At 70.5% G+C, this 111,560-nt stretch carries 109 protein-coding genes and 2 pseudogenes (2 of these 111 only partly in view); 41 read left to right on the forward strand and 70 right to left on the reverse strand.

Annotated features, from left to right (window positions below; all coding sequences use genetic code 11):
* The 4 genes from AC07EJ_RS19160 to AC07EJ_RS19175 form a co-directional block, all read right to left on the reverse strand.
* A protein-coding gene (locus AC07EJ_RS19160) for an aspartate aminotransferase family protein (RefSeq protein WP_389489293.1) crosses the window boundary here: on the reverse strand, positions 1-360 show its 5' end (the start). It extends 927 nt beyond the left edge of the window; 360 of the gene's 1,287 nt are visible here — the first part of the coding sequence; the start codon lies at positions 358-360; its stop codon lies beyond the left edge, outside the window.
* Between the two features lie 47 nt (positions 361-407).
* Positions 408-1,250 (reverse strand): nitrilase-related carbon-nitrogen hydrolase, encoded by an 843-nt coding sequence (locus tag AC07EJ_RS19165; protein ID WP_362898446.1) that lies wholly within the window; start codon positions 1,248-1,250, stop codon positions 408-410.
* Positions 1,251-1,429: 179 nt separating this feature from the next.
* Positions 1,430-2,797, reverse strand: a complete 1,368-nt coding sequence (locus AC07EJ_RS19170; RefSeq protein WP_478884658.1) for a hypothetical protein — start codon at positions 2,795-2,797, stop codon at positions 1,430-1,432.
* 133 nt (positions 2,798-2,930) lie between these two features.
* Positions 2,931-3,182, reverse strand: a complete 252-nt coding sequence (locus AC07EJ_RS19175; protein WP_362898448.1) for a helix-turn-helix domain-containing protein — start codon at positions 3,180-3,182, stop codon at positions 2,931-2,933.
* Positions 3,183-3,234: 52 nt separating this feature from the next.
* Here AC07EJ_RS19175 and map point away from each other — a divergent pair, with 52 nt between their 5' ends.
* Positions 3,235-4,002, forward strand: a complete 768-nt coding sequence (gene map, locus AC07EJ_RS19180) for a type I methionyl aminopeptidase (protein WP_389489215.1) — start codon at positions 3,235-3,237, stop codon at positions 4,000-4,002.
* A 119-nt stretch (positions 4,003-4,121) separates the two neighbouring features.
* Here the strand turns inward: map and AC07EJ_RS19185 are convergent, their stop codons facing one another.
* Together AC07EJ_RS19185 and ggt are read right to left on the reverse strand one after the other, a co-directional pair.
* Entirely contained in the window at positions 4,122-4,820 is a 699-nt protein-coding gene (locus AC07EJ_RS19185) for a glycoside hydrolase family 75 protein (RefSeq protein ID WP_389489217.1), read from the reverse strand.
* Between the two features lie 170 nt (positions 4,821-4,990).
* Positions 4,991-6,823 (reverse strand): gamma-glutamyltransferase, encoded by a 1,833-nt coding sequence (gene ggt, locus AC07EJ_RS19190; RefSeq protein WP_389489219.1) that lies wholly within the window; start codon positions 6,821-6,823, stop codon positions 4,991-4,993.
* A gap of 103 nt (positions 6,824-6,926) precedes the next feature.
* Between ggt and AC07EJ_RS19195 the strand changes: the two genes are divergently transcribed.
* Together AC07EJ_RS19195 and AC07EJ_RS19200 are read left to right on the forward strand one after the other, a co-directional pair.
* Entirely contained in the window at positions 6,927-7,685 is a 759-nt protein-coding gene (locus AC07EJ_RS19195) for a hypothetical protein (RefSeq protein WP_389489221.1), read from the forward strand.
* 143 nt (positions 7,686-7,828) lie between these two features.
* Positions 7,829-9,403 carry an alpha/beta fold hydrolase gene (locus tag AC07EJ_RS19200; RefSeq protein WP_389489224.1) on the forward strand — a complete coding sequence of 525 codons (1,575 nt, stop codon included), beginning with the start codon at positions 7,829-7,831 and terminating at the stop codon, positions 9,401-9,403.
* Between the two features lie 54 nt (positions 9,404-9,457).
* Here the strand turns inward: AC07EJ_RS19200 and AC07EJ_RS19205 are convergent, their stop codons facing one another.
* From AC07EJ_RS19205 to AC07EJ_RS19225, 5 genes are all read right to left on the reverse strand, one after another.
* Positions 9,458-10,327: an amino acid ABC transporter permease gene (locus tag AC07EJ_RS19205; protein ID WP_393586334.1), complete on the reverse strand. Its 870-nt coding sequence runs from the start codon at positions 10,325-10,327 to the stop codon at positions 9,458-9,460.
* Positions 10,324-10,968 (reverse strand): amino acid ABC transporter permease, encoded by a 645-nt coding sequence (locus AC07EJ_RS19210; protein WP_389489229.1) that lies wholly within the window; start codon positions 10,966-10,968, stop codon positions 10,324-10,326. The genes AC07EJ_RS19205 and AC07EJ_RS19210 overlap by 4 nt, the downstream gene beginning before the upstream one ends.
* Before the next feature lie 9 nt (positions 10,969-10,977).
* Positions 10,978-11,895 (reverse strand): glutamate ABC transporter substrate-binding protein, encoded by a 918-nt coding sequence (locus tag AC07EJ_RS19215; protein ID WP_393586336.1) that lies wholly within the window; start codon positions 11,893-11,895, stop codon positions 10,978-10,980.
* A gap of 17 nt (positions 11,896-11,912) precedes the next feature.
* A complete protein-coding gene (locus AC07EJ_RS19220) occupies positions 11,913-12,656 on the reverse strand; it encodes an amino acid ABC transporter ATP-binding protein (RefSeq protein ID WP_389489233.1) in 744 nt (247 codons plus the stop codon).
* A 107-nt stretch (positions 12,657-12,763) separates the two neighbouring features.
* A complete protein-coding gene (locus AC07EJ_RS19225) occupies positions 12,764-13,204 on the reverse strand; it encodes a DUF6278 family protein (protein WP_389489237.1) in 441 nt (146 codons plus the stop codon).
* A 167-nt stretch (positions 13,205-13,371) separates the two neighbouring features.
* Between AC07EJ_RS19225 and AC07EJ_RS19230 the strand changes: the two genes are divergently transcribed.
* Positions 13,372-15,144, forward strand: a complete 1,773-nt coding sequence (locus AC07EJ_RS19230) for an SGNH/GDSL hydrolase family protein (protein ID WP_478884582.1) — start codon at positions 13,372-13,374, stop codon at positions 15,142-15,144.
* A 34-nt stretch (positions 15,145-15,178) separates the two neighbouring features.
* Here the strand turns inward: AC07EJ_RS19230 and AC07EJ_RS19235 are convergent, their stop codons facing one another.
* Positions 15,179-15,958 carry an exodeoxyribonuclease III gene (locus tag AC07EJ_RS19235; RefSeq protein WP_478884583.1) on the reverse strand — a complete coding sequence of 260 codons (780 nt, stop codon included), beginning with the start codon at positions 15,956-15,958 and terminating at the stop codon, positions 15,179-15,181.
* A 131-nt stretch (positions 15,959-16,089) separates the two neighbouring features.
* Between AC07EJ_RS19235 and AC07EJ_RS19240 the strand changes: the two genes are divergently transcribed.
* Positions 16,090-16,662 carry an isochorismatase family protein gene (locus tag AC07EJ_RS19240; protein WP_393586341.1) on the forward strand — a complete coding sequence of 191 codons (573 nt, stop codon included), beginning with the start codon at positions 16,090-16,092 and terminating at the stop codon, positions 16,660-16,662.
* A gap of 37 nt (positions 16,663-16,699) precedes the next feature.
* Here AC07EJ_RS19240 and AC07EJ_RS19245 read toward each other — a convergent pair whose 3' ends face one another.
* The 3 genes from AC07EJ_RS19245 to AC07EJ_RS19255 all read right to left on the reverse strand — a co-directional run bounded on the left by AC07EJ_RS19245 (position 16,700) and on the right by AC07EJ_RS19255 (position 19,242).
* Positions 16,700-17,335, reverse strand: a complete 636-nt coding sequence (locus AC07EJ_RS19245; protein ID WP_478884584.1) for an MBL fold metallo-hydrolase — start codon at positions 17,333-17,335, stop codon at positions 16,700-16,702.
* Between the two features lie 53 nt (positions 17,336-17,388).
* Positions 17,389-18,681 (reverse strand): bifunctional 3-oxoadipate enol-lactonase/4-carboxymuconolactone decarboxylase PcaDC, encoded by a 1,293-nt coding sequence (gene pcaDC / locus AC07EJ_RS19250; RefSeq protein WP_389489248.1) that lies wholly within the window; start codon positions 18,679-18,681, stop codon positions 17,389-17,391.
* Between the two features lie 108 nt (positions 18,682-18,789).
* Positions 18,790-19,242 (reverse strand): Lrp/AsnC family transcriptional regulator, encoded by a 453-nt coding sequence (locus AC07EJ_RS19255; RefSeq protein WP_389489250.1) that lies wholly within the window; start codon positions 19,240-19,242, stop codon positions 18,790-18,792.
* Between the two features lie 112 nt (positions 19,243-19,354).
* Between AC07EJ_RS19255 and AC07EJ_RS19260 the strand changes: the two genes are divergently transcribed.
* The 3 genes from AC07EJ_RS19260 (at position 19,355) to AC07EJ_RS19270 (ending at position 22,213) form a co-directional block, all read left to right on the forward strand.
* Entirely contained in the window at positions 19,355-19,972 is a 618-nt protein-coding gene (locus tag AC07EJ_RS19260; RefSeq protein WP_478884585.1) for a LysE family translocator, read from the forward strand.
* A gap of 47 nt (positions 19,973-20,019) precedes the next feature.
* Positions 20,020-20,478 carry a PaaI family thioesterase gene (locus AC07EJ_RS19265; protein ID WP_478884659.1) on the forward strand — a complete coding sequence of 153 codons (459 nt, stop codon included), beginning with the start codon at positions 20,020-20,022 and terminating at the stop codon, positions 20,476-20,478.
* 589 nt (positions 20,479-21,067) lie between these two features.
* Complete coding sequence (locus tag AC07EJ_RS19270) at positions 21,068-22,213, forward strand: metallophosphoesterase (protein ID WP_478884660.1); 1,146 nt, start codon at positions 21,068-21,070, stop codon at positions 22,211-22,213.
* Positions 22,214-22,354: 141 nt separating this feature from the next.
* Here AC07EJ_RS19270 and AC07EJ_RS19275 read toward each other — a convergent pair whose 3' ends face one another.
* From AC07EJ_RS19275 to AC07EJ_RS19285, 3 genes are read right to left on the reverse strand one after another with little or no spacing between them, the layout of a single operon-like run.
* Positions 22,355-22,648 (reverse strand): DUF4190 domain-containing protein, encoded by a 294-nt coding sequence (locus tag AC07EJ_RS19275; RefSeq protein ID WP_389489257.1) that lies wholly within the window; start codon positions 22,646-22,648, stop codon positions 22,355-22,357.
* A complete protein-coding gene (locus AC07EJ_RS19280; protein WP_383892673.1) occupies positions 22,645-22,806 on the reverse strand; it encodes a hypothetical protein in 162 nt (53 codons plus the stop codon). The genes AC07EJ_RS19275 and AC07EJ_RS19280 overlap by 4 nt, the downstream gene beginning before the upstream one ends.
* Before the next feature lie 14 nt (positions 22,807-22,820).
* Entirely contained in the window at positions 22,821-25,169 is a 2,349-nt protein-coding gene (locus AC07EJ_RS19285) for an MMPL family transporter (protein WP_478884586.1), read from the reverse strand.
* Positions 25,170-25,288: 119 nt separating this feature from the next.
* On the opposite strand from AC07EJ_RS19285, the gene AC07EJ_RS19290 reads away from it, so the two are divergent.
* A complete protein-coding gene (locus AC07EJ_RS19290) occupies positions 25,289-25,906 on the forward strand; it encodes a TetR/AcrR family transcriptional regulator (RefSeq protein ID WP_383892678.1) in 618 nt (205 codons plus the stop codon).
* Positions 25,907-26,000: 94 nt separating this feature from the next.
* Here AC07EJ_RS19290 and AC07EJ_RS19295 read toward each other — a convergent pair whose 3' ends face one another.
* The 6 genes from AC07EJ_RS19295 to AC07EJ_RS19320 all read right to left on the reverse strand — a co-directional run bounded on the left by AC07EJ_RS19295 (position 26,001) and on the right by AC07EJ_RS19320 (position 30,883).
* The gene (locus tag AC07EJ_RS19295; RefSeq protein ID WP_389489262.1) at positions 26,001-26,342 is read right to left on the reverse strand and encodes a DUF4873 domain-containing protein; all 342 of its coding nucleotides are present in this window, start codon (positions 26,340-26,342) and stop codon (positions 26,001-26,003) included.
* Positions 26,339-27,250, reverse strand: a complete 912-nt coding sequence (locus AC07EJ_RS19300; RefSeq protein WP_362898800.1) for an AurF N-oxygenase family protein — start codon at positions 27,248-27,250, stop codon at positions 26,339-26,341. Before AC07EJ_RS19300 ends, AC07EJ_RS19295 begins: the two co-directional genes overlap by 4 nt.
* Before the next feature lie 11 nt (positions 27,251-27,261).
* Positions 27,262-28,161: a HesA/MoeB/ThiF family protein gene (locus AC07EJ_RS19305; RefSeq protein ID WP_389489264.1), complete on the reverse strand. Its 900-nt coding sequence runs from the start codon at positions 28,159-28,161 to the stop codon at positions 27,262-27,264.
* Complete coding sequence (locus AC07EJ_RS19310) at positions 28,161-29,177, reverse strand: hypothetical protein (RefSeq protein ID WP_389489266.1); 1,017 nt, start codon at positions 29,175-29,177, stop codon at positions 28,161-28,163. The genes AC07EJ_RS19305 and AC07EJ_RS19310 overlap by 1 nt, the downstream gene beginning before the upstream one ends.
* Before the next feature lie 46 nt (positions 29,178-29,223).
* Positions 29,224-30,432: an acyl-CoA dehydrogenase family protein gene (locus tag AC07EJ_RS19315; protein WP_478884587.1), complete on the reverse strand. Its 1,209-nt coding sequence runs from the start codon at positions 30,430-30,432 to the stop codon at positions 29,224-29,226.
* Between the two features lie 61 nt (positions 30,433-30,493).
* On the reverse strand, positions 30,494-30,883 hold the full coding sequence (locus AC07EJ_RS19320; RefSeq protein ID WP_389489270.1) for a hypothetical protein: 390 nt from the start codon (positions 30,881-30,883) through the stop codon (positions 30,494-30,496).
* Positions 30,884-31,865: 982 nt separating this feature from the next.
* On the opposite strand from AC07EJ_RS19320, the gene AC07EJ_RS19325 reads away from it, so the two are divergent.
* On the forward strand, positions 31,866-32,003 hold the full coding sequence (locus AC07EJ_RS19325) for a hypothetical protein (RefSeq protein WP_478884588.1): 138 nt from the start codon (positions 31,866-31,868) through the stop codon (positions 32,001-32,003).
* 37 nt (positions 32,004-32,040) lie between these two features.
* Here AC07EJ_RS19325 and AC07EJ_RS19330 read toward each other — a convergent pair whose 3' ends face one another.
* A complete protein-coding gene (locus AC07EJ_RS19330) occupies positions 32,041-32,847 on the reverse strand; it encodes a glycosyltransferase family 2 protein (RefSeq protein ID WP_389489272.1) in 807 nt (268 codons plus the stop codon).
* 101 nt (positions 32,848-32,948) lie between these two features.
* Between AC07EJ_RS19330 and AC07EJ_RS19335 the strand changes: the two genes are divergently transcribed.
* A complete protein-coding gene (locus AC07EJ_RS19335; protein WP_389489274.1) occupies positions 32,949-34,154 on the forward strand; it encodes a hypothetical protein in 1,206 nt (401 codons plus the stop codon).
* Positions 34,155-34,163: 9 nt separating this feature from the next.
* Here AC07EJ_RS19335 and AC07EJ_RS19340 read toward each other — a convergent pair whose 3' ends face one another.
* The 7 genes from AC07EJ_RS19340 to AC07EJ_RS19370 form a co-directional block, all read right to left on the reverse strand.
* Positions 34,164-34,742 carry a sugar kinase gene (locus AC07EJ_RS19340; RefSeq protein WP_389489276.1) on the reverse strand — a complete coding sequence of 193 codons (579 nt, stop codon included), beginning with the start codon at positions 34,740-34,742 and terminating at the stop codon, positions 34,164-34,166.
* Entirely contained in the window at positions 34,742-35,926 is a 1,185-nt protein-coding gene (locus tag AC07EJ_RS19345) for an ROK family glucokinase (RefSeq protein ID WP_389489279.1), read from the reverse strand. Before AC07EJ_RS19345 ends, AC07EJ_RS19340 begins: the two co-directional genes overlap by 1 nt.
* A 192-nt stretch (positions 35,927-36,118) precedes the next feature.
* The gene (locus tag AC07EJ_RS19350) at positions 36,119-36,919 is read right to left on the reverse strand and encodes an ATP-binding cassette domain-containing protein (protein WP_389489281.1); all 801 of its coding nucleotides are present in this window, start codon (positions 36,917-36,919) and stop codon (positions 36,119-36,121) included.
* Positions 36,916-37,965 (reverse strand): ABC transporter permease, encoded by a 1,050-nt coding sequence (locus AC07EJ_RS19355; protein ID WP_478884589.1) that lies wholly within the window; start codon positions 37,963-37,965, stop codon positions 36,916-36,918. Before AC07EJ_RS19355 ends, AC07EJ_RS19350 begins: the two co-directional genes overlap by 4 nt.
* On the reverse strand, positions 37,962-38,966 hold the full coding sequence (locus AC07EJ_RS19360; protein WP_389489285.1) for a sugar ABC transporter substrate-binding protein: 1,005 nt from the start codon (positions 38,964-38,966) through the stop codon (positions 37,962-37,964). The genes AC07EJ_RS19355 and AC07EJ_RS19360 overlap by 4 nt, the downstream gene beginning before the upstream one ends.
* Before the next feature lie 311 nt (positions 38,967-39,277).
* On the reverse strand, positions 39,278-40,267 hold the full coding sequence (locus tag AC07EJ_RS19365; RefSeq protein ID WP_478884590.1) for a sugar ABC transporter substrate-binding protein: 990 nt from the start codon (positions 40,265-40,267) through the stop codon (positions 39,278-39,280).
* Positions 40,268-40,373: 106 nt separating this feature from the next.
* The gene (locus AC07EJ_RS19370) at positions 40,374-41,111 is read right to left on the reverse strand and encodes a GntR family transcriptional regulator (protein WP_389489299.1); all 738 of its coding nucleotides are present in this window, start codon (positions 41,109-41,111) and stop codon (positions 40,374-40,376) included.
* 127 nt (positions 41,112-41,238) lie between these two features.
* Between AC07EJ_RS19370 and AC07EJ_RS19375 the strand changes: the two genes are divergently transcribed.
* On the forward strand, positions 41,239-42,243 hold the full coding sequence (locus AC07EJ_RS19375) for a Gfo/Idh/MocA family protein (protein WP_478884591.1): 1,005 nt from the start codon (positions 41,239-41,241) through the stop codon (positions 42,241-42,243).
* 25 nt (positions 42,244-42,268) lie between these two features.
* Here the strand turns inward: AC07EJ_RS19375 and AC07EJ_RS19380 are convergent.
* The 7 genes and pseudogenes from AC07EJ_RS19380 to AC07EJ_RS19410 form a co-directional block, all read right to left on the reverse strand.
* A pseudogene (locus tag AC07EJ_RS19380) lies at positions 42,269-42,527 on the reverse strand (alpha/beta hydrolase); the annotation flags it as partial.
* 2 nt (positions 42,528-42,529) lie between these two features.
* Positions 42,530-43,324 (reverse strand): annotated as a pseudogene (locus tag AC07EJ_RS19385) (OPT/YSL family transporter); the annotation flags it as partial.
* 165 nt (positions 43,325-43,489) lie between these two features.
* Positions 43,490-44,266 (reverse strand): IclR family transcriptional regulator, encoded by a 777-nt coding sequence (locus tag AC07EJ_RS19390; protein ID WP_478884592.1) that lies wholly within the window; start codon positions 44,264-44,266, stop codon positions 43,490-43,492.
* A 150-nt stretch (positions 44,267-44,416) separates the two neighbouring features.
* Positions 44,417-44,863: a PaaI family thioesterase gene (locus AC07EJ_RS19395; protein ID WP_389481938.1), complete on the reverse strand. Its 447-nt coding sequence runs from the start codon at positions 44,861-44,863 to the stop codon at positions 44,417-44,419.
* 84 nt (positions 44,864-44,947) lie between these two features.
* On the reverse strand, positions 44,948-46,195 hold the full coding sequence (locus tag AC07EJ_RS19400) for an ROK family transcriptional regulator (RefSeq protein ID WP_389481940.1): 1,248 nt from the start codon (positions 46,193-46,195) through the stop codon (positions 44,948-44,950).
* A gap of 84 nt (positions 46,196-46,279) precedes the next feature.
* Positions 46,280-46,945: a response regulator gene (locus tag AC07EJ_RS19405; RefSeq protein WP_478884593.1), complete on the reverse strand. Its 666-nt coding sequence runs from the start codon at positions 46,943-46,945 to the stop codon at positions 46,280-46,282.
* 125 nt (positions 46,946-47,070) lie between these two features.
* Positions 47,071-48,336, reverse strand: coding sequence for a sensor histidine kinase (locus tag AC07EJ_RS19410; RefSeq protein ID WP_389481944.1), 1,266 nt, complete (start codon positions 48,334-48,336; stop codon positions 47,071-47,073).
* Positions 48,337-48,516: 180 nt separating this feature from the next.
* Between AC07EJ_RS19410 and AC07EJ_RS19415 the strand changes: the two genes are divergently transcribed.
* Complete coding sequence (locus tag AC07EJ_RS19415; RefSeq protein ID WP_389481946.1) at positions 48,517-48,717, forward strand: hypothetical protein; 201 nt, start codon at positions 48,517-48,519, stop codon at positions 48,715-48,717.
* 23 nt (positions 48,718-48,740) lie between these two features.
* Here the strand turns inward: AC07EJ_RS19415 and AC07EJ_RS19420 are convergent, their stop codons facing one another.
* Both AC07EJ_RS19420 and AC07EJ_RS19425 read right to left on the reverse strand, forming a co-directional pair.
* Entirely contained in the window at positions 48,741-49,148 is a 408-nt protein-coding gene (locus tag AC07EJ_RS19420; protein WP_389481949.1) for a guanyl-specific ribonuclease, read from the reverse strand.
* Between the two features lie 154 nt (positions 49,149-49,302).
* On the reverse strand, positions 49,303-50,205 hold the full coding sequence (locus AC07EJ_RS19425; RefSeq protein ID WP_389481950.1) for a DMT family transporter: 903 nt from the start codon (positions 50,203-50,205) through the stop codon (positions 49,303-49,305).
* A 229-nt stretch (positions 50,206-50,434) separates the two neighbouring features.
* Between AC07EJ_RS19425 and AC07EJ_RS19430 the strand changes: the two genes are divergently transcribed.
* Positions 50,435-51,166, forward strand: a complete 732-nt coding sequence (locus tag AC07EJ_RS19430) for an SDR family oxidoreductase (protein ID WP_389481953.1) — start codon at positions 50,435-50,437, stop codon at positions 51,164-51,166.
* 280 nt (positions 51,167-51,446) lie between these two features.
* Here AC07EJ_RS19430 and alc read toward each other — a convergent pair whose 3' ends face one another.
* Positions 51,447-52,562 (reverse strand): allantoicase, encoded by a 1,116-nt coding sequence (gene alc, locus AC07EJ_RS19435; RefSeq protein ID WP_389481955.1) that lies wholly within the window; start codon positions 52,560-52,562, stop codon positions 51,447-51,449.
* 5 nt (positions 52,563-52,567) lie between these two features.
* Positions 52,568-53,908, reverse strand: coding sequence for an allantoinase AllB (gene allB, locus AC07EJ_RS19440; protein ID WP_389481958.1), 1,341 nt, complete (start codon positions 53,906-53,908; stop codon positions 52,568-52,570).
* 304 nt (positions 53,909-54,212) lie between these two features.
* On the opposite strand from allB, the gene AC07EJ_RS19445 reads away from it, so the two are divergent.
* The gene (locus AC07EJ_RS19445; protein WP_389481960.1) at positions 54,213-55,013 is read left to right on the forward strand and encodes an IclR family transcriptional regulator; all 801 of its coding nucleotides are present in this window, start codon (positions 54,213-54,215) and stop codon (positions 55,011-55,013) included.
* Here the strand turns inward: AC07EJ_RS19445 and AC07EJ_RS19450 are convergent.
* Both AC07EJ_RS19450 and AC07EJ_RS19455 read right to left on the reverse strand, forming a co-directional pair.
* Entirely contained in the window at positions 54,956-55,714 is a 759-nt protein-coding gene (locus tag AC07EJ_RS19450) for an ABC transporter ATP-binding protein (protein ID WP_389481963.1), read from the reverse strand. The two genes, AC07EJ_RS19445 and AC07EJ_RS19450, sit on opposite strands and share 58 nt — an antisense overlap.
* Positions 55,711-56,787, reverse strand: a complete 1,077-nt coding sequence (locus AC07EJ_RS19455; RefSeq protein WP_389481965.1) for an ABC transporter permease — start codon at positions 56,785-56,787, stop codon at positions 55,711-55,713. Before AC07EJ_RS19455 ends, AC07EJ_RS19450 begins: the two co-directional genes overlap by 4 nt.
* Before the next feature lie 135 nt (positions 56,788-56,922).
* Between AC07EJ_RS19455 and AC07EJ_RS19460 the strand changes: the two genes are divergently transcribed.
* Both AC07EJ_RS19460 and AC07EJ_RS19465 read left to right on the forward strand, forming a co-directional pair.
* The gene (locus AC07EJ_RS19460; protein WP_478884594.1) at positions 56,923-58,098 is read left to right on the forward strand and encodes a sensor histidine kinase; all 1,176 of its coding nucleotides are present in this window, start codon (positions 56,923-56,925) and stop codon (positions 58,096-58,098) included.
* Positions 58,095-58,721: a response regulator gene (locus tag AC07EJ_RS19465; protein WP_389481970.1), complete on the forward strand. Its 627-nt coding sequence runs from the start codon at positions 58,095-58,097 to the stop codon at positions 58,719-58,721. Before AC07EJ_RS19460 ends, AC07EJ_RS19465 begins: the two co-directional genes overlap by 4 nt.
* Before the next feature lie 8 nt (positions 58,722-58,729).
* On the opposite strand, the gene AC07EJ_RS19470 is transcribed toward AC07EJ_RS19465, so the two are convergent.
* Positions 58,730-59,266, reverse strand: coding sequence for a universal stress protein (locus tag AC07EJ_RS19470; protein ID WP_478884595.1), 537 nt, complete (start codon positions 59,264-59,266; stop codon positions 58,730-58,732).
* Positions 59,263-59,406 carry a hypothetical protein gene (locus tag AC07EJ_RS19475; RefSeq protein WP_389481974.1) on the reverse strand — a complete coding sequence of 48 codons (144 nt, stop codon included), beginning with the start codon at positions 59,404-59,406 and terminating at the stop codon, positions 59,263-59,265. The genes AC07EJ_RS19470 and AC07EJ_RS19475 overlap by 4 nt, the downstream gene beginning before the upstream one ends.
* 100 nt (positions 59,407-59,506) lie before the next feature.
* On the opposite strand from AC07EJ_RS19475, the gene yczR reads away from it, so the two are divergent.
* A complete protein-coding gene (yczR, locus tag AC07EJ_RS19480) occupies positions 59,507-61,003 on the forward strand; it encodes a MocR-like transcription factor YczR (protein ID WP_389481976.1) in 1,497 nt (498 codons plus the stop codon).
* Between the two features lie 98 nt (positions 61,004-61,101).
* Here the strand turns inward: yczR and AC07EJ_RS19485 are convergent, their stop codons facing one another.
* Positions 61,102-61,416: a DUF5955 family protein gene (locus AC07EJ_RS19485; RefSeq protein WP_389481978.1), complete on the reverse strand. Its 315-nt coding sequence runs from the start codon at positions 61,414-61,416 to the stop codon at positions 61,102-61,104.
* A 223-nt stretch (positions 61,417-61,639) separates the two neighbouring features.
* On the opposite strand from AC07EJ_RS19485, the gene AC07EJ_RS19490 reads away from it, so the two are divergent.
* Both AC07EJ_RS19490 and aceB read left to right on the forward strand, forming a co-directional pair.
* Positions 61,640-62,245, forward strand: coding sequence for a nucleotidyltransferase family protein (locus tag AC07EJ_RS19490; protein ID WP_478884596.1), 606 nt, complete (start codon positions 61,640-61,642; stop codon positions 62,243-62,245).
* A gap of 218 nt (positions 62,246-62,463) precedes the next feature.
* A complete protein-coding gene (aceB, locus tag AC07EJ_RS19495; RefSeq protein ID WP_389481983.1) occupies positions 62,464-64,101 on the forward strand; it encodes a malate synthase A in 1,638 nt (545 codons plus the stop codon).
* Positions 64,102-64,186: 85 nt separating this feature from the next.
* On the opposite strand, the gene AC07EJ_RS19500 is transcribed toward aceB, so the two are convergent.
* From AC07EJ_RS19500 to AC07EJ_RS19510, 3 genes are all read right to left on the reverse strand, one after another.
* Positions 64,187-65,098 carry a HipA family kinase gene (locus AC07EJ_RS19500; protein WP_389482266.1) on the reverse strand — a complete coding sequence of 304 codons (912 nt, stop codon included), beginning with the start codon at positions 65,096-65,098 and terminating at the stop codon, positions 64,187-64,189.
* A 274-nt stretch (positions 65,099-65,372) separates the two neighbouring features.
* Entirely contained in the window at positions 65,373-66,314 is a 942-nt protein-coding gene (locus tag AC07EJ_RS19505; RefSeq protein ID WP_478884597.1) for a TauD/TfdA dioxygenase family protein, read from the reverse strand.
* Positions 66,311-67,843 (reverse strand): MFS transporter, encoded by a 1,533-nt coding sequence (locus AC07EJ_RS19510; RefSeq protein ID WP_478884598.1) that lies wholly within the window; start codon positions 67,841-67,843, stop codon positions 66,311-66,313. Before AC07EJ_RS19510 ends, AC07EJ_RS19505 begins: the two co-directional genes overlap by 4 nt.
* A 248-nt stretch (positions 67,844-68,091) precedes the next feature.
* Here AC07EJ_RS19510 and AC07EJ_RS19515 point away from each other — a divergent pair, with 248 nt between their 5' ends.
* From AC07EJ_RS19515 to AC07EJ_RS19535, 5 genes are all read left to right on the forward strand, one after another.
* Entirely contained in the window at positions 68,092-68,760 is a 669-nt protein-coding gene (locus AC07EJ_RS19515; RefSeq protein ID WP_389481990.1) for a CerR family C-terminal domain-containing protein, read from the forward strand.
* 251 nt (positions 68,761-69,011) lie between these two features.
* A complete protein-coding gene (locus tag AC07EJ_RS19520; RefSeq protein ID WP_478884599.1) occupies positions 69,012-69,272 on the forward strand; it encodes a hypothetical protein in 261 nt (86 codons plus the stop codon).
* Between the two features lie 233 nt (positions 69,273-69,505).
* Positions 69,506-70,756 carry an FAD-dependent monooxygenase gene (locus AC07EJ_RS19525; RefSeq protein ID WP_478884600.1) on the forward strand — a complete coding sequence of 417 codons (1,251 nt, stop codon included), beginning with the start codon at positions 69,506-69,508 and terminating at the stop codon, positions 70,754-70,756.
* A 45-nt stretch (positions 70,757-70,801) separates the two neighbouring features.
* On the forward strand, positions 70,802-72,082 hold the full coding sequence (locus AC07EJ_RS19530; RefSeq protein WP_478884601.1) for a VWA domain-containing protein: 1,281 nt from the start codon (positions 70,802-70,804) through the stop codon (positions 72,080-72,082).
* Positions 72,082-72,933: a hypothetical protein gene (locus tag AC07EJ_RS19535; protein ID WP_389481999.1), complete on the forward strand. Its 852-nt coding sequence runs from the start codon at positions 72,082-72,084 to the stop codon at positions 72,931-72,933. Before AC07EJ_RS19530 ends, AC07EJ_RS19535 begins: the two co-directional genes overlap by 1 nt.
* A 66-nt stretch (positions 72,934-72,999) precedes the next feature.
* On the opposite strand, the gene AC07EJ_RS19540 is transcribed toward AC07EJ_RS19535, so the two are convergent.
* Positions 73,000-73,638: a winged helix-turn-helix transcriptional regulator gene (locus AC07EJ_RS19540; RefSeq protein WP_478884602.1), complete on the reverse strand. Its 639-nt coding sequence runs from the start codon at positions 73,636-73,638 to the stop codon at positions 73,000-73,002.
* A 94-nt stretch (positions 73,639-73,732) separates the two neighbouring features.
* Here AC07EJ_RS19540 and AC07EJ_RS19545 point away from each other — a divergent pair, with 94 nt between their 5' ends.
* A complete protein-coding gene (locus tag AC07EJ_RS19545; protein ID WP_478884603.1) occupies positions 73,733-74,941 on the forward strand; it encodes a pyridoxal phosphate-dependent aminotransferase in 1,209 nt (402 codons plus the stop codon).
* 81 nt (positions 74,942-75,022) lie between these two features.
* Here the strand turns inward: AC07EJ_RS19545 and AC07EJ_RS19550 are convergent, their stop codons facing one another.
* Positions 75,023-76,177 (reverse strand): RNA-guided endonuclease InsQ/TnpB family protein, encoded by a 1,155-nt coding sequence (locus tag AC07EJ_RS19550; RefSeq protein WP_389482005.1) that lies wholly within the window; start codon positions 76,175-76,177, stop codon positions 75,023-75,025.
* A gap of 29 nt (positions 76,178-76,206) precedes the next feature.
* Here AC07EJ_RS19550 and AC07EJ_RS19555 point away from each other — a divergent pair, with 29 nt between their 5' ends.
* Genes AC07EJ_RS19555 through AC07EJ_RS19565 form a run of 3 tightly spaced genes read left to right on the forward strand, consistent with a single transcriptional unit; the run spans position 76,207 to position 77,471 of the window.
* The gene (locus tag AC07EJ_RS19555) at positions 76,207-76,371 is read left to right on the forward strand and encodes an Arc family DNA-binding protein (RefSeq protein WP_478884604.1); all 165 of its coding nucleotides are present in this window, start codon (positions 76,207-76,209) and stop codon (positions 76,369-76,371) included.
* Between the two features lie 51 nt (positions 76,372-76,422).
* Entirely contained in the window at positions 76,423-76,881 is a 459-nt protein-coding gene (locus AC07EJ_RS19560; protein WP_389482010.1) for a hypothetical protein, read from the forward strand.
* 56 nt (positions 76,882-76,937) lie between these two features.
* Positions 76,938-77,471 carry a hypothetical protein gene (locus AC07EJ_RS19565; RefSeq protein ID WP_389482011.1) on the forward strand — a complete coding sequence of 178 codons (534 nt, stop codon included), beginning with the start codon at positions 76,938-76,940 and terminating at the stop codon, positions 77,469-77,471.
* 9 nt (positions 77,472-77,480) lie between these two features.
* Here the strand turns inward: AC07EJ_RS19565 and AC07EJ_RS19570 are convergent, their stop codons facing one another.
* Entirely contained in the window at positions 77,481-78,758 is a 1,278-nt protein-coding gene (locus tag AC07EJ_RS19570; protein WP_478884605.1) for an SWIM zinc finger family protein, read from the reverse strand.
* 13 nt (positions 78,759-78,771) lie between these two features.
* Positions 78,772-81,636, reverse strand: coding sequence for a DEAD/DEAH box helicase (locus AC07EJ_RS19575; RefSeq protein ID WP_389482016.1), 2,865 nt, complete (start codon positions 81,634-81,636; stop codon positions 78,772-78,774).
* Between the two features lie 238 nt (positions 81,637-81,874).
* On the opposite strand from AC07EJ_RS19575, the gene AC07EJ_RS19580 reads away from it, so the two are divergent.
* The 5 genes from AC07EJ_RS19580 to AC07EJ_RS19600 all read left to right on the forward strand — a co-directional run bounded on the left by AC07EJ_RS19580 (position 81,875) and on the right by AC07EJ_RS19600 (position 86,091).
* On the forward strand, positions 81,875-82,468 hold the full coding sequence (locus tag AC07EJ_RS19580) for a histidine phosphatase family protein (RefSeq protein ID WP_478884606.1): 594 nt from the start codon (positions 81,875-81,877) through the stop codon (positions 82,466-82,468).
* A gap of 182 nt (positions 82,469-82,650) precedes the next feature.
* On the forward strand, positions 82,651-83,289 hold the full coding sequence (locus tag AC07EJ_RS19585) for a hypothetical protein (RefSeq protein ID WP_389482019.1): 639 nt from the start codon (positions 82,651-82,653) through the stop codon (positions 83,287-83,289).
* A gap of 97 nt (positions 83,290-83,386) precedes the next feature.
* Positions 83,387-83,809, forward strand: a complete 423-nt coding sequence (locus AC07EJ_RS19590) for an acyl-CoA thioesterase (protein ID WP_389482021.1) — start codon at positions 83,387-83,389, stop codon at positions 83,807-83,809.
* 371 nt (positions 83,810-84,180) lie between these two features.
* Positions 84,181-85,005 carry a chitosanase gene (locus tag AC07EJ_RS19595; RefSeq protein WP_389482024.1) on the forward strand — a complete coding sequence of 275 codons (825 nt, stop codon included), beginning with the start codon at positions 84,181-84,183 and terminating at the stop codon, positions 85,003-85,005.
* A 165-nt stretch (positions 85,006-85,170) separates the two neighbouring features.
* Positions 85,171-86,091 carry a hypothetical protein gene (locus tag AC07EJ_RS19600; RefSeq protein WP_478884607.1) on the forward strand — a complete coding sequence of 307 codons (921 nt, stop codon included), beginning with the start codon at positions 85,171-85,173 and terminating at the stop codon, positions 86,089-86,091.
* An 89-nt stretch (positions 86,092-86,180) separates the two neighbouring features.
* Here the strand turns inward: AC07EJ_RS19600 and AC07EJ_RS19605 are convergent, their stop codons facing one another.
* Positions 86,181-86,924, reverse strand: coding sequence for an AraC family transcriptional regulator (locus tag AC07EJ_RS19605; protein WP_478884608.1), 744 nt, complete (start codon positions 86,922-86,924; stop codon positions 86,181-86,183).
* A gap of 140 nt (positions 86,925-87,064) precedes the next feature.
* Here AC07EJ_RS19605 and AC07EJ_RS19610 point away from each other — a divergent pair, with 140 nt between their 5' ends.
* Positions 87,065-88,228, forward strand: a complete 1,164-nt coding sequence (locus AC07EJ_RS19610) for an MFS transporter (protein ID WP_478884661.1) — start codon at positions 87,065-87,067, stop codon at positions 88,226-88,228.
* 19 nt (positions 88,229-88,247) lie between these two features.
* Here AC07EJ_RS19610 and AC07EJ_RS19615 read toward each other — a convergent pair whose 3' ends face one another.
* The 9 genes from AC07EJ_RS19615 to AC07EJ_RS19655 all read right to left on the reverse strand — a co-directional run bounded on the left by AC07EJ_RS19615 (position 88,248) and on the right by AC07EJ_RS19655 (position 97,103).
* Entirely contained in the window at positions 88,248-89,687 is a 1,440-nt protein-coding gene (locus AC07EJ_RS19615) for a nucleobase:cation symporter-2 family protein (protein ID WP_478884609.1), read from the reverse strand.
* 129 nt (positions 89,688-89,816) lie between these two features.
* Positions 89,817-91,310 carry a nucleobase:cation symporter-2 family protein gene (locus tag AC07EJ_RS19620; protein WP_389482033.1) on the reverse strand — a complete coding sequence of 498 codons (1,494 nt, stop codon included), beginning with the start codon at positions 91,308-91,310 and terminating at the stop codon, positions 89,817-89,819.
* 235 nt (positions 91,311-91,545) lie between these two features.
* Positions 91,546-92,934 (reverse strand): 8-oxoguanine deaminase, encoded by a 1,389-nt coding sequence (locus tag AC07EJ_RS19625; protein ID WP_389482035.1) that lies wholly within the window; start codon positions 92,932-92,934, stop codon positions 91,546-91,548.
* 48 nt (positions 92,935-92,982) lie between these two features.
* A complete protein-coding gene (locus AC07EJ_RS19630; RefSeq protein WP_389482037.1) occupies positions 92,983-94,383 on the reverse strand; it encodes a nucleobase:cation symporter-2 family protein in 1,401 nt (466 codons plus the stop codon).
* Positions 94,384-94,450: 67 nt separating this feature from the next.
* On the reverse strand, positions 94,451-95,383 hold the full coding sequence (gene pucL, locus AC07EJ_RS19635) for a factor-independent urate hydroxylase (RefSeq protein WP_389482039.1): 933 nt from the start codon (positions 95,381-95,383) through the stop codon (positions 94,451-94,453).
* 5 nt (positions 95,384-95,388) lie between these two features.
* Positions 95,389-95,778 carry a hydroxyisourate hydrolase gene (gene uraH, locus AC07EJ_RS19640; RefSeq protein WP_389482040.1) on the reverse strand — a complete coding sequence of 130 codons (390 nt, stop codon included), beginning with the start codon at positions 95,776-95,778 and terminating at the stop codon, positions 95,389-95,391.
* Complete coding sequence (uraD, locus tag AC07EJ_RS19645; RefSeq protein WP_389482042.1) at positions 95,778-96,320, reverse strand: 2-oxo-4-hydroxy-4-carboxy-5-ureidoimidazoline decarboxylase; 543 nt, start codon at positions 96,318-96,320, stop codon at positions 95,778-95,780. Before uraD ends, uraH begins: the two co-directional genes overlap by 1 nt.
* Before the next feature lie 157 nt (positions 96,321-96,477).
* A complete protein-coding gene (locus tag AC07EJ_RS19650) occupies positions 96,478-96,855 on the reverse strand; it encodes a helix-turn-helix domain-containing protein (RefSeq protein WP_389482044.1) in 378 nt (125 codons plus the stop codon).
* Positions 96,852-97,103, reverse strand: coding sequence for a YkoF family thiamine-binding protein (locus AC07EJ_RS19655; RefSeq protein ID WP_362898919.1), 252 nt, complete (start codon positions 97,101-97,103; stop codon positions 96,852-96,854). The genes AC07EJ_RS19650 and AC07EJ_RS19655 overlap by 4 nt, the downstream gene beginning before the upstream one ends.
* A 160-nt stretch (positions 97,104-97,263) precedes the next feature.
* Here AC07EJ_RS19655 and AC07EJ_RS19660 point away from each other — a divergent pair, with 160 nt between their 5' ends.
* The 3 genes from AC07EJ_RS19660 to AC07EJ_RS19670 all read left to right on the forward strand — a co-directional run bounded on the left by AC07EJ_RS19660 (position 97,264) and on the right by AC07EJ_RS19670 (position 100,717).
* Positions 97,264-98,103: a TIM barrel protein gene (locus AC07EJ_RS19660; RefSeq protein WP_393582861.1), complete on the forward strand. Its 840-nt coding sequence runs from the start codon at positions 97,264-97,266 to the stop codon at positions 98,101-98,103.
* Between the two features lie 56 nt (positions 98,104-98,159).
* A complete protein-coding gene (locus AC07EJ_RS19665; RefSeq protein ID WP_100591420.1) occupies positions 98,160-99,050 on the forward strand; it encodes a 2-hydroxy-3-oxopropionate reductase in 891 nt (296 codons plus the stop codon).
* A 209-nt stretch (positions 99,051-99,259) separates the two neighbouring features.
* Entirely contained in the window at positions 99,260-100,717 is a 1,458-nt protein-coding gene (locus tag AC07EJ_RS19670; RefSeq protein ID WP_389482049.1) for a catalase, read from the forward strand.
* A gap of 471 nt (positions 100,718-101,188) precedes the next feature.
* Here the strand turns inward: AC07EJ_RS19670 and AC07EJ_RS19675 are convergent, their stop codons facing one another.
* Both AC07EJ_RS19675 and gcl read right to left on the reverse strand, forming a co-directional pair.
* Positions 101,189-101,959, reverse strand: coding sequence for a hypothetical protein (locus AC07EJ_RS19675; RefSeq protein WP_478884610.1), 771 nt, complete (start codon positions 101,957-101,959; stop codon positions 101,189-101,191).
* Positions 101,960-102,151: 192 nt separating this feature from the next.
* Positions 102,152-103,939 (reverse strand): glyoxylate carboligase, encoded by a 1,788-nt coding sequence (gene gcl, locus AC07EJ_RS19680; RefSeq protein WP_389482054.1) that lies wholly within the window; start codon positions 103,937-103,939, stop codon positions 102,152-102,154.
* A 356-nt stretch (positions 103,940-104,295) separates the two neighbouring features.
* Between gcl and AC07EJ_RS19685 the strand changes: the two genes are divergently transcribed.
* On the forward strand, positions 104,296-105,093 hold the full coding sequence (locus tag AC07EJ_RS19685; protein ID WP_389482056.1) for a hypothetical protein: 798 nt from the start codon (positions 104,296-104,298) through the stop codon (positions 105,091-105,093).
* 87 nt (positions 105,094-105,180) lie between these two features.
* On the opposite strand, the gene AC07EJ_RS19690 is transcribed toward AC07EJ_RS19685, so the two are convergent.
* Positions 105,181-106,803 carry an AMP-binding protein gene (locus AC07EJ_RS19690; protein WP_478884662.1) on the reverse strand — a complete coding sequence of 541 codons (1,623 nt, stop codon included), beginning with the start codon at positions 106,801-106,803 and terminating at the stop codon, positions 105,181-105,183.
* Positions 106,804-106,823: 20 nt separating this feature from the next.
* Positions 106,824-108,527, reverse strand: a complete 1,704-nt coding sequence (locus AC07EJ_RS19695; protein WP_389482059.1) for an AMP-binding protein — start codon at positions 108,525-108,527, stop codon at positions 106,824-106,826.
* 109 nt (positions 108,528-108,636) lie between these two features.
* Between AC07EJ_RS19695 and AC07EJ_RS19700 the strand changes: the two genes are divergently transcribed.
* Together AC07EJ_RS19700 and AC07EJ_RS19705 are read left to right on the forward strand one after the other, a co-directional pair.
* Positions 108,637-109,572 (forward strand): helix-turn-helix transcriptional regulator, encoded by a 936-nt coding sequence (locus AC07EJ_RS19700; protein WP_389482060.1) that lies wholly within the window; start codon positions 108,637-108,639, stop codon positions 109,570-109,572.
* Between the two features lie 158 nt (positions 109,573-109,730).
* Positions 109,731-110,894 (forward strand): magnesium and cobalt transport protein CorA, encoded by a 1,164-nt coding sequence (locus AC07EJ_RS19705; RefSeq protein WP_389482063.1) that lies wholly within the window; start codon positions 109,731-109,733, stop codon positions 110,892-110,894.
* A gap of 65 nt (positions 110,895-110,959) precedes the next feature.
* Here the strand turns inward: AC07EJ_RS19705 and AC07EJ_RS19710 are convergent, their stop codons facing one another.
* On the reverse strand, positions 110,960-111,560 hold the 3' end of the coding sequence (locus tag AC07EJ_RS19710; RefSeq protein WP_389482065.1) for a short-chain fatty acyl-CoA regulator family protein. 818 nt of this gene lie beyond the right edge of the window; 601 of the gene's 1,419 nt are visible here — the last part of the coding sequence; its start codon lies off the right edge, out of view; it ends in the stop codon at positions 110,960-110,962.

Below are 111,560 nucleotides of genomic sequence, written 5' to 3' on the forward strand. Positions count from 1 at the left end.
GGCCAGCAGCAGGGCCGTGTCGTTGGCCTCGGTGCCGGAGGTGGTGAAGAAGACGCGGGCGTCCGGGATACCGGACAACTGGGCGACACGTTCGGCGAGTTCGACCATCTGCCGGTTGAGGTAGAGGGTCGAGGTGTGGATGATCCGCCCGGCCTGCTCGCTGACCGCCTTGGTCACCTCAGGCAGGGCGTGCGCGGTCATCGTCGTCAGGATGCCGCCGAAGAAGTCGAGGTACTTGTTCCCGGCGGCGTCCCAGACGTGGCGGCCCTCGCCGTGGGTGATCTCGAGGGGGCGGTCGTAGTACAGGGCGAGCCAGTCCGGCAGGACGGCACGGTGACGGGCGTGGAGGTCGGGGGTCATCACGGTCGCACGGGTCCCTTCGTCGGCGCCTTCACGAGTGACAGTGGTCATGGCTGCACCAGCCCCTCGTAGGCGTCGGGCCGGCGGTCCCGGTAGAACGCCCACTGCTGGCGTACCTCGTCGATGAGGCCGAAGTCGAGGTCCCGTACGAGGAGTTCCTCGTCCTTGTCGCTCGCGGCGTCGCCCACGGTCTGCCCGCGGGGATCCACGAAGTAGCTCGTGCCGTAGAAGTCGTTGTCGCCGTATTCCTCGACGCCGACGCGGTTGATCGCGGCGATGAAGTATTCGTTCGCGACGGCCGCCGCGGGCTGTTCCAGCTGCCAGAGGTACGCCGACAGGCCCCGGCTCGTGGCGGACGGGTTGTACACGAGCTGTGCGCCGTTGAGGCCGAGTTGGCGCCAGCCCTCGGGGAAGTGCCGGTCGTAGCAGATGTAGACGCCGACCCGGCCGACGGCGGTCTCGAAGACCGGCCAGCCCAGATTTCCCGGCTTGAAGTAGAACTTCTCCCAGAAGCCCTTCACCTGGGGGATGTGGTGCTTGCGGTACTTGCCGAGGTACGTGCCGTCGGCGTCGATCACGGCCGCGGTGTTGAAGTAGAACCCGGACTGCTCGACCTCGAAGACCGGTACGACGACGACCATTCCGGTCTCGCGGGCCAGGGCCCGCATCCGGGTCACGGTCGGCCCGTCCGGCACGGGTTCGGCCCAGCGGTAGTGCTCGGCCTCCTGCACCTGGCAGAAGTAGGGGGCGTTGAAGACCTCCTGGAAGCCGATGATCCGCGCGCCCTGCCGGGCGGCCTCCCGCGCATGTTCCTCATGCTTGGTGATCATGGATTCGGTGTCGCCCGTCCAGCTCGCCTGGACCAGCGCGGCGCGTACGACGTCGGCCATGTGCCGCTCCTTTGCCTGTTGCCCCGCCGGGGACGTCAGAGAGCCTCTACGCCCGTAGACACAGGCCGTAGAGGGACGAACGTAAGCCTCACCGGCGGCCTTGCCAAGACCATCGCCGTTAACCGGCGGAATCGATCATGTTTCGCACCCGTGCGGGTGAGGGGTGAGGGGTGAGCGGACTATGTAGGGAACCCGGCGACCCTGAGCGCGTGCACGACGTCCCAGTACCGCTCGTCGCTGACGCCGCGCGCAGCTTCGACGAGCAGCGGGACGAGGCGGTCCGGGTCGTCGTGGACGCTGCGGGCGGCTTCTTCGGGGGTGCGTACGCGGACGTACGCGTCGAGGAGCGCACGTGCCTCGCGGTGGCGGCCCTCGCCGGTGAGGCGGAGCACGGACGCGCCGATCTCGGTGGCGGGGCGGGCCACTCCCTGGCGCAGGATCTGCTGCGCGTCGGCGGTGCGTCCGGCGGCACCGAGGGCGTCGGCCGCGGCCACGAGGAGGTCGGCCGGGAGCGAGGCGGTCTCCCAGAGCAGGGTCGCCCAGTCTGCGCCGAGACCGGCGCGGTTCAACTCGGCGGCGAGCAGGGGGAATCGGGCGGCGGGCCAGTGGGCGGCCTCGACGAGCACGCCGTGCGCCTCCCCGCCGCGACCCTCGGCGCGCAGCCGGTGCAGGGTGGAGACGCAGGCGGCGATGGCGTCGCGCATGTCGCTGTCGAGGTGCTGAGCGGCGGGCGGCGGCGCCGGCTCCCCTTCGGCGGCGCCGGCGAACCGGGCGCCGCGCGGGCTCGCGGCGGAGTCACGTAACGGGCCCTGGACGGCGAGGGGCATGGGGTCGACGGTCGGCTCGGACGCGTCGGCGGCGGGCGCGGCTTCGTCGAGCATCCCGGCGAACCGGGCGCTGCCGCGGGGGCGGCGCTTGCGTTCCTTGGGCGGCTTGGCGTGCGGGGAGGGTTCGGCGCGTCCGGTGGGTCCGGGGCGCGCCGGGCCTCCGGCGTCGGGGACCGGGCGCTGCTGCGGTACGGGCAGGGGTGGCGGCGGTGGCTGGCGGTCCAGGTCGGCGATCCTCCGGTGGAGCTCCGCACAGCGGGCCGTCGCGCGTTCGTGGTCGTCGCGCGCCCAGGCCAGCTCGAGGCGCATCGTCTCCGCCTGCTCGCGCGTGGCGGCCGTGTGCAGGAGCTGGGCCAGGTCCACCTGGCGTTCGGCGGCGTACCGCTGCTCGCGGAGCATCACGTCGAGCCGGTCGCCGAGCAGATCACGGCCGCCGGGGCGTGCGTCGAAGGCGGTGAGCGAGGCACTGTGCAGGGCGCGTGCCCGTTCGGCCTGGCGGTCGGCCTCGTCGGGACCGCGGCCGGCGGCCAGATCCTGGAGGAGCGCCTCCACCACGTCCCAGGGAGGCACTTCGGCGCCGGCGAGACAGGCCCGCATCCCGTCCGGGTCGCGCTGCCAGAAGATGCCGCACCAGCCGGCGTCCGGGTCGAGCCGGGCCAGCAGGTCCCGCAGGTAAACCGCGAACTCCCGGACTTGGTCAGGGAGTTGTTCCACTTCCATCACACGCCGCCCGATCCCTCCGCAGAGTGGAGTCTTCCGGATCGGAAGAAAACACCCTCCGTGTTTCGAGGGCGCTACGGGCGCTTTTCCGGGGTGGCACCGTCCTCACTCGCCGCAGCTGGACGGTCACCAGCTAGACGGTCACCAGCGAGCAGCTCGCCACGATCTCGTCCATGGAGAGGCCGAGGGTCCGGGCCAGAGCCGCGACGGTGAAGAACGCGGGGGTCGGCGCCCGGCCGGTCTCGATCTTTCGGAGCGTCTCGGCGGACAGTCCCGCGCTCGCGGCGACCTCGACCATGCTCCGCCCGCGCCGGGCCTCGCGCAGCAGCATGCCGAGCCGCTCGCCGCGCTCGCGCTCTTCGGGGGTCAGGGGGGTTCGGACCATGCGCCCAGTCTACTGGCAGAACCCCCATTCAAATACCGGTATTGTAATTGGCATGGTGGAACTCAAGACAGACACATCGATCGACGAGATGCGGGAAGCGGGCCGGGTCGTGGCCCAGGCGCTCGCGGCGGTCCGCGAGAAGGCGGCCGTCGGGGTCTCGCTCCTGGAGCTGGACTCGGTGGCGCACGGCGTCCTGCGCGCGGCCGACGCGCGCTCCCCCTTCCTCGGCTACCGCCCCTCGTTCGCCCCGACCCCCTTCCCCGCGGTCCTCTGCGCGTCGGTGAACGACGCGATCGTGCACGGCATCCCCGACGGATACCGGCTGCGCGACGGCGACCTGCTGTCGGCGGACTTCGGCGCCGAACTGGGCGGCTGGGTCGGCGACTCGGCGATCAGCTTCACGGTCGGCACGGCGCGCCCCGAGGACGTACGCCTGATCGAGACGGCGGAGCGCGCGCTCGCGGCGGGCATCGCGGCGGCGGTCGTCGGCAACAAGATCGGGGACATCGCCCACGCTATCGGCAAGGTGTGCCGCGCGGAGGGGTACGGCATCCCGGACGGCTTCGGCGGGCACGGCGTGGGCCGCAAGATGCACGAGGACCCGGCCGTCCCGAACGAGGGACGGGCGGGCCGGGGCATGCGCCTGAAGCACGGCATGGTGATCGCGATCGAGCCGATGGTGATCGCCGGCGGCATGGACGACTACTACGCGGCCCCGGACGGCTGGACCCTGCGCACAGGAGACGGCACCCGCGCCGCCCACGCCGAACACACGGTGGCGATCACGGACGCGGGGCCGCGGATCCTGACGGCGCTCTGAGCAAGGCGCGCCCGCCCCGACCCAGCCGTCCTGACTCAGTTGCCCTGACTCAGTTGTCCCGACTCAGTTGCCCTGACCCAGCCGTCCTGACTCAGCTGCCCTGACTCAGCTGTCCCGACTCAGTTGTCCTGAAGGAACTTCTTCGCCAGGGAGTCGCCGAGGGTCACCGCCGCGCCGTGGCTCTCGATCGGGGACGCCTGGTTGTTCTTGAACACGATGTACGTGACACCGGAGTCCGTGCCGCCGGTCTCCGGGTCCGGATCGACACCGAGGGCCTTCGCGGTGGCGTAGGACGCCTCGCCGATGATCTTGTCGGGGCCTGTGTCGCCGACGACCGCGTACTCGACCTTGTTGTTGTAGATGACGGCCACGACGCCGCCGCCCTTGATGCCGGCACCGGCGTAGTTCCAGATGCTGCTGGAGCTGGGCACGACGACGTACGGGAGGTTCTCGGCGGTCAGCGGCTTGCCGTTGGACTGGTGGAAGGCCGTGTCGTCCTGGAACCAGGGGTCGGTGTCGGCGTTGCACTGCGTGGTGATCTGACCGTCGCAGTCGATGTCCATGTCGGCCTTCCAGAACACCGCGCCGTTCTTGCCGCAGACCGGCACGGTCGCCGAGGTCTCCTCGTCGGTGCGGTACTTGCCGTTCGATATCTGCGAGCAGGACGTGACCTTGGCGAGGAGGTCGGCCGCACTGACGGTGCCTTCCTGGGCGCGCTGGGGGCCGCTCTCGCGGGCTGTGGCGTTCGTGGGGAGCAGAGCCGTCGCGAGCAGCGCGGCTCCGGCGGAGGCGGTGAGGGCGAGCGTTCGGGTACGCACGTGGGGGGACCCTTCTGTTAGGAAAGTTTCCTTACCTTCGGAGGCCAAATCTCGTGCCACCGCAGGTACCTGTCAACCCCTCGAATACGCCAAGAGGCCCGCGGCTCCCGCCAGTTGACGTCGATCGCACGTCAACAGGCGGGCCCACGGGCCCCTCAGGCCACGTTCGGTCAGCCGCCGGAGGCAGGCCTCACCACCATCGCCGAACCGCCGCCGCGGCGCACCTTCTCGGCCGCCGCGAGCCACTTGCCGTTCTTCAGGCGCTGCACGCCCGTCGCCGCGCCGATCTCCGGGTTCTGCTTGAAGACGTGGCCGAGCGCCTCCAGGCGCGCTCTCGCCGGCGAGTCCCACAGGCCCGGTTCGAGCTCGGTCGCCGCCGCGTTGCGCTGGCTGGCGCGGGGCGCCGCGATCGCGTCCACCAGAGGCAGCCCGCGGTCGACGAAGCCGGTCAGCGTCTGCAGGACGGTCGTGATGATCGTCGCGCCGCCGGGCGAACCGAGCGCCACCACGGGCTGGTTGTGCCGGTCGAGCACGATCGTCGGGGAGATCGACGAGCGCGGACGCTTGCCGGGCCCCGGCAGGTTCGGGTCGTGGACCGCGGGGCTGGCCGGCGCGAACGAGAAGTCGGTGAGCTCGTTGTTGAGCAGGAAGCCACGGCCCGGGACCGTGATGCCGCTGCCGCCCGTCGACTCGATCGTCAGCGTGTACGCGACGACGTTGCCCCACTTGTCGGCGACCGTCAGATGGGTCGTGTTCTCGCCCTCGAAGGTCGTCGGGGCCGCCTTGTCGCCCGCCTCACCGCACTTGCCCGGGTGACGCGGGTCGCCCGGCGCCAGCGGGCTCGTCAGGACCGCGTCGTCCTTGATGAGGCACTCCCGCGAGTCGGCGAACCGCTGCGAGAGCAGCTCCTTCGCCGGTACGTCCTCGAAGCCGGGGTCGCCGACCCAGCGCCCGCGGTCCGCGAACGCTATCCGGCTCGCCTCGATGTAGCGGTGCAGATACTGCTCCTGCGTGGCCTTCGAAAGGTCGGTCCGCTCAAGGATGTTGAGCGCCTCGCCGACGGTCGTCCCGCCCGAGGACGACGGCGCCATCGAGTAGACGCCGAGCCCGCGGTACGACGTCCTCGTCGGGGCCTGAAGCTTCGCCCCGTACGCCTTGAGGTCCTTGACGGACAGCTTGCCGGGGCGCGCGACCCGGCCCGACGCCGGGTCCACGGGCGGCTTGTTCACGGTGCGCACGACGTCCGCGCCGATGTCGCCCCGGTAGATGGCGCCGACGCCGTCGTGCGCCAACTCCTCGTAGGTGCGGGCGAGATCGGGGTTCTTGAACGTGGAGCCGACGACGGGGAGCGCGCCGCCCGGCAGGAACAGCTTCGCCGTGGCGGGGAAGTCCTTGAACCTCGCCTGGTTCGCCTCGGTCTGCGAGCGGAACGTGTCGTCGACCTTGAACCCGTCCCGCGCCAGCTTCTGCGCGGGCCGCAGCACCGAGCCGAGCCGCTCGCTGCCCCAGGTGTCGAGCGCGGTCTGCCAGGTGGCGGGCGTGCCCGGCGTGCCGACGCTCAGGCCGCTCGTCACCGCGTCGTTGAAGTCGAGCGGCTTGCCGTTCTCCAGGAAGAGTCCGGAGTCCGCGGTGAGGGGGGCCGTCTCGCGGCCGTCGATCGTGTGCACCTTGCGGGTCTTCGCGTCGTAGTAGACGAAGTAGCCGCCCCCGCCGACGCCCGCGGAGTACGGCTCGGTGACACCGAGCGCCGCGGCCGTCGCGACAGCGGCGTCCACCGCGTTGCCGCCCTTGCGGAGAACCTCGATCCCGGCGGCGGACGCGTCCGCGTCGACGCTGGAGACCGCGCCGCCGTAGCCGACTGCCAGCGGCACCTTGGGCGCGGACGCGGTGCCGGCGGCGCCGGCGGCCCCCGACGAAGACGTAGGGGGCGCGGCCGCACCCACCGTGACCAGCACCGCAGCAACGGCCAAACCCGAAAGATTCCGCGCAACAGGACGTCTCATCCGTACCTCCAGTCAACAGCCGTCCGCGCAGCGTAACTTCAGTTCCGCGAACCGTCAGGACCCCCTCGAACAAGGATCCGTCCGCCCGCTAGCATGCGCCCCCATGACGGAAGACGTGCGCAACATCGTCCTCGGCGTGATCGCAGCCGGGATCTGCGCCGCCCTTGGCTGGCTCGCCCGCACCTACTCGTGGAAGCGCAAACTCCGGCGCAGGCAGGCCTTCTTCGGGCTACCCGACAACTCCGAGTCGCTCCTCGTGGTCAACCGCGACGCGGGCGGCCCCGAGCTGACGGTGAAGCGCCACGACGTGTTCGCCCTGCTCGAACTCTCGGCGATCATCAAGGACTGCGGGGCGCACGCGCAGGTCATCGCGCACGACACGGCCCAGCAGGGGTTCGGGGAGCGCACTGAGTTCTGCGTGGGCGGACCGGCGTCGAACCGCCGGATGGCCGCCCACATGCACAGCCTCCTGCCGGGCATCCGCGTCAACACGGACCCGGAGCCGGGCCCCGACCGCGGCGCGTTCCAGATAGGCAGTGAGCGCTACCGCCTGGAGCCGGGGATCACGGAGTACGTGCTGCTCGCCCGGCTGACGGCGGGCCAGGGACAGGGCTCGCGCCCGGTCTTCCTCTTCTGCGGCCAGCTGCCGGTCACGAACCAGGCGGCCACCCGCTATCTCGCCCGCCACCACGAGCGCCTGGCCCGCAAGCACGGCACCAACGCGTTCGTGCTCCTCCTGAAGGTCGTCAACTCCCAGGCGTACGGCCCCGATGTGGTCGAGCTGGTCGGCGACGTCACCCGCGCCGCCCAGGCTCCGGCCCCTGCGACGACACCCCGCGCCTCCTCGCACCGGGCGAAGTGATCCGCCCCTGACCTGGGGGAACGCGAGTGCGGTTGAACAACAAAACATCGTTACCCGTACGTAACTTACCGATGGGTTACCTACGGTAAGACGCCACGGTTACCGTCGGGTCACTTTGCACTGACACGAGTGAGGAGTGACCCGTGGGACACCCGCGACACCCGCGCAGAGCGCTGCGTACGACCACTGCTGGTGCCGTGTCCGCGACCCTGATCGCCGGGGCGGCGCTGGGCCTGGCCCCCGCCGCGCAGGCGGCGCCGGGTCCGGGCGTGCGCTTCGTCGACATCAGCGGCGCCGGCGGCACGGTCCTGAAGGCCAACGTCGTAGCCCCCTCCGACACCACGCGCAGATACCCGGTCGTCGTGCTCCCCACGAGCTGGGCCGTGCCGCAGATCGAATACCTCGCCCAGGCCAAGCAGCTCGCCGACTCCGGCTATGTCGTGGTGAGTTACAACTCCCGCGGCTTCTGGCAGTCGGGCGGCGAGATCGAGGTCGGCGGCCCCGAGGACATCGAGGACGCCTCGAAGGTCATCGACTGGGCCCTCGCGCACACCCAGGCCGACCCGGACAAGATCGGCATGGCTGGCGTCTCCTACGGCGCCGGCATCAGCCTGCTCGCCGCGGGGCACGACAAGCGCATCAAGGCCGTGGCCGCGCTCAGCGGCTGGGGCGACCTGATCGACTCGATCTACTCCGGCCGCACCCAGCACTTCCAGGCCGCCGCCCTGCTCTCCGGCGCCGGCTATCTCACGGGCCGCCCGAGCCCCGAACTCCAGCAGGTCATGAAGGACTTCCTCGGCTCGAACCTGGCCAAGGAGGACGACATGATCGCGTGGGGCAGGAAGCGCTCCCCCGAGACGTACCTCGACAGCATCAACAAGAACGGCGCCGCCATCCTCCTCGGCAACGCCTGGGGCGACACCATCTTCCCGCCCAACCAGTACGCGGACTTCTACGAGAAGCTCACCACCCCCAAGCGCCTGGAGTTCCGCCCCGGCGACCACGCCACGGCCGAGGCGACCGGACTGCTCGGGCTGCCCAACGACACGTGGCAGGACACTCACCGCTGGTTCGACCACTACCTCAAAGGTGACGACAACGGCGTCGACCGCGAACTCCCCGTCCGCATCAAGTCCCGCTCCACCGGCGCGTACGAGAGTTACCCCGACTGGAAGTCGGTCGGCGCGACGAAGAAGAAGATCGCCCTCGCGGGCACGACCACGATCCACACGAACGTCGACTCGGGCGCCAACGGAGGGATCCTGGAACTGTCGAACATCCTCGACCAGTTCCTGCGACTGCCCCCGACGGCCTCGGTGCCGCTGCTGCCGCGCCGCTGGGCGGGCGTGTGGCAGTCGGAGAAGTACGCGTCCGAGCAGCATGTGCGCGGGACGGCGAAGATGCACACCACGCTCACCCCGACCAAGGAGAGCGGAACCCTCGTCGCGTACCTCTACGACGTGGGCCCGCTCGGCCTCGGCAAGCTGGTCAGCAACGCGCCGTACACCTTCCACGGCAAGACACCCGGCGCTCCGTTCGGCGTGGACCTGGAGTTGTTCTCCACGGCCTACGACGTCCCGGCAGGGCACCGGCTCGCCCTGGTCGTCGACACGGTCGACCCGCTCTATATCGAGCACAACCCGACCGGCGCACAGCTGACCTTCTCCTCGCCGAAGGACGACCCGTCATACGTGTCGATCCCCCTGCGCGAGCAGTGATCTCCGGCTGCTGCCGGGCGGGCATGGCCCTGTGGTCTCTGCAAGGAGCCCCTGCTACTGCGCCCCCGGCAGCAGCGTCCCCGGCTCGGCCGGGGCGACTTCGGCCGCCTCGACCTTGGGGTTGCGCCGCTGGCGCTTGGACACCCACTGGGCGAACCACGAAAGCAGCATGCACATCCCGATGTAGATCGGAGAGATCACCATCACCACGGGGATGAAAGGCAAATCGTAGTCGAGGTTCGAGGCGATGGACTTCCCGGCGTGGAGGAACTCCTCGTAGGTGATGAGATAGCCGAGCGAGGTGTCCTTCAGGGCGACCACCAGCTGGCTGATGATGGCGGGCAGCATGGCGCGTACGGCCTGCGGCACGAGGACGTGTGTCATGACCTGGGTCTTGCGCATCCCGAGCGCGTAGGCGGCCTCGCCCTGCCCGCGTTCGACGGAGTTGCAGCCGGAGCGGAAGACCTCGGCGAGCACCGAGCCGTTGTAGAGGGTGAGCCCGGCGACGAGGGCGGGCAGCGGCTGGACCTTCAGCGCCACGAAGATGAAGAAGATCATCACCAGGACGGGCATCGCGCGGAAGAACTCCACGACGAGCGTGGCGAGCCAGCGCACCGGCCGGTGGTCGGACAGACGCCCCACCGCGAGGGCCGTCCCGAGCACGAGGGAGAACACGGCGGCCATGGCGAACGCCTTCAGCGTGTTGCCGAGCCCGCGCAGGAGCAGCTCCTGGATGCCCTTGTACTCGAAGGGCATCCACTTCGTGTACGTGAACTGGTCGGTGTCGAACAGGAGGTAGAAGATCCAGGCGAGCAGGCCGAGCACGATCATCGTGGAGAGCACGCCGTACAGCCGGTGCCGGCGCTCGGTCTTCGGTCCCGGTACGTCGTAGAGGGCGGTGGCGTCGTGGGCAAGAGCTTTCAACGGGGAACTCCCCAGCGCTTCTCGAGCACGTTGAAGATCGCGCTGATGGTGAGGGTGATGATCAGGTAGCCGACCGCGATCCAGAAGAACGTCCAGATGATGTTGTAGCCCAGCTCGCTGAGGGTCTTGTAGGTGCCGAGCAGCTCGTTGACGCTGAAGGCCCCGGCGATCGCCGAGTTCTTGGCGAGGGCGATGAGGGTCGAGCCGACGGGCGGGATGACCGACCGGAAAGCCTGCGGGAGAATGACCATCGACAGCGTCTGGCCGAACGACATCCCGAGGCTGCGGGCCGCCTCGCCCTGCCCCCTGGGGACGGTGTTGATGCCGGAGCGCAGGGCCTCGCAGATGAACGCCGAGGTGTAGCAGCCTAGGGCGAGGACCGCGAACACCTTGAAGGGCAGGACGATTCCGAAGCGCGGCAGGCCGAGGAGTACCGCGAAGAACAGCAGGGTCAGCGGGGTGTTGCGCAGGATGTTGACCCAGACCGTGCCGAAGACCCGGAAGGATCCGACGGGCGCGACCCGGAACGACGCCATCAGGAAGCCGAGGACGAGTGCGAGGACCGAGGCGTAGACGGTGAGTTCGACCGTCCCGAGGAACCCCTTGGCGAAGGTGGAGAAATTGCTGGTCAGTACGGACACGAGGCCTCCTCAGCTCGCCGGGTAGCGGTCGATGGGGGGCGGCTTCGGCGCGGGCACCCCGGACAGGCCGAGCGTCGCGTTGTACGCCTTCTTCCAGTCGCCGTCGTTCTCGCGGGCCTGGAGCGCGGTGTCGATCGCGAACCGCAGCGCGTTGTCGCTCCTGGGTACGCCGATGCCGTAGGGCTCCTTGGAGAACGGCTTGCCGACCAGCTTGAGTTCGTCGGGCACCTTGGCCGCGTAGCCGAGCAGGATCGCGTCGTCGGTGGTGACGGCGTCGACCTGATAGGTGAGCAGGTTGTCGACGCAGACCGAGTACGTGTCGTACGCGACGAGCACCGCCTTCGGGTAGTCCTTCTGGATGCGCTGGTAGGGGGTCGAGCCGGCCGCGGAGCAGACGCGTTTGCCGGCCAGGTCCTGCGGGCCGTTGATGTCGTGCTCGTCGGTGCGCACGAGGAGCGACTGGCCGGCCATGTAGTAGGGGCCGCCGAAGCCGACGAGCTTCTTGCGGTTGTCGTTGATGGTGTAGGTGCCCACGTAGTAGTCGATCTGGCCGTTCTGCAGGGCGGTCTCGCGGTTGGCCGAGGCGATCGTCCTGAAGGAGATCGACGAGGGGGCGAAGCCGAGGGAGGCGGAGATCATCTTGGCGATCTCGATGTCGAAGCCGGAGTAGACGCCGGTGGCCGGGTCCTTCTCGCCGAGGTAGGGCTGGTCCTCCTTGACCCCCACGACGAAGTGCCCGCGCTTCTTCGCCTTCCGCCAGGTCTTGGAGTCGGTGAGCTCAAACCCTTGCGCCACCTGGTACTTGGGCAGCTGGGCGGCCGACGGGCCCTTGGTCGGCGGGCTGCCCTCCTTGCCGCAGGCCGCGGCGGCCAGGGCGGTGAGCGCGAGGGCGGCGACGGCGCGGAACACACGTGTCTTGCGCAGCATGGATCGGTCCACCCCCGTCAGTGCTTGAGGATCTTGGAGAGGAAGTCCTTGGCCCGTTCGCTGCGAGGGTTGGTGAAGAACTCCTCGGGGGTACGGTCCTCGACGACGCGGCCGTCGGCCATGAAGACGACGCGGTTGGCGGCGGAGCGGGCGAAGCCCATCTCGTGGGTGACCACGACCATCGTCATGCCGTCGCGGGCGAGTTGCTGCATCACCTCGAGGACCTCGTTGATCATCTCCGGGTCGAGGGCCGAGGTCGGCTCGTCGAAGAGGAGGGCCTTGGGGTCCATGGCGAGGGCGCGGGCGATGGCCACGCGCTGCTGCTGCCCGCCGGAGAGCTGGGCGGGGTACTTGTCGGCCTGCGAGGCGAGCCCGACCCTGTCGAGGAGTTCACGGGAGCGCTTGTCGGCCTCGTCCCGCTTGCGGCCCCTGACCTTCATCTGGGCGAGGGAGACGTTCTGCAGGACCGTCTTGTGCGCGAAGAGGTTGAAGGACTGGAAGACCATCCCCACCTCGGCCCTCAGATGGGCGAGGGCCTTGCCCTCCTCCGGGAGGGGCTGTCCGTCGAGCTTGATGTTCCCCGACTGGATCGTCTCGAGCCTGTTGATCGTCCGGCAGAGCGTCGACTTCCCCGACCCCGAGGGGCCGATGACCACCACCACCTCCCCCTTGCCGACGGTGAGGTTGATGTCCTGGAGGACATGCAGCTCCCCGTAGTACTTGTTGACGTCACGCAGCTCGATCAACGGATCGACGGCCATGGCAAGACCTGCCCACTCTCAGCTGTGTCGGTCCGCGCAAACTATCCACGTCGATTTGGGACTTGACCGGCGACACGCACGTATGGCCATTAACCGTATTTGCGGTTCTACGTCTCCGATGCCTCGGCGTAGAACTGCGACAGCTCCGGCGCCCCGCTGGTCGCCCATTCGTGGCCCGCGGCGACCACGTCGACCTCACGGCCCGAGCGGAGCCGCACCACCGGCTGCCCGTTGGGCCAGATCACCCAGGCCGCGCCCGGCACCTGGCGGACGAGGACCGTACCCAGGTACAGGCCCGCGTCGTTGCCGAGCCACGGCAGCGCTTCCTCGTCCTCGCGCCAGCGCGGCACCAGTTGGTCGAGCGCCTCCAACGACCTGACGGAGTCGTCCAGTTCGATCCCGGCATCCTGCGCCTGCGAGCGCAGCAGCTCGCACTCGGAGAGCAGCTCGGCGACGCCCTCCGCCCCGCCGTCACCCTCGGTGAAGACGGCCACGCCGAAGGCGGAGCCGTGCTTCTTGCGCCAGTTGTCCAAGAAAGGGATGTTCATACCGATCACCCTGACATCCCCGCAGGCCGTCGCACCACAGGGCGCGCGGAGCCCTGTTACGGAGAGTTCGGGCCACGTTCGCACGCGGCTCATTGACGCGAACCTGTCTCCTCTTTAGCTTCATGGCGCACCTGTCACTTCTCACCCACAAGTGGAGGGAGTCGGTCGTGCGCCGACGCGTCTGGGGAACGGCAGCTGTACTGGCGCTCTTTACGGGCTTCGCACCGACCGCCCTCGCGCAGGCCGCCCCGCACAGACCCGAGCCGCTCCCCCTGGAGCGGCTCTTCGACAACAGGGCGGTCAGCGCCGACGACCGGGCCGAGGACGCCGATTTCGACGGCTCGGGCAGTTCCCTGTCCGCCGGTGACCTGACGGCGGCCGGCTGGACTCCCGGGCGTGCCTTGGGCGTTGAGGGTGCCCGCCTCACCTGGCCGCGCACGGCGGCGACCGGGCCCGACAACGTGCGCGCCGACGGGCAGCGCGTCCGCGTGCACGGCCGGGGCGACGCGCTCGCCTTCCTGGTGGCCGGAACGGGCGGCGACGCGGCCGGCAGCGGCACCGTGCGTTACCGGGACGGTTCGCACTCCACCTACCGCCTCGCCGCGCCCGACTGGCGCACGGGCCCGCTCGCCACCAAGTCCGTGGCGCTGCCCCACCGCAACACACCCGACGGTCAACTCGCCGAGAGGACAAGCCTGTACGTCGTCACCGTGCCCGTCACCAAGGGCCGCGAGATCGCCTCCGTGGACCTGCCCCGCGACCCCGGCGCCCCCGATCTGCATGTCTTCGCCCTGTCGGTGCGCTCGCCCGCGCCGGGGTGGACCGGCACCTGGTCGGCGTCCACCGCCGGATACGCGGCTGTCGGGCCCTGGGCGGACCGCACGGTGCGGCTCGTCGTGCACACCAGCGTGGGCGGGCCCCGCGTGCGGATCCGGCTCGACAACACGTTCGCGTCGGCGCCGGTGCGGGTCGGGAGCGCGACGGTCGCCGTGCAGGACACGGGCGCCGGCGCCAAGGGCAGGCCCGTGCGGCTGACGTTCCGGGGCGCGGCGGGCACGGAGATCCCCGCGGGAGCGCAGGCGTTCAGCGACCCGGTGGGCTTCGACGTGCCGGCCGGCGCGAACCTGCTGGTCAGCTTCCACCTCCCGGAGGCGGTCGCCGCCACGCCGGTGCACAGCCAGGCGATCCAGCGCTCGTACGTGAGCCTGCCGGGCGATCACGCGGCGGAGGCCTCACCGGCCTCGTACACCTCGACGATCACGTACTGGCCCTTGCTCACCGGTGTCGACGTGAGCGGCGGGCCCGGGTCGGTCGTCCTGCTCGGCGACTCCATCACGGACGGCGTGAAGTCGACCCCGGACGCGAACCACCGCTGGCCCGATGTGCTCGCCACGCGACTGCGCGAGCAGGACACGGTCCCGCACTACGGGGTCCTGAACCAGGGGATCTCGGCGAACCGCGTGACGGGCGACCGCTATCCGGGGGACGGCGTCTCCACGGACACGGGCGGCGTGAGCGCGCTGCACCGTCTCGACCGTGACGTGCTGTCCCAGACGTCGGCCCGCACGGTCGTCGTCTTCCAGGGCGTCAATGACGTCCGGGCCGGCTTCAGCGGGGCCCAAGTCGTCGCCGGGCTGCGGGAGATCGCCGCGCGCGCCCACGCGCGGGGGCTTCGCGTGGTCGGGGCGACGGTCACTCCGTGCGAGGGCGAGATCCTGTGCACGGCGGCGGCCGACCGGGAGCGCGAGGTGGTCAACGCGTACGTACGGGACAGCGGGGGCGACTTCGACGCGGTCGTCGACTTCGATGCCGTGGTGCGCGATCCGGCGCATCCCGCGCGGATGCGGCCCGAGTTCGACAGCGGGGATCATCTGCACCCCGGGGACGCGGGGCTCGACGCGATGGCTCGGGCGGTGGACCTGAGGGCTCTGCAGCGATAGGGCCGCCCCCGGTCGCCGGGGGCGGGACGGGCCGCTACACGTCCAGGTCCACGACCACCGGCGTGTGGTCCGAGGCGCCCTTGCCCTTGCGCTCCTCGCGGTCCACGTACGAGTCCTTCACGGCCCCCGCGAACGCCGCGTTCCCGTAGACGAGGTCGATGCGCATGCCGCGGTTCTTGGGGAACCCGAGCTGGCGGTAGTCCCAGTACGTGAAGGGGTGGTCGTACTTCAGGGGGCGCGGGACCACGTCGGACAGGCCCGTCCCGCGGAGCGCGGCGAGCGCGGCGCGCTCCGCGGGCGTGACGTGCGTGGCGCCGTCGAAGAGGGAGATGTCCCAGACGTCGTCGTCCGTCGGCGCGACGTTGTAGTCGCCCAGCACGGCGAACGGGCGGGAGCCCTCCGCGTCGCCCGCGACGGCCGCCTTGAGCGCCTCGAACCACTGGAGCTTGTACGCGTAGTGCGGGTGGTCCACCTCGCGGCCGTTCGGCACGTACACCGACCACACGCGCGCGGGGCCGCACGTGGCGGAGATCGCGCGGGGCTCGTGGACGCCTTCGTAACCGGGGTCGCCGGGCAGGCCGGTCACGACGTCCTCCAGGCCGACGCGGGAGATCAGCGCCACGCCGTTCCACCGCCCGGTCGCGTTCACCGCGGACTCGTAGCCCAGCTCGCGCAGCTCGTCGGCGGGGAACTGCTCGGCCGTGCACTTGGTCTCCTGGACGCACAGCACGTCCGTCCCGGTGTTCTCCAGCCAGGCGAGGAGCCTGGGCAGCCGGGCGGTGATCGAGTTCACATTCCAGGTAGCAATCCGCATGCCCACAACCTACCGGGCGGGTACGACAACGCCCGCCTGCCCGCGAGGTATAGGCAGGCTACCTTGCAAGTTTCCCTGTTTGAAAGTTAGCCTGTCGAAGCATCTCCCCCGGATCCGCAAGGAGCACCCCCATGCCCGCCACCACCCTCGACGAGCGCACCGCCCTCGTCCTCATCGACCTCCAGAACGGCATCCTCGGCCTGCCCACCGTCCACCCCGCCGACGCCGTCCTGAAGAACGGGGCCACCCTCGCGGACGCCTTCCGCGCCAAGGGCCTGCCCGTCGTGCGGGTCCGCGTCGCCTGGTCCCCCGACGGCGGTGACCTGCCCGTGAGCCGGTCGGCCACCCCGGGGCTCACCCAGGCGCCGCCCGCCGCGTTCTCCGAGTTCCCGGACGAGCTGGGCCCGCTCGGCGACGACATCGTGATCACCAAGCGGCACTGGGGCGCGTTCACCGGCACCGAGCTGGACCTCCAGCTGCGCCGCCGCGGAGTGACGCAGATCGTGCTCGCGGGGATCTCGTCCTCGATCGGCGTCGAGTCCACCGCCCGGTCCGCGTTCGAGCTGAGCTACCACCTGACGGTGGTCGAGGACGCGACGACCGACACGGATGCCGCGTCCCACGAGCACAGCTTCGGCAAGATCTTCCCGCGGATCGCGGAGCTCGCCACGACCGAAGAGGTCGTCGAACTCCTCGGCAAGTAAAGGGAGTTCGCAGCCGGGTTCGCAGACCCGGGGCCGCTCAGAGCGTCGCGTACTCCTCCGGCGTCAGCCGCAGGTTCTCCGTCCCGCCGAGCGCCCCGATCTGCCCGTCGTAGATGGGCCACGCCAGGTCGGTCAGCAGTGCGTCATGGATGTCGTACGCGCGCTGCGGACCGACCTCGCGGAGGTAGTCGATGACCTCGGCGATCTTGTTCCAGGGGGCCATCACCGGCACGAGCAGCGTCTCGACGGGCTGGTCGGGGACGGTGAACGCGTCGCCGGGGTGGAAGACGCGGCCGTGGTCGATCAGATAGCCGACGTTCGTGATGCGCGGGATGTCCGGGTGGATGACGGCGTGCAGTTCGCCGTGGACCTGGATGTCGAATCCGGCCGCCTCGAAGGTGTCGCCGTGCCCGACCGTGTGCACCCGGCCCGGGAACGCCGTCGAGATCTTGTCGGCCACGGATTTCAGGGTCCAGATCTCGGTGGCGGGGTCGGCGTCGAGGGCTGTCCGCAGCCGGGCCTCGTTGAAGTGGTCGGCATGCTCGTGCGTGACGAGGATCGCCTCGACGCCGACAGCCGCGTCCTCCTCACAGAAGCCGCCCGGGTCGATGACGAGCGTCCGCCCGTCCTTCTCCAGGCGGACGCAGGCATGGATCTTCTTCGTGAGCTTCATACGAACCATCCTGCGCTCCCGCCCCGCGTACGGCTCGTCCCGGCGCCCGTCGTCTACTCCTGCGGCGTGGTCTCCTCGCGGATCACGGCCTGGGCCACCTTGAACGCCGAGTTCGCCGCGGGCACACCGCAGTACACGGCGGCCTGGAGCAGCACTTCCTTGATCTCGTCGGCGGTGAGGCCGTTGCGCAGGGCGGCCCGGGTGTGGAAGGCCAGCTCGTCGAGGTGCCCGCCGGCCACGAGCGCGGTGAGCGTCACGCAGCTGCGCATGCGGCGGTCGAGGCCCGGCCGGCTCCAGATCTCGCCCCAGGCGTAGCGGGTCAGGAACTCCTGGAAGTCGCCGGAGAAGGCGTCCGCGGAGGCCAGGGCCCGGTCCACGTGCGCGTCGCCGAGCACCTCGCGGCGCACCTTGAGACCCACGTCGTGCCGGTCGGGCCGGACCTCCGCCTCGGGCTGGGCTTCGGTGGGGCCGATCTCCGCCACGGGGGCGACCGGCGGGGGCGGCGGCGCGAGGACGGGCTTGACCGGGGCGGCGGGGATCGCGTGCTGCCCGGTCTCGTACGCGGGCTGCCAGGCGGTGGAGAAGTGCCGTACGAGGAGGTCGGTGACCGCGGCCGGCTGCTCGACCGGGGCGAGGTGCGAGGCGGCGGGCACGACGGCGAGGCGGGCGTCCGGTATGCCGGCGACGAGCGTGCGTGCCTGGGCGGGGCCCGTCACCTGGTCGTCGGAGCCGACGAGGACGAGCGTGGGGGCCCCGATGGAGCCGAGCTCGGCGCGCACGTCGAAGGAGGCGAGCGCCTCGCAGGCCGCGATGTAGCAGCCGGGGTCGGTGGTGCGCACCATCTGCACGGCCCAGTCGGTGATGGCGGGCTGGGCGGCCGCGAAGCCGCTGGTGAACCAGTGCTCCGGGGAGGTGCGGGCGATGGGGTCGAGGCCGTTGCTGCGGACGATCACGCCGCGCTGACGGAACTCGTCGGCCGTGCCGAACCGGGGCGAGGCCGCGATCAGGGCGAGGGAGGCCACGCGCCGGGGGTGGCGCAGCGCCAGCTCCGCACCGATGGCGCCGCCCAGGGAACAGCCCGCGTAACCGAAGCGCTGCACGCCGAGCTCGTCGAGCGTGGCCAGCAGCCGTGTGGCGAGGTCGGCGACGGAACCGGACGGGTGGGCAGGGGCGCCGCCGTGCCCGGGCAGGTCGAAACGGAACACCCGCCACTGCCGGGCGAGCTCGGGAACCTGCCGGTCCCACATGTGCCAGGTCGTACCCAGTGAGGGACCCAAGATGAGGACAGGGGCGTCTTCCGGCCCGTCAAAGCGGTACTGCAGGGTGTTCTTCGGTGTCTCGCTCACCCGCCCGACCCTCTCATCTGTCACGACAGTCCTTATGAGCGGGGTCCTGGCTGTAACTGTTTGACCAGGTGGAAGGCCTCCCGGTCCGCGGAGCACGCGGATGGACCGCTACTCGGGCAGAGGGCGGTCGTGGACGACGTTCTTCATGACGAGGGTGGAGTTCAGGCGCTGGACCCCGGGCAGTCGTGCGAGCTGCTGGTCGTAGAGCTGCTGGAAGGCGACCAGGTCGGTGGTGGCGACACGGAGCAGGTAGTCGGGTTCTCCGAACAGGCGCTGCGCCTGGATGACGTGCGGGACAGCGCTCACGGCCTCTTCGAAGGCCGTGACGGTGTCGGGGGTCTCCCAGCGCAGGGTGGCGAAGACGAGAGCCTCGAAGTTCAGGCCGATGGCCGCCGGATCCACTACCGCCCGATAGCCGCGGATCGCGCCTTCGCGTTCGAGGTCGCGCAGGCGACGGTGACAGGGCGAGACGCTGAGCTGCACGCGCGCGGCCAGCTCAGTGATCGTCAGACGGCCATCCAGCTGCAGCTCGGTAAGAATCTTCCGGTCCAGGGCATCCATGGAGAAGATTCTCCCTCACATTGCCTGAAACTGAGGGAAAGACGCAAACACTTTCGGGCAAATCAGACCTACTCTTCCCTCCCAGAGCAACAAACGCGAGAGGGAACGACCGATGGATACGACGACGCTGGCGGCCTTCCTGGCAGTGGACCTGCTGCTGGTGTTCACCCCCGGCGCCGACTGGGCCTACGCGATCTCCGCCGGACTGCGGGAACGCTCGGTCGTCCCGGCGGTCACCGGGCTGATCGCCGGACACGCGGCCTACGCACTGGTCGCCGTCGCGGGCCTCGCGGTGATCGTGGCGAGCTCCCCCGCCGTACTCACCGCCCTGACCGTGGCGGGCGCCGGCTACCTGTTGTGGCTGGGCTGGAGCGTGCTGCGGCAGCCGGCCGTACCGGCGGCCGCCGGAGAGAGCGCGGACGCCTCCCGCCGGCAGGTCGTGCTCAAGGGGGCCGGGATCAGCGGCCTGAACCCGAAGGCCCTGCTGCTGTACTTCTCGCTGTTCCCGCAGTTCATCGACACCGCCGACGGCTGGCCGGTCGCCGCGCAGACCGGTCTGCTCAGCATGCTGCACCTGACCGCGTGCACCGTCGTCTACCTCGGCGTCGGCGTCCTCGCCCGCTCGGTCTTGAAGACCCGGCCCTCGGCCGCCCAGGTCGTCACCCGCATCAGCGGTGCCATGATGATCGCCATCGGCGCCTTCCTGCTGGTGGAACGGCTGGCCGGCTGAGGAACCAGGCCGCTCCACCCGACACGGGCCCGAAGGAGAGCATGCACGTGGAAGACCAGTCGCAGCAGGAACAGGCGAGTCTCGCGGTCCGCAAGCGCGTCCAGGACAGCTTCGACCTGCAAGGCCTCATGGCCCACCTCGGCGCGCGCCTCGCCCATGTCGGGCCCGGCCGCGTACACATCGTGCTCCCGGCGCGCCCTGAGGTGACACAGCAGCACGGCTACGTCCACGCGGGCGCCACCAGCGCCATAGCGGACAGCGCCGGCGGCTACGCGGCACTCACGCTGTTCTCCGAGGACTCAGAGGTCCTCACCGTCGAGTACAAGATCAACCTGCTCGCGCCCGCCGCCGGCGACCACCTCGAAGCGATCGGCACCGTCCTGAAACCCGGACGCACCCTGACCGTCTGCCAGTTGGAGGTGTACGGCGTCCAGCCCGACGGTGCCCGGAAGCTCGTCGCCAACGGCCAGCAGACGCTGATCCGCGTGAACAGGTCCACCGAGTGAGCCCCCAGTCCTCGACCGGCCCCGGGTACGACGGTCCGTACCCGGGCCGTAGACGTCGCGTCGTACCGGCGGCACGCCCCGGGCCGGATCATCGAGAGAACCGGGCGGTCAGCCCACCCGCCACCGCTCGACGGCCTCTTCGTCGAGCTCCACGCCCAGGCCGGGCGCGTCCGGCACCGCCACGCACCCGTCGGCGTCGACGCGCACCGGCTCGGCGAGCATGAAGTCGCGGCGCCCGGGCGTCCAGCCCGGTGGCGACGATGGTGCCGGCGGCGGCGATCCTGGTGCTCGGCGCCGTCGTCTCGCACGTGATGGCCCCGGAGACGCGGGGGAAGTCGCCGGCCGGCGCCAGCACAGCGGGCCGGTGAGCCACGGCTCCTGATCGATCGGGTCCGGGCCGGTCGCCCCGTCTCGCATGTTGCCGATGAAAGGGCATCAACGACCGGCAAGACGTCCCCTGGAACGACCGGATACAGTGCGCGCGTCGGCAGTCCGGTTACTTGAGGAGGGCAGCGTGAGCGCCACCAGCGAGGCCCGGTCCACGGACGGCGCAGCGCATGCGCCCCAGCAGAGCCCACTGCGCCGCCTGATGCGCTTCATCCCTCTGATCGCCCCCGTCCTGCTGTGGGCCGTGCCCTGCTGGGTGCTGCTGCACGCCGGCCAGCACTGGCCGCTCCCCGTGGCGCTGGGCGGCACCGCCCTGTTCGCCCTCGGTCTGATCGCCATGCCGCTCGCGATGATGCGCGGCCACGGCCGGCGGCAGCAGGACTGGGCGGCGATCATCGGGGACACCCTCCTCGGGGCCGGCTGGGTCCTGTTCACCTGGTCCGTCCTGCTCGGCGTCCTGCTGCGCCTCGCCCTGACCGTGGCCGGCGTGGGCGACGGTCAGTACCGGGCCCGGATCGTCACCTGGGCGGTCCTCGGCGTAGCCGCCGTGCTGCTCGCCTGGGGGTACGCCGAAGCCCGCCGGGTGCCACGGGTGCGCCGCCTCGACGTACAACTCCCGCGCCTGGGCGCCGGGTTGGACGGCACGCGCGTCGCCCTCATCACCGACACCCACTACGGCCCGCTCGACCGCGCCCGCTGGTCCGCGCGGGTCTGCGAGACGGTCAACACCCTTGAGGCCGACCTGGTCTGCCACACCGGCGACATCGCGGACGGCACGGCCGAACGCCGCCGCGCCCAGGCCGCTCCGCTCGGCACCGTGCAGGCCACCCGGGCCCGGGTCTACGTCACCGGGAACCACGAGTATTACAGCGAGGCCCAGGGCTGGGTCGACCTGATGGACGAGCTGGGCTGGGAGCCGCTGCGCAACCGTCATCTGCTGCTCGAACGCGGCGGCGACACCCTGGTGGTCGCCGGCGTGGATGATGTCACCGCCGAGTCCTCCGGCCTGGCCGGCCACCGCGCCCACCTGGCCGGAGCCCTGAACGGCGCCGACCCCGACCTGCCCGTCCTGCTCCTGGCCCACCAGCCGAAGTTCGTCGACCGGGCCGCAGCAGACGGCATCGACCTCCAACTCTCCGGCCACACCCACGGCGGCCAGATCTGGCCCTTCCACCACCTCGTCCGCCTCGATCAGCCCGCCCTCGCCGGCCTCAGCCGCCACGGCACCCGCACCCTCCTCTACACCAGCCGCGGCACCGGTTTCTGGGGCCCGCCGTTCCGCGTCTTCGCCCCCAGCGAGATCACCCTGCTCGTCCTCCGCTCCCCGCAGCGGCCCCCCACGCCGTAATACGGAGCGGGCCGGCAGTCCCGCACTTCGCGCCGCTGTCCCACGCGCACCGCCGTTGAAACCGCTGGTGCCGGGCGATGTACGTGTTGAGGTCGGCCCCGACGGACCGACCTCAACACCGATCGTCTCTTGCCGATGTCCTCACTGACTCCAGGAGACGGTTCCGTTGAGGGTGACCAGAGCCGCCAGGACAACCAGGTCGGCGAAACCGAGGACCATGCCGAACCACGCTCGTCCTTGTCGCGATGTTCCGCGCATCAGGGCAAGGGTGGCCAGGACGATGGCCGTGGGGCCGAGGAAGATGTTCCCGACAAGGAGCCCCGGCAGGCCGAGGACGAAGGCTGCGACGGCGAAGCTGTCGGCGTCCCGGGTGCGGTTCTTGGTGCTGGTCGTGTTGATCGATGGGCTTTTTGCGGGTGCTGTTACCTGCGTCATGCGTCTCCCTCGCAGCGTCCGGAGGTGCGCTCGCGTACCCAGAAGGTGATCAGCCAGGCGGCGATGCCGGTGCCGGCGATCGCACTGGCGGTGACGGGAATGTGTGCGACGGCTCCCACCATGATTCCTAGGAAAAGGAGCGCGAAGACGATCAGCATGTTGTCTTCTCCCTTCAACTGGTGATCGGTTCCGGTTCCTTGCTGGTGACGTCCTCGGACGTCTTCCCCGGAGCAGTGGTGCGGCTGCCGGGGAGCCACCAGTTCCAGCGGCCCATGAGGCGCATGGTCGCGGGGACGAGGAAGAGGCGGACGAGGGTGGCGTCGATGAGGATCGCAACGGCGAGTCCGAAGCCGAGCTGCTGGATGGGGACGATCCCGGTGAAGGAGAAGGCTCCGAAGACGGCGACCATCAGGATTGCGGCGCCGGAGATGAGGGGGGCGGTTCGGGTGAGGGCGCGAGCGACGGAGGCGGTGTTGTCCCCGGTCGCCTCGTACTCTTCGCGGACTCGGTCGAGGAGGAACACTTCGTAGTCGGTGCTGAGGCTGAACAGGAGCGCCAGCAGCAGGATGGGGACGAAGTTCTGGATGTCACTGGTCTGCTGGAATCCGAACAGGTCGGAGCCCAGGCCCTCCTGGAAGATGAGGGTGAGAACACCGTAGGTGGCGGCGATCGAGACCAGGTTCATGACGATGGCCTTGAGCGGCAGCAGCAGTGACCGGAAGGTCAGCAGGAGGACGAGGTAGCCGGCCGCCAGGATGATCGCGACGACGTAGGGAAGTCCGTCCTGGATGACGTCGTTGGCGGCGGTGTCCTCTGCGGTCTGCCCTCCGACCACGGGGTGCAGGGAGTCGGGGAGCTTCCTGGTCTCGTCCTGCACATCGGCGAGGAGGTCCCGGGTGGGGTCGCTGGACGAGTTCTGGGTGGGGACGACCTCGATGACAAGCTTCTGGTCGCCGGCAGCGATGTAGTGCCTGACCGTGTCCCGAGCGTCAGCCGGCATCCGGTCCATCACGGACGTGTCCAGAGCGGCGTAGGGGTCCTTGGGGGACAGCTGCTTCAGGACCGGGATGGCGGATGCGGTCTTGTCCACGTGCGACAGGGAGCCCAACCGGTTCTGAAAGTCGGTGAGTTCGTCCTTGTCGTGCTGAGGGAGCTCGTTCAGCGGCTTGTCGGTGGTGACGACGATCTGGATCGGGCTGGTGAAGCCCGTGCCGAACGCGTTCTGGACGTGGTCGTAACCGGTGCGAACGTCCGAAGTGGACGGGAGGATGCGTGCGTCCGGGGAGAAGGTGCGCATCTGCTGTGCCGGCCAGGCCGCGGCGATCAGTACGGCGGTGATCGCCGCGAGGAACAGCAGCGGGCGCTTCATCACCTTCATGGAGACCCGGTACCAGCGGCTGGATTCCTCACTCGTGCCGACGGTGCTCTTCCGCCACCTCGGGAGGCGGCCGGCGTTGATGCGGTGCCCGAGGAGGTGCAGCAGGACCGGGAGGAACAGCACGCTGGTCAGCACGGAGAACGCGACGACGAGGATGATGCCGAGCGCGAGCGAGAAGATCACGTTCAGGTCGATGGTGAACAGGGCGGACATCGCGATGACGATGGTGATGCCGGACGCGATCACCGTGTGTCCGGATGTGCGCAGGGTGGCGGCCACCGCATGGTCGACGGTCTGACCCTTGGCGAGTTGTTCCTTGAACCTGGTGATCATGAATAGGGAGTAGTCCACCCCGACACCGAGGCCGAGCATGGTGGCGGCGTTCTGCACGAAGATGGACAGCTCGTAGTTCTGTGCGACCGGGGCCAGCAGGCCGAGGGTGAACACGATCGCCGAGACGCCCACGGTGAGTGAGACCAGCACGGACACCACGCTGCGGAACAGCAGAAGCAGGATCAGGATGATCAGCGGGGCAGTGAGCATCTCTGCGCTTGCCAGGCCCTCCTGCCCGAGGACGTTGATGTCCCCCCAGAAGGATGCGGCGCTGACGAGAGAGACGTCGATGCCGTCCCTGTCGAATGTTTGGGCAAGGTCCTTCTGGATGGCGGGAAGTTCCCGGCGCGCGTCGCCGTCTTCGAGGCCGATGGCTACGGAGTTGATGACGGTTCGCCGGTCGTCGCCCGCGTAGGGGCCGCGATCGTCGGGCTGGGCGGTGGTCCAGCCGAGCATGTCCGTGACCTTCAGGTCCTTGTCGGCTTCCACCCGGGAGGCGACATCCTTGGCGCGCTGCTCGAACTTGGGGTCGCTGCTCTTGTAGCGGGCGTCATGGATGACGAGGGTGGCCGTGGTCTTCCCGCGTCCCTTGAAACCGTCTTCGAGCTTCTGCGCGGCGATGGACGAGTCGGTGCCGGGGACGTACCAGCCGCCTCCGCTGAGGTTCTTCGCGATCTGGGATGCGCCTGTCCCGGCGACGACTAACGCAGCAATCCACAGAGCGAGCAGGGGCCAGCGCAGCTTGCGGATGGTTCGGGACGCGCGCGCGGCGATGCTGCCGGGCGGTGGGTCCTCGGTGTGGGTTGACATGTGCCGCCTCCTGCGGTGGATAACCCGGTTGGAAGCCTGGATAATGACTGACACCGGGTCGTAGACCGACTTCAAGTCTGTGATTGACTGACGGTCGGTAAGTATTCTTGGGAGGGTGCATGGCAGTCAAGTCACGGCGCGAGGAGTACGCGGCCATCACACGCGCGGCTCTGCTGGACGCTGCAGCAGACCTGTTCGCGGAGAAGGGTTTTGACGTCACGTCGGTCGACGACGTCGCGAAGGCCGCGCGGGTGAGCAAGGGCGCCGTCTATCACCACTTCCCCGACAAGAGCGCCATCTTCGACGAGGTCTTCCGGATCAACCAGCAGGAAGTCGTGGCGCAGGTAGCAGCGGCGATCCCGGCCGACCTGCAGGGAGAACAGCACCTCTGGCAGGTAACCGTTGCCGCAGTGCAGGGGTTCATCGACGCGTACGTGACGGACACTCAGAAGCGGTCCCTGCTACGCCAGTCCGCCGGCGTCCTCGGCGTGCATCGTTGCCGGCAGATCGACGACGATCTCGCGCTGCCCCTCGTGGTGGGGATGCTGGACGGGCTACAAGCCGGCGGGCAACTCCGGGAGAACGTATCGATCAAGATGGCTGCCACCATCATCTTCGGGACACTGTGCGAGGCAGCGACATCGTTGGCCCTGGCCGATGACTGCGAGCAAGCCGGCCGCGAAGCATCACAGGTCGTGAGCTACATGCTCTCCGGGCTGGTCAAAGCCCCTGCCTAGCAGGAACCCGGCCGAAGAAAGCGGTCGGTCCCGTGACCTGGCGAAGGGACTCGCCTGAGGAATGAAGGTCACGGGACCGGCGCCTGAGGGAGGGTCAGACAGCGACCTCTTCGATCGTGCTGACCACGTGGAAGGGCGGTGTCCCCACCCCGCTGATGCGGTACCGGTTCCACAGGTCCGGATCCGACAGCGTGCCTTCAACCTCCGCGTGCGGTGTGGCGAAGGTGCACGGGGTCTTACCGCGACTGGCGACCGCTGCGGTCACCGGTGGGTTGTCGGCGATGCGCCCGTACCAGTGGTAGCGGCCGTCTATGGGCTGGAAGCATCCGGCGAGCTTCACCTCGACCGAGAACTCTTCGCCCTCGATGACGATCGTCGCGGGCCCTTCGTATCCGTCGTCGTCGTGTTCGTGGAACTGATCGTTCTCGTGGGTCATGCAGCGTCCTGGATGAAGCCGGCCTTGCGCCAGATCCGCTCGCTCGCCCCACCGATGATGCCGATGGACCTGTAGTAGTCGGTGATCCGCTTCGCCGCCCAGCCGAACGTTTCCCGCGAGTGCGGGTTCGCCATGGCTTCCTTACGGACGCTGTCCGGAAGGCCGGCCCGCCGGTACATGAGCGGGTTGAAGAACTCGCCGGCGAACGTCTGGATGGACAGGGCCAGCATCATCCGCAGCGAGGACAGCTGAACCTTGTTCAGCTTCGGCACGAACCGCTCCAGCTCGGTGCGGGCGAAGCTGATGTGCCGGGCCTCTTCCACCACGTGGATACGGGACATGGTGCGGACCAGCGGCTGAACAGTCTCGTCCGCGGCGACTTCTCGCTGAACCTTGTCGAAGATCTCCTCCGTCAGCAGGAGGAGCGCCCACAGGGCGGCGACGGGAGCCGCGGTCTTCAGCATCCGGCCGGACTCACGGATCTTCCACGGCGTGGGGTAGATCTCGGAACCCATGCGTTCGACGACGTTCGCGAACATGATCATGTGGCGGACTTCGTCGGCCATCTCGGTCAGAGCGAACTGGACCTGCGGGGAACCCACGGACTTGTCGTACACGTAACGCGAAACGAGCTGCAGCAGGACGTGTTCCGTCCACACGCCCAGAGCGATGGAAGAGGCCATCTCCTCACGGGTGAGGAGGAGTTTCTGCTCCTGCGTGAGGGTGTCCCACGTCTTCGTGCCGTAGAGGGTGCAGCGCTTCTCCGGCAGGAACCACTTGCCCTCTTCGAGCGGAGCATCCCAGTCGATGTCCAGGCCCGGGTCATAGGAATGCCGGCTGGACGAGACAAGAAGCTGCTGGGCCTTCTTCGTCTGCTTCGCGATCAGGTCAGCGGACTTCGTACTCAAGAGTGTGCCCCCTACTTCTTCGTGTGTGATTCGCGGTTTCGCATGATGGCCACCAGTTCTCGCAGGCCGCCTGCGAGCACGAGTGGTCGTTGCACGCCGGTGGCCCACCTGCGTGTGGTGCGGCGTGCTTCCCTGTGCGCGTCGACCACCACATGGCGACGTACGGGCTGCCCGGCAAGAATCTCGACGGTCATGCGGGTGGCGAGGGCGCCGAACAGCAGTGACGCGTACACGAGTTGGGGGACGCTGTACTCCTCTTCCCCCAGGTGCTCGCGGGCGTTGCGGATCATCTCCAGCGGCACGAACCGCAGAGGGATGGCCTTCAGCAACAGCGGCCACACCGCGGACTTCTCCACCATGCCGGCGGTGATCTTCCCGTCGAACGGACGTGAACCCGGCAGCCGGTAGTCGTAGAAGCGGACGTACTGAGTGCCGGCCATGTCGTAGCCGGAAAGCACCGGGCGCTTGGCGCGTACCGCAGCCTCGTGAAGGCTGTACTTCGCCCGCCAGCCGGCATGCTCGGTGACATCCACGCCGTCGATGACCAGCGTGCAGCTCTCCGCGAGATCCTGCGCGTTGGCGTGGGTGATCCCGCCGGTAATCACCTTGGTCCGGGCGTTGGGGTTGATCAGCATCACTCGTTCTTCGGCGACCTCGGCTTTGTGACGCCCGATGTCACCGAACGCGGCGTGCTGCCGGTTGAGGTTGTTCAGCTCGAACTCCCCCACATCCACCAGGACGAAGTCCTGTACGCCGATACGCGCGAGCGGTTCGACAGCTGCTCCTCCGGTGGACCCGCATCCGGCAATCAGCACGCGTGCGTTCCGTAGTGCCGATTGGGCCCGTTCGCCGATGAACCCGCGGTTCCGTTCGGTGAACTCCCGGTAGAAGTCGTCGAGCGTGGCTGTCATCAGGCGGCCGCCTCTTCGGGAAGCGAAAGGTGCTCCACGCTCCCGGACAGGTCTGCCATGAGACCTCGAAGAGCCCGGATCGGAGAGAGCGCGGCGGCAGCCTCTTCCAGCTGCTTCCCGACCTGTGCGACTTCCTCGACCGGCGGCATCCACGAGTAGAAGGGAAGAACCTTCTCCGCATTGAAGTACCGGGGATGCATGAGATCCTGCCGGCTGACCTTCGGTGTGGTTCCCGTCAGCAGGTACACATCGAGACCAAGGAGGACAAGGTGCTTCAGGGCAATGTGTTCTTCCACGTCGCCTATCAGCAGCCGGATGGAATCGCGCTCCGCGTAGACGGCCATGGTGATGCCGGCCAGGAGTTCCAGCGTGATCCGCAGCCGTAGATCCCGGGCGGTGACGGTGTGGTTGTGGGCGAGGCGTTTCACCTCACGGATATGGCGCGTTTCCAGGGCCTGCACATCGGGCAGCGCAGTCTGCAGGCGGATGGAGTGAACCTCTTCGCAGGGGAACAGCAGCCGCCCAGGGTCAGTCAGCGGCCTCGGTTCGGGGTCCTTGCTGTGGGCGAGTGCTACGTAGCCGAGGATTCTGCCGGATTCCTCGTCGATGGTGATGACGTGGGTGTCGTCTTGATGGAACTCGCGGATCGGCTCGCAGAACAGCGAACGGCCGAAGACGAGTTCTTCGCTGGCGAAGCCGGCCTGCAGATACTCGGCCAGACGGAATCCGGCCAGGCCGATCAGGTACCGCTCAGGGATCTGATCGGTGTGAGCCACGAGGGTTACGAGCCCTCTCCCGTGGTTGGCCTGATACAGCAGCGCATCGTTCTTCTGCAGCTGGCCTGCCATGCCGTGGAAGCTCAGCCTGCTGTGCATGCGAAGAATGTCCTGGATGTAGCGCCCCCGCGCGTCATTGACCAGCGACTCGCGAGCATCGTGCTCGTCGGGAAGCCCCGATGGGACATTCCACGGCTTGATCACCGACGTGACCCCGGATAATCCCGGCTGCTTCTCCATACCTGTTCCCCCTGTTTTGATTGGTGTACGTCCCGCCCGAGGAAGATCAGAAATCGTCTTCCTCGTAAAGTGCTTCGGTGATGGCCAGCGCGAGGACCTCGGGGGTTCCTTCGTAGATGCGGGCTCCGAAGGATTCGCGGACGTACTTCTCCATGCCGTACTCGCGCAGGTAGCCGCGGGCGCCCATCAGGGACATGGCCTCCTGGGAGACCTCGATGGAGACCTGGTCGGCGAAGAGCTTCGCGGTGGCCGGCTGCATCACAGGCGCGGGGATCGCAGTGTCCGCCGCCTGCGCGGCCTGCAGGTACATCAGCCGCGATGCTTCGATCTTCGTCTTCATCTCGGCGAGCTTCCGGGCGGTGAACTGGTGCTTGTACAGCGGCAGTCCGCCCTGGATGCGGTCGGCGCACCACTGCTTGGCGATATCGAACGCGCCTCGCGCCACGCCGGTGGACAGGGCCGCGACGGTGGCGCGGGCCATGTTCATCTGCTGAATATTGATGTGGACGCCGTTGCCCTCGCCGCCGACCATGTTCTCCGCGGGCACACGCACGTTCTCGAAGATGAGCTCGCTTCCGAGACAGGCGCGGTAGCCCATCTTGTCCGCCACCGGGCCGCGGGTCACGCCGGGCGAGTCCAGGAGGACGATGAACGCGGTCATGCCGGTGGCGCCCTCATGGCCCTCGATATTCGCGTAGATCGATCCGAACTCGGCGACCTTCGCGTTGGTGATGAACCTCTTCCGGCCGTTGAGGATGTAGCTGTCCCCATCGCGACGGGCAGTCATGACGTCCCGGGCGTGGACGGCGTTCTCGGGGATCAGCAGGTCGCAGCCGGCGTCCTCCTCCGTGATGCCGTTGCACGCGAGGACCGGATCGTCACCGGCGAACAGGGGCAGGAAACGAGACTGAAGCTGTTGGTCCGCCGACAGCAGAACGGGGGCCTGCCCCAGGAGAGTTGCGCCGAAGATCAGGGCGGTGCCGGCGCACGCGGCGGCGATCTCCTCAAGCGCGACGGCGACACCGAGGACGCCGAGACCGAGCCCCCCGTACTCCTTCGGCACGATCAGGCGCATCAGGCCGGCCTGATGGCCCTTCCGTATGAGTTCCCAGTCGAATTCGGCTGCGTCAGCACGGTCGTTCGCGGCAACCCGCGGCCGGACTTCCTTGTCGACGAAATCGCGTACCTGCTGGCGGAACTCCTGGATCTCCTCGGGCTCGGTCATGAAGTCGGCAGGCTCAATGACAGTGCTCATGGGCGTTCTCTTTCGCGTTGTAAGCGTTGTAGGCGTTGGCAGTTGGGGCCGGGCCCGCGGCTCAGGTGGGAAGCCCCTCGCTCTTGGCGATCTCCGGATAGCGGTCGAACGCCGGGCGCAGGAGGGGTACGAATTCCAGGACCTTCGCGACGTTGCCCTTGATGCGCACCTTGCCGGTGGCGATGGCGACGGGCATCAGCAGATTGCCGAGCCACAGGCTGTGAGCGCTGTCGCTGCTCATCTTGATGCGGATGGCCGCCGGCCGGGCGGGGGCACCGTTCTGAACGCCGTCCGGGGTGATGTAGAGCTCGACGTCCGGCTTCGTCTGGATCAGGTGCACGGTGATCCCGGCGTCACGCATGCGCCGAGTGAATGTTTCGTCTTCCAGGAGGATCTCGAACAGGTTCGTGAAGACCCCGTTCGCTTTCTCGGCGGACTCGAAGACAGCCATGAGCGCACTCCTTGAGAGTTGATCGTGCATCGGGCGGCGACGGCCACACGGCGATGCCGGGCGTAAATGCCTGTTGGAGAACACAGGGGCGCCTTGGAGGTGCCTCACCTGTGTACGACAATCACCCACGCAACAGAGCACCTAGTGATCTCTGCGTGCGTGACAGCAGCTTGGTGCCCATGGCCTCAAGCAGGCGCCCCCGCAAGGCGGCAAGATTCAGCGCATGCGGCTGGCGTGGTGTTCTTCATCCCCGTGCTCCCCGTTCACTTCACACCGACCGCTGGGGCTCTTTGACTATGCCCTGTCGCATACCCGAGTTTGTTCCCCGACTTCGGGTCGGTGCCATTCGATCCTGCATGTTGATCACAACCCGCGTCAAGCGACTCCGAAATCAAGCCAGTCCGTGTCGGTCCAGTCGTCTTGATACGAACGCCGGCTGCCGCCGACGGGCTTGCAGTCCTCGCCCTGCCGGGGCTTGCTCCTCGACGATGAGGGCTTCCTTGCGGGTACCGCAGCGACATCGGCCGGACCGCGCGCGCGGTGCAAAAGAGAGCTCCCTGGTCAGTAACCCGGCGTCAGGACCTTGCTCTACCCATCCCGCAGGGCACGTCAACCTCACTCAGGACAGCCGGCCACAACCAAGCGACGTACCAAGCCACGGCAGACCGACGCTCAAGGCCTTCGGTCAGGCAGGCTTGACCCACCCAAGTCCTCCGATGAATGTGGACAGACAGCTCGGTGAACGATCTGCTCGAGTGATCCTTACCTGTGGGTAGTTACTTAGGCTGTCGAGACATGAGATCCCTATCCAGATCAGCGGGCTGCTGACCGGGCGCGTGAGCGCGGCGATCCCGACGGGTGCCGCTCCGTCCTCCGCCCGCCGTGGGCGCACGCGGGCCACAACAGCGCCTCACTCGTCGACAGCGCGCGGACCAGCCTCTACCGCAACGGCGAACTGGTCTCCGGCCAGGAGAATCTGCCCATGGGCGCCGGTACCGGTGACAGCCTCAAGTCGCCGCGGGTGTACGCCTCGTACGACAGGGGTGCGGATTGGATCAGGACCGCAGTGCTCACGCACCGCGCCTGGGTGCTGAGCCCGGCGGCCGGCAAGAGCGACTAGGGCAGTTGCCTTCGTCTCCCCCACTTGCTCTACGCGTTCAGGGGGGTGGCGTGAAGGCGGTCCGCGGATCGTGCGGGTCGCGCCATGCGGGGAGGCCGGAGAGCAGGGCCACGCGCTGTCTTATCAGCGCTATCTGTGGCCCCCCCCCAGCGAATTCCGTGACTTGTGCGGAACCCTGGCCCGGGTGTTTGCGGTAGCGCAGGGTGTCGGCGTCGACGAGGACGCCGGGGGCGGCGGCGGACGCGGCCATCAACAGGCCCGTGTCCTCCATGCCGCGCAGCGCGGACCAGCCGCCGACCGCGAGGAGCAGGGAGCGGCGCCAGAGCACGCCCGCGGGGTGCACGGGGAGGCGGTAGGAGCCGGGGGCGGTCTGCCAGCGGGCGGCGAGGCTGCCGCGGGGCAGCGGTCCCGGGTCCAGCGGCAGGACGTGGTCGCGGAGTTCGCCGGAGGGCAGCAGGTCGCGGGCGCGGCCGACGGCGAATCCGACGTCGGGGTCGGCGGCGAGTACGGCGGTGAGGGCCGTGAGGGCGCCCGGTTCGAGTGCGTCGTCGGCGTCGACGTTCTGCACGAAGGGAGCGCGGGAGCGGCCGAGGGCGATGTTGCGGGTGACGGCGGGGCCTTCGGCGGTCCCGTTCACGGCGACGCGCACGCGGGGATCACCGGCGGCCCCGCACTTCTCCAGGGCGGCGGTCACCGCCGGGTGCGGACCGTCGACCTGGACGAGCCACTCCCAGTCGCCGTGGTCCTGCTCCCGCAGCGACGCCCAGGCGTCGGTGAGGAAGGGCGCGTGCGGCGCGTGCACCGCCGTCACCACACTCACACCCGCCCGCCCGTTCGCTCGCATGTCCGGATGATAGGGCCCGGTGGCGCCCATGATCGTGATAGGTACGTAGGAGGCGGCACAGCCGGGACGCCAACAGCCGTACATACGGGGGTACTTGCTTCATGGATGCCGCGTCGGTCTCCGCACTCCTCGCCGGGGCCTCCGCGGCCGACTCCCGCGCGCTCGACCGGATCTGCGAGGAGGTGGCCGAGGCCCTCGTCCAGGAGGGGGTCGTGCCGCCGTTCGACGTGACGTCGGCGGACTTCGCGGGGGACGCCCGGCTGATCTGTGCCGACCGCTACTGGCGGCTGCGGTTCCTGGAGCGGCCCGAGGTCCGTACGGCCGCCCTGTGCGCGCAGTGGATCGCCGGGCACGTGGCCCGCGACGTCCGCGGGGAAGTCGTCGAGAAGTGGGCCCTCGGCTACGCGTTCATCACCAGGGACACCGTCGAGTCGGTCGGTGAGCTCTCCGAGGCGACCGAGGAGATCGTCGGCCGCGACACCGCGTCCGGTGATCTCGCCCTCTTCGCGGTGCTCTACCACGCGGGCAAGCTCCGCTCGAACTTCTGCTTCGACGAGCTGCGCCAGTTCCTGGAGTCGTCGCTCCTCGCCCTCGCCTGCGGCGCGCACCGCGAGGAGCCGCTCCTCGTGGCGCTGCGCTCCTTCGCCGCGTTCGGCAGTCGCGAGGTCACGGCCGCGCATGCGACGGATCTGCTCGACAGCGCCTGGACGTCCCCGCGCCGCACCCGTCACGTCGTCGACATCTGCCTCAACGGGCTGCAGTTCGCCGCGCCCTTCGAAGGCCGCGGGGAGCTGCTGCGCGACCGGGCCGCCGAAGCGGTCCGCGACCATCCGCGGGACCACATGTTCCTCTACCGTCTCGCGAGCGGTCAGTACATGTGCGGGCAGTACGGCGCCGGGCTCGCCAGCGTGGACGAGGCGCTGCGCCACCTGCCCGCGACGGGCAGCCGCGGCAGCCACAAGCTGCTCCAGGAGCAGTACCTGGCGTTACGCAACGCGATCCAGGACGGCCTGCTGCGCGCGCACCGCGACGCCGATCAGCAGCAGCGCTGGGCGGACCAGGAGCTGGCGAACCGCTCCATCGAGGAGACGATGCGCTCCTCGACCGTGCGGGCGGTGGAGCTCGTCGCCGTCTTCACGGCGGCGATCGCCTTCGCGGTCGGCTCCCTCCAGGTCACCCTGACGGGGACGATGCCGCTGCGGGACCGGCTGTGGCTGGTGGCGGCGCAGGGCGCGGGGCTCGCCGTGTTCGCGCTGCTCGTGGTGGGCGGCACGTGGTGGATCACCCGGCCGCGGCGGCGCCGGTGAGCGCGGGCGCTACGGCGTCGTCGTCGACACCACGTACACGAAGGGCTTCGCAGGGTTCTCCCGGTTCACCATGATGTCCAGGGTCGGCTCGGGGTTCTTCTGCTTGTGGGTGAGGCCCAAGTACGGACCCGGGCCGTCGAAGACCCAGCCGACGACCTTCTGGTTGCGCGGGCTGATGCTGATCTCGTCCTTCGTCAGCTCGGACGAACTGGTCCCCGTGGTCTTCAGGAACTTGTCGAGGCCCGCGTCCGTGGTGCTGAAGCGGACATAGAGGCGGCTCGTCCTGAGGTTGTTCGTCTCGTAGTAGGCGACGCCCTTGGCGGAGGAGACCGGTATCGGCACCTGGTAGAGCCGGCGCTGGACCTTGGAGGGCCAGCCGATGGTGAGGCCCGTCGCGGAGTATTTGGCCTCCTTGTCCTTGCCGCTGTTACGGCTCTGGTCCGCGGAGATCACCAGATAGCCGGCGGGCACGCCGATGAGCAGCACGATCGTGAGCAGCGTCAGCGCGCGGCGGCGGATGACCCTCCGGCGGTTCTCAGGGGGGCGCTGCCCTTCGTCGGGGGACGAGGGCTGGCGTGGCACGGTCATTACTTGGGTCCCTGAGTCTCGCCGGCGGCGTTCGCCGGACTGTGCGGGTCGAGGCCGAAGCCCTTGCCCTGGGTGTAACGCTCATAGCGCTCGTAGCGTTCCACGCGACGGCGCTTGGCCCGGCGGAAGCGGCGGGCGACGAGGCGTGCGAGGTCCGCGGCGCCGACCATACCGGCCTCGGGGCCGAGCTGGGCGCGGGCGATGCGGGCCTCGGGGCGGTAGCCGCGGCCGGTGAGGTGACGCTTGAAGGCGTCGCGGGCCGGGCCGATCAGGAGGTCGTCGGCCGCGGAGACGCCACCGCCGATGACGAAGCAGGACGGGTCGAGCGCGGCAGCGAGGTTCGCGATGCCGACGCCGAGCCACTGGCCGATGTCCTGGAGCAGCTCGATGCACATGGCGTCGCCCTCGCGGGCCAGCTCGGTGATGAGCGGGCCCGTGATGTCGGGGACGTTGCCCTTGACGCGTTCGATGAGCCCGTACGCGACAGGGGAGTCCGCGGCGGCGAGCTCGCGGGCCTCGCGCACGAGGGCGTTGCCGGAGCTGTACTGCTCCCAGCAGCCGCGGTTGCCGCACGGGCAGCGGTGGCCGCCGGGGACGACCTGCATGTGGCCGAATTCACCGGCGACACCGAACTTGCCGCGCTTGACCTGGCCGTCCTCCAGGATCGCGCCGCCGATGCCGGTGCCCAGCGTGATCATGACGAGGTGGTCCTCGCCACGGCCCGCACCGAAGCGCCACTCGGCCCAGGCGGCGGCGTTGGCGTCGTTGTCGACCAGGACCGGGACGGCCAGGCGGCCGGAGATGCGGTCCCGGAGGGGCTCGTTGCGCCAGGACAGGTGCGGGGCGAACAGGACCCGGTTGCGGTCGGCGTCGACCCAGCCCGCCGCGCCGATGCCTACCGCGTGCACGTCGTGCCGGTCGGACAGGTCGAGGACCAGCTCGACGATGGTGTCCTCGACGACCTTGGGGCTCTTGGACTTGTCCGGCGTCTCGGTGCGCAGGGTCTCCAGGATGTTGCCGTCGGCGTCGACGACGCCCGCCATCACCTTCGTACCGCCGATGTCGATGCCGACGGTCGGGACGCGGGGCGCCGTCAGGTGGGAACGGCGCTCACGCGTGCCGACGGTCCGCAGGACGGTGGCTCGTGCGGAGCCGCGGTGTGCGAGGTCGCGGTAGGTGCTCATCGCGCCGATTGTGTCATTTCGCTGCCGCGGAGGCGCATCCGCGCGGTGACGGTCACCCGTGGTGGGCGTGGCGCTACCGCGTGTCCGTTTCCGGCCGCGGGTTGATCGTGGCTGGTCGCGCCCCGCGGCGGAGCCGCACAAAGGACACAGCCCCGCGCCCCTGAGGGGCGCACTGCCTACGGGGCGCACTGCCTACGGTTTGTCCCGGCTCTCCAGCTCATGACGCAGGTCGTCCAGCTCGCTGCCGCCCGCCATCTGGCGGGTCAGTTCGTCCAGTGTGATCTCGTCGCGGGCGTAGCTGCCGAACATCGTGCCCCTCTTCAGGAGGACGAAGCGGTTGCCGACGAGGTATGCGTGGTGCGGGTTGTGCGTGATCAGAACCACGCCGAGGCCCGCGTCCCGCGCGGCGGCGACGTACTTGAGGACGACGCCCGACTGCTTGACGCCGAGGGCCGCGGTCGGCTCGTCGAGTACGAGGACCTTGGCGCCGAAGTGGACGGCGCGGGCGATCGCCACGCACTGGCGCTCACCGCCGGAGAGGGTGCCGATGGGCTGGTCGACGTCGCGCAGGTCGATGCCCATGCGGAGCAGCTCCGCGTGGGTCGTCCTGCGCATCAGGTCGACGTCCAAGCGCTTGAAGGGGCCGGAGCCCTTCGTCGGCTCGGAGCCGAGGAAGAAGTTCCGCCAGACCGGCATCAGCGGGACGACGGCGAGATCCTGGTAGACCGTGGCGATACCGCGGTCGAGGGACTCGCGCGGGTTGGCGAGCCGCGTCTCCTCCCCCTCGATGCGGAAGGACCCGGAGTCGTGCTTGTGCAGACCCGCGATGATCTTGATGAGGGTCGACTTGCCCGCACCGTTGTCGCCGAGGACGCAGGAGATCTCGCCCGCGTGCACGACCAGGGAGACGTCCTCCAGGGCCCGGATGTTGCCGTAGTGCTTACTGACGCCGTCGAGCTCGACCAGCGCCGTACGCTCCGCGGTCTCGGTCATTTCGTCGCCTCCGCGCGCTTGCGGACCCACGCGTTGAGCAGGGTCGCGAGGAGCAGCATCGCCCCGAGGAAGAACTTGAACCAGTCCGGGTTCCACTCGGCGAACACGATGCCCTTGCTCGTCATGCCGAAGATCAGGGCGCCGATGGCCGCGCCGACCGCGGAACCGTAGCCGCCGGTGATCAGGCAGCCGCCGATGACGGCCGCGATGATGTAGATCAGCTCGTTGCCGACGCCCTCGCCGGACTGCACGACGTCGAACGAGAACAGCAGGTGCTGCCCCGAGATCCAGGCGCCGAAGGCGACGCCCATGTACAGGCCGATCTTGGTCTTGTTGACCGGGACGCCGACGGCGCGCGCCGCGTCCTCCCCGCCCCCGACCGCGTAGATCCAGTTGCCGACGCGGGTGCGCAGCAGGATCCAGGTGGCGACGACGATCAGGGCGAGCCACCACAGGATCGTGATCTTGAAGTCGACGCCTCCGATGGTGAGCGTGGAGGCGAAGACGTCCTTCGCGGAGGAGAAGCCCTCCATGTCGGAGATCGACTTGGTGGAGACGGTGCCGCTGATCAGCTTGGTGAAGCCGAGGTTCATGCCGGTCAGCATCAGGAACGTGCCGAGCGTGATGATGAAGCTGGGTGGGTCGGTGCGGGTCAGCATGACGCCGTTGAACACGCCGATGGCGAGCGTGACCAGGAGCGAGACGCCCACGCCGACCCAGACGTTCGCCGTCATCTGGTAGCTGAACATCGACGAGACCAGTGCGGACGTGGTGACCATGACGCCGGCGGAGAGGTCGAACTCGCCGCCGATCATCAGGAGGGCCACGGGTACGGCCATGATGCCGATCGTCGACGACGCGTACAGGACCGTGGCGAGACTGGAGGCCCGCAGGAAGCTGTCCGCGAAGATCGCGAAGAAGAGGAAGACGGCGACGGCGCCGACGACCGAGCCCAGTTCGGGCCGGCCCATGAGCGTGCGCAGCGGCGATGTCTTCAGGAGCCGCTCGTCCGTCAGCGGCGTGGTCCCTGGTGCGGCGGCGCTCATCGGGTCCCCCGCTTCGTGTACTCCTCGAGCTTGGCGGCCTGGTCCTTGGTGATGATCTGCGGTCCGGTGAGAACCGGCTTGCCGCCGCCGAGGACGTCCGCGTTGTAGCGGTAGAGCCAGAGCAGGTCCACGGCCTCGTAGCCCTGGAGGTAGGGCTGCTGGTCGACGGCGAAGCCCAGCGAGCCGTCCTTCAGGCCGGCGGCGACCTTCTCGTTGAGGTCGAAGGTGTCGATCTCGGCCTTGCTGCCCGCGTCCTGCTTGGCCTTCACGGCAGTGGCGGCGAAGGGCGCGCCGAGTGTGACGACGGAGTCGATGGACTTGTCGGCCTGGAGCTTGGCGCCGATGGAGGACTGGACGTCGGGCATGTTGGTGCCCTCGACGTACAGGTTCTGCATCTGGCCCTTGAAGGTCTCCTTGGCACCGGCGCAGCGCTGCTCGTGGCCGACGTTGCCCTGCTCGTGCAGGACGCACAGGGCCTTCTTGCGGCCGCGCTTGTTCAGCTCCTCGCCGACGGCCTGGCCCGCGATGGTCTCGTCCTGGCCGATGTGCGTGAGCGCGCCGAACTTCTTGGACTCCTCGGATCCGGAGTTCACCGTGATCACGGGGATGCCGGCCTTCTCGGCGCGGGCGACGGCGGCCTTCATGGCGTCGGGCTTCGCGAGCGTGACGATCAGGCCGTCGACCTTCTTGTCCACGGCCGCGTCGACGAGCTCGGCCTGCTGCTGCGCCTGGTCGCTGTGCGAGTACAGGAACTTGATGTTGTCCTTGACCGCGGCCTGCTTGGCGCCTTCCTGGACGATGTCCCAGAAGGTGTCGCCATCGCCTGAATGGGTCACCATCGCGACGGTCCAGCGCGGGGTGTTCACCGCGGCTTTGCCCTGGGCCGAGGCCGCCTTCCTGGCGTCCTCCGCCCGCTTGCCGCCGGTGCTGCTGCACCCCGCGAGGGTGAGACCGACTGCCCCTGCGAGGGCGATGCTCACCCAGCTCCGAAACCGTGCCACGAGGCCGTGCCCTTCTTGCCGTGCTGCCTGATACACCGGGGCCGGCGGACCAGCCCCGGGGGGCACTTCTCTAGCCCCGGACGCCTCAGTATCCCCGACCGGGGATTTCAGCGGCCGTGCAGGTCCCAGGCAGCGCGCCGCACCTCCGGCCGCGGGTCCGGGGGTCGCCCCCCGAGCAGACACAGCCCCGACCGGGGAATTCAGCAGCCGTGCAGGTCCCGGGCAGCGCGCCGCACCTCCGGCCGCGGGTCCGGGGGTCGCCCCCCGAGCAGACACAGCAGACAGAGCAGGCATTGGGATCAGGCATCCGTTCACCGGGTACCGCGCGCGGTGTACGTCTCGAGCTTCGGCACGTCCTTCTCCGTCACGATCGCGGGGCCGGTCAGGACCGGCTTTCCGCCGCCGATGACGTTGGCGTTCGTCTTGTAGAGCCACAGTTCGTCGACGGCGAGATAGCCCTGGAGGTACGGCTGCTGGTCCACGGCGAAGCCGACGTCCTTGGCCTTGAGGCTCTTGACCACGGCCGCGTTCAGGTCGAAGGTGTCGACCTCCGCCTCGCTGTCCGCGTCCTGCTTGGCCTTGACGGCGACGGCCGCGGTGGGGGCGCCGAGTGCGACGACCGCGTCGATGTCCTTGGCCGCCTGGAGCTTGGCCTCGATGGACGACTGGGACGCGGGGGCGTTGGTGCCCTCGACGTTGAGGTTCTCGACGGTGCCCTTGAACGTCTTCTTGACGCCGACGCAGCGCTGCTCCAGGGAGACGTTGCCCTGTTCGTGGATGACGCAGAGCGCCTTTTTCCTGCCGCGCTTGTTGAGTTCGCTGCCGACGGCCTCGCCGGCCACGGACTCGTCCTGCCCGATATGGGTCAGCGCGCCGAACGCTTGCGAGAACTCGCCGCCGGAGTTGATCGTGACAACCGGGATCCCGGCGTCCTTCGCCTTGGCGAGTACGGCCTTCATGGCCTCGGGCTTGGCAAGGGTGACGACGATCCCGTCGACCTTCTTGTCGATCGCGGACTGGACCAGCTCGGCCTGCCCCTTGGCCTCTTTGTCGTTCGAGTAGAGGAACTGGACGTTGTCCTTGGCTGCGGCCTGCTTGGCGCCGCTCTGGACGATGTCCCAGAAGGTGTCGCCCTCGCCGGAGTGGGTGACCATCGCGATCTTCAGACGGGGCGTGCCGGCGGCCTTGCCGCCCCCGGAGTCGCCGGCCTTGTCCTCGGAGGTCTTGCCTCCCGAGCTGCTGCACCCGGCCGCGAGTGCGACGACCGCTATGAGGGTTGCTGCCGTGCGGGCTGTGCGCATGGTGTGCCACCTCTCTCCTCGCCGCCCGTGTGCGGCTGGAGGAGTTCTAGCGGTGGGTACCCGGCACCGTCAATGACTTTGTCAGAACATTCTTACGGCCGGACTTCTACGGCCGTACGAGGAGCTGGAACTCGAAGGAGTAGCGCGACGCCCGGTAGGTGTGCGACCCGAACTCGACCGGTCTGCCGGTGTCGTCGAACGTGGCGCGCTGCATCGTCAGGAGCGGGGCGCCCGCGGGCTCGGCGAGCCGCTCGCCCTCCTCGGCCGTGGCGGCGCGGGCGCCGACGGACTGGCGGGCGCTGTGCAGGGTTATCCCCGCGGCGCGCATCAGCCGGTAGAGCCCGGTCGCCTCCAGCCGCTCCGTGTCGAGCGGGAGCAGCCCGGTGGGCAGGTGGTTGCAGAGGTACGCGACCGGGTCGCCGTGGGTCAGCCGCAGCCGCTCGACCCGGTGCACCTCGTCCCCCTCCCCCACCCCGAGCGCGGCCGCGACCTCGGCGGACGCCGGCACGAGCGTGTTGGCCAGGACGCGCGTCTCGGGCTTCTGGCCCGCCGCCTCCAGGTCGTCGTAGAGGCTGCTCAGCTCCAGGGGGCGCTTTACCTGGCTGTGGACGACCTGGGTCCCGACTCCGCGGCGTCGGACGAGGAGGCCCTTGTCGACGAGGGACTGGATGGCCTGGCGCACGGTGGGCCGAGACAGGCCGAGCCGGCCCGCGAGCTCGATCTCGTTGCCGAGCAGGCTGCCGGGGGTCAGGGAGCCGCGCTCGATCGCCGCCTCCAGCTGCTGGGAGAGCTGGAAATAAAGCGGAACCGGACTGCTGCGGTCCACGCTGAGCTGGAGCGACACGGTCGGATCGACTACTGGTTTGGCCACGGGCCGAGCGTAGTCGCAAGGAATGTTGACGGGAAGTCGTGAAGTTCGGTTGTCAGGACAAACCGTTGACAGCGGGTTCCCCGGACGGCACCTTGACTGCATGCGCATCGGACTTATCGGGACGGGCCGTATCGGCACCTTTCACGCAGCAGTTCTGGAGCGGTACCGCGAGGTCGGCTCGCTCGTCGTCACGGATGCCGACCCGGAGCGGGCCGTCGCGCTCGCGGACCGGATCGGCGCGACCGCGGCGCCCACGGTCGACGAGATCTTCTCCTGGGGCGTGGACGCGGTGGTCATCACCGCGGCGACGTCCGCGCACGGCGACCTGATCGGGCGGGCGGCGCGGGCCGGGCTCCCGGTGTTCTGCGAGAAGCCCATCGCCCTCGACCTGTCGGGCACGCTGGCCGCGCTCGGCGAGGTGGAGCGGGCCGGGACCGTGCTCCAGCTGGGCTTCCAGCGCCGCTTCGACGCGGGGTACACGGCGGCGCGCGAGGCGGTGCGCTCGGGCCGCCTCGGCCGGCTGCACACCGTACGGGCCATGACGAGCGACCCCGCGCCGCCGCCGGCGGCGTATCTGCCGCTCTCCGGTGGGCTCTACCGGGACTGCCTGGTCCATGACTTCGACATCCTGCGCTGGGTGACCGGCCGCGAGGTGACGGAGGTGTACGCGACCGGGTCCGACGCCGGGCCCGCGATGTTCCGCGAGGCCGGGGACGTCGACACGGCGGCCGCCGTCCTCACGCTGGACGACAGCACGCTGGTCACGGCGACGGCGACGCGCTGCAACGGCGCGGGCTACGACGTGCGCATGGAACTCTCCGGCGAGCTGGACACGGTGGTCGTCGGCCTCGACGACCGCACGCCCTTCGCCTCCACCGAGCCCAAGGGCCCGTCGGCCGCGACCAAGCCCTGGCCCGGCTTCCTGGAACGCTTCGCCCCCGCGTACGAGGCGGAGCTCGTCGCGTTCGTCGACGTGGTGCGCGGCGAGCGCGAGAACCCGTGCGACGGCCGCGAGGCGCTGCACGCGCTGCGGATCGCCGAGGCCTGCGAACTGTCGCGCCGGGAACGGCGGTTGGTACGGATGGAGGAGATTGCCGGGGGCTGATCCTCCGGCACCCCGTGAACGCGGCTCAGATCTCCCCGCGCCCCATCGCGATCAGCCGGTCGAGGACCGCGGGGTCCGCCTTCACGCCGTCGTGGGCGTGCGCGTCGGAGACCCAGACGCGCAGCCCCCGTACGAGCCCCGCCGTCTCCAGGGACTGCTCGCGGTCGACGAACATGTCGTCGCGGTAGACGGCCGCGGCGACCGGCACCTCGTTGACGGCGAGCCGGTCGAGGTCGTAGAGGGGCGGGCCAGTCCGTACGGCGGGCGAGGCGCTCGGCCGTGTCGGGGCGGTCGTGCGCGAGGGGCGGCGGTGCACGAGCAGCCGGACCGCCTGGCCGAGGGCGACGACGCCCGCGCCGACCATCACGCCGTGGGGTACGTAGCCCGCGCCGAGGTCCGTGTGGAACAGGTCGGGACTGAACTCCCGCAGTCCCAGGCCGATGCCGAACATCAGCAGGGCCCAGACGTTGCCGAGGAAGGCGACGCCGGCGGCGGACAGGGGCAGGTTCAGGAGGGTGCCGCCGAGCCCTACGAGGGTGCCTGCGCCCAGTACGAGGGCGCGCTTGCCGCCCTTGTCGCCGGCCTTGATGGTCTCGGCCGCGGCGGTGCCGGGCGGCCAGGCCGCGTCGGCGGGCAGCAGCCGGGAGCCGAACGCGCGGTAGAGCACCCAGGTGTCGATGAGCAGGCCGATGAACGCGCCCGCCAGCATCGGCCACACCAGGTCCTTGCGGCCGAAGACGTACGGCACGGCCACCGAGGTGAGCAGGGCGTTGGCCGAGGCGAAGGTGGCCGCGGAGATGGCGCTCTGGGCGAGGTTCTGCCGGTGCACCGAGCGCATCTTGCGCAGCCCGGCGACGGGGATGCGGCCGACCAGCATGGCGATGAGGGCGCCGACCACGGAGGTGTTGGCGGAGATGCCGAGCTTGGCGACGAGGTCGGCGCCGATGAGCGCGCCGACGACGGAGAGCGCTGCCAGCACGATGAGGACAACGGGTTCACGGACACGGGGGTGTCCGGAGCCGGGGCTGTCCCCGGGTGGTGGTTCGGCGTGGGCGGTGGTGACTGAGGTGTGGTGCGACACGGGACACCCCTTTGCGGGCAGGCGGGACCGGGCGGCGTGCGCGGGGCGGCGCATGGCGCGGGGACAGGTGTGCGGGACTGATGCGGCGGGTGTGGCAGTTGGGGTTCGGGGCCGGACCTGCCCGGGACAGCGGTCCGGGGCCTGCGGGGAGCGGCACGAAGGGCGTCAGGGGCCGAAGGCGGCCGTGGCCTCGTGTGCTCCCTCGACGACGAGCCGGGTGATGCGGTCGGCGGCGCGCACGATGCGGTGCGAGGGGCCGATGACCGTGAGCGACGCCGCGACGGTGCCGGCCTGGAAGACCGGTGCCGCGATGGCGGCGACCGCCTCGTCGTACTCGCCGAGGCTGAGGCTGTGCCCCTTCTCCCGTACGTCGCGGTAGACACCGAGCAGGTCGTCGAAGTCGGTGACGGTGTGGTCGTTGAAGCGTTGGAGCGGGGTCGCGCCGAAGATCTGCCGGATCTCCGCCTCGGGGTAGTGGGCGAAGATCGCGTGTCCGGAGGCCCCGGCGTGGCCGGGCATGAGGGCGCCGACTATCGCCGTGTAGCGGACGGGACCGGTGCCGTCCACGGCGGCGGCACAGCGGTAGCCGCCGCCGTTGGGCACGTTCAGGACGACGCTCTCGCCGGTCTCGCGCAGCAGCCCGGCGAGGACGGGCCGGACGAGGGACGGCAGGACGCCGCTGTGCTCGCCCACGCGGGCCAGCCGGGACACCGCGGGCCCGAGCCGGTAGCGCCGTGTCGTCCTGTCGCAGGTCAGGAACGCACGCGCGGCGAGCGTGGTGAGAATGCGCTGGGCGACGGCCTTGTCCCAGCCGTGTTCCCTCGCGATCTCGCTCACGCCCCACTCGGGGCGGCGCTCCGTGAAGGAGAGCAGCGCGAGCAGGGCGCGATCGGCGCCCTGGAGGACTCCGGGTCCACCGGTTTTCGGGCTGTTCTCGGTCATGGCCCGCTCCTCCTGACGCCTGGTTCTCACTCCGGTTCGGTGCGCTGAGCGCAACGTCGTTGCGCTCAGCGGCGAGGACTATGGGCGTGCGGCGGCGCGGGTGTCAAGGGTTTCCAGGCCTCGGATGAAACTCGGGTGAACGCCGTCGGCTCAGCCTCGCGCGACCGGCAGGATCGTGCCCTGGGCCACCGCGCACAGCTTCTCCGTGCCCTCTTCGTCCACGGTCGACAGATCGCAGCGGACGACGGCCTGGCGCCGGCCGCCGTGCACGACCTGGGCGCGGGCGATCAGGGTGCGGCCTGTGGCCGGGCGTACGTACTGGATGGAGAAGCCGCCGGTGAGCACCGCCGGGCCGAGGACCGCGCCGCCCGCGAACGTCAGCGCGTTGTCGGCGGCGTAGGAGAGCACCCCGCCGTGCAGGAACCCGTTCTGCTGGTGCAGCTCCGGCCTGATGTCGACCTCGATGGTGGCCGCGCCGTCACCGAACGCGGTGAGCCGGGCGCCCACGAGACGGCTGAACGGCTGGGCGTCCAGGAGCTTCGCGGCCAGGGTGAGGTCCAGCTGCTGGGGTTGGTCGCTTTCGCGGGGCGCGGTCATCGGGGCCTCCGGACAGGTCGGTGGGTACGGCGGATACGGCCGATTCGGCGGGCCGGTGATGCCGCGCGGGGGTGGGCGTCGGGTCTAACTCGCGCCGCTCACGACCGGTTCCCCCGAGCTGATCGCCGCGCCGCCCCCGGCCAGGAAGCGCGCGAGCGGCAGGGTTGCCGCGCCGACCGTCACCGCGTCGGGTCCGAGGCGCCCGAGTTCGATCGTGGTCTGCGCGTACGGGTGGCGCAGGGCGTACGCGGCGGCCGCCCGCCGGACCGGTTCGAGGAGGCGGGGGCCGAGGAGCAGCCCGGCCCAGCCGCCGACGACGATGCGCTCGGGGTTGAAGAGATTGACGAGGTCGGCGATGCCCGCGCCGAGGAACTCGGCTGTCTCGTCGAGGAGTTCACCGGTGTCCGGGTCGGCGAGGAGTTCGGCGAGCGCCCCCTCCTCGTCGGCCGAGGTCCTGCTGCCGCCGCTCTCGCGCCAGCGTTCGAGCAGCGCCTCGGCACCCACGTACGCCTCCAGACAGCCGCGCGCCCCGCACCGGCAACGGCGGCCGCCGACCTGGAGCGTGGTGTGGCCCCACTCCCCCGCGCTGCCGGACGAGCCCTGGTAGGGGACGCCGTCGGCGATGACGCAGGCGCCGACGCCGGAGCCGATGAGGGTGACGACGGCGTTGCGGGCGCCGCGGCCCGCGCCGAACCACATCTCGGCGAGGCCCAGGGTCCTGGCGCCGTTGTCGACGAACAGGGGGAGTCCGGGCGGGAGTTCACCGCAGTCGCGCAGCATCGCTTCGAGGGGGACGGCGTCCCAGCCGATCGCCTGGCCGTGCACGAGGGCCCCGACGGCGCCGCCCGCGCCGGAGGCGTCGACGATTCCGGGCACGCCGATGCCGACGCCGATGAGCGCGTCGGGGGCGATCTTCGTATCGGCGAGGACCTGAGCCACCCCGGCCGCGACGATCCGGACGACGTCCCGCGCGTCATGGCGCCCGTCGGGCAACGGGGTGTCCACGCGCGCGAGTTCGTTCAGGGTGAGGTCGAAGAGCTCCACGCGTACGCGCGTCTCGCCGATGTCGACACCGGCGAGGTGGCCGCAGTGCGGGGCGACGCGCAGGAGCGTGCGGGGCCTGCCGCCGTCCGAGTCGACCGATCCGGCCTCCTCCAGGAGGCCGTCGGCGACGAGTTCGGAGACGACGTTGCTGATCGACCCCGAGCTCAGTGCGGTCAGGGGGCCCAACTCCTGTCGGCTGAGCGGCCCGTCGAAGTAGAGCTTGCGCAGCACCGTGGCGCGGTTGTTGCGTCTGAGGTCACGCACCGTGCGCCGGCGTGGTCCGGCCATCGTCAGTCCTCCCCCGTACGGCGGACCCTGAGCGCCGTATCTCCGCGCCCGGATCACGGTGTGAATTTACCCGTGCCGCCGGGGTCAGTCGTCCAGGAGTCCCGCGTCGTGGGTCAGGAGGGCGATCTGGACGCGGTTGTTGAGGCCGAGCTTCGCCAGGATGCGGGAGACGTGTGCCTTGACGGTGGCGACGCTCATGTAGAGCTCGGCGGCGATCTCCGCGTTGGCCGCGCCCCGGCCCACGGCGACGGCCACCTCCCGCTCGCGGTCGGCCAGTTCGGCGAGACGTTCACGCGCGCGTGCCCTGCGGTCGTGTTGCGGGTCGGGTCCGGTGGCCCGCGTGATGAGCTGCCGGGTCACCGTCGGCGACAGGACGGGCGCTCCGGCCGCGACCCCGCGGACCGCCTCGACGATCTCGGCGGGCGGGGTGTCCTTGAGGACGAACCCCGCGGCTCCGGCGCGCAGCGCCCGCAGTACCTGTTCGTCGGCGTGGAAGGTGGTGAGGACGATGACCTCGGGTGCGTCGGGCCGCTCCCGCAGCGCCTCGGTCGCGGCGAGGCCGTCCACGTCCGGCATGCGGAGGTCCATCAGCACGACGTCGGGCCTGGCCTCGGCGACGAGGGCGGGTACTTCGGAGCCGTCGCCCGCCTGGCCGACGATCTCGATGCCGGACGCGCCCCCGAGCATGAACGAGAGGCCCGCGCGCACCAGCGGGTCGTCGTCGACGAGGAGCACCCTGATCGGTTCCACCGAATTCACCCAGTCCCGCCTTCGCGCCGTCGTACCGCAGCCGTCACCGTCGCCGCCCTGATTCTCGGGGCCACCGTAGCGAGGCGGTGATCACCTGGTCCACGGGTGCCCGCCGCGGGCGGGGGTCACCCGGGCCACGGCAGCCACGCCTCGATCGCGAAGCCGCCGTCGTCCGCGGCGCCGTGGCCGAGGCTGCCGCCGGCCAGGGTGGCGCGTTCCGTGAGGCCGATCAGGCCCTGGCCCGAGCCGGGCACGTGCGGGACCTCGCCGGGGGGCGGCGGATTGCGGACCGAGACGGTGACGCCGTCGCCCGGCGCGCCGGAGACGACGACCTCGACCTCGGCGCCGGGGGCGTGCTTGCGGGCGTTGGTCAGGCCCTCCTGGACGATGCGGTAGGCGGTGCGGCCGACGGACGCGGGGACGGTGTCCGGGGCGCCGACCTGGTGGTCGAGGACGATCTTCATGCCCGCCTCGCGCGACTCGGCGACGAGGGCGTCGAGCGCGGCCAGTGTCGGCTGGGGCCGGCCCGACTCCTCGCCGTGGTCGTCGGCCCGCAGGACGCCGATGATCTCGCGCAGGTCCTGGAGCGCCTCGTGGGCGCTCTCGCGGATGACGCCGGCCGCGCGGGCGACCTCCTGCAGAGGTGCGTCGGGCCGGAACTCCAGGGCGCCCGCGTGCACGCTGAGCAGGGTGAGCCGGTGGGCGAGCACGTCGTGCATCTCGCGGGCGATGGCCTCGCGGGCCAGGCGCTGCGCCTGTTCGGCCCGCAGCCCGGCCTCGGTCTCGGCGCGCCGCGCCCGGTCGCGCAGCGACAGCAGGAGCTGGCGCCGGGAGCGTACGAACATGCCCCAGCCGACGACGGTGACGGTGAAGATGATCGTGAAGGCGACGGAGAGGACGTACGGCGAGTCCGGGTCCGGCCGGATCCAGAAGAAGAGCGGGATCAGCGCGCATGAGGCGCCGGCGACCCAGGCGACGTACCGGAAGGGGCGGTGCACGGCGAGGGTGAAGATGGCGACCATGGTGGCGCCGCCCGCGGTGTTCGACACCATGCTGACGGCCGCCAGCGCGATGGCCAGGCCCAGGGGCCACCTCCTGCGCAGCCACACGGCGGCGCAGGCGAGCGCGCCGAGCCACTGGTCGAGTGCGGCGAGGCCGTCGGAGGTGTTGGGGTCGTTCGCGACGGAGTGGGCGCCGAGCAGGCCGATGCCCACGGCGGCGAGGAAGCAGGTGAAGTCGACGACCCAGTCGCGCAGGGTGCGCCGCCTGCGGCCGGGGCGGCCGTCCGGGTCCAGGTCGAGCTCGTCGGCGACGGCCGAGGGCAGCATCCTGCGCCGCCACCGGTACCGCTCCCCCGATGGGGCCGTTCCTGTCCGCTCCTGAACCTCCATGGTCGACAAATCTACGCACCTGGGGCGCCCGGGGCCGCCTCGCGGAGCGGACCGTGGACGAAAGTCACGGCGGCCGGTACTTCGGTAGGCGCGCCCCGCCGGAAGTCGCGACCTGCGGCGGGACGCGCCTCGCCCCGCGGCCGATGTGCGTGGGAGGTCCGCGGGGCGAGGTTGTCACCTATGAAGAAGGTTCTGGAGTTCATCGGCGCGATCGCGCTCATTCAGGGCGCGGTCGGCCTGCTGCACGAGTTCACCGGGTGGCTGAGCTGGGGCGTCATTCAGCATCTCGGCTTCCTCGACGGCTACGAGGTGTACGGGAGCATCGCGCTGATCGTGCTCGCGTTGGCCCTGTTCGCCGCGTCGGAGAGCGTCAAGAGCTGACGGCGCCGTTCACCGCGGGCGGTTCAGCAGCCGTAGTCGACGAGGTCGAACGTCGCGTAGTGGTCGCCGGTGTAGTAGTCCTCCTTGGACTCCTCACCGGTGACGATGCGGCGGGCGCCGCGGGTCGGGGAGCCGGGGGTGATGACCGTGTACTCGTGGTAGTAGCCGGTGGACTGCGAGGGCAGGACGCCCTCCCGGTTCTGGAAGACGATGCCATCCTGGTCGTACGGGTAGGGGCCGCCCTGCTCGATCAGGTCGAGCGTGTCGTGGGCCTGGGAGGGCAGCGCCGAGTAGCAGATGTCGCCGACGGAGGTCACGGAGTACGTGACGGGGGCCGGGGCCGCGGTGGCCGAGCCGGCGAGGACGGGGCCGCCGATGAGCAGGGCGGCCGCAAGGGCAGTGACACTGGCGATTCGTGGGGGGATTCGCATGGCCCCTAGTGTGACGCGCGTAGAGCATGACGTGTCAACGTCAAGTCGGGGGAGTTTTCCGGAAGTTAACCAATCGGAGGCTCCGCTTCATGCCCGTCCGGGGTGCGTTCGGAGTGCGCCCGAGGCGCGTTCGAAGTGCGGCTCGGGCAGTGGCTCAGGCGGTGGCGCGACGCCCCCACGCCGTCCCTGCCAGCACGAACACGGCCCCCAACAGGCCCAACAGCCCCAGGCGTTCGCCGCCGATGGCGATGCCGGCCGCCGCGGCCCACAGCGGCTCGGTTCCGAGGAGCAGGCTCACCCGGGACGGTGAGGTCCTGTGGACCGCCCACATCTGCACGAAGAAGGCGAAGAGCGTACAGAAGACGGACAGGAAAACGAGCCCGGCCCATTCGTGCGGGCCGAAGTCCGCGGCCGCCTCCCACGGCGCGGCGCCGGTCCCCGGCACCCCGCACAGGAGCGCGAACACGACGACGGACGCGCCCAGTTGGACCGTCGTCAGGGGCAGCGCGTCCGCGCCCCGCACGGACTTCATCCGGGCCATGGCGAGGACGTGGAGGGTGCGGGCGAGGGCCGCGAGCAGCATCAGGAGGTCGCCGGCGGACGGGGCCGTGAAGCCGCCGCTCTGGGTGAGCAGGACGACGCCCGCGACGGAGACGGCGGCCGCGGCGAGGAATGCGCGGGACGGCCTGGTCCGCGTCACCGCGGCCTCGGCGAGCGGCGTGAAGATCATGGTGAGGCTGATGATGAGGCCCGCGTTGGTCGCGGAGGTGTGGACGACGCCGTAGGTCTCCAGGAGGAAGATCCCGCTGAGGATCAGCCCGAGGAGTCCCGCCCCGCGCCATTGCGCGACGCTCAGGCCGCGCAGCGCGCCCCAGCCGGCCACGACGAGCGCCGGCAGGACCGCCCCGAACCGGAGCACGAGGACGGCGAGGACCGTCGTCTGTGTGGTGATGCCCTTGGCCGCGAGATAGCTGGCTCCCCACACGACGGCCACAAGGAGGACGGGCAGGTCGGTGAGCCAGGCGCGGCGGGGCGTGGTGACGGTGAGCGTGGCCAAGGTGCGGTCTCCGGCGGCGTACGGCGGGCGTGGAGACGGCGGCGGCTCGCACGGGGGGCGGCTCACGCTACCCGCGGCAAGATCGTCCGGGCCACCACTTTCCGCCCACCGGACCCGCACGGCAGCTCACCGCCGCGGGCGGGGGCATCGGTGTCCGTTTGCCGCCAGCATCGAGAGCCGCCCGTCCATTTACTTGAAGTCATAACAACCGATGGCTTCAGGAGGATCCATGAACGGCAAGGCAGCACTCGTCACCGGCGGCAGCCGAGGGATCGGCGCAGCGACCGCGCTGCGGCTGGCCCGTGAGGGTGCGGATGTGGCGGTCACTTACGTGAACGGCAAAGAGGCGGCCGAGGAGGTCGTGCGCCGCGTCGAGGCGCTGGGCCGGCGCGGCCTCGCGCTGCGCGCCGACTCGGCCGACGCCCACGAGGCGGCCGGGGCGGTGGATCTGGCGGCGGACGCGTTCGGCAGGCTCGACGTGCTGGTGAACAACGTGGGCGTGGGCGTACTCGGACCGCTGGAGGGCTTCTCCCTCGCCGACATCGACCACGCACTGGCGGTGAACGTGCGCGGTGTCCTGCTGGCCTCGCAGGCGGCCGCCACGCGGCTGTCCGACGGCGGCAGGATCGTCACCGTCGGCACCTGCATGGCCAAGCGCGTACCGGGTCCAGGCGGGACGGTGTACGCGACGACCAAGGCGGCCCTGATCGGCCTCACGAAGGCACTCGCGCGCGAGTTGGGCGGCCGGGGCATCACGGCGAACATCGTCCACCCGGGCCCGATCGACACGGACATGAACCCGGCGGACGGCCCCTACGCCTCGGGCCAGACCGTTTCCGTCGCCCTGGACCGGTTCGGCACGGCCGACGAGGTGGCGTCGATGGTCGCCTATCTCGCGGGCCCCGAGGCCACGTACGTCACGGGCGCGGAGTTCGCCGTGGACGGCGGGCACGCGGCATGACGTGATGCGCGCGGGGACGTCGTACCGCATGACGTGATGCGCGCGGGGACGTACCGGTGCTGTCGGGCCGGTACGTCCCCGCGCGGGTCCGCGGGAGGGGCCTGTCTTCAAATTCCCTTCGTCCGCCCGGAGGGCGGGCCCCACGGCGTCTGGTGCGTGCAGCTGCAAGGCGGAGGAGGGCGTCGACGCGGAGCGTCGGCAACCGACGACAACGCCGCAGATGTGCGTGCCAGACGCCGTGGGGCAGGCGGGAATTTGGAGACAGGCCCCTAGGGCAGCGTCAGCCGCCGAGCTCCTGGTGGCGGGCCGTCAGGCGCGCCGTGCCCTCGTCGGTCAGCGAACCGAACAGGCGCAGGCGGGAGATGCCGCCGTCCGGGTAGATGTCCACGCGCGCGTGGGTGCCGACCGCCGGGGTGTCGAGGACGAAGCGGTGGTTGGTGTCGGGCTGGAGGCGGGTGCGGGGCAGGACCTCCACCCACTCGCCTTCCTCGCCGTCGCGCACGGAGACCGACGCCCAGCCCGCCGAGTTGCCCTTGAGGTAGGCGGTGTCGATCTCCAGGGCGCGGATCTGCGACTGGGCGGCCAGGCCGTAGCTGATCCAGTCGTTGCCCTGGTCACGGCGGCGGCGGGTCTCCCAGCCGTCGTCCATCTTCCGGGAGCGGCCCGGCTGGATGGTGTTGCTCGCGGGCGAGTAGAACAGGTTGGAGGCGTCCTCGGCGCGGCCGCCGTTCTCCAGGGCGACGACGTCGAACGTGCCGAGCGTGGCGAGCCACTTGGGGTCGGGCACGACCTCGCCGTGGACCCGCAGGCGGGCGATGCCGCCGTCGGGGTGCTGGTTGACGCGCAGGTGCGTGAAGCGCTGCTCCACGTCGACGGCGAAGCCGTTGGCCGCGTGGCCGCCGACCGCCGTGCGCGGTACGAGCGTCGTCCACTTGACGTCGCCCGAGAGCAGCTCCTCCGGGGTGGGCGCGCCTTCGACGGACGCGGCCTCGACGGACACGGCCTGCGGGTAGTTGCCGCGGAAGTGGGCGGTGTCGACGATGATGCCGCGGATCACGCCGGGGGCGCCGAGCCGGACGAGCGCCCAGTCGTGGTCCTCGGCGGTCGGCCACGGGTGGTCCGCGCCGGTGCCGCGGCGACGGCGGGTCTCCCAGCCGTCCATGATCTTGCCCTTGTGGCCGAAGTGCTCGGGGTCGAACTCGGCGCGCTCGGGTACGAGGAGGTTCTCGCGCTGGGCGAAGAACTCGTCGTTGGCGGCGATGACACCGGCGCCGAGCTGCCGCGCGGCGAGGTCGGCGTACTGCGTGAACGGGAAGTCGGCGGTGCGGTAGTCGGCGTAGGGGTCGCCGCCGCCGTAGGGGTTCGCGTCGCCGGTGAAGCTGGGTATCGCCGTCACAGTGATCAGTTGTTCCTTTCGAGGAGCTTGCCTGCGGGAGCGGTGAACTCGCCCTCGGCGACGATGCGTTCGCCGCGCAACCAGGTCGACTTCACGACGCCGTGCAGCGTCTTGCCCGCGTAGGCGGTGACGCGGTTGCGGTGCTGGAGCTCGGCCGGGTCGACGGTGAACGTCTCCTCGGGGGCGAGGACCGCGAAGTCGGCGTCGCGGCCGGCGGCGATGGCGCCCTTGCGGTCGTCGAGGCCGACCAGCTCCGAGGTGCGCGAGGACATCCAGCGGACCACGTCGTCGAGGGAGTGGCCGCGCTCGCGGGCCGCGGTCCAGATGGCGGAGAGGCTCAGCTGGAGGCCGGAGATGCCGCCCCAGGCGGTGGCGAAGTCGTCGGTCTTCAGGTCGGCGGTCGACGGCGAGTGGTCGGTGACGACGCAGTCGATGGTGCCGTCGGCGAGCGCCTGCCACAGCAGGTCCTGGTTGGCGGCCTCGCGGATGGGCGGGCAGCACTTGAACTCGCTTGCGCCGTCCGGGACTTCCTCCGCGGTGAGCGTGAGGTAGTGCGGGCACGTCTCGACGGTGAGCTTGACGCCCTCGGCCTTGGCCTCGGCGATCAGCGGCAGTGCGTCGGAGGAGGACAGGTGCAGGATGTGGACGCGGGCACCGATGCGCTTGGCGGTGTCGATGAGCCCCTTGATCGCGACGTCCTCGGAGATCCGCGGCCGGGTCGCGAGGTAGTCGTCGTACTTCGGACCGCTGTTGTGCGGGGCGACGTCCAGCTCGTGCGGGTCCTCGGCGTGCACGATGAGCAGGCCGCCGAAGCCGGCGATCTCGGCCATGGAGGCGGTGAGCTGGTCGCCGTTCAGGTGCGGGAACTCGTCCACGCCGGACGGCGAGAGGAAGCACTTGAAGCCGAAGACGCCGGCGTCGTGCAGCGGGCGCAGGTCCTTGACGTTGTCGGGCAGCGCGCCGCCCCAGAAGCCGACGTCGATGTGCGCCTTGGCGGCGGCGACGTCCTGCTTGGTACGCAGGTTGGCCGCCGTCGTCGTCGGCGGCAGCGAGTTGAGCGGCATGTCGACGATCGTGGTGATGCCGCCGGCCGCCGCGGCGCGGGTGGCCGTCCAGAAGCCCTCCCACTCCGTGCGCCCCGGGTCGTTCACGTGGACATGGGTGTCCACGAGTCCGGGCATGAGGACATCGTCACCGAAGTCCTCGAGCCGGGCGCCGGCAGGTACGTCCGCGTCGTGTGGAAGGACGGCGGCGATCTTTCCCCCGGCGACGGCGACCGACGCGGGCCGCGTGCCTTCGGGGGTGATGACGCGGGTCGAGCGCAGCACCAGTTCGACGTCGGACACCCGAGCCCCTCTCAGTAAATTCAACGTTCTGTTGAAGGAGTTTTCACTCCAGTCCAGGGTCCGTCAAGACCCGCCTTGCACGGGACGACGCCGTCCTGGACGTTTCCACAAAGTGGAATTAGAATTCCGTAAGCCAGAACGTAGCTATCTACGACGACACCGTCAAGAGAACACAGGTATGGCCCGGCGACACCCGGACAAAGGCGCCCTGACCGGCCGGAACAACCCGGGCCGTGCCACACCCCCCTCGGTGACCGCCGGGTAGGCTGCTGGCTTGCCCTTCCGCCCCGAAAGGAACGCGCCCGTGCCGACGTCAAGCGCCAGCACCACCTCCTCTGGCCCTTCCGCCCCGACCGGCGGAGTCCAGTCCCTCGAGCGCGCCTTCGACCTCCTGGAGCGGATGGCCGACGCCGGGGGCGAGGTGGGTCTCAGTGAGCTCTCCGCGAGCAGCGGCCTTCCCCTGCCGACGATCCACCGCCTGATGCGCACCCTGGTCGCCTGCGGCTACGTGCGCCAGCAGACCAACCGGCGCTACTCGCTCGGCCCCCGCCTGATCCGCCTCGGCGAGTCCGCCTCCCGCCTGCTCGGCACCTGGGCCCGCCCCTATCTCGCCCGCCTCGTCGAGGTGACCGGCGAGACGGCGAACATGGCGCTGCTCGACGGGGACGAGATCGTGTACGTCGCCCAGGTGCCGTCCAAGCACTCGATGCGGATGTTCACCGAGGTGGGCCGGCGCGTCCTGCCGCACTCGACCGGCGTGGGCAAGGCCCTGCTGGCCTACACCCCGGCCGACGAGGTCCGCGCGCTGCTCGCGCGGACCGGCATGCCGGCCGCCACGGAGAAGACGATCACGACGCCCGACGGCTTCCTCGACGCGCTCGCCGAGGTGCGCAGCGCCGGGTACGCGGTCGACGACAACGAGCAGGAGATCGGCGTGCGCTGCCTCGCCGTCTCCGTGCCCAACTCCCCCACGGCCGCCGCGATCTCGATCTCGGGCCCGGCGGGACGTGTCACCGACGTGGCGACCGAGAAGATCGTGCCGGTGCTTCAGCAGGTCGCCGAGGAGCTGTCGGTGGCGCTGTCGAGCTCCGGGGTCGGCGCGTAGCGGGCACGGCCCGCAGCGTCACGGGACGGGCCGGCTTTCGTGAGCCGCCCGTCCACCATTTCGCACACCATGTCCGCCACCGCGAGATGCGCCCGGTCGTGCGTGACCAGGACCGTCGCGGTGCCGCGCTCCCTGGTGAGCCGGGCGAGCAGATCCAGTACGGCCGCGCCGCGCTCGTGGTCGAGGGCGCTCGTCGGCTCGTCCACGAGCAGGACCGACGGCTCGTTCATCAGGGCGCGGGCGATGTTGACGCGCTGGCGCTGACCGCCGGACAGCTGGTGGGGGCGGCGGCGCGCCTGGTCCGTGAGCCCGACCGCGGCCAGCAACTCCCCCGCCCGCTCCCGCACTTCGCGCGGCTTGCGGCCGTCGATGTGGCCCATCAGCTGGAGCTGTTCGAGGGCGGTCAGGGACGGCAGCAGGTTGGGCTGCTGGAAGACGATGCCCAGAGAGCGGCGGCGCAGCTCGGCGCGTTCGGCGGGGCCGATCGAGTCCGTCGGCGTACCGCCCACCGTCACCGTGCCGCTGTCGGGCGTGACCAGGGTCGCCGCGACCGCGAGGAGGCTGGACTTGCCCGAGCCGGACGGGCCGACGACCGCGGTGACCGTGCCGGCCGGGACGTGCAGCGTGACGCCGTCGAGCGCCGTGATGCGGCCGTCGCCGTCCGGGTAGGTGAGGGTGATCTCGTCGAGGTCGAGGCTCATCGGGCGCTCCCGAGTGCGGTGAGGGGGTCTACGGCGGTGATGCGCCGGATGGACAGGGCGGCGCCGGCCGCGCCGAGTACGGTCATGACGGCGGCCGGGCCGAGCGTGGTGAGCGGCTCCATGACGAACGGCACGCTGTCGGGCACGAACGCGCCGATGAGCGCCGCGAGCGCCGTGCCGAGGGCCGTACCGCCGACGAGCATGACCACGGCCTGGCCGAGTGCGTCCTTGAGCAGATAGGGCGTCGAGGAGCCGAGGGCCTTGAGGACCGCGATGTCACCGCTGCGCTGGATCGTCCACACGGTGAAGAACGCGCCGATGACCATCGCCGAGATGACGAAGAGGAAGCCCCGCATCAGCTGGAGCGAGCCGTTCTCGGCCTGGTAGGACCCTATGGCCTCAAGGGCCCCGTCAACGGTCCGCGTCTCGGTGCCCGCCGCACGGTCCGCGGCGCCGAGCTCGGCGCCCTCCCCGGTGCGCAGGGCGATCACGGTGGCCCGCTCCCCGGAGCCCTGCCCGCCCGGCGTCACGTTCTGCCAGTCGCCGAGATCGATCCAGACGACGGGGGTGTGGCTGTACGAGGCGTCGCCCGCGACGGCACTCACCGTGAGGGACACACCGGACAGGGCGATGCGGTCCCCGGACCGCGCACCCAGATCGTCCGCGGCCTGCTGCGACAGGACGGCCGTGCCGGGCGCCGTCGTGTCGGGCGCGAGCCCCGACCGGGGCCGCACGCCGAACGCGGACACGGCCGCCGTGTGATGGCCCGCCTCGGCGTTGACGGTGCTGATGCCGAGCGGCTGCGCGCTTTCGATCCCCGGTCGCGCGGCGAGCGCCCGCCACTGCCCGTCCCCGACCGTCGACCCGGTGAACGACACCGACTGGCCGGACGGGGGCCGGGCGAAGGCGAGGTGGTCGGCGGGCAGCCCGGTCAGCGCCGAGGTGTTGTCCCGGGCCAGGCCGGCGGTCAGGGCGGACAGCAGGCCGACGAGCAGCGTGATCAGCACGACCACGCTGCCCATCAGCGCGAAGCGCCCCTTGGCGAACCGTAGATCTCTCCATGCGACGAACATGGTCCCCAGCCTGCGGCCGGGCCCCCGCCCCGGGCATCGCGCCACAGCACGCTTCACCCGAATCGAAGGAAGGAGCCGCCTTTCAACCTTTCGGTTGACCGTCGGCCGGGATCCTCTGCCTACGCTGGTGAAGGTATGGATCCACGTTCTCTGACCCCCGTCCTGCGCGTTCTGCGCCTGTGCCTGCATCTGCTGATGGCCGGGCTGCTCGTGCTGGTCGCCGCCCGGGCGCTGGCCGGCGACTCGACGGGAGCGGGCGCCGTGGTGGCCGCCGCGGTCGTGATGGCCGTCGTGTACGGCGCGGGCTCGCTGATCCCGGCCGTACGGGACACGCGGGCCGGGGCGGCGCTGTGGCTGGCGGCGCTGTGCGCGGTGTGGCTGGTGCTCCTCGTGCTCTCCCCCGACGGCCTGTGGCTGGCGTTCCCGCTGTACTTCCTCCAGCTGCATCTGCTGCCCGCCCGCTGGGGGGTGCCCGCCGTGGTGCTCACCGCGGGCGCCGCCATCGCCTCGTACGTACGCCATGGGCAGCCGCTCAACCCGGGGGCCTTCATAGGGCCGCTCCTCGGTGCGGCCGTGGCGGTGGCGACGGTCATCGGCTATCAGACGCTGTACCGCGAGAGCGAGCGCAGACGGCGCCTGATCGAGGAGCTGATCGCGACGCGCGCCGAACTCGCCGCAGCGGAACGCACGGCGGGCACCCTCGCCGAGCGGGAGCGCCTGGCCCGCGAGATCCACGACACCCTCGCGCAGGGCCTGTCCTCGATCCAGCTCCTGCTGCGCGCGGCCCAGCGCACGCTGCCGCCGCAGTCGCCGGCCGCCCCCCACATCGAGCAGGCGCGCGCGGCCGCGCAGGACAATCTGGCCGAGGCCCGCCGTTTCGTACGGGCCCTGTCGCCGCCGGACCTGGAGAGCGGGTCGCTCGCGGGGGCCCTGGAGCGGCTGTGCGCGACGGCTCCCGGCCTCACCGCCCGCTTCACGGAGAGCGGCACCCCGTCCGGGCTGCCGACGCCGTACGAGGTCGCGCTGCTGCGGATCGCGCAGTCGGCGCTCGCGAACACCGTGCGGCACGCGGACGCACGCCGCGCCGAGATCACCCTCAGCTTCATGGACACGGCCGTGGCCCTCGACATCGTGGACGACGGCCGCGGCTTCGACCCCGCGTCGGCCCCGTCCGGCGACGGCGGGTTCGGCCTGCCCGCGATGCGCTCACGCGCGGAGTCCCTCGGGGGCACGTTCACGGTGGAGTCGGCGCCGGGGCAGGGCACGGCGGTCGCGATCACTCTCCCCCTCCCCGTGGAAGGCTCGTCATGACCGTCCGGCTCCTGCTCGCCGACGACCACCCCGTCGTACGCGCCGGGCTCCGCGCGGTCCTCGACGCCGAACCCGACTTCGAGATCGTCGCCGAGGCCGCCACGGCCGAGCGGGCCGTGGAACTCGCCGCGGCCGGCGGGGTCGACGTCGTCCTCATGGACCTGCAGTTCGGCGCCGGGATGCACGGCTCGGAGGCGACCGCGGCCATCGCGGCCGGGCCCGGTGCGCCGCGCGTCCTCGTCCTGACCACGTACGACACGGACGCGGACATCCTGGCCGCCGTGGAGGCGGGCGCGGCCGGCTATCTGCTCAAGGACGCGCCGCCGGAGGAGCTCGCGGCGGCGGTCCGCACGGCGGCCTCCGGCCAGTCCGCGCTCGCGCCCGCCATCGCACACCGTCTGATGGACCGCATGCGGGCCCCGGCCGAGGCGCTCAGCCGCCGCGAGCTGGAGGTGCTCCAGCTCGTCAGGGACGGCCTGTCGAACCAGCGGATCAGCAAGGAGCTGTTCCTCAGCCAGGCGACGGTGAAATCCCATCTGGTGCACATCTACGCCAAGTTGGGCGTCGATTCGCGCACGGCGGCGGTCGCGGCGGCAACGGCACGCGGGCTGATGCGGCGCTGACCCGCCGTTCACCCTGCGGCCGGACCCGCCGCCACGAAGTCACGTGCGGTCGCCCGCCGCAGCGCGCGCAACTCGTGCCGTGCCAGCGGTGGCGCGGGCACGGTCAGGACCGGGCACCCGGCGCGCGCGACGACGTATCGGTGGATCCGCCCGCGCCACATCCGGCGTGGATGGACGCCGATGACGAGCAGGTCGTCCTGGCCCGCCACCGTGTCGCACAGAGCCCGGCCCGGTCTGGCCCTGACCACGCGGCGCACCAGGTCCACGTCCTGGGGCGGTCCGCCGAGCGCCTCGGCGAACGCGCGGTCGAGGCGGGCGAGGGCCGCACCGTGCCACTGCCGGGCCCACTGCTGGTCGGGGCGGCGGGCGTACAGGACCTCCCCCTCGGGCGGCTCCCACGCGAGGACGGCGACGAGGACCCGGCCCGAACGGCGCGCCTGCTCGACGGCCGCCCGCAGCGCCGCGAGCCCGCCGAGCGAGTCGCTCACGCCGACGACGACCTGCCCGGCCACGCCGTCGGGGCGCCGCGACGCGACGGCGCTCACGGCTTCCGCCCCTTGCGCCGCTTCCCGCTCACCAGCGCGCGTACCCAGGCGCCCGCCGGCCGCGTGGTGCGCGCTTCCGCGCGGCGCTGCATCTCCCGTTCGAAACGGTCCGTGACACAGCCCGCCTCGTACCCCTCCATGGCATGCCTCCTCAGCCGCTCTCCAGGCCAAAATCCCTGACCTCTGTCGAGTCTGTAGGCTGATTGGCCTGGACAGCAGGGCCAATAACGGAGAGTTGGCATGGCAGGCAAGCGAGTGGTCCACGCCTTGAACACCCCGGGCACGAACAGCATGAACAGATCCCTGGGCAGCCGGCGCCTCGCCGGCCTCCTGACGGGGACCGCCGGAGACCGTCCCGGCTACCGCGCCCTCGCCCAGGGCGTGCGCACCCTGCTGCTCGACGGGCGCATCCCGCTGCACACCCGGCTGCCCGCCGAGCGCGAGCTGGCCACGGCGCTCGGCGTCAGCCGCGCCACGGTCACGGCGGCCTACGACCTGTTGCGCGAGGGCGGGTACGCGCGCAGCAGGCGCGGCGCGGGGACCTGGACCGAGCTGCCCGAGGGACAGCGGCCCGCCAGCGTGGCCGCCTTCCCGACGGGCGACGACGACGTGATCGACCTCGCCATCGCGGCGCCCGCCGCACCCAAGGGGGAGCTCGCCGACGCGCTCACCGCCGCGGGCACGATGCTGGCCCGGCACGCGTCGACGCCCGGCTACCACCCGTACGGGCTTCCCGAGCTGCGGGCCGCGGTCGCCGAGCGGTTCACGCGGCGCGGCCTGCCGACGCTGCCAGAGCAGATCCTCATCACCGCGGGCGCCCAGCAGGCGGTGTCGCTCACCCTGGGGCTTCTCGCCCGTGCGGGCGACCGGGTCCTGGTCGAGAACCCGTCGTACCCGAACGCCCTGGACGCGCTGAACAGGGGCGGGATGCGGGCCACGCCGGTGCCGGTCACGGACGGCGGCTGGGACACGGACCTGTTCGAGTCGGCGCTGCGGCAGACCGCGCCGCGGCTCGCCTATCTGATCCCGGACTTCCACAACCCGACGGGGCGGCTGATGCCGCACGAGCAGCGGGTGCGGCTCCTAGAAGCGGCGCGGGCGACCGGGACGTGGCTGGTCGTGGACGAGACGGTCGCCGACATCGCGCTCGACGTGCCGACGCCCGCGCCGTTCGCCTCGCTCGCTCCGCACGGGGCGGGCGAACAGGTCGTCACGGTGGGCTCGTTGAGCAAGACGCACTGGGGCGGGCTGCGCATCGGCTGGGTCAGGGCCGGGTCACGGCTCATCACGGAGCTGGCGACGGCGCGGGTGCCGGTCGACATGGCGGGCTCCGTCCTCGACCAGCTCGTCGCGCTGCGGCTGCTGGAGCGGATGGACGAGGTCCTGAGCGAGCGCCTGCCGCGGATGCGGGCCCAGCGGGACGCGCTCGCCGAGGACCTGGCGCGCGAACTGCCGGAATGGCGCTGGCAGTTGCCGCCCGGCGGCCTGTCGCTCTGGATCGACCTGGGTCGCCCGATCGCCTCGGCGCTCGCCCGGGCCGCGCTGCGGCACGGGGTGCGCGTCGAGGGCGGCTCCCGCTTCGGCGCGGACCCGGGGACGCACGAGCACCGGCTGCGCTTCCCGTACACCCAGCCGCCCGAGGTCGCCAGGGAGGCGGTGCGCCGCCTGGCGCAGACCCTCGCGGACGGCCTCGGCACGACGGGCGAGGAGCCGGGGCGGCCGCACTGGGTGGCATGACGCCGGAATGACGGACAGTCAATTCCCATCCCCGGACAGTCAACTTTCGCGCCCGGACAGTCAACTCCCGTGCCCCGACAGTCAACTCCCGTCCCTGGTCAGCCCAGTGGCGGCCCGCCGAACAGTTCCACCGCGTTCCGCACGTCCCCGAGGCCCTTCGCCAGGGCGCTGACCGAGCCGATCGCGCCCGCGATCAGCAGCAGCGAGCGGCGCAGGCGCGGGGTCTCGGGGAGGCCGCCGACGGCCATCGCGTCCAGGGCGGCCAGTTCGTCCTCGGCGACGGCCCGGTCAGGGAACTCGGCCGGATGGGCGGCCAGTTCACGGCGCAGCCTGGACACCGCGGTGCGCAACTCCGTCACCCGCGGATCCTCTTCGGTGCCCGCCACCAGCTTCTGCCCCACGCTCCGTAACACGGCTCTCCCCCCTCGCACGCCTTTGTGCGACCGCACACGTGCGCCTTCGCACGTGGTACCCCTTCCGCGGCCCCGGTGTGCGCCGGTTGCACGCGCCGCACCGGGGTCGCCGGCCAGTAAACGCCACTTCCTGCCGCGCCCGCCACCGTGCCGACCGAATTCCGGCCTCACGAGTGTCGCCGGCGGTCGGCGCGCGGGGCACCCGGTGAGGTATCCAGGCTTCATGACACACGCAACGGATGAGGCTCCGGTGGCGGGACTGCTGCTCGCGGCGGGCGGCGGGCGGCGGCTCGGCGGGCGCCCGAAGGCCCTCCTGACGCACCGCGGGCGCCCGCTGGTGGAGCACGCGGTGGCGGTGCTGCGGGCGGGAGGCTGCGAGCGCGTCCACGTCGTGCTGGGCGCGGCTGCCGACGACGTACGGGCGCGGGCGGACCTCGCGGGGTGCGTGCTCGTGGAGAACCCGGCGTGGGAGGAGGGCATGGGGTCGTCGCTGCGGGCGGGGCTCGCTTCGCTCGCCGGAACGGGGGCGTCGGCCGCGCTCGTACTCCTTGTGGACCAACCGGGGATCGGGGCTGCGGCGGTGGCCCGGGTGCGGGCCGCGTACCGGTCTCCCGGGTCGCTCGCGGCGGCCTCGTACGACGGGGAGCGCGGGCATCCGGTCCTGTTCGGGGCGGACCACTGGCCGGGAATCGTGGCGAGTGCGGCCGGGGACCGCGGGGCGCGCGCGTACCTGAAGGAGCACGCGTCGAAGCTCACGCTCGTGGAGTGTGGCGATGTGGCCGATGACTACGACATCGACACCGAGGCCGACCTGAAGCACCTTGAGTGAGAGAGGCATGAACGGGGCGTGAGGAGCCTGGCACTGAGCGCCACGTTATGTCGTCCCGAAGAATCTCGACATCAACAAACCATTGAACTTCCACAATGAGGAAACTAGTATCCACTGTTCAGAAGGGCCGGTCCCCCCGCGCGGGGTCCGTAGTCGTATCCCGGCGCCCCCGGCACTCAGTGCCGCCCGCGCCCGTTCGCTGAAGGAAGTGACAGCTCATGTCCGCACCAGCGCCGTCCCCGCTGGCCATCGTCGACGCAGAGCCCCTGCCCAGGCAGGAAGAGGTGCTCACGGACGCGGCCCTCGCCTTCGTGGCCGAGCTGCACCGGCTGTTCACGCCCCGGCGTGACGAGCTCCTCACCCGCCGCGCGGAGCGTCGCGCCGAGATCGCCCGCACCTCCACGCTCGACTTCCTCCCGGAGACCGCTCACATCCGCGAGGACACCACCTGGCGCGTCGCGCCCGCCCCGGCCGCGCTGAACGACCGCCGCGTCGAGATCACCGGTCCCACCGACCGCAAGATGACCATCAACGCCCTCAACTCGGGCGCCAAGGTCTGGCTCGCGGACTTCGAGGACGCCTCGGCCCCCACCTGGGAGAACGTCGTCCTGGGCCAGGTCAACCTGATGGACGCCTACACGCGGAACATCGACTTCACGGACGAGCGCACCGGCAAGTCGTACGCCCTCAAGGGCAACGACGAGCTCGCGACCGTCGTGATGCGCCCGCGCGGCTGGCACCTCGAGGAGCGTCACCTGAAGGACGAGGCCGGCCGCCCCGTCCCCGGCGCGCTCGTCGACTTCGGCCTGTACTTCTTCCACAACGCCAAGCGCCTGATCGAGCTCGGCAAGGGCCCGTACTTCTACCTCCCGAAGACGGAGTCGCACCTGGAGGCCCGCCTCTGGAACGAGATCTTCGTCTTCGCGCAGGACTACGTCGGGATCCCCCAGGGCACCGTCCGCGCGACCGTCCTGATCGAGACCATCACGGCCGCGTACGAGATGGACGAGATCCTCTACGAGCTCCGTGACCACGCCGCCGGGCTGAACGCGGGCCGCTGGGACTACCTGTTCTCCATCGTGAAGAACTTCCGTGACGGCGGCGCCAAGTTCGTCCTGCCGGACCGCAACCTGGTCACGATGACGGCCCCGTTCATGCGCGCGTACACCGAACTCCTCGTCCGCACCTGCCACAAGCGGGGCGCGCACGCGATCGGCGGCATGGCGGCGTTCATCCCGTCGCGGCGTGACGCCGAGGTCAACAAGGTCGCGTTCGAGAAGGTCAAGAACGACAAGGACCGCGAGGCCGGCGACGGCTTCGACGGCTCGTGGGTCGCCCACCCCGACCTGGTCCCGATCGCGATGGCGTCCTTCGACGCGGTCCTCGGCGACAAGCCGAACCAGAAGGAGCGCCTGCGCGAGGACGTGTCCGTCGCGCCCGGCGACCTGATCGCGATCGACTCCCTCGACGCCAGGCCCACCTACGACGGCCTGGTCAACGCCGTCCAGGTCGGCATCCGCTACATCGAGGCGTGGCTGCGCGGCCTCGGCGCCGTCGCCATCTTCAACCTCATGGAGGACGCGGCCACCGCCGAGATCTCCCGCTCGCAGATCTGGCAGTGGATCAACGCCGGTGTCGTCTTCGAGGGCGGCGAGCACTCGGGCACGACGGCCACGGCCGAGCTGGCCCGCGAGGTCGCGGCCCAGGAGCTCGCGAACATCAAGGCCGAGATCGGCGAGGAGGCCTTCGCGGCCGGTAAGTGGCAGCAGGCCCACGACCTGCTCCTCCAGGTCTCCCTGGACGCGGACTACGCCGACTTCCTGACGCTGCCCGCGTACGAGCAGCTCGCCGGCTGAGTCCAGCCCCGCACCACCCCGCACCACCCGAGCCCTCGGCACCGCACAGCGCCGGGGGTTCGGTCGTGTCCGGGCCCGGCCCCTGCTATCCCAGGTGGACGGACCAGTCCTGTTCGGCGGCCGGCTTGCCGTGCAGGTCGGGGACGCGCTTGAGCCAGTCGGGGCGGCCCTTCTCCGTGTCGGCGGCGCGGCGCGCGTCGGCGGCCGCCAGCTGGTCGCGCGAGGGGAAGTCCGTGGGCAGCCACGCGGCGGACGTACGGGCGCGGGCCGCGAGGTAGGAGACGTACGCCTCACGGACCTCGTCCGGCGTGGTGAAGCCCGGCTCGTCGGTCAGCCACGCGTCGGGGACGAGGGCGGTGACCTCGCGGAGCATCTCCTCGGTGACGAGAGGGGCCAGCTCCGCGTCGGCGGCCGCCGTGTCGGGCCCGTAGGCGCCGAGGGCGTGATGGCGGAAGTCGTACGCCTTGTCGGGCGCGGACGCGTCCCAGCGGTGATGGAAGACCAGGGCGGCGCCGTGATCGATCAGCCACAGCTTCGGCTCCTGGATGCCGAAGGTGGGCCAGACCATCAGGTTCGAGCTGTGGATCGTGCGGTCCACGTTGACCGTGAGGGCGTCGAGCCACACGATCTTCCCGGCCTCCAGCGGGTCCACCGTGAAGACGGCGGCGACCTCAGGCGTGAAGTCCTTCGCGCCCGGCAGGAAGTCCATCCCGAGATTGAGCCCGTCGCTCGCGCGCAGCAGGTCCTGGACCTCCTGGTGCGGCTCGTGGGCGGCCACCTCGGGGTCGAAGTGGGCGAGGACCAGCTCGGGAAAGCGCAGGCCGAGGCGGCGCGCCAGCTCACCGACGACGATCTCCGCGACGAGGGCCTTGCGCCCCTGCGCGGAGCCGGTGAACTTCACGACATAGGTCCCCAGGTCATCGGCCTCGACGACCCCGGGCACGGATCCGCCCGCCCGTAGGGGTTCGATGTAGCGGGTTGCAACGACCTGCCTCAGTGTCTTCAAGGTCTCGCTCCCCAGGTTCCTTCGCTCTTGCGGCCAGGTCGGATTCTCGGATTCGATGCAGTCTGGGGAATCCTCCAGCCTCTGGCATGAAATGAGCATAGTAACCAAGCGTCACAGCCGGAGATGAGTGCTGGGCCATCGATGGCGCAGCAAGCCGGGCAGAGCCGTCGATGCGTGCCCGCTGAGGTGTGTGGCCCGCAGCGGAGTGAGACCATCCCTTGCCCCATGCCTCACCCGCACCCCCTCCCGGCATGGTCGCGATGCGTCACGCGGGGCGGTCGCCCACCAGCGTGACGCGCTCCATGACCCGGCGGTCGGGGAAGTAGTCGCTCACCGCGTAGTGCTGGGTGGCCCGGTTGTCCCAGACGGCCACCGTGCCCGGTTCCCAGTGCAGACGCACTTGGTATTCGGGGTGGTCGGCCTGGCAGGTGAGGAAGTCGAGGAGTTCCCGGCTCTCCTCCGGGGAGAGTCCCACGATCCGGGAGGTGAAGACCCGGTTGACGTAGAGGAGTTGGCGTCCCGTCTCCGGGTGTGTGCGCACCACCGGGTGCTCGACCGGCCGCAGCCTGGCCCGTGCGGCGCCGACATCGCCGGGGGCCTGCGGGATCTCGTGGACGGCACGCAGGTCCGCGATCCGCCGCCGTACCTTGTCGGGCAGCCCGTCGTAGGCAGCGGCCATGTCGGCCCACAGAGTGTCGCCGCCGACCGCGGGCACCTCCACCGCACGCAGCACGGAGCCCAGGGGCGGCTGCGGCGAAAAGGTCAGGTCGCTGTGCCAGATGTTCTCGGTGCCGGGGTTCTGTGCGTCGTGCGCGAGTTGTACGACATGGGGGTCGCCCGCGTCGGGCAGGAACGGGTGGTCGCGTTCCGGTGCGCCGAAGGCTCCGGCGAACTCCCGCTGCTGACCGACCGTCATCTCTTGTCCGCGGAAGAACAGCACCTTCCACTCCAGCAGCGCCTGCCGCAGTTCGGCGCGCGTCGCCGCATCCAGGGGTGCGGCCGCGTCGAGGCCGTCCACGTGCGCGCCGATCACCCGGGTCTGCGGGGTGAGACGGATGCGGCCGTATGTGTGCGGGGTGCTGTCGGCTCCACCCGGGCTGAACTCCCGTGGGGTCAGGGGAAGTTTGACGGTGTGGACGGGGAAACCGTCGGCATCAGGCGCAGTGGAGCTGGAAGCGGAGGTAGAGGCGGAGGGCGTGTGGGTCATGAGGGGGTCTCCTTCTTGGTGAGCGGTTTCGTGGTGGACGAGGGGGCGTGTGCGGTGGGAGAGCCGAGGTCTCGGCGGCGCGCGGGCGCGCCGGTGCCGCCGGTCGCCGGAGTTCGGCCGTGGCGCATCAGTGCGGCCGTGGTGAACGCGAGTGCGGCGCAGGCCGCGCAGGCCAGGTAGGCGAGGCCGTATGCGGCGGGAGAGGCGGGCCGGGAGGTGTCGCGCAGCCCGCCGAGCAGCGCGACTCCCGCTCCGGCACCGAGCTGGCTGCAGGCCGCGAGCAGGGCCGTGCCGGTGGCGGCCCGGGCGAGCGGTACGGCCTCGGTGACGAGGTTCGACAGCGCGGGATACTGCAGGCCGATGCCGAGGCCGAACACCGCGACGAACACGCCGAGTTGGGACCGGCCGTGCGGCAGCACCGCAAGGCCGAGGGCTGCCGTGGTGAGCAGGGCGGAAGCGAGCAACGCGGTATGGCGCGGGCTGTGCCGCCGGGCGACGATGCCGCCGAGCGGACCGCCGACGAGCGTGGCCACGCCGAGGGGAAAGGTCCACAGCGCGGCGGCCAGCGCCCCGATGCGCTGCTCGTCCTGGACCATCTGCGGCAGCAGGAACCCCACGGCGGCGACCACCGCCGACCCGAGGACGGCGAGAGGCAGCGTGGAGCGCATGCCCGGCGAGGTCAGCAGCCCCAGGTCCACGGCAGGCTCGACACCGGCCCGAGCCAGGCGCCGTTCCCGGCGCACGAAGACCAGACCGAGAAGGATCGCGGCGACGAGCGACGCAGGCACCTCGGGAGTGGCCCAGCCGGCGGCGGAGCTCCGTCCGACCCCGATCAGCGCGGCGCCGAGCGCGGTGCCCAGCAACAGCGCACCCGGCACGTCCAGACGCTGCCGGGCGCGGGAAGCGGAGCGGCCGCTCTCTGACGCGGGCAGCGGCCGCTCACCAGGCAGGACAAGGGCGGCGCACGGCAGCATCACCAGGACGAGCGCCAGCAGGAACCAGAAGACACCGCGGAACCCGTACGCATCCGTGAGATGACCGCCGAGGAAGGGAGCCGCGACCCCGCTCACTCCGATGCCGGTCGCGGCGACACCCAGGACCAGCGGTACCTGCGACGGCGGGAAGACCTTGCGCACCAGGGCGTACGACAAGGAGAGCAGCCCGCCGACCGAGCCCTGCAGGATCCGGCCCGCCACCAGCATCGGAAGCCCGTTGGCGAGCGCGCACAACAGGGACCCGGCGGCGAACGCCCCACTGCACGCCAGCATCACGCGCTTGATGCCGAGACGGTCGGCGAGCCTCCCGGTCAACGGGATGGTCATGGCTGCGGAGAGGCTGACCGCGGCCACCACGATGTCGGCGGCCGCCGCCCCGAACTCGTCGGACAGCGACGGCACCGCCGGATAGACCAGGCTGATCTCCAGCGGGGCGGTCTCGGTCAGCAGGACCAGGACCACGAGGACCGCGACGCGGCGGAGCGCGGAAGGGGGTGACGCGGAACCGAGGGAGGCGATGGCGGGCGGTGGCACAGGCGTCGTCCCTTCTGGCGGGAAGCGTCTTCGGCGAGGGACGGAGGGGTGAACCCGATGAATGACGGGACGGTGGTGGCACAAGTGCCGTCGCAGACAGGCGGGTTGGGCTCTGCTACTTGGCGCGGCGCTGCCTGCGAACGGAGTTAACCCGACTGGGTTAAATATGTCCATGGGCGCGGCACGACAGGATTGCCGCACGCCCCCTGTCCTCCGGCCGCGTCGGACGGCGCGCTAGATTCCCGCGCATGAACACCCGCACGCACACCACCCGACAGCTGCTGCTCGACGTGGCGGAACGCCTGTACGCGGAGCGCGGCGTGAACGGGGTGTCCCTGCGCGAGATCGGCGCGGCGGCCGGGCAGCGCAACACCGGGGCCGTCCGGTACCACTTCGGCTCGAAATCGGACTTGCTGGAGGCCGTCATCGCGCGGCGCATGGTGCCGGCCAACGAGGCGCGCGCGGCGTATCTCGCCGAAGCCGACGCCGAAGCCGAAGGCGAGGGCGAGGGTGAGGGCGGTGAGGGGGCGGCCCTTGAGGCCCGCAGGCTCGTCGAGGCCCTGGTCCTGCCTCTGGTGGCGCAGCTGGGCGAGCCGGGGCGGCCCAGCTGGTATCTCCGTTTCCTGGCGCAGGCGTTCAGTGACCGCGAAGTGGGGCAGCTCATCACCGATCTGCGGTACGGGGAGGGCCGCACCGGCCTGTGGACCGAGGTGCAGCGGCGCGTGATCGCCGGACTCGGCTGGCTCCCGCCACAGCGGCGTCACGAACGGTGGATGTTCCTGGCCAGCTTTGTCACGCACGCGCTGGCGGACCGCGAGAGCCTGATCGCGACCGCCTCCGCGAGCCCGCTGACGCCCCCTGAAGACTTCGTGGCACATCTCGTCGACGTGGGCGAGGCGATCATCACCAGGCCTTGAATCGTGATCCCCGGAGTGAGCTGTCGGGGCGCGCCCTACCTGTCACGATCCCCGGCATCGAGCAGGCTCCACAGCACCGGAGTGGGGGCGATGCGTGGCCCCAGGCCGTCAGTACTGAGCCGGCGGCGCACACGGTCCACAGTCTCCCGCGGAGGTACGGCGGGGGCATGCCCCGGCGTACGGTCGCCGGGCTTGGCTGTGGCGTCCATGCCGACCTTCGTCACGGTGCCGCCCCGCTGCATCGGCAGGGTATGCCGGAGAGCGGATTCGACCGCCCGTTCTTCATGGGCCACGGGCTGCTCGACATCGACGTACCCCTCCCCCTCACCGCCCCGTACGTCAAGGCCCTGCGCCGCACCAACCAGCCGGTCACCTTCAAGACGTACCCGACCGACCACAGCGGCACCATGAAGGCCTCGCTCCCGGACACCCTGACCTTCGTCCGCGGGCTGTTCTCATCCGCGGCTTTGTCGGGCCGGACCGACAGCGGAGCCACGCCGTCGGCGACCTGACCGTCACCACTCACCACTGACCACTCACCACTGACCACTCACCACTCACCACTCACCACTCACCACTCACCACTCACCCGCATCATGGGCAGGACCGAGGGGTGGCCGGGATCGCACCGTTGGGGCTCGGGGTCCGCGCAGCGCGGGGCGACTGCCGGTAGCGTCGTCCCGGCTGCGGAGATCTCCCTTGCGCGATCTCCCTTGCGCGGGACCGATGATGAGGGACGGGACGCATGGTGGACGGTGGCCGGGTCGCGGTCGTGGGCGGGAGCATCGCAGGCTGCGCCGCGGCTCTCGCGGCCCGTCGCGGGGGCGCGGACGAGATCATCGTGTACGAGCGGGCCGCGGGCTCCCTCGCGGAACGCGGCGTCGGGCTCGCGGTGCACGACGCGCGCTACGCCGAGCTGGAGTCGGCCGGATACATGGGCGCGGGCATGCCGTGGGTGAGCCTGGTGCGCCGCCGCTGGTACGTGAGGGCCGGGTCCGCCGGGGACACGGTGCTCGGCCGCGAGATCGCCGCCATGCCGTTCCCGTTCCGTACGTACAACTGGGGGCCGCTCTGGCGCGACCTGCGCCGGGCGGTGCCCGCGGACGTCGAGTTCCGAACGGGTGCGGCGGTGACGCGGGTCGAGGCGACGACGGGCGGGGCCCGTGTGCACTGCGCGGCGGGCGGCACCGAGGAGTTCGGCCTCGTCATCGGCGCGGACGGCTACCGCTCTGCGGTCAGAGCCTGCGCGTTCCCCGACGTACAGCCGCGGTACGCGGGATATCTGGCGTGGCGGGGCGCGTTTCCCGCCGAGCGGCTCGCCGAGCCCGGCCTGTGGGCGGAGGAGGACTGCGCGTACGTCGTGTTCCCCGGCGGGCACCTCATCGTCTACCGGATCCCGGACGGCGGCCCGGCCGGCGGCCGGCGCGTGAACTGGGTTCTCTACACGGCTCCCCCGCCGGGCGTCGACGCGGCGCTGCGCGTCGACCTCCCGACGAGCCTGCCACCGGGCACCCTCACCGACGCGCTGCACTCCCATCTCGCCTACGTGGCCGATGAGTTGTTGCCGCCCTACTGGGGTGACCTGGTCCGCCTCACCGCCCCGGACGAGCTCGCCCTCCAGCCCATGTACGACTTCACGGCCCCGCGGTACGCGACGGGCCGGCTCCTGCTCACCGGGGACGCGGCGACGGTCGCGCGCCCGCACACCGGGGCGGGCGCGGTGAAGGCCCTCCAGGACGGCGCCGCCCTCGAATCCGCGTTCCGCTCCGCGCCGGGCTTCGACGAGGCGCTCGCCGCGTACGACGACGCCCGCACGGAGGCCGGTGGCGCGCTGGTCGGACTGGGGCGGAGCCTGGGCCGTGCGCTCGTGCAGGAGACCCCCGACTGGCGGGAGTTGGACCAGGCCGGCCTTGAGGCCTGGTGGAAACAGGCGGACGGAACCGGGGTGTTCGGCGGTAAACAGCTGGATTCCGGCACGGGCCTCGATCCCCGCTGACCACTCGTTTTGTTGTGCGCGTACGTTGATCCATAAGATCCGGCGATGATCATAAGAAAACGGCTGGCGGCGGGAACCTGTGTCCTGTTCGCCGCCCTGACCATGGGGCTGGCGCCCGTCGGCGCCTCCGCGGCGGACAACCCTGACGGACAGCCCACGGCCGCCCCGAAGGTCGAGCTCGTGCTCGACGTGAGCGGTTCCATGCGGGCGCGCGACATCGACGGCGGGAGCCGGATGGCCGCCGCGAAGCAGGCGTTCAACGAGGTGCTCGACGCGACGCCGAAGGAGGTCGAGCTCGGCATCCGCACACTGGGCGCCAACTACCGCGGCGAGGACCGGAAGGTGGGCTGCAAGGACACCGCGCAGCTCTACCCGGTCGGGCCGCTCGACCGCACCGAGGCGAAGACCGCCGTCGCCACCCTCTCGCCGACCGGCTGGACGCCGATCGGCCCCGCGCTCCTGAAGGCGGCCGACGACCTGAACGGCGGCGACGGATCGCGCCGCATCGTCCTCATCAGCGACGGCGAGGACACCTGCCAGCCGCTCGACCCCTGCGAGGTCGCCCGCGACATCGCCGCGAAGGGCATCAACCTCACCATCGACACGCTCGGCCTGGTCCCGGACGCCAAGACGCGTGACCAGCTGAGCTGCATCGCCGAGGCCACCGGCGGCACATACACCTCCGTGCGGCACACCGATGAACTCACCGACCGCGTCGGCCAGTTGGTCGACCGCGCCGCCGACCCCGTGGTCAACCCCGTGGCCGTCGAGGGCACGAAGGAGTGCACCGGCGCGCCGGAGATCAAGCCGGGTCTGTACGCGGACCGCGAGACGTTCGGCGAGCACCGCTTCTACCGTGTGGCCGTCGCCCCCGGGCAGGAGCTGCGCGCCTCGGTGAGCGTGGCCGCGGACCGCGCGGTCAACAAGGACTACGGCGTGCTGCTGCGCGCGGTCACCGAGCACGGCCGTGAGATCGTCCGGGGCTCGGAGGCGGGTGACGGGCGCACGGACGTGATCTCGACGGGCCTGCACTACCCGAAGCCCGAACAGAACGATGACGAGGCGGACGAGGCGGCGGCCGAGACCGTCTGCCTCCAGGTGTCGAACTCCTACTCGGCCCCCGCGTCGGTCAAGACGACGCCGGGCCTCCCGGTCGAGCTGACCGTGGACGTCGTGGACGCGCCCAGCGCGGCGTCCGACGTGGCCGCGTTCGGCCTCGGCCGCGGCTGGTGGCTGCTCGGCGCCCTGGTGCTCACCGGCTTCGCGGCGGGTGTGCTGTGGGGCTGGATCTCGCGCTGGCGGGTCGCGGTCTGGAGGACCAACTGATGCGTACGACCAAGCTTTTGGCGACGGCGGGACTCCTCGGTGCGAGCGCGCTGACCGCACTGCTCGGGGCGGGTACGGCGTTCGCCGGCTCGGGCGACTCCGGCGACTCCGGTGACGGCAAGGCGCCCACCGAGGCGGGCACGTCGTTCCGCACCGCACAGGAGGTCGAGCAGGGCCGGCGGGCCACCGCGGGCGCCTCCACGGGTGACTACCTGTACTGGTCGTTCCCGGCGGACGCCGGCCAGCGGCCCACGGTCAAGGCGACGGTGAAGCTGCCGGACTCGGCCACGCGGCCCTCGGGCGCGACGTGGCGGATCGACGTGTACGACGGGCTGAGGCGCCGTCAGTCCTGCATGTACGGGACGCAGTCGAGAGCGACGGCGCCGGACGCGACGTCGGTCGACCTGTCCTGCACACTGCGTACGGTGCGGGCCTGGTCGGAACAGTGGGCGAACGACCCGCTGCCCGGCACGTACTACGTCCGGCTCACGGCGGCCACGCTGACCCCCTCCGACCAGGGACTTCCCGTCTCGGCCGAGGTCGAGGTGACCTCGAAGGAGGTCGGCGGCTCCGCGGCGGTGGACGGCTCGCTCGCGGCCCCGCTCGTGCCGGGCTCGACAACGGAGGAGGCCGCTGCCGCCGCGGACGACGCCTCCGACGAGGAGAACGGCTCGTCGGCGAGCCAGGCGCTCGCGACGGGTGAGCCCGAGGACGGCTGGTCCGCCGACTGGTGGTCGGACCGCTGGGCCTGGACCGCTGCGGGCGGCATCCTGGCCGCGCTCGCCGGTATCGGCGGCTACGCCCTGACGCGCGGCACGGGCCGCCCGTCCCGGGTACCGCCGGGCATGTGACACCCCCACCTATGGCGCCCGGCACACTTCAAGTGCCGGGCGCCATAGGTGAATTGGCACACCCCTTCACACCTCCCGCAGCGCCTTCGCCAGGGCACCGTCGCCGGACACGGCGACACGGCCCGCGCGCGCCGCCTCCTCCAGCGTCAGCTCGCCCCGCACCACGGCGACACAGGTCTCCGTACCGAGGACGAGCCGTGCGTCGGGCTCACCGGCCACGGCCCCCTCGCCGTAAACAGGCCCGCCCGCGCCCGAGCCGCCGACCCGCACATGGAACTCCCCCTCGTCCAGGCGCACTTCCACCACGCCCTCGCCGCCGAGCCGCTCCAGATGACTCAGGAGCGGCAGCGCGAACCAGTGCGCACGCACCGCGTCCGTGGGCCTGCGCTCCTCAAGATCGGGCGCGCCCCACTCCCCCAGCGCCTGGAGCACCGGCAGCAACTGCCGTCCGCGCAGGGTCAGTTCATACACGTACGCCGAGACGGGCGCGGGCAGCCTGCGGCGCTCGGCGACGCCTTCGCGCTCGATGTCCTTCAGCCGCGAGGCGAGCACGTCCGTGCTGACGCCGGGCAGGTCCGCGTGCAGATCGGTGTAGCGGCGCGGCCCCGCGAGGAGCTCACGGACGATCAGGAGCATCCAGCGGTCCCCGACGACATCGAGGGCGCGGGCGGCGGCGCAGTGCTGGTCGTAGCTTCGGCGTGGCATGGCTCGCAGTCTATGCAACTTGTTGGACTTTCCAAGCAGTCACTTGGTAAAACCAAGTCACACACGTCACGGGCAGGTCGCGGGAGGGCACCACATGGAGTTCCGGCAGTCGAGCAAGCTCAGCGAGGTCTGCTACGAGATCCGCGGCCCGGTGATCGAGCACGCCAACGCCTTGGAGGAGGCGGGCCACAGCGTCCTGCGCCTCAACACCGGCAACCCCGCGCTCTTCGGATTCGAGGCGCCCGAGGAGATCGTCCAGGACATGATCCGGATGCTCCCCCAGGCTCATGGCTACACCGACTCGCGGGGCGTCCTGTCCGCCCGCCGGGCCGTCGCCCAGCGCTACCAGGCGCTCGGTCTCGACGTCGGCGTCGACGACGTGTTCCTCGGCAACGGCGTGTCCGAGCTGGTCTCCATGGCCGTACAGGCACTCCTGGAGGACGGCGACGAAGTCCTCATCCCCGCCCCGGACTTCCCGCTGTGGACGGCCGTCACCACGCTCTGCGGCGGCAAGGCCGTGCACTACATCTGCGACGAGTCGGCCGACTGGTACCCCGACCTCGACGACATGGCCGCGAAGATCACCGACCGCACCAAGGCCGTCGTCATCATCAACCCCAACAACCCCACCGGCGCCGTCTACCCCAAGGAAATCATCGAGGGCATCCTCGACCTCGCCCGCCGGCACGGCCTGATGGTGCTCGCCGACGAGATCTACGACCAGATCCTGTACGACGACGCGGTCCACCACAGCGCCGCCGCCCTCGCCCCCGACCTGGTCGTCCTCACCTTCTGCGGCCTCTCCAAGACCTACCGCGTCGCGGGCTTCCGCTCCGGCTGGCTGGTCGTCACCGGACCGCAGCAGCACGCCCGCAACTACCTGGAGGGCCTGACGATGCTCGCCTCCATGCGGCTGTGCGCCAACGCCCCCGCCCAGTACGCCATCCAGGCCGCGCTCGGCGGCCGCCAGTCCATCCGCGAACTGACCGCGCCGGGCGGCCGCCTCCTCGAACAGCGCGACAAGGCCTGGGAGAAGCTCAACGAGATCCCGGGCGTCTCCTGCGTGAAGCCGAAGGGCGCCCTGTACGCGTTCCCGCGCATCGACCCCAAGGTCCACCCCATCGTCGACGACGAAAAGTTCGTCCTCGACCTTCTGCTGCGCGAGAAGATCCAGGTCGTCCAGGGCACCGGCTTCAACTGGCCGCGCCCGGACCACTTCCGCATCCTCACCCTCCCCTACGCCGACGATCTCGACGCCGCAATCAGCCGGATCGGGCGCTTCCTGAGTGGGTACCGCCATTGACTCCTCCCCTCCCTGAGGAAGGGGATTCCTAGCTCACGTTGCCTGCGGACCGGCGGTCCACAAGGTCTTACACGATCAGCGCTAACCGGGTACGAGACCAGCCCGGACGAGCATCACACGTGCGGAATTCTTGTCTCTGGGCGAGACGGTTCCGCACGCGGTACACGTGTAGGTACGTTCTGAGAGAGGCAGCGCGTGCTTGGCTCTTGCTCCGCACTGTGCGCACTCCATGGTGGTGTGCGCAGGGTGGACGAGGTACAGTTCACGGCCGTGTTTGGCCGCCATGTGGATCAACGCTTGTTTTGTTGCTCCGATTGCGGCATCAGCGGCTTTGCGGGCCATGGTGGACTTTGCGAGGAACTTCGGCTTGAAGTCCTCTACTGCGAGCCGATCGTGATCGCGGACTACTTGCTTGGCCCATTTGCGGCCGTCGTCCTCGCGCTGCCGCGCCACCTTCTTGTGCAGTTTGGCCGTCCGCCGCTTCGCTTTCCGGTAGCCCTTCGAGCCGGGCTGCCCACGCTTGGGTTTACGCCGGGCCATCATCCGCTGGTAGCGGGTCAGCTTCCCGGCAGAACTCTTTCCGTGCTCACAGTGCGGTAGGTCGTGGGCGTCGCTGGTGGTGGTCGCGGTCTCCTTCACACCCCAGTCGATTCCAATGTCCCGCCCGGTGGCCGCCAGGCTTTCAGTAGCCGCGGCGACGACGAACGAGGCGTACCAGTGACCGAGACTGTCGCGGTAGATCCTCACGGATGAAGGAGGCCCGGGCAGGTCCCGCGACCACACCACTGTCAGGCCAATCCCTCCCGCAAGGTGCAGGTGGCCATCCTTGATCCGGAATCCGCGTTTCGTGTAGTTCAGGCTCGGGTCCGCCGTGTGCTTCTTCCTCCATTTCGGCATCCCCGCGCGCTGCCGTAGAGGCAGGCGGGCCTTGATGTCCTTCAACGCCTTGGCCCGGGAATTGGCGAAGTCGCGGATGATCTGCTGCTGCGGAACGCTGCTGCCCTCACGCAGCCACGCGTTCGCGCGGCGGGCCTCGGTCAGCATCTTGTCCAACCGGGCAGGTCCGCATCCCTCACCGTCCCGGTGGGCCTTCTTCGACCGGGCGGCGCACTCGTTCCAGATCCACCGACATCGGTCCCACTCACCGAGCAGAGCAGACCGGGCAGTTGACGATAGGCGGAGCCGGTAGGTGTACCGGGCGTGACCAGTCCCCTCAACAGTCCGCAGTGTCGTCATGCCACCAAATTAGCACTAGAGTTGAAAGCATGGTTCAGGTTCATGAAGTGCGCATCACACTCCGGATTCCCGAAGAACTCCACGCGTGGCTGACTTCTCAAGCCAAATCCGCCCGGCGGTCCCTTAACTCCGAGATCCTGCACCGGCTTGAGGTGGACCGCCCCGGCCCGTCCGAAAACGACGAATCGCCCTGACCGCAATCACGCCCACCCAGGATTCTTCACGGCCCTCAAGGAGCAACTCCCATGGATGCGGCGCTGATAGCCGTGCTCGGCACCCTGCTCGGTTCCGTCGTCACCCACTTCTTCCAGGCGCGGTCCACTGAACGGGTCGCCGGACTCGCCCGCGCCGAGCAGCTGCGTCAGGAGCGGATCTCCAGCTACAGCGCGTTCGCCGGGGCCCTGTTCGACTACCGGCGCAGTCAGAACGACCGCTGGTTCCGGGCCCATGAGGTGCCGGGTTCCACGCAGGCGGAGGAGGCCCGCTTCGCCTCGTACGAGGCGCGGATCAGCGCGCGGCAGGCGCTGGCGCGGCTCCAGTTGGTGTGCGACCGCGCGGACACGCGCCAACTGGCGGAGAATTCCTTCGAGTTGGCGAACTGTCTGCACGAGGCGGTGGACGAGGAGGACCGGGACCGGCGGTCACAGCGGTGCAAGGAAGCCCTGACGAGGTTCATCGACTCGGCGGCCCCGAGCGTGCGCTGACCGTGTGTCCGACGTCGCCATGAGCGATCACCGGCCTCGGTGGGCAGTACCTCTGCATGACACACAGGCCGCTGCTCCTCCTGGACGTCGACGGGCCCCTCAACCCGTACGCCGCCCGCCTCCCCCGTCTGCGCGGTTACGCCGCTCACCGCGTCCACCCGGCGAACTGGCTCTCGCGCCAGGTCCCCGGCTCGCGCCGTCACCGCCGCGGGTTACGGGTCGTGCTCAACCCGTCCCACGGCCGGCGCCTGGCCGGCCTGCCCTTCCAACTGGTCTGGGCGACCACGTGGATGCACGAGGCGAACGAGATGATCGGCCCGGCGATCGGACTGCCCGCCGCGCTCCCGGTGATCGAGTGGCCCGAGCTGTTCGCCAGGGATCCCGACGGCCTCTACTGGAAGACGCGCCCGCTGCTCGACTGGGCGGCCGGGCGGCCCTTCGCGTGGGTCGACGACATGATCACGGATCTGGACTCCCGCCATGTGACCGCGCACCACGACGCTCCGGCCCTGCTCCTGCGCATCCATCCGCGCCACGGGCTGCGCGAGACGGACTTCACGACGCTGTCCCGGTGGGCGGAGGCGTTGTGAGGCGACGCGTCACCGGCCGAGCAGTGCCGTGAGGGCTCCGACGGGGTCCGTGTCGGGGGTGCCTCTCGGCCACCAGTCCTCACGGCCCGGGTCCGACTCGTAGCCGTACCAGAGGCCTTCGCGGCCGAGGCGGAGCTGGAGGTTGTCGGTGGACAGCCTGTTGCGGTGGGGGCGGAAGTGGGGGAAGTCCGCGGCGATGAGGGCCGGGCGGGCCCGGTCGAAGGGGCCGGCCGGCGGGTCCCACTCCTCTTCCAGGACGGCCAGGCCCGCCAGTCCGCCCTGGCGCCAGGCGGCGACGGCGCGGGCCAGGTCGGTGGCCGTGCGTCCGGTGCCCTGCGCGAGGGACTTGTACAGGGCGCGTGTGGACGCCGCGAGGCCGGAGCCGGGGTGGGCGGCGGCGAGCCGGACCGCGTCCTGCCAGGGGGTGAGTCCGGCGATCGGGTCGATGCCCCGGGTGAGGAACGTATGGGCACGGGCCGCGGCCTCGGTGGCGAGCAGGTCGAGGGCGAGCGGGTCGGGGGCGCCGGACGCGTGCGGGTAGACGGGCGGGCGGCCCGGGTGCGCGGGGACCGGGAACGGTGGGGGCAGAAGCGGCAGCGTGCGGGGCGCGAGGGCTTCGCGCGCCGCGACCGAGGGCAGCGCCGGGGCCGTGGCGGAGCGCTCGCCGGCGGCCCGCGCCGCGTTGCGCCGGGTGAGGTCGGCGAGGAGCTCCTGTTCGCCACGGCCGCGCAGCAGGAAGAGGACGAACGGGTCCTCGTCGAGCAGTCGTGCCGTCTGGTAGCAGAGCGCGGCCGCGTGCTTGCAGGGGTAACCGTCGTCCGGGCAGGAGCAGTCGGGGATCAGGTCACCGACGGCAGGCAGGAGGTCGGCGACGGCGGCCAGGGCGTGCGGCACGTCCTTGTCGAGGAGCGCGGCCATGTGGTCGGGGCGGGCGGCCGCCGTGTCGAGGATGCGCTCCCAGTCGTCGTCGTGGAGGGTGCGCAGGCGGATCTCCGTGCGGTACGGCCTGGGGCGTGAGCCGTGGACGTAGGCCATGACGCGGCCGGGGGTCGCGGTGATGGCGTCGACGTGTCCGCGGTCGGCGTAGGCGCGGCCGCGGGTGAGGCGGGCCGGGTCGAGCGCCGTGTCCACGAGGGCGTCCACCCATGCGTTCCCCCACCAGGTCAGGGCGAAGTCGTCGGCCGTGCGGGTGCGGGGCGGCAGGGGCGGGAAGGTGCGGCGGCGGTCGTCGACGCGGGCGCGGGCCTGGGCGTGCGCGCCTGCGCGGCCCGGCGTGTGGGGTGTCATGCCGTCCTCCGTGTCATGCCGTCCTCCTGAGGGAGACGAGGTCGGCGAGCTCCCGGTCGGTCAGCTCGGTCAGGGCGGCTTCGCCGGAGCCGAGCACGGCGTCCGCGAGGGCCTTCTTCGCGGCGAGCATCTCGGCGATGCGGTCCTCGACGGTGCCCTCGGTGATGAGGCGGTGCACCTGGACGGGCTGGGTCTGGCCGATGCGGTAGGCCCGGTCGGTGGCCTGCTCCTCGACGGCCGGGTTCCACCAGCGGTCGAAGTGGACGACGTGGCCCGCGCGGGTGAGGTTCAGGCCGGTGCCGGCGGCCTTCAGGGAGAGCAGGAAGACGGGGACCTCGCCGGACTGGAAGCGGTCGACCATCCGCTCGCGTTCGGCCACGGGGGTGCCGCCGTGCAGGAGTTGGGAGGGGACCGCTCGGGCGGCGAGATGGGCGGCGAGGAGGCGGGCCATCGACACGTACTGCGTGAAGATGAGGACGGAGCCGTCCTCCGCGAGGATCGTGTCGAGGAGTTCGTCGAGCAGGGCGAGCTTGCCGGAGCGGCCGGTGAGGCGGGCGCGCGGGGCGTCCGCTTCCTTGAGGAACTGCGCCGGGTGGTTGCAGATCTGCTTGAGCGACGTGAGGAGCTTCATGATCAGGCCGCGGCGTGCGATGCCCTCGGCGGCCTCGATCTCCGCCATCGCCTCGCGGACGACCGCCTCGTAGAGCGAGGCCTGTTCCCGGGTGAGGGGGGCCGGGTGGTCAGACTCGGTCTTGGGCGGCAGCTCGGGGACGATCCCGGGGTCGGACTTCTTGCGGCGGAGCAGGAACGGCCGCACGAGGCGGGCCAGGCGCTCGACGGCCTCGGCGTCCTCACCGGTCTCGACGGCGCGCGCGTGGCGGGCGCGGAAGGACTTGAGGGGGCCGAGCAGCCCGGGGGTCGTCCAGTCGAGCAGGGCCCACAGCTCGGAGAGGTTGTTCTCCACGGGCGTGCCGGTGAGCGCGATGCGGGCGGGCGACGGGATCGTGCGCAGCGCCTTGGCGGTGGCGGAGAAGGGGTTCTTGATGTGCTGCGCCTCGTCGGCGACGACCATGCCCCAGGTGTGCCCGGCCAGTTCGGCGGCGCGGGTGCGCAGGGTGCCGTACGTGGTGAGGACGAAGCCGCCGTCGAGGCCGTCGAGGGTGCGGTCGGTGCCGTGGAAGCGGCGGACGGGGACGCCGGGGGCGAAGCGGGTGATCTCGCGCTGCCAGTTCCCGAGGAGCGACGCCGGGCAGACGACGAGGGTGGGCGCCGCCTTGTCCCTGCGCAGGTGGAGCGCGATGAGGGTGACCGTCTTGCCGAGGCCCATGTCGTCGGCGAGACAGCCGCCGAGGCCGAGCGAGGTCATGAGGTCGAGCCAGGCCAGGCCCCGCAGCTGGTAGTCGCGGAGCGTGGCGTGCAGGCCCGCGGGCTGGGTGGCGGCGGAGGGGCCTTCGACGAGCCGGTCGCGGAGGTGGGCGAGGACTCCGGTGGGGACGGCCTCGACGCGCTCGCCGTCGATGTCGGCCTCTCCGGTGAGGGCGACGGCGAGGGCGTCGACGGGCTGGAGCAGGCCCAGCTCACGCTTGCGGGCTTTGCGTACGAGGTCGGGGTCGACGACGACCCATTGGTCGCGCAGCCGGACGACGGGCCGGTGGGACTCGGCGAGTTCGTCCATCTCGCGCTCGGTGAGAGGGTCACCGTCGAGCGCCAACTGCCAGTTGAACTTGAGGAGTTCCTCGCCGTCGAAGAACGGGGTGCCGTCCGTGGCGGAGCCGGGCGCGGCGGCGCGCACCACGGCGGTGGCGGTGAGGGCGCGGGCCAGGTCCCTGGGCCAGTGGACCTCGACGCCCGCGTCCGCGAGGCGGGCCGCGGCCGGGCCGAGCAGGTCGAGCAGCTCGCCCTCGGAGAGTGCGAGGACGTCGGGCACGTCACGCTCCAGGACGCGGCCGAGCGGGGGCCAGACGCGGGCGGCGCGGCGCAGGGCGAGGACGGCGTCGATCCGGGCGCGCGGCCCGAAGTGCGCCTCGCCGTCGCCGGCCCAGAGCCGCGCGGCGTCGACGACCTGGGTGGGGTCGGCGAGGCTGTGCACCTGGACGAGGGCGGCCCCGGCCCGCCGCCGCTCCTCGGCACCTGGGCCTCCCGGGCCGTCCTCACCGGCGGAGGCGGGGTCGGTGGCATCGGCAGCGTCATCCGTGTCGAAGAGCGTGAAGTTCGAGAGGTCGAGGCGCAGGGACACCCGTACGCCCGCGTCCATCCCGGCGGCCGCCTCGACCGCCCAGGCACGCGCGGCGGGCAGGTGCTGCGGCGCGAAGGAGGCGAAGGGCGCCCCGGCCGCGAAGGGGGCGGCGGGGCTGCGCGGCAGGGAATCGGCGACCGCGTCGAGGAACGCGCGCACAAGGGCCTCGGGCTCGGGCAGCCGCAGCGGCTTGGAGCCCTCCACCGGCGCGGCATGGGCCTCGTACGGCATGGCGGCGGCGATGGCCCGCAGCTGGGCGATGTCGTCCGCGTCGAGAGGGCCCGCGCGCCACGCGTCGTGGTCGGAGGCCGTGAGACCGGGCAGGAGACGGCCGCGGCCCACGAGGTGCAGGGCGTGCAGAGCGGCGGCGCCCCAGCAGGCCGCGGCGGGATGGGCTCCGGGGGTGTGCCGGGCCCGCACGAGCAGGGGCAGGGCGTCGGTGACGGGCAGCCGGACCGCGGGCACCGTCCGGGCGCGGGCGCCCGCACCGTGCGGCCGGACGACGGTGAGCGGGGTGGCGCCGGGCAGGTCCGTGCCGTCCGGGTACCAGAACGCGACGCTGCTCTCGCGCGGCAGGGGCGCGGGAAGGAACACGGCGGCCGCGGCGACGGTGATGCCCCTACGGTCGGTCTGCTCCGTCATGGCCGGGCTCCTTTCCCTGGTCGGCAGGCATGGGTACGCCCTGATCGGTGCGGCGTGCGTCGTCCTCGTCCGGCGGGACCGGCGACGTCTACGACCTTACGGGCGGGGTCTGACAATCAAGGCCGGGCGTCCCTCCCGCACCGCGTGTACGGTTCGAACGACGGGCCCTGGCAAGATCGCCGGGCCCGAACGACGGCGGCCTCGGAGAGAACGGCCTCGGAGAGAACAGGACAGTCGCATGGGTGACCTGCTGCTGGTCCGGCACGGCGAGACCGAGTGGGCCCTGTCAGGGCAGCACACGGGCTCGACCGACATCCCGCTGACGGAGAACGGCCGCGAGCAGGCGCGCAAGCTCGCACCGCTCGTCGGCAGCTATCACATCGGCGCCGTCTTCTCGAGCCCGATGGTGCGGGCGTACGAGACCGCGCAGCTCGCGGGTCTCAAGAACGTGCGGGTCGACGCCGACCTGCGCGAGTGGGACTACGGCGCCTACGAGGGCGTCACGACGCTCGAGATCCATCGCACCCGGCCCGGCTGGTTCCTCTTCACGGACGGGGTCGCGCCCGGACCTCCGGAACACCCCGGCGAGAGCCCCGAAGAGGTGGGGGCGCGGGCCGACCGCATGCTCGCGAAGGTGGACGCCGCCCTCTCGGAGAACGAGGGCAGCGTCGTCCTCGTCGGCCACGGCCACTTCCTCCGGGTCCTCACCGCGCGCAGGCTCGGCCTGACACCTGCGGACGGCGCGCATTTCCTGCTGGCCACGGGCACGGTCAGCAGGCTCAGCACGGAGCACGGCCGTCCGGTCGTCGCCAGGTGGAATCTGCGGCCCTGATACGCCATCGGACCCGGCCGTTGTCAGCCCCCGTCGTCAGACCCCGTCGCCGGACCTCCTTGTCGGACCTCCTTGTCGGACCCCGTTGTCAGACCCGTACTGCACCATCGGAACGTACGGAGCACGTACGGAGCACGTACGAAGCACGTACCGGCCGAGGGACAGGATCAGGGGGTGGCGTCATGACCAGGCCGCTGACCGCCGCGCAGCGGCGCATCGTCGAGGAGGCCGACCCGGTCACCGGGCGCCTCAAGGGCGGCGAGGCCCAGCTCGCGCGCCTCGTCCTGATGAAGCTCGCGTTCCGGCACCCACGCCCTCCGCACGGCCACTTCCTGACACCGGCCGGACACCGGATACGGGAGGCGGGGGACGAACGGGAGCGCGCCGAACAGCCCCCGCCACCGGCAGCATCGGTCGGCGGCCCGTTTGCGGCGCGGGTCGGCGGAGAGCCGCCGGTCCCGGACGGCCCGGCGCGGGCGCGCGAGGTGCGCAGCGCCTGGCAAGGGCTCGTGGAGATGCGCCGGATGACCAATCCGGGGGGCGTCACCGACCGCCCGTGCGCCTGGGAGCGCGCTCATCTGGTGCAGGCCGCCGCCCTCGCCCTGGAAGCTGCGGGCTGCCGGCCGGCGGAGGGTGACGCCGGGGACGGCCACCGGGTCGGCGGGACACCACAGCCGGAGGCCGTGGCCGTACGGGGACGCGGGCCGGGCGGAATCACGGGCTGCGCCGCCGCGTTGGAGCGGGCGGGGTGGCAGGTCAGCGAGCACGCCGAACCCCGCACCGGTGGGCGGTACTTGCTGGCGTCACCGAGACGGGCGTGACACCGTGCCAGCCGAAGTAGCCGCAGCGGAAGCAGACCCCGTAGCCGTGGCCGAAACACCAGTCCCAGCAGCCGTAGTAACCGTCGAAGGGAAAATTGTGGCCGAGCCGTTCACCGTGCACATACAAGTGCGCGGGTACGAGACCGATTCGCAGGGGCACCTCAATCAGAGCGTGTATCTGCAGTACGCGGAGCACGCGCGATGGGCGCTGCTCCAGCAGGGCGGGATCCGGCAGGCCGACCTGCTGGCGAAGGGGGTCGGCCCGGTCACCTTGGAGACGACCATCCGCTACCGCCGCGAGCTGCGCGCGGGCGACGAACTGGACGTGAGTTGTGCGTTCGTGTGGACGGAGGGCAAGACGTTCCGGATCGAGCAGTCGGTGCGCAAGACCGACGGCACGCTCGCGGCCGAACTGACCGGGGTGGGGGGCCTGATGGACCTCAAGGAGCGCAAGCTCGTGGCGAATCCGCGCGAATACTTCCGGGCACTCGCGTCGGACCCACGCTCCTTCGGCCTCTGATTCGCCGGCCACGCCGAGCCGTAGGAGGCACTGCCGAGCGACGCGGGCCGCCGGCTCGCGCCAGGGCCCGCGGCGCTCAGGACCGCGCCTGACCCCGACGCCGCGCTCGCGCCCTGGCGAAGGTTCTGCCGGGGCGCGACCGGCCGGGCCCCCATCACGGAGGCGGCCCGGCAACTCGCTGTGAGCGAGCGCCAGTTGCACAACCTCTTGGCGGACGGTGTCGGCCTGCCCTTCCCCGAATCGCGCCGCCCGCCCCACCCCACCCCGGACCCCCAACTCCCTTCCGCTTGACGGGTATACGTCACCCGCAATCTCTGGTAGGAAACCTTCCTAACAGTTCGCGGAACGACGAACTCCCCCATGGAGGTCCCGTGCACACCCCCCACATACACACGTCCCGACGCACCCTGCTCGCCCTGATCGGCGCCTCGGTCGTCGCGGCTCCGCTCCTCACGACCCAGCTCGCGACGGCCACGCCCGTGTCCGCGGACGGGCTCGACGACCCGGCGAAGAAAGAGATCGCCATGAAGCTGGTGTCGAGCGCGGAGAACTCCTCGCTCGACTGGAAGGCCCAGTACGGCTACATCGAGGACATCGGCGACGGCCGCGGCTACACCGCCGGGATCATCGGCTTCTGTTCCGGCACCGGCGACATGCTCGACCTCGTGGAGCTCTACACGCAGCGCAAGCCCGGCAACGTCCTCGCGAAGTACCTGCCCGCCCTGCGCGAGGTGGACGGCACCGACTCGCACGAAGGCCTCGACCCCGACTACGAGCGCGACTGGGAGGAGGCGGCCGAGGACTCCGCGTTCCAGCAGGCCCAGAACGACGAGCGCGACCGCGTGTACTTCAACCCGGCGGTCTCGCAGGGCAAGGCGGACGGCATCGGCACGCTCGGGCAGTTCGCTTACTACGACGCCATCGTGATGCACGGCGACGGCGATGACGCGACCAGCTTCCGCAACATCCGCAAGCGCGCCCTCGCCCAGGCCGAGCCCCCGGCACAGGGCGGCGACGAGGTTGCGTACCTGAACGCGTTCCTCGACGCGCGGGTGTGGGCCATGAAGCAGGAGGAGGCCCACAGCGACACGAGCCGCGTCGACACCGCACAGCGCGTCTTCCTGGAGAACGGCAACCTGAATCTGGACCCGCCGCTGGACTGGAAGGTGTACGGGGACAGCTTCCACATCGGCTGACAACTCCCGCCGTGAGGCGGCGCGTTCGGCATCCGCGGGTGCCGGGCGTGCCGCTTCCGCGTACCCCGATCGACCCATCCGCCACTTGCCCCGGCTCACCATGATCGCTACGGTCCCGGGCAGCCACGCGTCTACGCGCGTCACCACGAAGCGAGAGGCCCGCCCATGCAGCTCCGTCACAAGTCACTGCTCGCCGCCGCCACCGCGACCCTTGCCCTGGTGGCGGCCGGCCGGGCGGGAGCCGCGGGCCCCTGGGTACAGGTAGGCGACGATGTGAAGTCCGGCGTCAGCGGGCTCGCCCTCACGGAGCACTCCGGCAACACGGTCCACGCGCTCATCGTGCGCGACAACAAGAGGCCGGGTGACAACCGGATCGCCCAACTCACCTACAGCGCGGGCGAGTCCGCCTCCGCCGACGTCACCCCGGTCACCTGGGACGGCGCGGAGCCGAACGACCTGGAGGCCGTCGAGGCCGTGCCGGGCGCGCCCGGCGAGTATGTGGCCCTGGCCAGCCGGGGACTCGTCTACCACCTCCAGCTGACCGGCAGCACGGTGAAGGTGCTCGACCTCTCGCCGCTCCCCGGGATCGGCGAGGGCGACGACTTCGAGAGCTTCGCGCTGGCCTCGAAGCAGGGGAAGCTCGCGGCCGTGTGGGCGGACCGGGGAGACGGGGCCGGGCGGCCCGCGACGGTCTTCGCGGCGCCGTTCTCCTACAACCAGTACGGGGAAGCGAAGTTCGGGGCACTGCAGCAGGCGTCGTTCCGGGCTCCGTACCCGACGGGTGACGTCCGGCACGTGTCCGACATCTCGGTGACCGATGACGGGCGGATGCTCGTCAGTTCGGCGTCGGACGCGGGCGACGACGGGCCGTTCGACTCGGCGGTGAGCTTGGCGGGACGCGTGCGGATCTCGGGGACGGGGGCGGTGCGACTGACGGTCTCCACGTCTCCTGAGGTGCTGGGGAAGTTCACCGGATTCAAGGTCGAGGCGCTGGAGTGTGTGCCCGGGTCGCGTGACGCGGTGCTCGGTACGGACGACGAGAACAAGGGCGGCTCGGTCAGGACCGCCGCCCTGTGCGGGAGTTGACCCGACGGCACCAATTCCCGAGCCCCAAACGGCCGAAGGCCGGACAGCCGACGCGGGAGGGACAGTCCGCGGCCGGACAGCCTGCGGCCCTAACCGCGGCTGTACTCCCCCGGCGTGGTGCCGAACGCGCGGCGGAACACGTCGATGAAGGCACTGGTGGAGGACCAGCCGCAGCGGTGCGCGACCGCCGTGACCGGCTCCCCCTCCGCCAGCATCCGCAGCGCGTGGTACAGGCGGAGCTGGGTGCGCCACTGGGGGAAGGTCATGCCCAGTTCGCGGCGGAAGAGGCGGCTCAGCGTGCGTTCACCGGCTCCGGACGCCCTTCCGAACGCGGCCAGGGGCCGGGGGTCGGCCGGGTCGTCGTACAGGAGGTCGCAGACCGCTTTCAGGCGTGGGTCGGTGGGGGTGGGGAGCTGGAGTGGCTGCTGCGGGGATGCCCTCAGCTGGTCGAGGAGGACGGCGCGCAGGCGCCTGCTCTCGGGGGTGTCGTCGTGGGGGCCGCGGGTGGCGGCGAGGAGCAGTTCGCGCAGCAGCGGGCTGACGGTCAGGACGGTGGGCACGTCCAGGCCGAGCGGGTTGACCCGGGCGGGCAGGCCGAGCGTGTGCAGGTCGAGGTGGCCGTGGGCGCGGTGGGCGTGGACGCAGCCGGCCGGTACCCAGATGGCGCGGGTGCCGGGTGCGAACCAGGTGCCGGCGTCGGTGGTGACGGCGAGGACTCCTGAGCCCGCGTAGATGATCTGGTGCTCGTCGTGCCGGTGCGGGTCGATCCGCCCGCCCGCCGCAAGCTTCCGGGTGTGGGTGGGTGCCTCGGGCTGGTGGCGGATGTTCGGCATACGTTGGCACTTTATCGGAAGCGCGCCACCAGGGCCCGTGCGGACGATGGGCGGGTGTCAGACAACCGGACCTCCGTCTCCCCGCGCCCACGGCCGAACCAACAGCCGCCCCCGGACCACCGGCCTCCCGGCGCGGGCCCATCACCCTGCTCGCCCTCGGGCACGCGTGCGTGGACGTCTATCAGGGCGCGGTGGCCGCCCTGGTGCCGTTCTTCGTCTCCGAGCGGGCCTACACCTATGCCGCCGCCTCCGGGATCCTCCTGGCCGCGTCCCTGCTGTCGTCGGTGGTGCAGCCGTTGTTCGGCGCGCTCACCGACCGGTGGGCGATGCCGTGGCTGCTGCCGGTGAGCTGCGTGGTGGGCGGGGGCGGTGTGGCGCTGGCCGGCGTCGGCGACTCGTACGCCCTCACGCTGGCGGTGGTCGCGGTGTCCGGGATCGGGGTCGCCGCCTACCATCCGGAGGCCGCGCGCGTGGCCCGCGTCGCGAGCCGTGGCAGCCATACGGCCATGGGCTGGTTCTCCCTGGGCGGCAACCTCGGATTCGCCACCGCGCCCCTGCTCGTCTCGGCCGTCGTCGCCACCGGCGGGCTGCACGCGTCGCCGCTCCTCGTCGTCCCCGGCCTGGCCGGAGCGGCCCTGTGCGTGGCCGCCCTGCGCTCGGGCAGGAGGGCCGCCCCGGCGGCGGCTGGACCCGCGCTCGCGGCGGACGGAAGGGACGACTGGCCGTCGTTCCTCAAGCTGACGGGCGCCATCATGTGCCGCTCGGTCGTCTTCGTCGGCCTGAGCGCGTTCATCTCGCTCTACGCGCGCCAGCGTGCGGGCGGCGGTGAGGTGGCGGGTACGGCCGCGCTGTTCGTGCTCTACATCGGCGGCGCGGCGGGCACCGTGGCGGGCGGCAGGCTCGCCACCCGCTTCGGCCGCGTGCCGGTGCTGCGCTGGTCGTACGCCCTGACGGTCCTCGCCGTCGCCGGGGTCGTCTTCGTCCCGGGTCCCGCGCTCTACGTGTGCGTGGCGCTGACGTCGGCCGGTCTGTACGTACCGTTCTCGCTGCACATCACGCTCGGCCAGGACTACCTGCCCCGGCGCGTGGGCACCGCGAGTGGCGTCACCCTGGGTCTTGCCGTCAGCGTCGGCGGGCTCGCGAGTCCCGCGATCGGCGCCCTCGCGGACGCCACTTCCCTGCGGACCGCACTCGCGCCGCTGGCCGTGCTGCCGGCGCTCGGCTGGCTGCTCGTACGGATGCTGCGCGAGCCCGGCGGACGGCCGACGAAACCCGCGGCGCAGACGAAACAGGCGGAGCAGTAGGAGCAGGTAGGAGTGACGGTCAGTGTGGGAGGGCCGGTTCGGGCGCCGTGGCCGAACCGGCCTTCCTGCCCAGGTGGTTGAAGAGGAGGTTCAGGCTGACCGCCAGGATGCAGCCCGTCGAGATGCCCGAGCCGAGGACGATCTGCGCCCAGTCGGGGAAGGACGCGTAGAACGAGCTGTTCACCGCCGGAATGAGGCCGACGCCGATGGTGACGACGGCGATCAGGGTGTTGTCACTGCGGTGCAGGTCGGCGCGGAGCAGCATCTGGATGCCCGAGAGGGCGATCGAGCCGAAGAGGAAGAGCGAGACGGCCGCGAGAACCGGCATCGGGACCACCGCGATCAGCGCGCCCGCGGCGGGGCTGAGGCCGATGAGGATGAGGATCGCGCCGGACAGGGCGACGACGAAGCGGCTGCGGACGCCGGAGATCACGACGAGGCCGATGTTCTGCGCGAACGCCGAGTTGTGGAACCCGTTGAAGAAGGGGCTGACGGCCGAGCCGAGGGCGTCGGCGCGCAGGCCGCGGGCGATCGTCTTCTCGTCGACCGGTCGGTCCACGATCTTGCCGAGCGCGATCATGTCGGCGGTCGATTCCGTGAGGATCACGAGCATCACGACGCACATGGAGAGGATCGGCGCGAGGGAGAAGGACGGGGCGCCCCAGTGCAGCAGGCTCGGGAGGCCGAAGGCGTCCGCCTCCTTGAGGGCCGAGAAGTCGGCGAGACCCATCGGGATCGCCAGGAGCGTGCCGAAGACCAGCGCGATGAGCATGGCGATCTGCTTGAGGAAGCCGGTCGTGAACTTCTGGAGCACCAGCATGACCAGGACCGTCGCCGCCGTCAGGGCGATGTTCTTCGGGTCGTTGCGGTGGGAGTGCGCGGTCGGATCGACGATCCAGCCGTAGGCGACGGGGAACAGCGAGACGCCGATGAGCGTGATCACCGAGCCGGTGACCACCGGCGGGAAGAACTTCACCAGCCGCGAGAAGTACGTGGAGACCAGGAAGCCGAAGACGCTGGACACCAGGATCGCACCGAAGACGACCGGCATGCCCGCCTGAACGCCGCCCTCGGTGGCGAGGATCGTCAGCATGACGCCCACACCTGCGAACGAGACCCCGTTGACGAACGGGAGGCGTGAGCCGATGAAGTTGCCGATACCGAGCGTCTGGAGGAGCGTCGCGAGGCCCGCCATCAGGAGGCTGCCGGCCATGAGTACGGCGGTGTCCCCCGCAGACATCTTCGAGGCGACCGCGATGACGATCGGCACGGAGACCGCGCCCGCGTACATGGAGGCGACGTGCTGGAAGCTGGCGACCGCCATGCGGCCGGGCGTCAGGATCTCGTCCACCGGATGCACGTCGGGCACTTCGGACACTTCAGATACGGCGTGCACGTCGCCTACGCCGGACACTTCGCGCTCGTCCTGCACTGCCTGCGCGTCAGGGGTGTCATTCATGGGTGGCGCTTCTTCCGTGCTGTGACGCCGGGGCCGGTCCCGTCGCGCTGCGGCTCACGCGGGACCGGCATCCGGGTTTACTGGAAAGTAACTTCCGCCATACGGTCCGGCGGCGTCACGCACGTTACGTCAGTGCACCCCTGCTGCGGAAGACCCTGCCCCCGCGGATGACTCCGCGACCGTGCGCGTTTGGGCGATCTCACCACCCGGTTCCATCGGTGCCGTGACCTCGTCCGCGTCCTCGCTGCGGCCGAGGTGGTTGAAGAGGAGGTTGAGGACCACCGCGGCCACACAGCCCGTGGAAATACCCGAATCCAGGATGATCTTCGCGGTCTCGGGGAAGGCGTGGTAGAACTCCGGCGCCGCGATCGGGATGAGCCCGACGGCCAGCGAGACGGCCACGATCAGAACGTTGTTGTCCCGCTCCAGGTTCGCCTTGACCAGGGTCTGGATGCCGCTCGCCGCGACCGAGCCGAAGAGCACGACGCCCGCGCCGCCGAGGACGGGCCGGGGCACGACCGCGATCAGGGAAGCGGCCATCGGGCACAGGCCCATCAGGACGAGGAAGCCGCCGCCCGCGGCGACGACGTACCGGCTGCGGATCTTCGTCATCGCGACGAGGCCGATGTTCTGGGCGAAGGCGCTGCACATGAAGCCGTTGAAGAACGGGCTGAGCGCCGTACCCAGCGTGTCCGCCCGCAGACCGGCCGCAATGGTCTTCTCGTCGGCGGGGCGTTCCACGATCTCACCGAGCGCCAGCATGTCGGCCGTGGACTCCGTCATCGAGACGACCATGACGACGCACAGGGAGACGATCGCGGCGGCGGCGAACTGCGGGGCGCCGAAGTGGAACGGCGTCGGGAAGCCGATGACGTCCGCGTCGCCGATCGGGCTGAAGTCCGTGACACCGAAGGGGATCGCGACGAGGGTGCCGATGACCAGGCCGAGCAGTACGGCGATCTGCTTCACGAAGCCCCTGGTGAACCGGCGCAGCAGCAGGACGATGACCAGGGTGATGCCCGCGAGCGTGAGATAGGTCGTCGACCCGTAGTCCTTGGCCGCGGGGTTGGGGCCTTGGGCCCAGCCGAACGCGACGGGCATCAGCGAGACGCCGATGAGGGTGATGACCGTGCCGGTCACGACCGGCGGGAAGAAGCGCACGAGCTTGCTGAAGAAGGGAGCGGCGATGAAGCCGAGCACGCCGGCGACGATCACCGCGCCGAAGATGACGGGCAGCGCGTCCTTCTTGTCGTCGGTCGAGTTGACGACCGCGATCATGGGCGCGACACCGGCGAAGGTGACGCCGTTGACGAACGGCAGGCGGGCGCCGATCTTCCAGATGCCGAGCGTCTGGAGGAAGGTGGCGAGTCCCGCGGTGAACAGGCAGGCGCCGGTCAGGAAGGTGAGCTCCTTGGGCGAAAGGCCCACGGCGGCGCCCACGATGAGCGGCGGCGCGACGACGCCCGCGTACATGGCGGCGACGTGCTGGAGGCCGGTCGTCGCCATCTTCAGCGGCGGCAGCTTCTCGTCCACCGGGTGCTTGCCCGCCGGATCTTCGGTGTGCCCCTCGGATATCTCGTCGGGGGTGGTGCCTTGCTTGGTGAACCTGGGCTTGGTGGCCACTGCGGCTCCTCCGGTTGTTTTCCAGTGCCTGGGCGGCACTTGCTTCTGGGAGGTGGTGCGACGTGCAAGGACTTGCCTGTATTCGGTTGTGGGTACTGCGCCCAGGTAGTAGGTGGTGCTGACCGCCCCGGAGACGTGAAGTGTTGGGCCACGATCCGGGGCGGCACTTGAGCAGCCCGCTCGGCAGCTCAAGTCCGGTCGGGGGCCGTCCCCCCCGACCGGAGTTCTAGGGTTGTCAGGCCTCGGCGGTGATCCGCGCGAGACGCTGTGCCTCCTGACGCGCATCGCGGGCGATGGCGTCCTCGTCGGCGTGCAGCAGGCGTCCGTCCTCGACGACCGGCTTTCCGTTGACGAGGGAGAGGGTGACCGGGGCCGCCGCGCCGAAGACGATGGCGGTGACCGGGTCGGCGATCGAGGAGTGCCCGATGCCGTCGATCTTCCACAGGACCAGGTCGGCGAGCTTGCCCGCCTCCAGCGAGCCGATCTCGGCGGCGCGGCCCAGGACCCGGGCGCCGCCGGCGGTGCCGAGCCTCAGCGCCTGGCGGGCGTTCAGGGCGGCCTCGCGGTGGACACCGAGACGGTTGATGAGGAGCGCGTTGCGCAGCTCGGTGTGCAGCTCGCCGGACTCGTTGGACGCGGTGCCGTCGACACCGAGGCCGACCGGGACGCCGGCCTTGAGCATGTCCGGGACGCGGGCGATGCCCGCCGCCAGGCGGGCGTTGGACGACGGACAGTGCGCGACACCCGTGCCCGTACGGGCGAAGGCGGCGATGTCGGAGTCGTTCATGTGGACGCAGTGCGCCATCCACACGTCCTCGCCGAGCCAGCCCGTCGACTCGAAGTAGTCGGTCGGGCCCATGCCGAAGAGCTCGTGGCAGAACTTCTCCTCCTCGACCGTCTCGCTGCCGTGGGTGTGCAGGCGTACCCCGAGGCGGCGCGCCAACTCGGCGCCCTGCTTCATGAGTTCGGTGGAGACGGAGAACGGTGAGCAGGGGGCGACGGCCACCTGGGTCATCGCGCCGAAGGAGGCGTCGTGGTGCTTCTTGACGGTCTCCTCGGTGGCGGCGAGCGCGCCCTCCAGGGTCTCGACCGCGAAGTCCGGGGGCAGGCCGCCGTCCTTCTCGCTGCGGTCCATGGAACCGCGGGCCAGCGTGAAGCGGACACCCATGTCGCAGGCCGCGCCGATGATGGCACCGGACAGGTCGCCGGAGCCCTTCGGATACACGTAGTGGTGGTCCATCGCGGTGGTCACACCGCCGCGGGCCATCATCGCGAGGGAGCCCTGCGCGGCGACGCGGGCCATCTGCTCGTCGATGCGCGCCCACGTCGGGTACAGCGCGACCAGCCAGTTGAACAGGTTGTGGTCCGTGGCCAGGCCCCGGGTGATCCACTGGTAGAAGTGGTGGTGCGTGTTGATCAGGCCGGGCGTGACGAGGTGGCCGGTGCCGTCGACGCGGCGTACGACGTTCTCGAGGCCCTCGGGTGCCTGGCCGGCGCCGATGGACTCGATCTTGTTGTCGGCGACGACCACGTAGCCCGAGGCGTACTCGGTGTCGTCGGCGTCGACGGTCGCGATGGCCGCGTTCTCGATGACGATGCGGGAAGGGGCTGCCGAAGGTGCCATGGTGCTTCCTTCATGGTGAGTGGCGAGGCGAGTGGGCACGGCAGGACCCTAGGAGGACTTGAGTGCCGCGGCGGCAGAGGCGCGGCCGCGGGTGCCGAGATGGTGGAAGAACAGGTTCAGCGATACGGCCACCAGAGCACCCGCGCTGATGCCGGAGCCGAGCACGGTCTGTGCCCAGGCCGGGAATTCGGCGTAGAAGGTGGGCGCGGCGAGCGGGATGATGCCCGCGCCGAGCGAGACGGCGACAAGGATGATGTTCGAGCTGTCGTCGAGGCCGGCCTCCGACAGCGTGCGGATGCCGCTGACGGCGATGGAGCCGAAGAGGACGATGCCCGCGCCGCCGAGGACGGGCATCGGCACCGTGGAGACCACCGCGCCGAGCACCGGGAAGGCGCCGAGAACCAGGAGCGCGCCGCCGGCGGCGGCCACCACGTAGCGACTGCGCACCTTGGTCAGCGAGACGACGCCGACGTTCTGGGCGAAGGCCGAGGTGGGGAAGCCGCCGAAGACGGGGCCGAGGAGCGTGGCGAGGCCGTCGGTGCGCAGGCCGCGGGTGATGGTCCTGCCGCTGGTCTCGCGGTCGCAGATCTCGCCGATGGCGAGCATTCCGGCGCTGGACTCCGTCATCAGGACGAGCATCACCAGGCAGAGCGAGATGATCGCGGCGGGCTGGAACTCGGGCGTGCCGAACGCGAAGGGCGTGGGCAGCGCGGCGACGGGCGCCGACCTGAGGGCGCCGAAGTCCGCCATGCCGAACGGGATCGCGGCCAGGGTTCCGATCAACAGGCCCAGCAGCAGGGCGACTTGCTTGACGAAGCCGCGGCCGAAGCGCTGGATCACCAGGATGACGACAAGCGTGAAGGCGGCGAGTGCCAGGTACTTCATGTCGCCGAAGTCGACAGCGGTCTTGTCGCCGCCCTGCGCCCAGGCGACCGGGACGGGCATCAGGGTCACCCCGATGAGGGTGATGACGACGCCCGTGACGAGCGGCGGGAAGAAGCGCAGGAGCTTGCCGAAGAAGGGGCCGATCGCGAGACAGAAGACGCCGGCGACCATCACCGCACCGTAGATGGCGGGGAGTTGGTCGCCCCGGGCGTTGGTCTCGGCGATGGCGAGCATCGGCGCGATGCCGGCCGAGGAGGCGGCGTTGACGAACGGCAGCCGGTTGCCGATGAGGCCCTTGACGCCGAGGGTCTGCAGGAGGGTGGCCACGCCCGCGATGAGCAGGCTGGCGGCTATGAGCCGGGTCTGGCCCGCCGTGTCGAGGCGGACGGCCTGGCCGATGATGAGCGGGGGCGTGACCACGCCCGCGTACATCGCGGCGATGTGCTGGAGTGCCGCGGGGACGAGCCGCGAGGGGTGGAGCTTTTCGTCCACCGGATGGACCTCAGGTCCTGCCGGTGGGGTGGAACACGGGCCTTCTGCCGGCCCCTTTGCAGGCGTTGCCATTGCTGTTCCCTCCGGTGTGGCGCACCCCCCGCCCGGCTTCGGGCGAGCAGGGGGTGCGCGCCCCGCGTCAGAGGTTGGTCATGTCGACCGGGATGTGCGGCTTGCAGCCGTCGCGCAGGATGGTGGCCTCGATCAGGCCGTAGGGGCGGTCGGCCGCGTAGTACACGGCGCCGTCCTTGGCCTCGTTCGACAGGCCGAACGGGGAGAGGTCCTGGCGGAAGTGGTGCTTGTTGGGCGCGGAGAAGCGGATCTCGTCGATCTCGCTGCGGTTGTTGATGACCCGCGAACCCATTTGGTACAGCGTCTGCTGGAGCGAGAGCGAGTACGTCTCCACGAACGCCTGGAGGATGTGCTTCTTGGACTGCTCGTAGGACTTCTCCCACTGCGGCATGCGCTGCTCGTCGGAGGTCCAGTTGTGCCGCCACCACGTCGACAGGGACGTGGCGAGGATGCGGTCGTAGTCCTCCTTGAGCGTCGTGTACTTGTCCTTGATGTAGCCCCAGAACTCGGAGTTCGTGGAGTTCATCACGGTCAAGTCCTTGAGCCCGGACAGGACTTCGAAGTTCTCGCCGTCGTACGTGATCTGCGCGAGGCGCGTCTCCTGGCCCTTACGGACCCAGGAGTGCTTGACCTCGTCGGCACCGATGAACTTGGAGTTGCCGTCGGAGCCGGCGATGCGCTCCCAGGAGTACTCCTCGATGCGGATGCGCGCGCTGTGGATGGACGGCTGGCTGTCCACGAAGTGCCGGGCGAGGTGGATGCCGTACTGCTCGGCCGACTCGATGCCGTATTCCTTGGCGAACGCGAAGCAGGTGTTCTTCGTGGTGTCCGTCGGAAGGCAGTTGGCGTTCGAGCCGTTGTAGTGGACGTCGTCGAGGTCGCCGGAGAGGGCGACCGAGACGTTCAGGTCCTTGATGTGGTGGGTGTCGCCGTCCCGCGTGATCTTGACGACGCGGTTCTCTGCTTTGCCGTACTGGTTCTGGCCGAGAATCGTGGGCATGTCTGCTAGCTCCCTCGGTAAACGGAGTAGCCGAACGGGTTGAGCAGCAGCGGTACGTGATAGTGCTCGCCCGGCTTGACGGCGAAAGTGATCGCCACCTCCGGGAAGAACGCACCGCTGTCCCTTACGCGGGGGGCGTCCTGCTGCGCCTCGGCTTGGTTCTTTTCGAAGTACGTCTCGACCGCGAAGTCGAGACGTACATGGGTGGTGCCCTCCGGCAGCGCCGGCAGGTCCTTGCAGCGCCCGTCCGCGTCGGTCGCGGAGCCGCCGAGCGCCACCCACTCGGCGTCGCTGCCCGAGCGGGCGGCGAGCGAGATGGCGACGCCCTCGGCGGGGCGTCCGATGCTGGTGTCGAGAATGTGTGTCGACACCGACGCGGTGGTCGCGGTGCTCATCAGTCCTTGTCCTCTTCTGTTTCCAGTTCCAGTTCTACGTCTTCTTCGGCGAGGCGGGTCAGGCGGATACGGTTGATCTTCCCCAGTTCGGCGCGCACGATCTCGCGCTCCGTGCCGGCGTCGTTACCGATCCTGGCCTTCATCGCGTCGCGCATCTGCTCGCCGGTCGCCCCGGTGGCGCAGATCAGGAAGACATGACCGAACCGGTCCTGGTATGCCAGGTTCAGTTCGAGCATCTCGGCCTTGAGCTCCTCCGAGGCGCCGGCCATGCCCCGCTGCTCGCGGGACGAGGTCGGGTCACCCGGCTTCGGGCGGCCGATCGGGGGGTGCCCCGCCATCGCCTCGGCGAGATCCTCCGCGCCGAGCTCGGCCATGGCGGCGTCGCTCGCTGCGAAGAGTTCCTCCGTGGTGGCGAAGGGGCGCTGGGCGAGGAGCTTGATCCCCCACGCCGAGCTGGCACACACCTCGTGGAGCGCGGCACCGGCCGCCTTCTCCTCAAGGGTGTTGAACCGGGAAAGCCCCGGCATCGGACGTGAAGTCACGGGAAGCCTCCGTGGCCTTGGTGCTGGACGGGCTGCGGATAGCTAACGCCCTCCGAAACACCACGTCAACACTTTGTTGAAAACTCGGAGTTACAAAAACCGCCGCCCGGTATCCGGACGGCGGCTGGTTCGACACCTTGGCGTGTTAGAAGGCCACCTACTCCCCCTTGGCCGCGTTTTCCCTGTTCAGGTAGTTGTAGACGGTAAAACGACTCACCCCGAGGGCGCCCGCGACCGTCTCCACACCGTGCCGCACGGAGAAGGCACCGCGTGCTTCCAGGATCCGTACGACCTCCTGCTTGGCCTTGCGGTCGAGGGCCGACAGGGGCATGCCCCGCCCGCGCTCCATGGCCAGCAGGATGTGATCCAGGGAGTCGGCCAGCTGGGGCAGCCGTACGGCGATGACCTCGCGGCCCTCCCAATGCAGGACGACATCGTCCTTGCCCGCCTCCTGCGGCGGCAGCATCTCGCCCCCCATGGCGTCCACCAGCGGCTTCACCGCGCTGACGAAGGGGACGTCTCCTGTTGCGGTCACTTATCGCCCTCCCCGATCACATTGACCTGGAGCGAGACGCGGGTGGCGCCGGCCTCCAGGGCCTGGCGCAGCAACGCGTCCACCGCCCCGAGCACGGCACCCGCGTCCCCCTCCGCGGTGTTGCCGAACGGCCCTACATCCACCGCGTCCAGTTCGGCCTTCTGGATGACGCTGCGGGCGACGACCGCGTGGGGCGGCGCCTCGTCCAGGTCGAAGGGCTCGGTCGTGAACTCCACTCTCAATCGCACGGGGTCAACCTACTGCCGAGACCTGTTTTTCCGGCAGCCCCTCTTGACAAGAGCGAAGCATCCCCGGCAGTCTTCCATCAAGCAGAAACGAACTTCCGCTATACGGAACTCGACACCGAGTGCCGTACGGATCTCGATACGGAAGGGAGCGCCGACCCCCATGGGATTCGCAGACCAGCGCTTCAACGTCAACCTGTCGATCCTCTTCACGGAACTCCCGCTCCTGGAGCGCCCCGCGGCCGCGGCCGCGGCGGGCTTCACCGCGGTCGAGCTGTGGTGGCCCTGGGTCGACGCCCCCACCCCTGAGCAGTCCGAGCTCGACGCCCTCAAGAAGGCGATCGAGGACGCGGGCGTCCAGCTCACGGGGCTGAACTTCTACGCCGGACAGCTGCCGGGCCCCGACCGCGGCGCCCTGTCGATCCCCGGCGAGGAGAGCGACAAGTTCCGCGCGAACATCGACATCGCGGCGGACTTCGCGCAGTCCCTCGGCTGCACGGCGCTCAACGCGCTGTACGGCAACCGGGTGGACGGCGTGGACCCGGCCGCCCAGGACGAGCTCGCCCTGGAGAACCTGGTGCTCGCGGCCCGCGCCGCCGACCGCGTCGGCGCGATCCTCCTCATCGAGGCGCTGAACAAGCCCGAGTCGCCGCTGTGCCCGATCGTGAGCGCCCCCAAGGCGATCGAGATCGTGGACAAGGTGAACGCCGCCACGGGCCTCGGCAACGCCAAGTTCCTCATGGACCTGTACCACCTGTCCATGAACGGCGAGGACCTGCCCGCGGTGATCGAGCAGTACGCCGCGAAGACCGGCCACGTGCAGATCGCCGACAACCCGGGCCGCGGCGCCCCCGGCACCGGTTCGCTGCCGCTCGAGGAACTGCTCGACCAGCTGGCGAAGACGGGCTACGAGGGCTACGTCGGCCTGGAGTACAAGCCCGGCGACAAGCCGAGCGCCGAGGCCTTCGACTGGCTGCCCGCCGGAGCCCGCGCCGCGCGCTGAGCGTTCCACGCAGCGCCAACTCACCTACGTACGACCGCAGTTAGAGAGGCACCCTCATGAGCAACCTCCCCAAGATCGCGTGGATCGGACTCGGCATCATGGGCTCCCCCATGTCCGAGAACCTGATCAAGGCTGGTTACTCTGTGACCGGCTTCACCCTCGAGCAGGACAAGCTGGAGCGGCTCGCGGCTGCCGGCGGCACCGCGGCCGGCTCGATCGCCGAGGCCGTCAAGGACGCCGACGTCATCGTCACGATGGTGCCCGCCTCTCCGCAGGTCGAGGCCATCGCCTACGGCGAGAACGGCATCCTCGAGAACGCGAAGTCCGGCGCCCTGATCGTCGACATGTCGTCGATCACCCCGCAGACCTCCGTGGACCTCGCGAAGGCCGCCAAGGACAAGGGCATCCGCGTCATCGACGCCCCCGTCTCCGGTGGTGAGGCCGGCGCGATCGAGGCCGTTCTGTCGATCATGGTCGGCGGCGAGCAGGCCGACTTCGACGAGGCCAAGCCGCTCCTCGACGCCCTCGGCAAGACCATCGTGCTGTGCGGTCCGCACGGCTCGGGTCAGACCGTGAAGGCCGCCAACCAGCTGATCGTCGCCGTGAACATCCAGGCGTGCGCCGAGGCCGTGGTCTTCCTGGAGAAGTCCGGCGTGGACCTGACGGCCGCGCTCGACGTCCTCAACGGCGGCCTGGCCGGCTCGACCGTCCTGACCCGCAAGAAGGACAACTTCCTGAACCGGGACTTCAAGCCCGGCTTCCGGATCGATCTGCACCACAAGGACATGGGCATCGTCACCGACGCCGCCCGCAACGTGGGCGCCGCCCTGCCCGTCGGCGGTGTGGTCGCCCAGCTCGTCGCCTCCCTGCGCGCCCAGGGCGACGGTGGCCTCGACCACTCCGCGCTGCTGCGCGGCGTCGAGCGCCTCTCCGGTCAGCAGGTCTGACCCACCCGGTCTTCCGGGCCATGGCGGCGCTGACACCTGTCCTGTCGCGCCCAGGCGTCGCCATGGCCCGGAACTTCATGCCCTTGACTTCAACAAATTGTTGATCTGTAACTTCAACAAACTGTTGACGTAGCTGTTCAGAGCCTCTTACGCTCCGGTTCACCGTCACCAGTTCCAGCAGTTCCGTACGGAAGGTCACCCTCGCCAACATGTCGAAGCGTGTGCTCACGACCGAGTCCGGCGCTCCTGTCGCCGACAACCAGAATTCCGCCACCGCCGGCGTCGGTGGCCCGCTTCTCCTCCAGGACCAGCACCTCCTCGAGAAGCTCGCTCGTTTCAACCGCGAGCGCATCCCGGAGCGTGTCGTCCACGCTCGCGGTTCCGGCGCGTACGGCTACTTCGAGGTGACGGACGACGTCACCGGCTTCACCCACGCCGACTTCCTCAGCACGGTCGGCAAGCGCACCGAGACGTTCATCCGCTTCTCCACCGTCGCGGACAACCTCGGCGGCGCGGACGCGGTCCGCGACCCGCGCGGCTTCGCGCTGAAGTTCTACACCGAAGAGGGCAACTACGACCTCGTCGGCAACAACACCCCGGTGTTCTTCATCAAGGACCCGATCAAGTTCCCCGACTTCATCCACTCCCAGAAGCGCGACCCCTTCACGGGCAAGCAGGAGGCGGACAACGTCTGGGACTTCTGGGCGCACGCCCCCGAGGCCACGCACCAGATCACCTGGCTGATGGGCGACCGCGGCATCCCGGCCTCGTACCGCCACATGAACGGCTACGGCTCGCACACCTACCAGTGGACGAACGCCGAGGGTGAGGCCTTCTTCGTCAAGTACCACTTCAAGACGAACCAGGGCATCCGTTCGCTGTCCAGCGAGCAGGGCGCCGAGATCGCGGGCAAGGACCCCAACTCGCACCAGACGGACCTGCTCCAGGCCATCGAGCGCGGCGTCAACCCGTCCTGGACCCTGTACGTGCAGCTCATGCCCGCTGCCGAGGCGGACGACTACCGCTTCAACCCGTTCGACCTCACCAAGGTGTGGCCGCACAAGGACTACCCGCTGCAGCGCGTGGGCCGCCTGGTCCTCGACCGCAACCCGGACAACGTCTTCGCCGAGGTCGAGCAGGCCGCGTTCTCCCCGAACAACTTCGTGCCCGGCATCGGTCCCTCCCCGGACAAGATGCTCCAGGGCCGCCTGTTCGCCTACGCGGACGCGCACCGCTACCGCCTGGGCGTCAACCACACCCAGCTCGCGGTGAACGCGCCCAAGGCGACCGACGCCGACAACTACGGCCGCGACGGCCTGATGGCGTCCAACGCCTACGGCCGCGACCGCAAGAACTACGAGCCCAACTCGTACGACGGGCCCGCCGAGACCGGCCGCCCGCTGTCGGCCCCCCTCGCCGTCGCCGGCCACACCGGCACGCACGAGGCGCCCGCCCACACCAAGGACGACGACTTCTTCCAGGCGGGCGAGCTGTTCCGCCTGATGTCGGACGACGAGAAGTCCCGTCTGATCGCCAACATCGCCGGCGGCCTCTCGCAGGTCTCGCGCGACGACGTGATCGAGAAGAACCTGGCTCACTTCCACGCCGCGGACGCCGAGTACGGCAAGCGCGTGGAGGAAGCGGTCCGCGCCCTGCGCGAGGACTAGTACCCGAGCTGCGTCCGGGGTTTGACGGGAGGTCAGGCCCTGGACGCGAAGCCCGCGCCACTGTGCAGACCCGGATGAGGGGTGGTCACACAGTGGGGCGGGCGGTCCGCCCCAGGCGGACAGGCACGGTCCGCGGCGGCTCTGAGAGCCAGTGCGGTGGTCAAGATCCTGGTGGCTCCTGCTCGACCTGAGGGGAGGCGGCCGCCGGGGTTCATCCCAGGCCGCCGCGGTACCGGCCACACCACAGAATCCGCCCGGCGGCACGCATGCATGTTTCGCCAGTCGCCTGCCGTCGGGCGGCAGCAACTCCCTTCGGGGACAGCCCTCTTCGGGGACGCTCATTTCAGAAGAGGCCAGCTTCGGGGGAAGCACAGAACGCCGAGTACGGACGGTCCCGTACTCGGCGTTCTTGCGTTCTCAGGAGTTTCGGCGTATCTGCGTCGCTCAGGAGTTTCGGCGTTCCTGCGTCGCTCAGGAGGTGCCGCTGCCCGCCTGTGCAATCAGCTTCTCGCGCAGCACGGTCCACTGCGCTGTCATGTCGTGCACGAGATAGAGGTCGCGCCGCCGCGTCCAGGCCTGGCCCGACTCGGGGTCGTACGTGCCGGGCATCTCGAAGCCCGCGGGCGCGTACGCCTTCATGCCGCAGTCGTTCGTGGTCTGCACACAGCGCTTGACGTGGTCGCGGAAGCCGATGACGCCCGCCGTGCCGATGCCCTCCGGCAGCTTCCTGCGGGCCTCCACGACCTGCGCGGCGACCCCGTCCGTGCTCAGGTACGTGATGGTGCCGTCCGGCGCGACGACCGGCTCGATCGACGTCACCCGGGTCATGCGGTACTTGGACTCCAGGAAGCGGGCGATCTCCCACTGCGCGTACACCGGCACGTCACGGCGGGCGCGTACGCGGGCGACGGTGTCCGCCAGTTCCTCGTTGACCGGTCCCGGCTCGTACATGACCTTCGTGGGGTCGCCGCCACCGGCCGGCGGCCGGTTCCCGAACCCGTACGCGACGAGGAAGTCGATCCGGCCCAGGGGCGCCGTCGTCGGGTGCCAGTCGAAGCCGATGTCGTGGATGTGGGGCTCGACGGCGCGGGCGGTGGCCCGGTCGTCGAGTTCGTCGCCGAGCGCGGCCCGCATGGCCGGGCGCAGCCGGTCGTCGCCGTGCGAGGGGACGGGGGCCGCGCCGAGCAGGGCGGGGGCGGCGGCCGCTGCCGCGATGCCCGCGGCGAATCTACGTCGTTCCATGACCGGGATCGTCGCCTGCCGGGACGGCCCGCCGGTCAACACGGGGCGGCGCGCGGGTGTCGGCGCGGTGTCACGTGTAACTCACGGGGTCATGTGACTCACCGGGCCATGTATCTCACCGGCACATGCCGAAGGGGCGGCCCCACCCCGCATCGGGTGGGACCGCCCCTGATCAGTCCGGCAGGCGCCTGATCAGGCCGTGATGGGCCGGATCGCGGTCGGCGCGTGACCGGGCTCGGTCGCGAGCTCCTCGAACTCCTTGACGGCGCTGATGTCGGCCGTCGGGCTCATCGAGATGTTCGTGATGCGCTCCAGGATCGCCTCGACGACGACCGGCACCCGGTACTGCGCGGCGAGCTTCTTGGCCTCCTCGAAGGCCGGCAGGAGCTGGTCGGGCTCGGTGACGCGGATCGCCTTGCAGCCGAGGCCCTCGGCGACCTTGACGTGGTCGACGCCGTAGACGCCGAGCTCCGGCGAGTTCTGGTTCTCGAACTCCAGGTTGACCTGGAAGTTGATGTCGAGACCGATCTGCGCCTGGCGGATCAGGCCCAGGTAGGCGTTGTTGACCAGGACGTGGACGTACGGGATGCGGTGCTGCGCGCCGACCGCCAGCTCCTCGATCATGAACTGGAAGTCGTAGTCGCCGGAGAGCGCGACGACCTGGGTCTCCGGGTCGGCGGTGGCGACACCGAGCGCGGCCGGGATGGTCCAGCCGAGCGGGCCCGCCTGGCCGCAGTTGATCCAGTGGCGCGGCTTGTAGACGTGCAGCATCTGCGCGCCGGCGATCTGGGAGAGGCCGATGGTGGTGACGTAGCGGGTGTCGGGCCCGAACGCCTTGTTCATCTCCTCGTAGACGCGCTGCGGCTTCATCGGCACGTTGTCGAAGTGCGTGCGGCGGTGCAGCGTGCCCTTGCGCTCCAGGTGGGAGGCGACCCACGCGGAACGGTCGGGGAGCTTGCCCGCGGCCTTGAGCTCGCGCGCGACCTCGACGAACAGCTCCAGCGCGGCCTTGGCGTCGGAGGCGATCCCGTAGTCGGGGGCGAAGATCTTGCCGATCTGGGTCGGCTCGATGTCGACGTGGACGAACTTGCGGCCCTCGCGGTACACGTCCAGCTTGTAGCCGGTGTGACGGTTGGCCCAGCGGTTGCCGATGCCGAGGACGAAGTCCGACTCCAGGAACGTGGCGTTGCCGTAGCGGTGGCCGGTCTGCTGGCCGACCATGCCCGCGTTCAGGTCGTGGTCGTCCGGGATGGTGCCCCAGCCCATGAGGGTCGGGACGACCGGAGTGTTGGTGATCTCGGCGAACTCGACCAGGAGGTCGGAGGCGTCCGCGTTGATGATGCCGCCACCGGCGACGATCAGCGGGCGCTCGGACTCCAGGAGGAAGGAGATCGCCTTCTCGATCTGGGCGCGGGTCGCGGCCGGCTTGTAGACGGGCAGCGGCTCGTACGTCTCCGGGTCGAAGTCGATCTCGGTCTGCTGGACGTCGATCGGCAGGTCGATGAGGACCGGGCCGGGACGGCCGGAGCGCATCAGGTGGAACGCCTGCTGGAAGACGCCGGGCACCTGGGCCGCTTCGAGGACCGTGACGGCCATCTTGGTGACGGGCTTGGCGATCGTGGCGATGTCGACGGCCTGGAAGTCCTCCTTGTGCAGGAGGTGGGTGGGCGCCTGACCCGTGATGCACAGGATCGGGATGGAGTCACCGGTGGCCGAGTAGAGGCCGGTGATCATGTCGGTGCCGGCCGGGCCCGACGTACCGATGCAGACCCCGATGTTCCCCGGGTTCGTACGGGTGTAGCCCTCGGCCATGTGCGAGGCGCCCTCGACGTGGCGGGCCAGCGTGTGGCTGATGCCGCCGACCTCCTTGAGGGACTTGTAGAAGGGGTTGATGGCGGCACCCGGCACGCCGAACGCGTTCGTGACGCCTTCGCGCTTGAGGATCTCAACTGCCGCGCTGGCAGCGGTCATACGAGCCATTGAGTTCTCCTGCTTCGGCTGTCGGATTCGCGCTCCCGTCGCGCCCCCGCGGCGAGCTTTGAGTCCGTGTCGTCTTCGTACTGTCTTCAGCTTCTAATTTCCACATTGCGGAAAGTAGGTTCTGCTATATGGAAGCAATGTAGGCGGCAGTCCCCCGACCGTCAAGAGACGACCTCTCCTCGACGGATCCGGAGGGATCTCGCCCGACTGCCTGCCGCGGCGGGGGAGTTTGGAGGACGATGGGCGCCGAGGGTCTTCCGTTCGGGTCCGTCCCGATCCGGACGACAGGCCCCCAGGGCGGGAAGCCATCGCGTGAGCCCGGGTGCGGAGCCCCGGGCGGATGCCGGGAGTGGTTCATGGCTCAGAGCGTGCCGGTGCGGTGCCCCGCCTGCCGGCGTGAACAGGTGTATGCACCACCGGTCTACCCGTGCTCGTGCGGCGCGCCCGTCGCACCACCGCTGCGGCGCGGGGCACCCGCGGAGTCGGTCACGCACCGCACCTGGCTCGACGACTGGGTGACCGTGCGGTGCGGGGCCTGCGGGCGCCGGGACCGGTGGCCGCGCCCCGAGGTCGGCTGCGCGTGCGGGACGGTGCTGCGGATCCCCGTCGATGGCGACCCGGCGCCGAGCCACGACGCGTCGCCGGACTCCGACCTGACGGGCGGCGCTACGTGGCCGGGGCCCGCGCAGCCGCCCACGGACGACCAGGACGCGTCCGGCGCCACACGACCGGGCCCCGCCCACATTCCGCTGCCGCCCACGGCACCCGTCCCGCGCCCCGCGTTCCGGCCGGTGGCCATCCGCACGGCCCGCGACGCCGTGACCGCCGTCGCCCTGTACCTGCGCTGGCTCGGCTACCGGGACATCCGCCGCGCCGACCAGCGCCCTTCGTCCGGCATCGGCCTAGCGGCCCGCGGCGTCGTCGCCCAGGTGGAGCCGTCGGTACGGCCCGCCACTCTTCGCGACGTGGAATGCCTGTGGCTGACCGGCATGACGGAGTCGGCGGTCTGCGTCTACTTCTCACTCGCGGGCTACGACGAGGACGCGCGCACCCGCGCCGACGAACTCGACGTCCCCCTCTTCGTCCTGGACCTGGCGGGCGTCCCCCAGCCGGTCAACAACCCGGCCGACGAACTGATAGCGGCCGGGGCGTAGGCCCTGCCGGGACGGTCGGAGGCATGGGGCGGGCCCCACCCGGGCTGATCGCGCCCGGATGAGGCCCCGTAGAAAAGGTCGTACGCCTCAGCCGGCCTCGCCCCCGTACCCCTCCCGCAGCTCGATCTTGCGGACCTTGCCGCTGACCGTCATCGGGAACGCGTCGAGGATGCGCAGCCGCGTCGGCGTCTTGTAGCGGGCGAGCTGGTCGTGGCAGTACGCGCGCAGTTCCTCCAGGGTGAGCGTGTCATCGTGGTGGCGGAGGATGACGCAGGCCAGGACCTCCTCCCCGTACCGCTCGTCGGGCACGCCCACGACCTGGACGTCCGCGATCTTCGGATGGGCGTAGAGGAACTCCTCGATCTCGCGCGGGTAGACGTTCTCACCGCCCCTGATGATCATGTCCTTGATGCGGCCGACGATCTGTACGTACCCGTCCTCGCGCAGGACCGCGAGGTCGCCGGTGTGCATCCACCGCCCCGGGTCGATGACCTCGGCCGTCTTCTCCGGCTCGTCCCAGTAGCCGAGCATCACGCTGTAACCGCGCGTGCACAGCTCCCCCGGCTCGCCGCGCGGCAGCGTCACGCCGCTGACCGGGTCGACGACCTTCACCTCGATGTGCGGCAGGACGCGGCCGACCGTGCCGGTGCGGCGCTCCAGGTCGTCGTCGCGGCGGGTCTGCGTGGAGACGGGCGAGGTCTCGGTCATGCCGTAGCAGATGGAGACCTCCGCCATGTGCATCTCGGCGACGACCCGCTTCATGACCTCGACGGGGCACGGCGAGCCCGCCATGATGCCGGTCCGCAGCGACGACAGGTCGTACGTCGCGAAGTCGGCGAGGTTCAGCTCGGCGATGAACATGGTCGGGACGCCGTACAGCGACGTGCACCGCTCGCGCTCGACCGCGTGGAGGGTGGCGACGGGGTCGAAGGACGGGGCAGGGATGACGATGCAGGCACCGTGGGACGTGGCCCCCAGATTTCCCATCACCATCCCGAAACAATGGTAGAAGGGCACGGGCAGGCAGACCCTGTCCTGCTCGGTGTAGCCGACCGTCTCACCCACCCAGAAGCCGTTGTTGAGGATGTTGTGGTGGGAGAGCGTGGCCCCCTTCGGGAAGCCCGTCGTGCCCGAGGTGTACTGGATGTTGACCGGGTCGTCACAGCTCAACTCGGCTTGTCTCGCATCGAGTTGCTCGACCGTCACCGCAGCCGCGCCCGCCGTCAGGGCGTCCCATCCGGGTTCGCCGATGAAGACCGTCTCGCGCAGTTCGGGACACCGCTCGCGCACCTGCCGGACAAGGGCCCGGTAGTCGCTGCCCTTGTGTTCGGTCGAGGCGACGAGGAGGCGGACGCCCGCCTGCCTGAGCACGAACTCCAACTCGTGTGCGCGGTATGCGGGGTTGATGTTCACCATGACCGCACCGATGCGCGCGGTCGCGTACTGCACGAGGACCCACTCGGGGCAGTTGACCGCCCAGATCCCGACCCGGTCGCCCTTGAGTACGCCCCTCGCCAGCAGCCCGCGGGCCAACTCGTCGACTTCCGCACCGAATTGGGCATAGGTCCAGCGCCGTCCGGACGGCACGTCGACCAGTGCGTCACGGTCGGGGTACGCGGCCACGGCCCGGTCGAGGTTGCGGCCGATCGTGTCGCCCAGCAGCGGCGCCGGGTCCGTCCCGTGCGCGTACGAGAGAGGCGGGGGCTGGATCGTCGTGAGAGGTTCGCTCGTCACCGGAAGTCCTCCTCGCGGTACTCGGCCGTGGAACCCTGCGCCGTGCGCTCGCGCAGCTCGATGCGGCGGATCTTGCCGGAGACCGTCTTGGGCAGCTCGGCGAACTCCAGGCGCCGGACGCGCTTGTACGGCGCGAGGACGCCCCGCGAGTGCTCGAACAGCAGCTTCGCCGTGTCGGCTCCGGGCTCGTACCCCTCGGCGAGGACGACGTACGCCTTGGGGACGGCGAGCCGCAGCTCGTCGGGGGCGGGCACGACCGCCGCCTCGGCGACCGCCTCGTGCTCCAGGAGCGCGCTCTCCAGCTCGAACGGGCTGATCTTGTAGTCGGAGGCCTTGAAGACGTCGTCCGAGCGGCCGACGTACGTGAGATAGCCGTCGGCGTCGCGCGAACCGATGTCACCGGTGCGGTAGTAGCCGCCCGTCATCGCCTCGGCCGTACGCTCGGGGTCGCCGTGGTAGCCGACCATGAGGCCGACGGGGCGTTCGGACAGATCGAGGCTGATCTCGCCCTCCTGCGCACCGGGTTCGCCGGTGACGGGGTCGAGCAGCTCGACCTTGTAGCCGGGACTGGGACGCCCCATGGAACCGGTCTTCAGCTCCTGACCGGGGCTGTTGGAAACCTGCACGGCGGTCTCCGTCTGGCCGAACCCGTCCCGGATGGTGACGCCCCAGGCGCGCCGCACCTGCTCGATGACCTCGGGGTTCAGCGGCTCACCCGCGGCGACGACGGCGCGCGGCGGCGTCGCGAGCTGTGTCAGGTCGGCCTGGATGAGCATGCGCCACACGGTGGGTGGAGCGCAGAAGGACGTGACGCCCGCGCGCTCCATGACCTCCATGAGCCGGCCCGCGTCGAAGCGCGTGTAGTTGTAGAGGAAGACGGTCGCCTCCGCGCTCCACGGCGCGAAGAAGTTCGACCAGGCGTGCTTGGCCCAGCCGGGAGACGAGATGTTCAGATGGACGTCCCCGGGGCGCAGCCCGATCCAGAACATGGTCGCCAAGTGCCCCACGGGATACGACACATGGGTGTGCTCGACGAGCTTGGGCCGGGCGGTCGTGCCGGAGGTGAAGTACAGGAGGAGCGAGTCCTCGGCCGACGTGAAGCCGTCGGGCTCGAAGGTCTCTGAGGCGTCGTCGGCTTCCTCGTACGAGAGCCAGCCGCTTTCCGAAGTGCCGCTCGCACCGACCACGGTTCGGGTGAAGTCGCCGGGGACCTCGGTGAACTTCTCGACGTCCGCGGGCCGCACGATGACGTGCCGGGCCCGGCCGCGGTCGACGCGGTCGCGCAGGTCGGCGGGGCCGAGAAGCGGCGTCGCGGGGATGACCACGGCCCGCAGCTTCATCGCGGCGAGCATGATCTCCCACAGCTCCACCTGATTGCCGAGCATCAGGAGAACCCGGTCGCCGGCGTGGACGCCTTTGCCGCGCAGCCAGTTGGCGACGCGGTTCGAGCGGCGGCGCAGCTCGTCGAAGGTGAAGCGGCCCTCGCGGCCGTCCTCCTCGACGATGTGCAGGGCCGTCTTCCCGTTGCCGTCGGCGATGACGTCGAACCAGTCGAGGGCCCAGTTGAACCGCTCGGGTCGCGGCCAGGCGAAGCCCTTGTACGCGGTGGTGTAGTCGTCCGCGTTCCGCAGCAGGAAGTCCCTCGCCGTGCGGAACTGTTCGGTCGGGCTCGGCTCCGTACCGCTGGTCGCCGTCGTCATGTGTCCTCCTCGTTGCGGACCGTGCATGCCATCGTGTAATCCGTGACGCAGATCTCACCACCCCCGGACGGGGGTGGTGTTCGAACCGCTCTCTGGAGGGACACGGCGAGTGAGCGCAGACGAGGCCGACGCGGTGGAGATGCGTACCGCTCTGGTGCGGCTGCGGCGGGGCACGGGACTGCCCATCGCGTTCGGCGGACTCATGACGGGCGGCCCCATCACGGGCGGCACCGGCTCGGTGCGCATCGGCGAGCTGAGCGGCACGGTGACGGGCGCACTCCGCGGCCTCGCCATCGCGACGGGCAACGGCCTGGGCGGCAAGGCGCTGGCCCTGTCCCGGCCGTGCGCCGTCACGGACTACCCGGTCTCGCGGCACATCAGCCACGAGTACGACGCGGCGGTCGCGGCCGAGGGCCTGCTCTCGGTCCTCGCGGTCCCCGTCGTCGTACGCCGCCGGGTGCGGGGCGTCCTCTACGGGGCCCTGCGCACCGCACAGCCACTGGGCGACCGCACGCTGGGCGAGGCGGTCGCGGCCGCGCGAGACGTGGAACAGGCGCTGGTGGTACGGGACGAGGCGCGGGCGCTGCTGGCGGCGCTGGGTGGAGGGGTGGGGGCCGCCGGCTCGGTGACCGGCGCGGTGCCCGGCTCGGCGGTCGGTGGGGCGATCGGTGGGGCAGTCGGTGCGGCGGCTGGTTCCATGGCTGGTTCGGCGGCGTGGGAGGAGGTGCGGGAGGCGCACGGCGCGCTGCGGGCGCTCGCGCCTCGCGTCGTGGATCCGGTGCTGCGCGGGGAACTCCTCGCGGTGTGCGGCAGGCTCGCCTCGGCGACGGCACCGCCGCGGGCGCGGGACGTGGGGCTCACGCCGCGCGAGGTGGACGTCCTCGCGTGGGTGGCCACGGGCGCGACGAACGCGGTCACGGCCGAGCGGCTCGGCCTGCGGCCCGAAACCGTCAAGAGCTATCTGCGGTCGGCGATGCGGAAACTGGGCGCGCACACGCGCCTGGAGGCGGTGGTGGCGGCACGGCGGGCGGGGCTGCTGCCTTAGCCGGCCCCTGGGCGGCCCCGCCCTCCCCCCATTCCGTCCACTGCCGCTCTTGGTGCGCCTACGCTCCCCTGACGATCACTCCGCACCGGCCGTATTTTGGGCCATATATCCTGCGCAGTGGCCGAAGTGACAGCAGTTTCGACACGCAAGGCGGAGACATGGCAGAGCGGCGGACCCGCCCCGGAGCGGACTCCAAGAAGTACATGTGGCGCCGCACCGCCGGACAGCCGCCGGTGAACCCGCCCGAGCCCGACGCCGAGCCCACCCCGTCCGCCCCATCCACGGACCCCGCATCCGAGACGGTCAGCGTGGTGCAGGCGGCGCTGTACCGGGACGGGGTGCGGGTGTCGTCGCCCACGACGCTCGCCGAGACGTTCCGCGAGCTGCGCGAGCAGCCGGACGGCATGGCATGGATCGGCCTGGCCCGCCCGACGGAGTCCGAACTCGTCTCCCTGGCAGCCGAGTTCGACCTGCACCCGCTCGCGGTCGAGGACGCGCTGGAGGCACATCAGCGGCCGAAGCTCGAACGGTACGGGGACACGCTGTTCGTCGTCCTGCGCGCCGCGCGCTACCTGGACGCACCCGAGGAGGTCGAATTCGGGGAGCTGCACGTGTTCGTCGGAGCGGACTTCGTCATCACGGTCCGCCACGGCGCCGCCCCCGACCTCTCCGGTGTGCGCCGCCGCATGGAGGACTCCCCCGAGCTGCTGAGACTCGGCCCCGAGGCGGTGCTCTACGCGATCCTCGACGCGGTCGTGGACGGCTACGTCCCGGTCGTCTCCGGCGTCCAGACGGACATCGACGAGATCGAGACGGAGGTCTTCACCGGCGCACCCGAGGTGTCCCGCCGCATCTACGAACTCTCGCGCGAGATGGTCGAGTTCCAGCGCGCGACCCGCCCTCTGGTCGGCATGCTGCACGGCCTGATGGCGGGCTTCGCCAAGTACGGCACGGACGAGGAACTCCAGCGCTACCTGCGCGACGTCGCCGACCACGTCACGCACACCAGCGAACGGGTCGACGGCTTCCGCCAGGCCCTGGCGGACATCCTGACGGTGAACGCGACGCAGGTCACCCAGCAGCAGAACGCGGAGATGCGGGCGCTGGCGGAAGCGGGCTTCGAACAGAACGAGGAGATCAAGAAGATCTCGTCGTGGGCGGCCATCTTGTTCGCACCCACGTTGGTGGGAACGATCTACGGCATGAACTTCGAGAACATGCCGGAGTTGGGCTGGGGGTTCGGGTATCCGTTCGCGATCGGCCTGATGGCAGTGGTGTGCGTGAGCCTCTACTTCATCTTCAAGCGGCGGGACTGGCTGTAGTTACAGGCGACACCGTCCCCTCCTCGCGCCTCACCAGGTACAACTGCCAGAAAAGGACGGGTCCGTCATCGTTGACCGCCGTCCAGACCATTCAGGTCCACCGGGTACGGGACGAAAGTGCTGGAGTTCTGGTCGATGACCAACGAGCGGCCGAGCGGTGGTGCTGCCCGCTGCGGGCATTCAAGGCGCTCACACACGCGGCAGCCCATGCCGATCGGGGTCGCGGCGGCGCTGCGGCCGATGTCGAGTCCGTCGGAGTAGACGAGCCGGCCGGCATGACGGAGTTCGCAGCCCAGGCCGATCGCGAAGGTCTTGCCCGGTTCACCCCAGCCACCACGGTGTCGGGTGACTGCGCGGACGGTCCACAAGTAGCGCTGCCCGTCCGGCATTTCGGCCACCTGGACGTGGATCCGGCCGGGCGCGGCGAACGCCTCGTACACGCTCCAGAGGGGGCAGGTGCCGCCGGCGCGGGAGAAGTGGAAGCCGGTGGCTGACTGCCTCTTGGACACGTTGCCCGCACGGTCGACGCGGACGAACGAGAACGGGACGCCGCGCTGCCGGGGCCGTTGCAGGGTGCTGAGTCGGTGGCAGACGGTCTCGTAACCGAGGCCGTAATGGTCGGTGAGACGCTCGATGTCGTAGCGCACCGACTCAGCTGTGGTGTGG

The sequence above is a fragment of the Streptomyces sp. NPDC045026 genome (assembly GCF_056432625.1).

Coding starts and splice junctions, on each gene's coding strand:
- AC07EJ_RS19165 (WP_362898446.1), bottom strand. CDS start 1,250: ATGGCCGACGTCGTACGCGCCGCGCTGGTCCAGGCGAGCTGGACGGGC.
- AC07EJ_RS19170 (WP_478884658.1), bottom strand. CDS start 2,797: ATGGAAGTGGAACAACTCCCTGACCAAGTCCGGGAGTTCGCGGTTTAC.
- AC07EJ_RS19175 (WP_362898448.1), bottom strand. CDS start 3,182: ATGGTCCGAACCCCCCTGACCCCCGAAGAGCGCGAGCGCGGCGAGCGG.
- map (WP_389489215.1), top strand. CDS start 3,235: ATGGTGGAACTCAAGACAGACACATCGATCGACGAGATGCGGGAAGCG.
- ggt (WP_389489219.1), bottom strand. CDS start 6,823: ATGAGACGTCCTGTTGCGCGGAATCTTTCGGGTTTGGCCGTTGCTGCG.
- AC07EJ_RS19195 (WP_389489221.1), top strand. CDS start 6,927: ATGACGGAAGACGTGCGCAACATCGTCCTCGGCGTGATCGCAGCCGGG.
- AC07EJ_RS19215 (WP_393586336.1), bottom strand. CDS start 11,895: ATGCTGCGCAAGACACGTGTGTTCCGCGCCGTCGCCGCCCTCGCGCTC.
- AC07EJ_RS19220 (WP_389489233.1), bottom strand. CDS start 12,656: ATGGCCGTCGATCCGTTGATCGAGCTGCGTGACGTCAACAAGTACTAC.
- AC07EJ_RS19225 (WP_389489237.1), bottom strand. CDS start 13,204: ATGAACATCCCTTTCTTGGACAACTGGCGCAAGAAGCACGGCTCCGCC.
- AC07EJ_RS19235 (WP_478884583.1), bottom strand. CDS start 15,958: ATGCGGATTGCTACCTGGAATGTGAACTCGATCACCGCCCGGCTGCCC.
- AC07EJ_RS19240 (WP_393586341.1), top strand. CDS start 16,090: ATGCCCGCCACCACCCTCGACGAGCGCACCGCCCTCGTCCTCATCGAC.
- AC07EJ_RS19245 (WP_478884584.1), bottom strand. CDS start 17,335: ATGAAGCTCACGAAGAAGATCCATGCCTGCGTCCGCCTGGAGAAGGAC.
- AC07EJ_RS19255 (WP_389489250.1), bottom strand. CDS start 19,242: ATGGATGCCCTGGACCGGAAGATTCTTACCGAGCTGCAGCTGGATGGC.
- AC07EJ_RS19260 (WP_478884585.1), top strand. CDS start 19,355: ATGGATACGACGACGCTGGCGGCCTTCCTGGCAGTGGACCTGCTGCTG.
- AC07EJ_RS19270 (WP_478884660.1), top strand. CDS start 21,068: ATGCGCTTCATCCCTCTGATCGCCCCCGTCCTGCTGTGGGCCGTGCCC.
- AC07EJ_RS19275 (WP_389489257.1), bottom strand. CDS start 22,648: ATGACGCAGGTAACAGCACCCGCAAAAAGCCCATCGATCAACACGACC.
- AC07EJ_RS19280 (WP_383892673.1), bottom strand. CDS start 22,806: ATGCTGATCGTCTTCGCGCTCCTTTTCCTAGGAATCATGGTGGGAGCC.
- AC07EJ_RS19285 (WP_478884586.1), bottom strand. CDS start 25,169: ATGTCAACCCACACCGAGGACCCACCGCCCGGCAGCATCGCCGCGCGC.
- AC07EJ_RS19290 (WP_383892678.1), top strand. CDS start 25,289: ATGGCAGTCAAGTCACGGCGCGAGGAGTACGCGGCCATCACACGCGCG.
- AC07EJ_RS19295 (WP_389489262.1), bottom strand. CDS start 26,342: ATGACCCACGAGAACGATCAGTTCCACGAACACGACGACGACGGATAC.
- AC07EJ_RS19305 (WP_389489264.1), bottom strand. CDS start 28,161: ATGACAGCCACGCTCGACGACTTCTACCGGGAGTTCACCGAACGGAAC.
- AC07EJ_RS19310 (WP_389489266.1), bottom strand. CDS start 29,177: ATGGAGAAGCAGCCGGGATTATCCGGGGTCACGTCGGTGATCAAGCCG.
- AC07EJ_RS19315 (WP_478884587.1), bottom strand. CDS start 30,432: ATGAGCACTGTCATTGAGCCTGCCGACTTCATGACCGAGCCCGAGGAG.
- AC07EJ_RS19320 (WP_389489270.1), bottom strand. CDS start 30,883: ATGGCTGTCTTCGAGTCCGCCGAGAAAGCGAACGGGGTCTTCACGAAC.
- AC07EJ_RS19325 (WP_478884588.1), top strand. CDS start 31,866: ATGGGCGCCGGTACCGGTGACAGCCTCAAGTCGCCGCGGGTGTACGCC.
- AC07EJ_RS19330 (WP_389489272.1), bottom strand. CDS start 32,847: ATGCGAGCGAACGGGCGGGCGGGTGTGAGTGTGGTGACGGCGGTGCAC.
- AC07EJ_RS19335 (WP_389489274.1), top strand. CDS start 32,949: ATGGATGCCGCGTCGGTCTCCGCACTCCTCGCCGGGGCCTCCGCGGCC.
- AC07EJ_RS19340 (WP_389489276.1), bottom strand. CDS start 34,742: ATGACCGTGCCACGCCAGCCCTCGTCCCCCGACGAAGGGCAGCGCCCC.
- AC07EJ_RS19345 (WP_389489279.1), bottom strand. CDS start 35,926: ATGAGCACCTACCGCGACCTCGCACACCGCGGCTCCGCACGAGCCACC.
- AC07EJ_RS19350 (WP_389489281.1), bottom strand. CDS start 36,919: ATGACCGAGACCGCGGAGCGTACGGCGCTGGTCGAGCTCGACGGCGTC.
- AC07EJ_RS19355 (WP_478884589.1), bottom strand. CDS start 37,965: ATGAGCGCCGCCGCACCAGGGACCACGCCGCTGACGGACGAGCGGCTC.
- AC07EJ_RS19365 (WP_478884590.1), bottom strand. CDS start 40,267: ATGCGCACAGCCCGCACGGCAGCAACCCTCATAGCGGTCGTCGCACTC.
- AC07EJ_RS19375 (WP_478884591.1), top strand. CDS start 41,239: ATGCGCATCGGACTTATCGGGACGGGCCGTATCGGCACCTTTCACGCA.
- AC07EJ_RS19390 (WP_478884592.1), bottom strand. CDS start 44,266: ATGACCGAGAACAGCCCGAAAACCGGTGGACCCGGAGTCCTCCAGGGC.
- AC07EJ_RS19395 (WP_389481938.1), bottom strand. CDS start 44,863: ATGACCGCGCCCCGCGAAAGCGACCAACCCCAGCAGCTGGACCTCACC.
- AC07EJ_RS19400 (WP_389481940.1), bottom strand. CDS start 46,195: ATGGCCGGACCACGCCGGCGCACGGTGCGTGACCTCAGACGCAACAAC.
- AC07EJ_RS19410 (WP_389481944.1), bottom strand. CDS start 48,336: ATGGAGGTTCAGGAGCGGACAGGAACGGCCCCATCGGGGGAGCGGTAC.
- AC07EJ_RS19415 (WP_389481946.1), top strand. CDS start 48,517: ATGAAGAAGGTTCTGGAGTTCATCGGCGCGATCGCGCTCATTCAGGGC.
- AC07EJ_RS19420 (WP_389481949.1), bottom strand. CDS start 49,148: ATGCGAATCCCCCCACGAATCGCCAGTGTCACTGCCCTTGCGGCCGCC.
- AC07EJ_RS19430 (WP_389481953.1), top strand. CDS start 50,435: ATGAACGGCAAGGCAGCACTCGTCACCGGCGGCAGCCGAGGGATCGGC.
- AC07EJ_RS19450 (WP_389481963.1), bottom strand. CDS start 55,714: ATGAGCCTCGACCTCGACGAGATCACCCTCACCTACCCGGACGGCGAC.
- AC07EJ_RS19455 (WP_389481965.1), bottom strand. CDS start 56,787: ATGTTCGTCGCATGGAGAGATCTACGGTTCGCCAAGGGGCGCTTCGCG.
- AC07EJ_RS19460 (WP_478884594.1), top strand. CDS start 56,923: ATGGATCCACGTTCTCTGACCCCCGTCCTGCGCGTTCTGCGCCTGTGC.
- AC07EJ_RS19465 (WP_389481970.1), top strand. CDS start 58,095: ATGACCGTCCGGCTCCTGCTCGCCGACGACCACCCCGTCGTACGCGCC.
- AC07EJ_RS19475 (WP_389481974.1), bottom strand. CDS start 59,406: ATGGAGGGGTACGAGGCGGGCTGTGTCACGGACCGTTTCGAACGGGAG.
- yczR (WP_389481976.1), top strand. CDS start 59,507: ATGGCAGGCAAGCGAGTGGTCCACGCCTTGAACACCCCGGGCACGAAC.
- AC07EJ_RS19490 (WP_478884596.1), top strand. CDS start 61,640: ATGACACACGCAACGGATGAGGCTCCGGTGGCGGGACTGCTGCTCGCG.
- aceB (WP_389481983.1), top strand. CDS start 62,464: ATGTCCGCACCAGCGCCGTCCCCGCTGGCCATCGTCGACGCAGAGCCC.
- AC07EJ_RS19505 (WP_478884597.1), bottom strand. CDS start 66,314: ATGACCCACACGCCCTCCGCCTCTACCTCCGCTTCCAGCTCCACTGCG.
- AC07EJ_RS19515 (WP_389481990.1), top strand. CDS start 68,092: ATGAACACCCGCACGCACACCACCCGACAGCTGCTGCTCGACGTGGCG.
- AC07EJ_RS19520 (WP_478884599.1), top strand. CDS start 69,012: ATGCCGGAGAGCGGATTCGACCGCCCGTTCTTCATGGGCCACGGGCTG.
- AC07EJ_RS19525 (WP_478884600.1), top strand. CDS start 69,506: ATGGTGGACGGTGGCCGGGTCGCGGTCGTGGGCGGGAGCATCGCAGGC.
- AC07EJ_RS19530 (WP_478884601.1), top strand. CDS start 70,802: ATGATCATAAGAAAACGGCTGGCGGCGGGAACCTGTGTCCTGTTCGCC.
- AC07EJ_RS19535 (WP_389481999.1), top strand. CDS start 72,082: ATGCGTACGACCAAGCTTTTGGCGACGGCGGGACTCCTCGGTGCGAGC.
- AC07EJ_RS19540 (WP_478884602.1), bottom strand. CDS start 73,638: ATGCCACGCCGAAGCTACGACCAGCACTGCGCCGCCGCCCGCGCCCTC.
- AC07EJ_RS19545 (WP_478884603.1), top strand. CDS start 73,733: ATGGAGTTCCGGCAGTCGAGCAAGCTCAGCGAGGTCTGCTACGAGATC.
- AC07EJ_RS19550 (WP_389482005.1), bottom strand. CDS start 76,177: ATGACGACACTGCGGACTGTTGAGGGGACTGGTCACGCCCGGTACACC.
- AC07EJ_RS19555 (WP_478884604.1), top strand. CDS start 76,207: ATGGTTCAGGTTCATGAAGTGCGCATCACACTCCGGATTCCCGAAGAA.
- AC07EJ_RS19560 (WP_389482010.1), top strand. CDS start 76,423: ATGGATGCGGCGCTGATAGCCGTGCTCGGCACCCTGCTCGGTTCCGTC.
- AC07EJ_RS19565 (WP_389482011.1), top strand. CDS start 76,938: ATGACACACAGGCCGCTGCTCCTCCTGGACGTCGACGGGCCCCTCAAC.
- AC07EJ_RS19570 (WP_478884605.1), bottom strand. CDS start 78,758: ATGACACCCCACACGCCGGGCCGCGCAGGCGCGCACGCCCAGGCCCGC.
- AC07EJ_RS19575 (WP_389482016.1), bottom strand. CDS start 81,636: ATGACGGAGCAGACCGACCGTAGGGGCATCACCGTCGCCGCGGCCGCC.
- AC07EJ_RS19580 (WP_478884606.1), top strand. CDS start 81,875: ATGGGTGACCTGCTGCTGGTCCGGCACGGCGAGACCGAGTGGGCCCTG.
- AC07EJ_RS19585 (WP_389482019.1), top strand. CDS start 82,651: ATGACCAGGCCGCTGACCGCCGCGCAGCGGCGCATCGTCGAGGAGGCC.
- AC07EJ_RS19600 (WP_478884607.1), top strand. CDS start 85,171: ATGCAGCTCCGTCACAAGTCACTGCTCGCCGCCGCCACCGCGACCCTT.
- AC07EJ_RS19605 (WP_478884608.1), bottom strand. CDS start 86,924: ATGCCGAACATCCGCCACCAGCCCGAGGCACCCACCCACACCCGGAAG.
- AC07EJ_RS19615 (WP_478884609.1), bottom strand. CDS start 89,687: ATGAATGACACCCCTGACGCGCAGGCAGTGCAGGACGAGCGCGAAGTG.
- AC07EJ_RS19625 (WP_389482035.1), bottom strand. CDS start 92,934: ATGGCACCTTCGGCAGCCCCTTCCCGCATCGTCATCGAGAACGCGGCC.
- AC07EJ_RS19630 (WP_389482037.1), bottom strand. CDS start 94,383: ATGGCAACGCCTGCAAAGGGGCCGGCAGAAGGCCCGTGTTCCACCCCA.
- pucL (WP_389482039.1), bottom strand. CDS start 95,383: ATGCCCACGATTCTCGGCCAGAACCAGTACGGCAAAGCAGAGAACCGC.
- uraH (WP_389482040.1), bottom strand. CDS start 95,778: ATGAGCACCGCGACCACCGCGTCGGTGTCGACACACATTCTCGACACC.
- AC07EJ_RS19660 (WP_393582861.1), top strand. CDS start 97,264: ATGGGATTCGCAGACCAGCGCTTCAACGTCAACCTGTCGATCCTCTTC.
- AC07EJ_RS19665 (WP_100591420.1), top strand. CDS start 98,160: ATGAGCAACCTCCCCAAGATCGCGTGGATCGGACTCGGCATCATGGGC.
- AC07EJ_RS19670 (WP_389482049.1), top strand. CDS start 99,260: ATGTCGAAGCGTGTGCTCACGACCGAGTCCGGCGCTCCTGTCGCCGAC.
- AC07EJ_RS19675 (WP_478884610.1), bottom strand. CDS start 101,959: ATGGAACGACGTAGATTCGCCGCGGGCATCGCGGCAGCGGCCGCCGCC.
- gcl (WP_389482054.1), bottom strand. CDS start 103,939: ATGGCTCGTATGACCGCTGCCAGCGCGGCAGTTGAGATCCTCAAGCGC.
- AC07EJ_RS19685 (WP_389482056.1), top strand. CDS start 104,296: ATGGCTCAGAGCGTGCCGGTGCGGTGCCCCGCCTGCCGGCGTGAACAG.
- AC07EJ_RS19695 (WP_389482059.1), bottom strand. CDS start 108,527: ATGACGACGGCGACCAGCGGTACGGAGCCGAGCCCGACCGAACAGTTC.
- AC07EJ_RS19705 (WP_389482063.1), top strand. CDS start 109,731: ATGGCAGAGCGGCGGACCCGCCCCGGAGCGGACTCCAAGAAGTACATG.